The organism is Gammaproteobacteria bacterium (assembly GCA_029882975.1).
Taxonomy (GTDB): domain Bacteria; phylum Pseudomonadota; class Gammaproteobacteria; order SZUA-152; family SZUA-152; genus JAJDNG01.
Map to the genome: position 1 here is coordinate 1 of JAOUJW010000006.1, position 115343 is coordinate 115343.

At 47.7% G+C, this 115343-nt stretch carries 95 protein-coding genes and 2 pseudogenes (1 of these 97 running past the window's edge); 43 read left to right on the forward strand and 54 right to left on the reverse strand.

The window, feature by feature from the left end; all coding sequences use genetic code 11:
- Positions 1-123: 123 nt before the first annotated feature.
- Both OEY58_06015 and OEY58_06020 read right to left on the reverse strand, forming a co-directional pair.
- Positions 124-444, reverse strand: coding sequence for a CcdB family protein (locus tag OEY58_06015; GenBank protein MDH5324999.1), 321 nt, complete (start codon positions 442-444; stop codon positions 124-126).
- A complete protein-coding gene (locus OEY58_06020; GenBank protein ID MDH5325000.1) occupies positions 444-689 on the reverse strand; it encodes a type II toxin-antitoxin system CcdA family antitoxin in 246 nt (81 codons plus the stop codon). Before OEY58_06020 ends, OEY58_06015 begins: the two co-directional genes overlap by 1 nt.
- 181 nt (positions 690-870) lie before the next feature.
- Here OEY58_06020 and OEY58_06025 point away from each other — a divergent pair, with 181 nt between their 5' ends.
- Positions 871-1041 (forward strand): hypothetical protein, encoded by a 171-nt coding sequence (locus tag OEY58_06025; protein MDH5325001.1) that lies wholly within the window; start codon positions 871-873, stop codon positions 1039-1041.
- Positions 1042-1374: 333 nt separating this feature from the next.
- Here the strand turns inward: OEY58_06025 and OEY58_06030 are convergent.
- A pseudogene (locus OEY58_06030) lies at positions 1375-2045 on the reverse strand (transposase).
- Positions 2046-2301: 256 nt separating this feature from the next.
- Here OEY58_06030 and OEY58_06035 point away from each other — a divergent pair.
- From OEY58_06035 to fabA, 3 genes are all read left to right on the forward strand, one after another.
- Positions 2302-2508 carry a cold-shock protein gene (locus tag OEY58_06035; GenBank protein MDH5325002.1) on the forward strand — a complete coding sequence of 69 codons (207 nt, stop codon included), beginning with the start codon at positions 2302-2304 and terminating at the stop codon, positions 2506-2508.
- A gap of 1142 nt (positions 2509-3650) precedes the next feature.
- Positions 3651-4451 (forward strand): helix-turn-helix domain-containing protein, encoded by an 801-nt coding sequence (locus OEY58_06040; protein MDH5325003.1) that lies wholly within the window; start codon positions 3651-3653, stop codon positions 4449-4451.
- 47 nt (positions 4452-4498) lie between these two features.
- Positions 4499-5008, forward strand: coding sequence for a bifunctional 3-hydroxydecanoyl-ACP dehydratase/trans-2-decenoyl-ACP isomerase (fabA, locus tag OEY58_06045; GenBank protein ID MDH5325004.1), 510 nt, complete (start codon positions 4499-4501; stop codon positions 5006-5008).
- Between the two features lie 117 nt (positions 5009-5125).
- Here fabA and OEY58_06050 read toward each other — a convergent pair whose 3' ends face one another.
- A complete protein-coding gene (locus tag OEY58_06050) occupies positions 5126-7999 on the reverse strand; it encodes an AAA family ATPase (GenBank protein MDH5325005.1) in 2874 nt (957 codons plus the stop codon).
- A 149-nt stretch (positions 8000-8148) separates the two neighbouring features.
- On the opposite strand from OEY58_06050, the gene OEY58_06055 reads away from it, so the two are divergent.
- From OEY58_06055 to OEY58_06065, 3 genes are all read left to right on the forward strand, one after another.
- Positions 8149-10032: an ATP-binding protein gene (locus OEY58_06055; protein ID MDH5325006.1), complete on the forward strand. Its 1884-nt coding sequence runs from the start codon at positions 8149-8151 to the stop codon at positions 10030-10032.
- A gap of 254 nt (positions 10033-10286) precedes the next feature.
- The gene (locus OEY58_06060; protein ID MDH5325007.1) at positions 10287-11117 is read left to right on the forward strand and encodes a hypothetical protein; all 831 of its coding nucleotides are present in this window, start codon (positions 10287-10289) and stop codon (positions 11115-11117) included.
- 681 nt (positions 11118-11798) lie between these two features.
- Entirely contained in the window at positions 11799-12995 is a 1197-nt protein-coding gene (locus OEY58_06065; protein MDH5325008.1) for an O-succinylhomoserine sulfhydrylase, read from the forward strand.
- A 63-nt stretch (positions 12996-13058) separates the two neighbouring features.
- Here OEY58_06065 and OEY58_06070 read toward each other — a convergent pair whose 3' ends face one another.
- From OEY58_06070 to OEY58_06095, 6 genes and pseudogenes are all read right to left on the reverse strand, one after another.
- The gene (locus tag OEY58_06070) at positions 13059-14288 is read right to left on the reverse strand and encodes a tetratricopeptide repeat protein (protein MDH5325009.1); all 1230 of its coding nucleotides are present in this window, start codon (positions 14286-14288) and stop codon (positions 13059-13061) included.
- Between the two features lie 425 nt (positions 14289-14713).
- Positions 14714-18067, reverse strand: coding sequence for an AAA family ATPase (locus tag OEY58_06075; GenBank protein ID MDH5325010.1), 3354 nt, complete (start codon positions 18065-18067; stop codon positions 14714-14716).
- Between the two features lie 116 nt (positions 18068-18183).
- Complete coding sequence (gene pgaD / locus OEY58_06080; GenBank protein ID MDH5325011.1) at positions 18184-18669, reverse strand: poly-beta-1,6-N-acetyl-D-glucosamine biosynthesis protein PgaD; 486 nt, start codon at positions 18667-18669, stop codon at positions 18184-18186.
- 24 nt (positions 18670-18693) lie between these two features.
- Positions 18694-19926: pseudogene (gene pgaC / locus OEY58_06085) on the reverse strand (poly-beta-1,6-N-acetyl-D-glucosamine synthase).
- Positions 19927-19930: 4 nt separating this feature from the next.
- Positions 19931-21700 carry a polysaccharide deacetylase family protein gene (locus tag OEY58_06090; GenBank protein ID MDH5325012.1) on the reverse strand — a complete coding sequence of 590 codons (1770 nt, stop codon included), beginning with the start codon at positions 21698-21700 and terminating at the stop codon, positions 19931-19933.
- Complete coding sequence (locus OEY58_06095) at positions 21684-23342, reverse strand: hypothetical protein (protein ID MDH5325013.1); 1659 nt, start codon at positions 23340-23342, stop codon at positions 21684-21686. Before OEY58_06095 ends, OEY58_06090 begins: the two co-directional genes overlap by 17 nt.
- A gap of 439 nt (positions 23343-23781) precedes the next feature.
- On the opposite strand from OEY58_06095, the gene OEY58_06100 reads away from it, so the two are divergent.
- Positions 23782-23964, forward strand: a complete 183-nt coding sequence (locus OEY58_06100) for a hypothetical protein (GenBank protein ID MDH5325014.1) — start codon at positions 23782-23784, stop codon at positions 23962-23964.
- Positions 23965-23985: 21 nt separating this feature from the next.
- Here OEY58_06100 and folE2 read toward each other — a convergent pair whose 3' ends face one another.
- Genes folE2 through OEY58_06125 form a run of 5 tightly spaced genes read right to left on the reverse strand, consistent with a single transcriptional unit; the run spans position 23986 to position 28335 of the window.
- A complete protein-coding gene (gene folE2 / locus OEY58_06105) occupies positions 23986-24780 on the reverse strand; it encodes a GTP cyclohydrolase FolE2 (protein ID MDH5325015.1) in 795 nt (264 codons plus the stop codon).
- 19 nt (positions 24781-24799) lie between these two features.
- Positions 24800-25177, reverse strand: a complete 378-nt coding sequence (queD, locus tag OEY58_06110; protein MDH5325016.1) for a 6-carboxytetrahydropterin synthase QueD — start codon at positions 25175-25177, stop codon at positions 24800-24802.
- Positions 25178-25183: 6 nt separating this feature from the next.
- Positions 25184-27088 carry a 1-deoxy-D-xylulose-5-phosphate synthase gene (gene dxs, locus OEY58_06115; protein ID MDH5325017.1) on the reverse strand — a complete coding sequence of 635 codons (1905 nt, stop codon included), beginning with the start codon at positions 27086-27088 and terminating at the stop codon, positions 25184-25186.
- 58 nt (positions 27089-27146) lie between these two features.
- On the reverse strand, positions 27147-28037 hold the full coding sequence (gene ispA / locus OEY58_06120) for a (2E,6E)-farnesyl diphosphate synthase (protein MDH5325018.1): 891 nt from the start codon (positions 28035-28037) through the stop codon (positions 27147-27149).
- A 55-nt stretch (positions 28038-28092) separates the two neighbouring features.
- Complete coding sequence (locus OEY58_06125) at positions 28093-28335, reverse strand: exodeoxyribonuclease VII small subunit (protein ID MDH5325019.1); 243 nt, start codon at positions 28333-28335, stop codon at positions 28093-28095.
- A 327-nt stretch (positions 28336-28662) separates the two neighbouring features.
- Between OEY58_06125 and OEY58_06130 the strand changes: the two genes are divergently transcribed.
- The 7 genes from OEY58_06130 to OEY58_06160 all read left to right on the forward strand — a co-directional run bounded on the left by OEY58_06130 (position 28663) and on the right by OEY58_06160 (position 38080).
- On the forward strand, positions 28663-29082 hold the full coding sequence (locus OEY58_06130) for a rubrerythrin family protein (protein MDH5325020.1): 420 nt from the start codon (positions 28663-28665) through the stop codon (positions 29080-29082).
- Between the two features lie 105 nt (positions 29083-29187).
- Positions 29188-30522: a heterodisulfide reductase-related iron-sulfur binding cluster gene (locus OEY58_06135; GenBank protein ID MDH5325021.1), complete on the forward strand. Its 1335-nt coding sequence runs from the start codon at positions 29188-29190 to the stop codon at positions 30520-30522.
- 24 nt (positions 30523-30546) lie between these two features.
- On the forward strand, positions 30547-31131 hold the full coding sequence (locus OEY58_06140) for a DUF3501 family protein (GenBank protein ID MDH5325022.1): 585 nt from the start codon (positions 30547-30549) through the stop codon (positions 31129-31131).
- A gap of 192 nt (positions 31132-31323) precedes the next feature.
- Positions 31324-33207 (forward strand): DNA topoisomerase IV subunit B, encoded by a 1884-nt coding sequence (gene parE, locus OEY58_06145; GenBank protein ID MDH5325023.1) that lies wholly within the window; start codon positions 31324-31326, stop codon positions 33205-33207.
- Positions 33208-35463 (forward strand): DNA topoisomerase IV subunit A, encoded by a 2256-nt coding sequence (gene parC / locus OEY58_06150; GenBank protein ID MDH5325024.1) that lies wholly within the window; start codon positions 33208-33210, stop codon positions 35461-35463.
- A 3-nt stretch (positions 35464-35466) separates the two neighbouring features.
- Positions 35467-37269, forward strand: a complete 1803-nt coding sequence (locus OEY58_06155) for a hypothetical protein (protein ID MDH5325025.1) — start codon at positions 35467-35469, stop codon at positions 37267-37269.
- A 211-nt stretch (positions 37270-37480) separates the two neighbouring features.
- The gene (locus OEY58_06160; protein ID MDH5325026.1) at positions 37481-38080 is read left to right on the forward strand and encodes a hypothetical protein; all 600 of its coding nucleotides are present in this window, start codon (positions 37481-37483) and stop codon (positions 38078-38080) included.
- Here the strand turns inward: OEY58_06160 and OEY58_06165 are convergent.
- The 3 genes from OEY58_06165 to epmB all read right to left on the reverse strand — a co-directional run bounded on the left by OEY58_06165 (position 38077) and on the right by epmB (position 43418).
- Positions 38077-40155 (reverse strand): bifunctional diguanylate cyclase/phosphodiesterase, encoded by a 2079-nt coding sequence (locus OEY58_06165; GenBank protein ID MDH5325027.1) that lies wholly within the window; start codon positions 40153-40155, stop codon positions 38077-38079. The two genes, OEY58_06160 and OEY58_06165, sit on opposite strands and share 4 nt — an antisense overlap.
- A 36-nt stretch (positions 40156-40191) precedes the next feature.
- Positions 40192-42051 (reverse strand): hypothetical protein, encoded by a 1860-nt coding sequence (locus OEY58_06170; protein MDH5325028.1) that lies wholly within the window; start codon positions 42049-42051, stop codon positions 40192-40194.
- Between the two features lie 371 nt (positions 42052-42422).
- Positions 42423-43418, reverse strand: coding sequence for an EF-P beta-lysylation protein EpmB (epmB, locus tag OEY58_06175; GenBank protein MDH5325029.1), 996 nt, complete (start codon positions 43416-43418; stop codon positions 42423-42425).
- A gap of 228 nt (positions 43419-43646) precedes the next feature.
- On the opposite strand from epmB, the gene efp reads away from it, so the two are divergent.
- The 3 genes from efp to OEY58_06190 all read left to right on the forward strand — a co-directional run bounded on the left by efp (position 43647) and on the right by OEY58_06190 (position 45640).
- Positions 43647-44216, forward strand: coding sequence for an elongation factor P (gene efp / locus OEY58_06180; GenBank protein MDH5325030.1), 570 nt, complete (start codon positions 43647-43649; stop codon positions 44214-44216).
- Positions 44217-44229: 13 nt separating this feature from the next.
- Positions 44230-45204 carry an EF-P lysine aminoacylase EpmA gene (gene epmA / locus OEY58_06185; GenBank protein ID MDH5325031.1) on the forward strand — a complete coding sequence of 325 codons (975 nt, stop codon included), beginning with the start codon at positions 44230-44232 and terminating at the stop codon, positions 45202-45204.
- 118 nt (positions 45205-45322) lie between these two features.
- The gene (locus tag OEY58_06190; GenBank protein MDH5325032.1) at positions 45323-45640 is read left to right on the forward strand and encodes a PilZ domain-containing protein; all 318 of its coding nucleotides are present in this window, start codon (positions 45323-45325) and stop codon (positions 45638-45640) included.
- Between the two features lie 11 nt (positions 45641-45651).
- Here the strand turns inward: OEY58_06190 and OEY58_06195 are convergent, their stop codons facing one another.
- The 3 genes from OEY58_06195 to OEY58_06205 form a co-directional block, all read right to left on the reverse strand.
- A complete protein-coding gene (locus tag OEY58_06195) occupies positions 45652-45828 on the reverse strand; it encodes a DUF3330 domain-containing protein (GenBank protein ID MDH5325033.1) in 177 nt (58 codons plus the stop codon).
- A 176-nt stretch (positions 45829-46004) separates the two neighbouring features.
- On the reverse strand, positions 46005-46889 hold the full coding sequence (gene asd, locus OEY58_06200; GenBank protein MDH5325034.1) for an archaetidylserine decarboxylase: 885 nt from the start codon (positions 46887-46889) through the stop codon (positions 46005-46007).
- Positions 46890-46923: 34 nt separating this feature from the next.
- Positions 46924-47505 carry an SCO family protein gene (locus OEY58_06205; protein ID MDH5325035.1) on the reverse strand — a complete coding sequence of 194 codons (582 nt, stop codon included), beginning with the start codon at positions 47503-47505 and terminating at the stop codon, positions 46924-46926.
- Between the two features lie 156 nt (positions 47506-47661).
- On the opposite strand from OEY58_06205, the gene hemH reads away from it, so the two are divergent.
- Positions 47662-48783: a ferrochelatase gene (gene hemH / locus OEY58_06210; GenBank protein MDH5325036.1), complete on the forward strand. Its 1122-nt coding sequence runs from the start codon at positions 47662-47664 to the stop codon at positions 48781-48783.
- Between the two features lie 81 nt (positions 48784-48864).
- On the opposite strand, the gene OEY58_06215 is transcribed toward hemH, so the two are convergent.
- From OEY58_06215 to OEY58_06230, 4 genes are all read right to left on the reverse strand, one after another.
- The gene (locus OEY58_06215; GenBank protein MDH5325037.1) at positions 48865-49671 is read right to left on the reverse strand and encodes an ion transporter; all 807 of its coding nucleotides are present in this window, start codon (positions 49669-49671) and stop codon (positions 48865-48867) included.
- A gap of 78 nt (positions 49672-49749) precedes the next feature.
- Positions 49750-50634: a peptidoglycan DD-metalloendopeptidase family protein gene (locus tag OEY58_06220; GenBank protein MDH5325038.1), complete on the reverse strand. Its 885-nt coding sequence runs from the start codon at positions 50632-50634 to the stop codon at positions 49750-49752.
- An 18-nt stretch (positions 50635-50652) separates the two neighbouring features.
- The gene (gene xseA / locus OEY58_06225) at positions 50653-52050 is read right to left on the reverse strand and encodes an exodeoxyribonuclease VII large subunit (protein MDH5325039.1); all 1398 of its coding nucleotides are present in this window, start codon (positions 52048-52050) and stop codon (positions 50653-50655) included.
- Positions 52051-52136: 86 nt separating this feature from the next.
- Complete coding sequence (locus tag OEY58_06230) at positions 52137-52469, reverse strand: SoxXA-binding protein (GenBank protein MDH5325040.1); 333 nt, start codon at positions 52467-52469, stop codon at positions 52137-52139.
- Between the two features lie 245 nt (positions 52470-52714).
- Here OEY58_06230 and guaB point away from each other — a divergent pair, with 245 nt between their 5' ends.
- The gene (guaB, locus tag OEY58_06235; GenBank protein ID MDH5325041.1) at positions 52715-54175 is read left to right on the forward strand and encodes an IMP dehydrogenase; all 1461 of its coding nucleotides are present in this window, start codon (positions 52715-52717) and stop codon (positions 54173-54175) included.
- Positions 54176-54222: 47 nt separating this feature from the next.
- Complete coding sequence (gene guaA, locus OEY58_06240; GenBank protein ID MDH5325042.1) at positions 54223-55809, forward strand: glutamine-hydrolyzing GMP synthase; 1587 nt, start codon at positions 54223-54225, stop codon at positions 55807-55809.
- A 187-nt stretch (positions 55810-55996) separates the two neighbouring features.
- Here guaA and OEY58_06245 read toward each other — a convergent pair whose 3' ends face one another.
- Entirely contained in the window at positions 55997-58951 is a 2955-nt protein-coding gene (locus tag OEY58_06245) for a right-handed parallel beta-helix repeat-containing protein (protein MDH5325043.1), read from the reverse strand.
- A 398-nt stretch (positions 58952-59349) separates the two neighbouring features.
- Between OEY58_06245 and tadA the strand changes: the two genes are divergently transcribed.
- Positions 59350-59832 carry a tRNA adenosine(34) deaminase TadA gene (gene tadA / locus OEY58_06250; protein ID MDH5325044.1) on the forward strand — a complete coding sequence of 161 codons (483 nt, stop codon included), beginning with the start codon at positions 59350-59352 and terminating at the stop codon, positions 59830-59832.
- Between the two features lie 398 nt (positions 59833-60230).
- Positions 60231-61709: a malate dehydrogenase (quinone) gene (gene mqo / locus OEY58_06255; GenBank protein ID MDH5325045.1), complete on the forward strand. Its 1479-nt coding sequence runs from the start codon at positions 60231-60233 to the stop codon at positions 61707-61709.
- Positions 61710-61822: 113 nt separating this feature from the next.
- Here the strand turns inward: mqo and OEY58_06260 are convergent, their stop codons facing one another.
- Positions 61823-63361 carry a glycoside hydrolase gene (locus OEY58_06260; GenBank protein MDH5325046.1) on the reverse strand — a complete coding sequence of 513 codons (1539 nt, stop codon included), beginning with the start codon at positions 63359-63361 and terminating at the stop codon, positions 61823-61825.
- 228 nt (positions 63362-63589) lie between these two features.
- On the opposite strand from OEY58_06260, the gene OEY58_06265 reads away from it, so the two are divergent.
- The gene (locus OEY58_06265; protein MDH5325047.1) at positions 63590-63862 is read left to right on the forward strand and encodes a hypothetical protein; all 273 of its coding nucleotides are present in this window, start codon (positions 63590-63592) and stop codon (positions 63860-63862) included.
- Positions 63863-63925: 63 nt separating this feature from the next.
- The gene (locus tag OEY58_06270) at positions 63926-64957 is read left to right on the forward strand and encodes a hypothetical protein (GenBank protein MDH5325048.1); all 1032 of its coding nucleotides are present in this window, start codon (positions 63926-63928) and stop codon (positions 64955-64957) included.
- 6 nt (positions 64958-64963) lie between these two features.
- On the opposite strand, the gene OEY58_06275 is transcribed toward OEY58_06270, so the two are convergent.
- The 4 genes from OEY58_06275 to nadC all read right to left on the reverse strand — a co-directional run bounded on the left by OEY58_06275 (position 64964) and on the right by nadC (position 68766).
- Positions 64964-65518, reverse strand: a complete 555-nt coding sequence (locus OEY58_06275; GenBank protein MDH5325049.1) for a lytic transglycosylase domain-containing protein — start codon at positions 65516-65518, stop codon at positions 64964-64966.
- A gap of 133 nt (positions 65519-65651) precedes the next feature.
- On the reverse strand, positions 65652-67373 hold the full coding sequence (locus tag OEY58_06280) for a proline--tRNA ligase (protein ID MDH5325050.1): 1722 nt from the start codon (positions 67371-67373) through the stop codon (positions 65652-65654).
- A gap of 89 nt (positions 67374-67462) precedes the next feature.
- On the reverse strand, positions 67463-67846 hold the full coding sequence (locus tag OEY58_06285) for an NrfJ-related protein (GenBank protein MDH5325051.1): 384 nt from the start codon (positions 67844-67846) through the stop codon (positions 67463-67465).
- Between the two features lie 62 nt (positions 67847-67908).
- A complete protein-coding gene (nadC, locus tag OEY58_06290) occupies positions 67909-68766 on the reverse strand; it encodes a carboxylating nicotinate-nucleotide diphosphorylase (GenBank protein ID MDH5325052.1) in 858 nt (285 codons plus the stop codon).
- A gap of 270 nt (positions 68767-69036) precedes the next feature.
- On the opposite strand from nadC, the gene OEY58_06295 reads away from it, so the two are divergent.
- The 5 genes from OEY58_06295 to OEY58_06315 all read left to right on the forward strand — a co-directional run bounded on the left by OEY58_06295 (position 69037) and on the right by OEY58_06315 (position 76321).
- Positions 69037-69516, forward strand: coding sequence for an ankyrin repeat domain-containing protein (locus OEY58_06295; GenBank protein MDH5325053.1), 480 nt, complete (start codon positions 69037-69039; stop codon positions 69514-69516).
- Between the two features lie 44 nt (positions 69517-69560).
- On the forward strand, positions 69561-70280 hold the full coding sequence (locus OEY58_06300; protein ID MDH5325054.1) for a 1-acyl-sn-glycerol-3-phosphate acyltransferase: 720 nt from the start codon (positions 69561-69563) through the stop codon (positions 70278-70280).
- A gap of 166 nt (positions 70281-70446) precedes the next feature.
- Positions 70447-73023 carry an ATP-dependent chaperone ClpB gene (clpB, locus tag OEY58_06305; protein MDH5325055.1) on the forward strand — a complete coding sequence of 859 codons (2577 nt, stop codon included), beginning with the start codon at positions 70447-70449 and terminating at the stop codon, positions 73021-73023.
- Positions 73024-73251: 228 nt separating this feature from the next.
- Positions 73252-75615 (forward strand): EAL domain-containing protein, encoded by a 2364-nt coding sequence (locus OEY58_06310; GenBank protein MDH5325056.1) that lies wholly within the window; start codon positions 73252-73254, stop codon positions 75613-75615.
- Between the two features lie 370 nt (positions 75616-75985).
- Positions 75986-76321, forward strand: a complete 336-nt coding sequence (locus OEY58_06315; GenBank protein ID MDH5325057.1) for a DUF2892 domain-containing protein — start codon at positions 75986-75988, stop codon at positions 76319-76321.
- Between the two features lie 210 nt (positions 76322-76531).
- On the opposite strand, the gene OEY58_06320 is transcribed toward OEY58_06315, so the two are convergent.
- Positions 76532-77185: a spondin domain-containing protein gene (locus tag OEY58_06320; GenBank protein ID MDH5325058.1), complete on the reverse strand. Its 654-nt coding sequence runs from the start codon at positions 77183-77185 to the stop codon at positions 76532-76534.
- A gap of 299 nt (positions 77186-77484) precedes the next feature.
- Between OEY58_06320 and OEY58_06325 the strand changes: the two genes are divergently transcribed.
- The 3 genes from OEY58_06325 to OEY58_06335 all read left to right on the forward strand — a co-directional run bounded on the left by OEY58_06325 (position 77485) and on the right by OEY58_06335 (position 80929).
- The gene (locus OEY58_06325; GenBank protein MDH5325059.1) at positions 77485-77838 is read left to right on the forward strand and encodes a hypothetical protein; all 354 of its coding nucleotides are present in this window, start codon (positions 77485-77487) and stop codon (positions 77836-77838) included.
- Positions 77835-79304: a HAMP domain-containing histidine kinase gene (locus OEY58_06330; protein ID MDH5325060.1), complete on the forward strand. Its 1470-nt coding sequence runs from the start codon at positions 77835-77837 to the stop codon at positions 79302-79304. The genes OEY58_06325 and OEY58_06330 overlap by 4 nt, the downstream gene beginning before the upstream one ends.
- Positions 79305-79489: 185 nt before the next feature.
- Complete coding sequence (locus tag OEY58_06335) at positions 79490-80929, forward strand: DUF4013 domain-containing protein (protein ID MDH5325061.1); 1440 nt, start codon at positions 79490-79492, stop codon at positions 80927-80929.
- A gap of 13 nt (positions 80930-80942) precedes the next feature.
- Here OEY58_06335 and OEY58_06340 read toward each other — a convergent pair whose 3' ends face one another.
- Positions 80943-82436, reverse strand: a complete 1494-nt coding sequence (locus tag OEY58_06340) for a rhomboid family intramembrane serine protease (protein ID MDH5325062.1) — start codon at positions 82434-82436, stop codon at positions 80943-80945.
- A 182-nt stretch (positions 82437-82618) separates the two neighbouring features.
- On the opposite strand from OEY58_06340, the gene OEY58_06345 reads away from it, so the two are divergent.
- Complete coding sequence (locus tag OEY58_06345; protein ID MDH5325063.1) at positions 82619-82774, forward strand: hypothetical protein; 156 nt, start codon at positions 82619-82621, stop codon at positions 82772-82774.
- Between the two features lie 31 nt (positions 82775-82805).
- Here OEY58_06345 and OEY58_06350 read toward each other — a convergent pair whose 3' ends face one another.
- From OEY58_06350 to OEY58_06375, 6 genes are all read right to left on the reverse strand, one after another.
- Entirely contained in the window at positions 82806-84383 is a 1578-nt protein-coding gene (locus OEY58_06350) for a HAMP domain-containing histidine kinase (protein MDH5325064.1), read from the reverse strand.
- On the reverse strand, positions 84364-85071 hold the full coding sequence (locus OEY58_06355; GenBank protein ID MDH5325065.1) for a response regulator transcription factor: 708 nt from the start codon (positions 85069-85071) through the stop codon (positions 84364-84366). The genes OEY58_06350 and OEY58_06355 overlap by 20 nt, the downstream gene beginning before the upstream one ends.
- Before the next feature lie 310 nt (positions 85072-85381).
- Positions 85382-85846, reverse strand: a complete 465-nt coding sequence (locus tag OEY58_06360; protein ID MDH5325066.1) for a rhodanese-like domain-containing protein — start codon at positions 85844-85846, stop codon at positions 85382-85384.
- A gap of 12 nt (positions 85847-85858) precedes the next feature.
- Entirely contained in the window at positions 85859-86503 is a 645-nt protein-coding gene (locus OEY58_06365; GenBank protein MDH5325067.1) for a response regulator, read from the reverse strand.
- The gene (locus OEY58_06370; protein MDH5325068.1) at positions 86500-88053 is read right to left on the reverse strand and encodes a histidine kinase; all 1554 of its coding nucleotides are present in this window, start codon (positions 88051-88053) and stop codon (positions 86500-86502) included. Before OEY58_06370 ends, OEY58_06365 begins: the two co-directional genes overlap by 4 nt.
- A gap of 226 nt (positions 88054-88279) precedes the next feature.
- Positions 88280-90595: an ATP-binding protein gene (locus tag OEY58_06375; protein MDH5325069.1), complete on the reverse strand. Its 2316-nt coding sequence runs from the start codon at positions 90593-90595 to the stop codon at positions 88280-88282.
- A 190-nt stretch (positions 90596-90785) separates the two neighbouring features.
- On the opposite strand from OEY58_06375, the gene OEY58_06380 reads away from it, so the two are divergent.
- The 4 genes from OEY58_06380 to OEY58_06395 are packed head-to-tail and all read left to right on the forward strand — an operon-like array spanning position 90786 to position 96381.
- Entirely contained in the window at positions 90786-91901 is a 1116-nt protein-coding gene (locus tag OEY58_06380; GenBank protein ID MDH5325070.1) for a response regulator, read from the forward strand.
- Positions 91902-91927: 26 nt separating this feature from the next.
- The gene (locus OEY58_06385) at positions 91928-92980 is read left to right on the forward strand and encodes a response regulator (GenBank protein MDH5325071.1); all 1053 of its coding nucleotides are present in this window, start codon (positions 91928-91930) and stop codon (positions 92978-92980) included.
- Between the two features lie 54 nt (positions 92981-93034).
- Positions 93035-93304, forward strand: coding sequence for a hypothetical protein (locus OEY58_06390; GenBank protein ID MDH5325072.1), 270 nt, complete (start codon positions 93035-93037; stop codon positions 93302-93304).
- Positions 93301-96381 (forward strand): PAS domain S-box protein, encoded by a 3081-nt coding sequence (locus tag OEY58_06395; GenBank protein MDH5325073.1) that lies wholly within the window; start codon positions 93301-93303, stop codon positions 96379-96381. The genes OEY58_06390 and OEY58_06395 overlap by 4 nt, the downstream gene beginning before the upstream one ends.
- 16 nt (positions 96382-96397) lie before the next feature.
- Here OEY58_06395 and OEY58_06400 read toward each other — a convergent pair whose 3' ends face one another.
- The 14 genes from OEY58_06400 to dsrA all read right to left on the reverse strand — a co-directional run bounded on the left by OEY58_06400 (position 96398) and on the right by dsrA (position 109359).
- The gene (locus tag OEY58_06400) at positions 96398-96712 is read right to left on the reverse strand and encodes an iron-sulfur cluster assembly accessory protein (GenBank protein MDH5325074.1); all 315 of its coding nucleotides are present in this window, start codon (positions 96710-96712) and stop codon (positions 96398-96400) included.
- 3 nt (positions 96713-96715) lie between these two features.
- Positions 96716-98110, reverse strand: coding sequence for a hydrogenobyrinic acid a,c-diamide synthase (glutamine-hydrolyzing) (cobB, locus tag OEY58_06405; GenBank protein ID MDH5325075.1), 1395 nt, complete (start codon positions 98108-98110; stop codon positions 96716-96718).
- Between the two features lie 84 nt (positions 98111-98194).
- Positions 98195-99430: a polysulfide reductase NrfD gene (gene nrfD, locus OEY58_06410; protein ID MDH5325076.1), complete on the reverse strand. Its 1236-nt coding sequence runs from the start codon at positions 99428-99430 to the stop codon at positions 98195-98197.
- A gap of 87 nt (positions 99431-99517) precedes the next feature.
- Positions 99518-100267, reverse strand: coding sequence for a 4Fe-4S dicluster domain-containing protein (locus tag OEY58_06415; GenBank protein MDH5325077.1), 750 nt, complete (start codon positions 100265-100267; stop codon positions 99518-99520).
- The gene (locus OEY58_06420; protein ID MDH5325078.1) at positions 100264-100812 is read right to left on the reverse strand and encodes a hypothetical protein; all 549 of its coding nucleotides are present in this window, start codon (positions 100810-100812) and stop codon (positions 100264-100266) included. The genes OEY58_06415 and OEY58_06420 overlap by 4 nt, the downstream gene beginning before the upstream one ends.
- A complete protein-coding gene (locus OEY58_06425; GenBank protein ID MDH5325079.1) occupies positions 100805-102781 on the reverse strand; it encodes an NAD(P)-binding protein in 1977 nt (658 codons plus the stop codon). The genes OEY58_06420 and OEY58_06425 overlap by 8 nt, the downstream gene beginning before the upstream one ends.
- 132 nt (positions 102782-102913) lie before the next feature.
- Positions 102914-104404, reverse strand: a complete 1491-nt coding sequence (locus OEY58_06430) for a (Fe-S)-binding protein (protein ID MDH5325080.1) — start codon at positions 104402-104404, stop codon at positions 102914-102916.
- A gap of 110 nt (positions 104405-104514) precedes the next feature.
- Positions 104515-105231: a respiratory nitrate reductase subunit gamma gene (locus OEY58_06435; protein MDH5325081.1), complete on the reverse strand. Its 717-nt coding sequence runs from the start codon at positions 105229-105231 to the stop codon at positions 104515-104517.
- Positions 105232-105356: 125 nt separating this feature from the next.
- A complete protein-coding gene (locus OEY58_06440; GenBank protein MDH5325082.1) occupies positions 105357-105689 on the reverse strand; it encodes a TusE/DsrC/DsvC family sulfur relay protein in 333 nt (110 codons plus the stop codon).
- Positions 105690-105814: 125 nt separating this feature from the next.
- A complete protein-coding gene (tusB, locus tag OEY58_06445) occupies positions 105815-106123 on the reverse strand; it encodes a sulfurtransferase complex subunit TusB (protein ID MDH5325083.1) in 309 nt (102 codons plus the stop codon).
- Between the two features lie 16 nt (positions 106124-106139).
- On the reverse strand, positions 106140-106547 hold the full coding sequence (gene tusC, locus OEY58_06450; protein ID MDH5325084.1) for a sulfurtransferase complex subunit TusC: 408 nt from the start codon (positions 106545-106547) through the stop codon (positions 106140-106142).
- A gap of 11 nt (positions 106548-106558) precedes the next feature.
- Complete coding sequence (tusD, locus tag OEY58_06455) at positions 106559-106951, reverse strand: sulfurtransferase complex subunit TusD (GenBank protein MDH5325085.1); 393 nt, start codon at positions 106949-106951, stop codon at positions 106559-106561.
- A gap of 24 nt (positions 106952-106975) precedes the next feature.
- On the reverse strand, positions 106976-108055 hold the full coding sequence (dsrB, locus tag OEY58_06460) for a dissimilatory-type sulfite reductase subunit beta (GenBank protein MDH5325086.1): 1080 nt from the start codon (positions 108053-108055) through the stop codon (positions 106976-106978).
- 86 nt (positions 108056-108141) lie between these two features.
- A complete protein-coding gene (dsrA, locus tag OEY58_06465; GenBank protein MDH5325087.1) occupies positions 108142-109359 on the reverse strand; it encodes a dissimilatory-type sulfite reductase subunit alpha in 1218 nt (405 codons plus the stop codon).
- A gap of 661 nt (positions 109360-110020) precedes the next feature.
- Here dsrA and OEY58_06470 point away from each other — a divergent pair.
- The 5 genes from OEY58_06470 (at position 110021) to OEY58_06490 (ending at position 113141) form a co-directional block, all read left to right on the forward strand.
- The gene (locus OEY58_06470) at positions 110021-110965 is read left to right on the forward strand and encodes a TauD/TfdA family dioxygenase (GenBank protein MDH5325088.1); all 945 of its coding nucleotides are present in this window, start codon (positions 110021-110023) and stop codon (positions 110963-110965) included.
- A gap of 40 nt (positions 110966-111005) precedes the next feature.
- Complete coding sequence (locus OEY58_06475) at positions 111006-111233, forward strand: sulfur relay protein DsrC (GenBank protein ID MDH5325089.1); 228 nt, start codon at positions 111006-111008, stop codon at positions 111231-111233.
- A gap of 54 nt (positions 111234-111287) precedes the next feature.
- Positions 111288-112004, forward strand: a complete 717-nt coding sequence (locus OEY58_06480) for a hypothetical protein (protein MDH5325090.1) — start codon at positions 111288-111290, stop codon at positions 112002-112004.
- Positions 112005-112034: 30 nt separating this feature from the next.
- On the forward strand, positions 112035-112715 hold the full coding sequence (cas6, locus tag OEY58_06485) for a type I-MYXAN CRISPR-associated protein Cas6/Cmx6 (GenBank protein ID MDH5325091.1): 681 nt from the start codon (positions 112035-112037) through the stop codon (positions 112713-112715).
- An 87-nt stretch (positions 112716-112802) separates the two neighbouring features.
- A complete protein-coding gene (locus tag OEY58_06490; GenBank protein MDH5325092.1) occupies positions 112803-113141 on the forward strand; it encodes a TusE/DsrC/DsvC family sulfur relay protein in 339 nt (112 codons plus the stop codon).
- An 80-nt stretch (positions 113142-113221) separates the two neighbouring features.
- Here OEY58_06490 and OEY58_06495 read toward each other — a convergent pair whose 3' ends face one another.
- On the reverse strand, positions 113222-115343 hold the 3' portion of the coding sequence (locus OEY58_06495) for a response regulator (GenBank protein ID MDH5325093.1). It continues 1841 nt past the right edge of the window; the window shows 2122 of its 3963 coding nt (coding positions 1842-3963); its start codon lies off the right edge, out of view; its stop codon occupies positions 113222-113224.

The following is a 115343-nucleotide window of genomic DNA, read 5'->3' on the forward strand; positions in this document are numbered from 1 at the left end:
TCAGTTTCCATTTAAAAAGCTAAACTCCGTAGAGCCAATAGCTGTTTCAAAAATCCGAAAAAAATGCTTTAGCGGCGATGCAAAATATGGAAATGAGCATTTTTGGGTTTTTCTACAGTCTCGTTAGATGCCAGACAGGAGCATATCGATAGCGCCTAAAATATCGTAGCGGTATTTCTCTATTGAGTCGATTTCTTTCTTTAAGATAGATTTAGGTACTGTTGTTAATTGGTGGGTTAAAAGTACAAATTGACCCTGATCCGAAATTTGAATGATAGGGCACAGTTTTTTAGCGGCTGTGTTTTCAAGGGTTTTATACAGAGAAAGTGGAATTACAATTCTAGAGTTTAAGTCGCTCAGTAAGTCATTTTGTATATCCACGAAGTACGGATATATTTTGTTGGATGACTTGTTTTCATTTCGGTAAAGTGTAAATTGACTCACTAGAATTCCCTATAAGAATCAGAGAATAACCCATGATCATCCACCAGCTTATTTAAAGAATCAATGGCTTTCTTATTCTCCTTCAGCCAATTTTCTTTTTCTGCTGCTCTTACTTCGATTTCAAGAGCGTGTTCTAGTGTGGCTGAGAGGTTGATATTCAGTCCTTTCGCTTTAGAGAGTAAGTCACTGTTAATACTAAGGTTTGTGGGTTTCTTAGGGGCGTTTTTGTCAAAAATATGTTGCATTTGGCCTAACCTTTGTTCGGTATGCGCATTATTAATACGTATAAATAATGTAGCATATAAGAGCGTATCTAACAAGGCGTTAAACCAGGACATACTTTCGCGGCGCGCTTTTTGTAGAGTCGCACAAAAAGCCCACCGCTAAGGCATGCCTGATAACACTGCGTTAGCGATCGGCATAGATATGAGTACATATTCAGACGGTGGTAGATACTTAACAGAGTTTCAGGATGAAATTATTGTTCGCTGCCCCAATTGCCAAAAATCTGCAAAAATATTTGCAGGCGGTAAGCCTTATGGCCACAAAGGCGTGAGTCTGGCATGCCATCATTGTGGTTACAGCAAACACATATAGATGGTCTCTTATTGTGGTCTGTCCACTGCCTGCTTGCCTTCCTTTCATGGACAGCTCAGGGTCGCTAGACATTCATCGGTTAACCTTGAGGGGCGCTATTCAAGAAGTGAGTTACATTAACGTACTCCGTTAGTATCAGGATCAAACAAGGTGTAAACGATTTAGCTAATCGTATTGTTGTACGCCAGTGAGATGTCTAATCAAGCCGGCGGGTTCACAGCGTTGATACATAAATTGACTATCGGATTTGCAATCAATGATTGAGCCAATTTACTTTTGTATTCCGCATCGAGTCCAGTTTGACTTCCAGCTCATCCCACTGCGTGACTAACCCTTTACAACCCCGGGTACGGTCCTTAGAAGATTAAGATGCACGGGGTTATGCTGCTTGGCTTGTTGTTCTATAAACCATTCCACCTTGCCGAGTTGTTTTGCATAAAAACCCAGGATGTTTACATCCAAGTCGATATTTTGTTGCACAGCGATATCCGGGGAGGTTTTTTTCAGCTGCTCGCGCGCACAAACATCTTTTATTTTGACTCGATTGGGTGGAAGGTTGTATGGCGGTTGTGTTGACCACATGAGCCTTCAAATCCGCACCATGGCGTACGATCTTCATACGCCGACGTTGTAAATCCCTGGTTGCACGCATTTCTTCAGGCTAGATATAAGCAAGGGAAGTTTCCAGTGCGGATTAAATGGGCAATCTTGAAAGAGTCGATGCGATCGTTCTTGGCTTTTCCTCCGTGAATGGCTTTCATGTACAAAGCGTGACCAAGAATAAAATCCACCCCCATTTGGTCACAAAAGTCTGAAACCCAGTACCAACAGTGCATACATTCCACATCAACCACTATATTTCCCATATACGGATCATTGAGTTGATGCAGGCGTTTGGGGGCGGCTGGGATTTCCTTGTGTACACAAACCTCTCCCTACTGGTCTATAATGCAGACATATAGGGTTCTGGCATGTAAATCAATTCCACAGTAGTAAGGATGCATGTTATTGTAAAAGTTCTTTGGGCTTTCTCCTTTTTTGGTTTTGTCACGTTTCAGTTTACCCTGTAGGGTAGAACTGGGGGAGAAGGCTCAATGAGTATCAAGAGCGCGAGCTCGGATTAGGTAACATGCTGTGCGCGTGACCAAACCGGTGGCGCTTGTTGTTATTTGTAAAATGAGAAAAATCACAAATGAATTCTAGTTTCCTAGATTCATTTATTCTAAATAATCACCAACAACAAAAAAGGTAGAAAGAGAAATGAGTCAAGGAACGGTAAAGTGGTTTAATCCCGACAAAGGGTACGGGTTTATTACTCCAGATGATGGCGGTAAAGATTTGTTTGTTCATCATTCGGAAATACAAAGCGGTGGAGGTTTTGCTACTTTAAGCGACGGTCAAAAAGTTGAATATGAAGTGGGTCAAGGTCAAAAAGGCCCATGTGCGACCAAAGTTAAGGCAATTTAAAAATTGTGTAGCATATAACCATCAATTTTACTCAGACAGTCAACCGAATCACACTTTTTTCGGTCGCAAAAACTACACCGTGTTTACCTGCTGGTGAGTTGGTCGTTATGCTGGTCCATAAATCCAACGTAAATGGGTAAAATAATTGTCCTGTATTCATCACTATTATTTACCAACGAGAGGAAGGTGCATACTGACTGCCATGAGTTAAATTTTGTAAATGTAAAAAGTGAATCCGTAAATATATATAGGGGAGAAGGCAATAGTCCCGCATATTTGATGATAATTCCTCTAGGTCCGATACATTAGTTGACGATAAGATGACACTGTTCGAATCGAACGCTATTGCTAGATACCTTTCGAAAAATTGTGGCGATTTAGCTCTAACGGTAAATCGCCAGTTACGTGAACTGAAGTATATAAACGGCTTTTTTTGGAGAGTGGTCAATGGCAGCCAGAGATAACGATATAGATAAGTAGCGAAATACCAGCGCGGACACTCTGATCCATAAGCAGGTGCTGTCATCAAGTAAGGGTTTTGGTATAGGCATATCCTATATGATTGCAGCGGTTGTCTGGTTTGACCAGCAGCATGCACATCACTGATGGCCCTTTCCATAAAACTACCCTCGCAGTAACAGAGATAGAATTCCCACATGCGTAAAAAGTCATCACTATAGCCCATCGATCTAATTTCATCGAAAGGTAACGTATTTTAGTGTTGAGTTAAAACAGTATCCAGAAGAATTTCAAAAATGGATTGAGGATAGAAGCATTCGACTAAACAAGATTTTGTCCAAAAAAATGGATTACAAAACCGAACATGAACGGGCCATTTCTGATATATGCAGTAGCGTTGACGCAATATATAATGTCAAATTGGTTAAAGAAAAGGATAATCTACCAATTATTCTTAAAGCAATTAGAATATGGGAGCTAAGGAGCTTTACAAACAGAAAAAGTTTCAAGTCGCCGCAGGTATTGTATATTTATTGTGAATATTCATATTATACGAATTAGAAATGTTTCCACTCGCGGCGCTCGGGTCATGCCTGCTATGCTCGTTTTTTCCGGGTACTATATATATCGTTATGCATTATTGTGCCGACGAAGAAACTTGTTAACCCAAAAAGATAATATAAATGAATAAGCTTTATAGTCCTTTTCAACCTACGTTAACCAATGCCGGGTTACATCAGCTTGGGCTAAGAATGCAGTCAAGAGAGCCCTGTGAGTCACTTAAAGGTATTGTGCATTCATATTTGCAAATTAATGTGGATAGGCAAACTCTGTATCCGGTAATGCCAGATGGTACTCAGGCTATCTATATTTCACCACAGGGATCACTGATAGGAGGTACTTTGACTGAGGCCAGAGATATCCAGTTGTTATACCCTGGAGAATATTTTGGCATTTGGTTCTATCCCGGCGCACTAAGGCATTTATTTGCTATAAATTTGTCTGAAATATCTGATCAGTTTGTCGATAGCAAATATTTTCGTTGCAATAGGTTCAATAGTCTGCACACAGAAATATATAAGCACAAAGATTTCAACGATCGAGTAGCTGTCTGTGAACGGTGGGTAATGGGAAGATATATCAGGGAACCAACTTCTTGTTTTGATCATGCACTATTTGTTATTTACCAGTCATTCGGTGGTGAACGAATAGACAAAATCGCCGGAAAAGTCGGCTGGAGTCGTCGCCATCTGAATCGTCGATTTCTAGAATATACTGGTGTAGGTACAAAGGCCTTTGCCAAAATAGTTAGGGCTCAGACTTTATATAGACAGCTGTATCAAATATCGGTCGATTCTACGCAAAATTTGATGGATCTGGGATACTACGACCAATCTCATTTGATAAAAGAGTTCAAAAAATACTTTAAACTTACCCCTGGAGAGTTCATAAATCATAATATGTCCGATTTTTACAATCGATAATTCCACAAGTCAGAGAAACTGTATTTTTAGCCTGTAAGGGGGTATAGATGCGGTTCTCGAAACAAGACGTTACAGAAATATCAAAAGGCGGCTATTTTGGCGACGGTAATGCGCAACTACCAAGTTCGCCGATGCTGATGATTGATGAGATCAGTTATATCTCCGCGGAAAGTGGTAAGTATAATAGGGGGGAGCTATGTGCCTGCCTTAGCATTTTGCCGGATCACTGGTTTTTTGCCTGTCATTTTGAAGGGGACCCGGTCATGCCTGGGTGTTTGGGGTTGGATGCATTATGGCAATTGTTAGGTGTATTTTTAGGTTGGTCGGGGCTTGAGGGAAAAGGGAGGGCATTAGGCGTAGGGAAAGTGAAATTTAGTGGTCAAATTTATCCGGATGCAGGCTCAATTAGATATCATTTACATATTAAGCGTATATTTCGAAAGCCAATGCCCTTGGGCGTGGCGGACGGTGTCGTCATACTCAATGACCAAATAATATATGAGGCCAGTGATCTGAGGGTTGGTTTGATTGAATTAAGTCGAGAAAAACTGGCTTAACCAAGCGCTTCAGTTCCAGTCGGACTGAAAATCGGTACGGCGGAAACATGGGAACTGCAGTTACAGTGAGAGAAAATCCCAAGAGCCCATTAGTCTGGAGGGGACTATCTGGTAATCTTAAGAAAAGGCATCAGTTGTGCAGCCCCATTTCGTCAAGTGATCTTTGCACTCTTTAAGGAGATCTCCCCGGAGTGAGTTATTCGATGTTCTTTCTTGCAAAGAATATCTGTGACTACAAATAGCCGCATCCTGGTAGAAGCCATTAGCCAATGCATTTCTTAATGCGCTTGCGTAGGTTTTTCCTGCTTCAATTGGATTAGTCTGGCATGCTTCAATTTCTGCTTGTACTAGTTCGAATTTGTGTAAAAAGTTGCGGGGACACAGTTCTGCCCATTGACGAAGCTGCTCTTGGTTTGTTTCCAGGGTTTTTTTATGATCTTCGAACTTTTCTTTCTCGTTTTTTATTAAGCCGGTAAGGATAAGTGAATGGTAGAAATTCAATTCTGAAATGGAGAACTGACCAACGGCGCCGATGCTTGCTGCTCGCGATCGTTCCACAAGATCCATGGCATGTGCGTAGTCCTGGCGAATTACAGAAGTCATCATTCTGAGCAAAAAGTACCAGTGAATTCCGTGCAGGAACCCAACATTTTCCATTGAATTAAGAGTGGTGTTTTCACAAAAAGAATCGTCGGATAACGATAGACTATCATTGGTTGTCCCGTTCATGTTCTTAATAAACTGTCGTGTAAACCTTACCAGCAAAATAGCAGGGTTATTTGATTTTTCGAGAAAAGGTAAAGCTGAAGTGATTATGTCGTCTAGTTCTACTAAATTCATGCCGGAGTGAAAGCTTTGTAGAATTTGAGAAACGTTGCAGTACCCAGAGTTGATCAGGTCCCCTGCGTTTAGTCCATCAACAGACGCCGTTTTTAGCTCATTTATACCAAGTTCAATGTAATTTACCCATGGGCTGATATTGGTGTAGTAGGTTAGTTTAATTTTGCAGCGTAAGGAAATATCGTTGAGCTTTTGATTGAGTTTTAATGCCAGAAGTGCATAGTCATTGGCTTTTCTGTAGTCTCCGTGGATCGAACCTACGAGTACGCCGTACAAATCGAATGCATAAGCGGATTCTTTAGAAATTCCCGAGTCGAAAGACGTTCTAATCATTATTAATACGAGGTTTTGAATCAGATCGGGTCTTAAGACATACACAGGAGAAACCATGCTGTTGCAGAGCGATATCAGTGAATCCACCAACGGATCGATATTTGATGGCAGCGTGAGAATATGATCGATTGGTGTGGTGCTTAGGAGTTCGAGTGTTTTCGGTGTTTCGTCATCAGATTCCAGATCTATATTAAACAACTTCAGAGCTTCCATCCCTTCATCAACGGCCTCTTTCCAATTGCTTTGATTTGTATATTGGATGATTTTAAGTTTGTGTACTTCGGCTCTTTCATATGTATTACCGGTTCTTTCAAGAATTATGTGATAGAGCTCATGAGCTTCCTTGAATTTGCCGCAAAGATATTTACACTCGGCAAGTGTTTTGTAGATGCGGAAAGACAATTTGTGTTGACTCGTCCAGCTGTCAATGGGTAGTAGTTTTCTCGCTGTTTGTAAATATACAATTGCAGTGCTGTAAGAGCCTGTCGTTTTGGCCTGGATGGCGGCAGTAAAATTCATATTGCTTACGTTAATCGTTTCTTCCATGTTTGAGATCTGTTCGCAACCAATATTCATGTGATACAAAATAGTGGGTAACGTTTTTGGGTCTGAAGGGTAGGATTGGAGTTGCCGCCCAATTGCAAGATGCAAACCGGGTTTATCGTTGACCAGCTCGAAAATGGATTCTCTGATTTTGTCATGGGTAAACTGATAATGTCTGCAGCTATTGTTTTTCTGGATGAATATCAGTTCCAACTTGACCCCATCGGACAAAAGACTTTCGACTTCGGTGGTACTTAGCGAACTAATACGTGAGATTAGTTCTGCACTAAACGTCGGTCCTATTGCTGAGGCGAGTTTAAGCACACGCTGGGTTTCCTTAGATAGTTTTTTAAATTTCAAGATGAGTATTTCGGCCAATTTGTCTGTTACGCCCAGTTGTTCAGGCTGTTTAAATGCGAGTGAAACGTTGGTCTCACTAAGTGTGCTCGATGTGGCTCCGTAACCGGTGGTTTCGACCAGTTGCTTAATGTAGAGTGGATTTCCGTTTGCCTGCAGGCATACATATTGTTCCCATTCTTTAGAGAGGTTATTGCTATATTGACTTACTAAGGTTCTTGCCTCCAGTTCCGATAAAGGGTTCAAATCTACCCGTTGTAGAAGTGAATTTAATTTGGCGAGCTTTCGGGCTAAAGCAGATAAGGGGTGTGATATTCCCACTTCGTCATTTCTGTAGCTGCCCACTATACAAATAGACTTGAATTCTTTATTTAAAACGACTGATTCGATCAGGTCTATAGCGTCGGCGTCAGCCCAATGCAGGTCATCAAGAAAAAACACAAGTCGGTCGGATTTCTTAGTGATGAATGTTAACAATTTGTTAAATACCAGGTTGAAACGATTTTTCGATTCAAAAGAAGGCAAAGGTTGCGGGTGTGAATCTGTCTTTGTGAGTTGCTCAAAATCCGGAGCAAATTCATGCAAAATCTTTAAATTAGGTTGAAGCAGGTCGGTCAGTTCTTTGGACAGCTCAATTTGTTCCTTCTTGGATTTGAGTTTCAGGGACCTGGCGTAATGATTAATCGCGTCTATCAGGCCTTGCGAGGGGAGGTGATGATTGTTGAACTTCCCGTAAAGGCATACATCACTGTCGAAGAAGTACTGACTGATAAATTGTGAAATGAGAGTGGTTTTTCCGATTCCAGGGTTACCCCCAACTAATACTATTTTGGTGCCGTTTGTGTGGATATTGTCAAAAATATTGCGTAACTGAGCAAGGTGGCTCTGTCTCCCAACAAATGTAGTATTTGGTAACATAATAAGTACGCCTAAAAAATCAACCTTGACATTGATATTGTAATACCAGTGTCAATATTTTGTATTTGCTACCACAGGTAGACTATATTGATATTGTTAATAGATAGTTGGTTTAATTCAACCCGAAAAATCACATTGTTACAATTATTATGATTGATTTTCAAAAAATTGCAGAATCCGGACCATTCGTTGTCGTGAAGTGGAAAAATACTATTGGTTGGCCATTAGAATATGTGTCTTCAAATGTTTCATCATTAGTTGGATATACAGCAGAGGAATTAATCGATTGCTCCGTCGATATTTTTGATTTGATGAGTGACAACGATTTGAAAAAGATTGATAGCCAGATAGATATTGCAAAAAAAGCAATGGTCGATGTGCTCAAATTGGATAAATATACATTAACCCATGCAAATAATGATACTGTCTGGGTGGAAGAGTATCTTACAATAGAACGTAACGAATATAATGTTATTACCGGGTTTATCGGGTACCTGTTGGATATTAGTGGACGTGTGGAAACAGAATTGAGGTTAAAGGCGGTTCAGCGCGATACTAGGGCTATAGTAGATGCTCTACCTGACACGGTGCTCCAGATAACAAAGAACGGAGAATTGAAGAAATATATGCAGCCTATTAGCTCAGTTGAGGCAGAAGTGTACATTAATGATATTTTCCCATTGGATTTTTCTACCGATGTTGTAGCTCGAGTGATCAGAGCAATTGAAACCAAGGAAGTCGGTGTGTACGAATATAAAAAAACGTTACCGGATTTGAGTACGCACCATTATGAAGCACGCTTTACACAAAAAAGCGCTGAAGATGCTTTGGTAATCATACGGGATGTCACCGATCGTAAGGAGTACGAGGCGCTGCTGAAGCGCACAGTGGAGGAAGTAGGAAAAACCAGTACTGAAAAGTCCAAGTTCTTGACGAACATGAGCCACGAACTGCGTACGCCGCTTAATGCTATTATGGGATTTTGCCAGTTGTTGGTGTCTGAGGATGAGCCACCCCAATATGCAAACGATATTCTGGGTGCCAGCAAGTACCTGCTGTCATTGATAAACGATATTCTTGATCTATCCAGAATCGAAGCAGGAAAGTTACAACTAACAATCGAACCGGTTTCTGTTCGGTCTGTGGTTAATGAATGCGAAAAAATTATAGAGCCTATACTTAAAAAATATAAAGTTAATTACCAGAGAAAAGACGTCCCCGATGTCTGGGTCATGGCAGATGAAACACGATTGGTTCAGGTTGTACTGAACTTGCTGAATAATGCGATTAAGTACAACAAACAGGATGGTCTGGTATGGTTAAGTTCGTCGTTGAACAACGACGCTACGAGGTTTAGGCTGATTGTTTCCGATACAGGAATAGGATTAGGTCCAAACCAAATAAGGAAATTGTTTCGGCCTTTCGAGCGTGTTGGTGCAGAAAGTACGGAGATCGAGGGCACAGGGTTAGGATTGGCGCTTACCAAGAACCTACTGGAACAAATGCAGGGTGAGATATTTGTACATAGCGAACCGGGGAAAGGATGTGTGTTTGAAGTGGAACTGAATTCAATCGAAATGGAATCTTCTTTGCCAATCGAGGCTATCGCCAACAAGGGATCTGGTAATTTTAAATCATCCTTAAAACTACGGATTCTTTACATTGAAGATAATCTTCTAAATCAGAAATTAGTTAAGGCAATAATCTCCAAAAAAACAACACATGAACTATTTTTGGCCATCAACGGAACCGACGGTTTGGCCGGCGCAAAGGAATTATTGCCAGACCTGATTTTGCTGGACATCAATCTTCCGGATATGTTGGGATTTGAGGTTTTAGACAGATTGAGACAAGACCGGTCAACTGCCCATATACCAGTGATTGGAATTTCCGCCAATGCTGCCGGGGAGGATATAACCAAGGCCTTGGTATTCGACGACTATTTGACGAAACCTATAGATATTGAACGGCTTCTAGCGGTTATTGATAACATTGCTGTTATTAATGACACCACAGCGGGTAAGCTTCACTAAAGTATTGCGCCGCTTCCTGGAAGCATTTCAAAAATTCATACACTTCCGTTTCTGAAGTCATCCATGGTGAATTTACAGTATCACCGTATGGTGAAGTAAACTCTGCCTCCAAATGTGGAATTTGGCTCTAGATCCCTCGGTTTAGGTCTGGAGGCGCCGGTGCTTGTCTTGTGGCAACAACAGCTTTTGTCATTGTTCAGAATGTGTTAGGTCCGGCCTTTATTTCACCTGAGTAAAAATGATATAACTCAAACATGAGAAAAAAGCATGGAGCAATACGCGGAATAACACTGAGTTGGGCATTGTTTGGCCTGGGGCTGTTAGCTGTTATTGCCCTGATACCGCCTGGGGTTCAGGCGGGAGATGTCTGGGTACCTGCCTACCAGGACGCCAAGGGCAAAACTGTCCCGGCCCATTACCTGTTTCGCAGTCATGCCAAGCAGTACGGGGGCTCTGCGTCCGGGCGACCGGTGGATTCGCCCTTGTATTATCAAGTGACCTATATGTCCCCGAAATATAAAAATAATTCCCGCTATGTTCAATCACAATTACCTCGGGCTACGTTACCGGAGCACGCTCGGCGCGATGTTACCACTCAAGGTTGGCGCTGTACCTTGGGGTACGAGCAGAAAGACGAGCGTTGTAAGAAAATTCTCATTCCCGGAAATGCCAAACTTAATGCAGCCAGGACCGGTTGGGAATGCCTGAGAGGGTTTCATAAGGCCCGGCAGGCCTGTGAATCGGTTTCCAAACCCAAAAATGCCTACTGGCAAAGAGATGGCATACGTTGGCAGTGCAAACCCGGGTACAGCCGAGAAGATAAAGACTGTCAGAAAATCCAAGTACCGCCTAATGCGCGGTTGGATTTGTTGGCTAACGACTGGTACTGCAACTTCGGTTACGTTCGTTCCGGCGGCCTCTGCGCCAAGGTGGAGTTACCCGCCAATGCTCATTACAACAGTTTTGGCACTGGTTGGGCCTGTAATCTCGGGTTTTCCCGTCTGGAGCAGGGTTGTGTGCTGAGCCGGGAATTACCCCAGCCATTGGATTTGGCCGAAATTGAATGGGAATCATCCAGAAATTAATCCACGTTTCTTAAATGTCTTAGAAACGTAATTGCTTCGAATGTCTGATCGCGTGGAACATTGATTTTCAGCGTTCCACGGATATCGCCAAATCCTGTGGATAACTCTGTGTACAACTTATAGAACAATTGTTTTAAGAAGCGTTGAAACAACGATGTTGTTAGATTGTTTAAAAATTGACCTTGATTGTTGAAGGCCAAAAATACGACGCTAAGTCGATATTTTTTTGTCGTAAAACTGACTCCGTCGACTTAAAACCATTCTGAGATTTCGATTTTTGTATTCAAAAAACTGGATAAACACAGGTTCTAAAGCATGCTAGTAAGTATATACAGTTGCTGAAAAATCATTTTTCTGTCTTAGACTCTGTCAAACGGAATCTTGTCACCTCAATATCCCGTGGCAGCAATTTTGGGTTTATCTTTGCCAAAGATAAGAATTTCCAATGATTTTATATGACAAAGCGCATTTTTAGTTGCTTGTGTATAACTTTTCCACCATTGCATTGACAAGGTGGGTGTTTGTCTATAGTCTGCCGTCCTGAGCGCCGATTTGAACTTCAGCTTGCGGGCGCTTTATAAATACGGCTAAAGAGAAAAACCTGCTTTAGCCTGAATTGTAAACAGAGCTGAAGGCGGGTTTTTTTGTGCCTGCTGAACGCCCCTAGGCACGAGGTACGAAATGGTTGATTTAAAAAACAATGACTTAGGCTATGGGTTGGATACCATCGCTGTCAGGGCCGGGCAAGTTCGCACGGCGGAAGGCGAACATTGCGAACCAATTTTCACCACCTCCAGTTATGTCTATGAAAGTGCGGCCCAAGCGGCTGCGCGATTCGCTGGTGATGAGCCGGGGAACATTTATACTCGTTTTACCAATCCCACAGTAAGAGCCTTTGAGCAGCGGTTGGCAGCTTTGGAAGGAGGGGAGAGTTGCGTGGCGACGGCATCGGGGATGGCTGCCATCTTGGCCACCTGTTTGGGTTTGTTGCAAGCAGGGGATCATATCGTCGCTTCCAAATCCATATTCGGGTCCACAGTAATGCTGTTTAATAATTACATCAGCAAATTTGGGGTTGATGTGACCTATGTGGATCTGACCGATCCGCAACAATGGCAGGATGCCATTAGCGACAACACTCGATTTCTGTTTTTAGAAACTCCGTCCAATCCTTTGGGGCAGGTGGCGAATATTAGCGAATTGGCACAAATTGCTCATGCTCGCGGCTGTTTATTGGTGGTGGATAATTGTTTTTGTACTCCGGCCTTGCAACGACCGCTGGACCTGGGGGCGGATATCGTCATCCATTCAGCGACTAAGTATTTGGATGGCCAGGGACGCTGTTTGGGTGGAGCCGTGGTGGGGGACTCGCAACGGGTTGGTGCTGATATATACGGTGTTGTGCGCACCGGTGGCCCCAGTATGAGTCCCTTCAATGCCTGGGTGTTTTTAAAGGGATTGGAAACCTTGGGGCTGCGTATGGAGGCCCACAGTCGCAATGCCTTGGCTTTGGCGCAATGGTTGGAGCAGCAGCCAGCGGTGACTCAGGTGTATTACCCCGGACTTCAATCCCATCCCCAGTATGAATTGGCGCAGCGGCAACAAAAGGCGGCTGGTGGCGTACTTTCCTTCGAAGTGACAGGTGGTAAGGATAATGCCTGGACGGTGGTGGACAATACTCAACTTATGTCCATTACCGCTAATTTGGGTGACACCCGAACAACTATCACTCATCCGGCGACTACCACCCACGGTCGTTTAACACCCGAAGCCCGGGCAGAGGCAGGTATCAGCGATGCTCTAATTCGCATTTCGGTGGGTTTGGAAGATCTGGAAGACTTAAAAAGGGATTTGCAGCGGGGCTTGGAATTGCTCTGAATGAAACGCTTATGGAATGAAAAAAGCCGGGACTATCCCGGCTTTTTTGTGAACTCAAATCGCTTAGTGCGTACTGCTGAGCCGGGCTTGCATTTGTTCGGCCTTGGCACGGTTACCGATGCTTTTGTATAGCAAGGCCAACTCGTTCAGCATGGCAGTGACCGCGGGGTGATTTTCACCGATGGATCCGTCCAGAATCTCTAAAGCACGTTCATATAATGGCACGGCTTGTTCAAAATTGTTCTTGGCTGATTTGGACAGTGTGCCGTTCTTGGGCTTGGCACCCATTTTTTTGGTGCCGGTATCCGTTTCGGCCTTCGCTATACGGCCCTGGATATGGTAAATATTGGCCAGGCTGTACAGCAGCATGGCGACTTGTGGGTGTTTGGGACCAAACAATTTTTCCGCCACTGAAACCGCTTCAATATATAGGGGTTTGGCTTTCTCATACGCGTTTTGTTTAACATACAGGGCACCCAGGTTGATCAGCGCCCGGGCCACTTCCGCGTGTTCGTCGCCATAGAGACTGCGACGGATGGATAGCGAGTGTTTGTGTAGTTCTATGGCATCGGCATAGTTTTCTACGGCCAGATAAACATTAGCTAAATTATTCAAGGCATTGGCTACATAGGGGTGAACGGCACCATAGTGAGCGTTCCAAATTTGTACTGCATTTTCGTACAAAGGGATGGCCGCATCATACTTGGTAAGGTCGTCATACAATACGGCGAGATTGTACATGGATTGGGCTACTGCGGGGTCACTGTCTCCCAGGGTTCGCTGGCGGATGTCCAGAGCTTGCTTGTGAAACTTTTCCGACAAGTCGGGTTGATTTTGCTCGAAATAAACGTTGGCAATGTTAGTCAGCACGATTGCGACGTCCTCGTGATAGGTGCCCAATTTTGCCTTAAGGATACTGAGAGATTGCTTCATGTGTTTTTTAGCATTCTCAAAGTCACCCAAGGATTCGCTGACTATGCCCATTTTAAGAAGTGAATCAGCGGTGTTCACGTGGTCGGGGCCAAAGTTATCCATGGCGATTTTCAGAGCTGTTCGGGCAGTACTACTGGCCTGGGCATAGTCACCATTTTCGTAGTGCTTGATAAATTCGTTGGTCAACTGATTCCAGATCTTGTCGGCAATCTGCCTGGTTTCATACATTTGCTCAAGGTTTTGGGGTTCCTCGATCGTCAGGGTTTTATCCAATGGTCTGGTGAAAGCGTATGGTTGACTGGAATAAAACAATACGCTCATGGCAAGAACGGGTAAAACTTTATTTTCGCGTATGCCCATTTTAGTTCCTTGGTTTCGGCGGCATTTGATCAATAGTCGCCTGACGAAAAGTGACGGTACCCCCTGCGGGTCCGTGTGGTGATACCAAGCCTGGCTGTGTATTTCCCTGAACAGCTTGATCACGGCAGTTGGTTTCACGGCTAAAGGTATTGTCGGCCTTGAATCTGAGTTTCTTTACCGCTAATTTCTGTACTATTTGTAAAGAAATCTGCAGGTAAAAATTGTAACTATATGATATTTAAGCTAATAAGTTGTTGCGGCGTTCATTGCCCCAAAATCCCTTCACTCAATAATCGCTTTTACTGAAAGCAAACAACGGGCCAAGCCGGAGAATGAGCACAAAGTGGAGTTGAATAGACCTGAATCGAGCCGGTGGGACCCGCCGACGCAAAGAGAGGGGGGATAAAAACGTTAGACAAATACCATCAAACTAAAACAGTATCGCCGTTTCGAATGGCATTACGCAACGCATCAGCAATGAGCCAGTCCTTGGTGTCAAAGCCCTCGGTGTAGTGGCTCATCACCCGATCCAAACTGGGTAGGGCCTTTTCTTTTTGATTCTGTCCACACCAGACCCTGGAAGCGGTAATAACGGCGCGTAATTCCAGACTGGTGGCCTGTTGAGTGCGTGCAGTTTCAATGGCCAAGTCCAATTGCTGTAAGGCTTTATCCGTGTTTTCGCGGCCCATGCCTAATAGGGCTTCCGCTTTAATACGATACAGTTCCGCCTCAAAGAAGCGCTCGTTTTTGCTGTCCATGAAGTCAATGGTGTTGTCGATGATATCGTAGGCTTGTTGGTAGCGTTCCATCAAGCAATAAGACTGAGCCAGAAGGCTGTGAAAATAAGTAAGTGCCAGACTGCTTCCCGTGGCTTTATATTGCTGTAAGGTTTTTTCGTAACCTTGAATGTACTGAAAGTCTTGTAGTATCACCATCATAGCCTGGGACAGCATCATATTACCGACTGTTTTCCAGTAGCCGAATTCATAAGTGTCAGAAACTTCGATAATTTTTTCCGCCTCTTGTTTTACCCCCAGTTGGTCGCCGGATAGCTGGTGTACAAAAGCACAAAAGGCATGGGCATAGGCACAGCTGAAGGGGTGGGACAATTCATGGGCCAGGTCCACAGCTTGCTGGGCTCGTTCCAAGGCCTGAGCGGGAAACCCCTGTAACCAGAGTACGCAGGAGCCGTTGGCCAGATTAGCCACTTCCGTATCGTGGCTGAAGGTTTGGGTGGAAATACGTCGTTGGTGTTGGGTTTTAAAACCGGCTTTAAGATATTGATACGCCTCGCTTAACTGGCCACGCCAAAATAAGGTGCCGCCCATGGAACGTTGTGCTTCCATCGAGAAGGTGTGATCGGTGGTGGATTTGGCAATATTGTATTGCTGTGAAGCCAGTTTTTGCGCTGTATCAAATTCGGCCCGCACCACGTAGTATTCCCACAGACCACAAAGAACCGGAAAGATAGAGCTGGTTTCACCAAAATTGCGGCACAAAGCGTAGGCTCGGGCATACGCTTTTTCCACTTCTGGAGCGGCATAGCCGTAGGACAGCATATAGGCTAAACCTAAAGATGCTTGTATGCTCAGTTCGTATTCAAAGCCGGCTTTGGATTCCGGTAAGTGTTTCAACGCATCCAATGCCCGGCTCAAGTGAACAATGGCGTCGGTGTTGGCCGAGCGACCGATAGCCGTCTTGCCGGCTTGGAGCCAATATTTTGTCGCTTCCTGGTAATCTCCGGCTTCGGTACAGTGGTGGGCCACCAATTCCGGATTTTCTTCTACGATTTCAGGAAAATGTTCAAATAAGGTCAAGGCAATCAGGTGGTGGTATTTTTGCCGGGTTTTTTTCAATAAGGATTGGTAGGCCAGTTCATGCACCAGAGCATGACGGAAAGTGTATTGGGCCTGGGGTGGCAGACCTTTTTGATACAATACTTCTGAGTACACCAGATGGGCCAGCCGATTTTCAAAGCGAACCTCTTTCTTCGGTGCCACGGCTTTGAGTAATGAATAGCTGAACTCGCGTCCCAAGGTGGCACTGAGTTGCGCCAGTTCTTTATTTGGACCCAACCGGTCCAGGCGTGCCATGAGAGAATCTTGTAGTGTAGACGGAATGGCAAGGCTGTCCAGAGGCGAGGCCAGTTTGAAATGGTCTTCTGCTTCCAGAACCAAATTGGATTCCAATACCATTTTGGTGAGCTCTTCTACAAACAGTGGTGTGCCATCGGTTTTGTTAATAATTTCCGTCACCAGTTCGGGGGGGAGGCTTTTATCTTTGGCAATCCATTTAATCATGGCGGCTGTTTGTTCCCGCGTTAGACGGTTGACCGAAATCTGAGTCATATGTGAGCGAGTAATCCAGGGTGCCGAAAATTCCATACGAAAAGTCAGTAGTAAAAAGATCTTAGCTGTGGGAGTTTGGTCGATAAATAGACTGAGTAGATCCAAGGTAGTGGGGTCAACCCAGTGCAGGTCTTCCACAATGATCACTACGGTTTTCTTTTCCGACATGGCCATACCTAAGGCCAGTAGATTTTCCAGCGTTTTTTGTTTCTTCTGTACGGGGGCCAGTTGCAATGGTTCATAGCGGTCCTCCGGAAGCGAGATGGACAGCAATTCGGCCAGCAAGGGTACCGCTTGTGTTAAGTCCAGTCCGTGTTGTTCCAGGAAACTTTCCAGTTCCAACAATTTTTCTTCCGGTTTGCTTTTGCTGCCAAACTCCAAATGTTCCCGGAACAGTTGGGAGGCGCAATGCAAGTAACTGTTTTGATAATAGGCTGAACCCGCACTTTCAAAAAAATAGTGGGTTTCGTCCTTGATTTTATCACGCAGTAGTTGGGCCAGGCGTGATTTACCAATACCTGCCTCGCCACTGAGTAAAACTACTTGACCGGAACCGTTGTTGGCTTGACTAAATCGGTCCAGCAGTAGAGCGGATTCTTGTTCTCTGCCGATTAAGGGCGTTTGGCCGCGAGAGCCGGGGCTGAGGATTTGTTGGTAGCTTTCGAACTCCCGCAGAACCCGGTATAAGGTAAAAGGACGGGAGAAGCCTTTTAGATGGTGCTCGCCCAGGGAACTGCAATCGTAATAATTGTTCACCAGTCGGTAGGTATCGGCACTGATGACGATTCCATTGGGTTTGGCCAGATCCTGCAGTCGGGCAGCAATGTTGGGGGTTTGGCCCAGGGCCAAGGAACGTTTATCACCATCGCCAATTTCACCCACGACCACCAGGCCTGTGTGGATACCCACGCGTATGGATAGATTGATACCCATGGATTGTTGCAGGCGAATGTTCAGATGGACCATGGCTTTTATGAGTTCCAGCCCGGTCTGCACGGCCCTGGATGCGTCATTTTCGTGGGCGTGTGGGAAACCGAAATAGGTGAGGATACCGTCACCCAGGTATTGGGCCACATGACCTTTGAAACGGTGAATGACTTCATCACAAGTGTGGCGATAGTCACGCATAATGTCTCGCAAATCTTCCGGGTCGGTTTTTTCCGATAATGTGCTGGAGCCCACCAAATCGCAAAACAATACGGTTAACTGGCGTCGTTCTGCGCCTTGATTGTCTGATGACTCTTGGGAGACTTCAGGGATTTTGATTTCAGAATGTTGTGAGTCTAAGGGTTCGGCACAGTAGCCGCAAAACTTAAAGTTTCCGGGATTGTCGGCTTTACATTTGGGGCAACTGGCCATGAGCGAAGTGCCGCATTGACCGCAAAATTTCATATCGGTGGGCGACTTGAAGCCGCATTGCTTACATTGCATCAACGTTCCTACGGGTTCACGGGACTGCGTTTGGTCTTACCGGGAGAGAATATTGAAACCGAAGCAAACCCGCAAGCCGGATGACACGTTAAATTTAGTGTCACCGGCGTGCCCAATTACTTTGCTTCACTTCCGGCACCAGCACCCGCATATTCTTCTATGACCGGGGCATTATTTTTATCCAAATGCAAAAAGCTTTCTTTACTATTACGCAGTTTTTCCACTTCGTCCATTTCCAGCCCCATGACCCGACTCATTTCCTCGGTGGAAACCTTGGGCAAAGGCGCTTGACGCCGGTTACGACGGCCATAACGTTGACGGTTCCATACGATCCATAAGGCCAGCAACACCCACATGGTTAAGATGACGGTACCGTAATTGGCTGCCCTGGAAAAAGTTTCCAAGCTACCGGGATTGATAATGCGATCCATGAACAAATAGGATGCAGCAACCCATACGATCAAACTGATCAAAGGGGTAATCAGGTAGGCCCAGAGGCTCCAGGAAATAAACATAACAATGATTTCGATGTATTTCCTGGTCTGTGGTACCAGACGCCAAAAGAAATGCCGCAATTCTTGTTTTTTGGCACTTTGGCGCATACGTAAGGGCGAATACTGCAATACCCGCACCGGACTGGTCCAGACGGCATGCTGAGTCTTACGTTTTTTGTACATGGCTTTGGGGACGGCAACTATGGTGGTCGCGGCATTTAATACCCAATACACAGCCGGATACCATATGGCCCAGAACATATAACGAAACAGGCCGCGGCGTTCATAGAGGCTGTCCAGTGCCAGTCCTACAGCGAATTGCATCAAGCACACTACAGCCAGGATAACACCGGTCCAACCGGGAATGAGCGATGGTATGCGTAAAGGTTCCGGCCAGGCACCTTCCGGAGCCAAATGGGTTCCGGCGAAACATAACACAGTAAACGCAAGGGCATAACACCAGAGCACGCTGATCCAGTATTCACCACTGACCATCCACATGCGTCGGTTTTCCCATCGGAAGATTTCCTTGGAAAACTTAGAGGCGGCTTCATAACCGCCTTGGGCCCAACGCACCCGTTGTTTCCACAGTGCAGACAAAGTTTCCGGCACCAGAATCCAGGTCAGGGCATTCGGTTCATAACGAATGTCCCAGTAACGCAGCTGCAGCTTCCAACTGATGTCTATGTCCTCGGTTACCGTTTCCGTGGACCAATAACGCACATCATGTAAGGCTGCCAGACGAAAGCAGGTATTTACACCGGATACGGTAAAGATACGGCCAATGTTTCTTTGGGTGCGTTTTACCATGCCCACGATGGCAGAGAACTCCCCGATTTGAATTCGGGCCAGCAAACTGGTTTTGTTAATTACGCGGGGGTTACCAGTGACGGCGCCGACGCGAGGTCCGTCTTGGAAGTGTTTCATCATCCAGAACAGGGCATTTTTATCCAATAGGGCATCGGCATCAATACACATGATGAATTCTGCATTACTGGCCATGGTGCCGATTTTGAGAGCTGTGGCTTTGCCGTAATTGCGTGTCAGATTGATGACTTTGAGCTTGTCGATGCTCTTGGACATTTCGCTGAGAATGCTGCCGGTTTCATCCTGGCTGCCATCATTGATGGCAATAATGTCGAAAGACGGGTAGTTGTTTTGTTCCAACTGCTGGATGGCATCCTTTATACAGCTTTCTTCATTGTGGCAGGGGACCAGGATGGATATATGAGGATATTCCTCCATCTTTGGCGGTGTTTGTCCCCGAAATTCATGCCGGTTAAAAAAGATAATGGCGCCGGTCATCCAATATACGGCCATGAATAGCGGATAGAAAAAAACAAATACAAATAATAATAATTCCACTGTTTCAGCCTCCTGTAACCGGTGTTTGTGTTGCCACCGTATTACCCGTCTGTGAGTTTTTTTGTTTTGGTTGTTCCGGGGTTGTTTGCTCCGGTGTTGTTTGTTTCGGTGTTGTTTGTTTCGGTGTTGCTTGTTCCGGTATTGCTTGTTCCGGTATTGCTTGTTTCGGAGTTGCGTGTTCTGAGCTTGCATGCTCCGGGGGCGCTTGTTCCAGGGCTTGTTTGGTCGGTTCTGACTTTTGTTGTTCTAATTTAATGGACGCGGCTGCTTTTTGAGTAAGCAACTTGTAACCGATGTGTCGGGCATCCAGAAAGTCGAAGGTTTGTTCGGCTTTTTCAAAGAAACCCTTGTTGTCATTAGTGTTTTGTACGGCCAAATAGTAAATGGTTTCACCATCATCTTTTAGCGGAGCCAGGGCTTCGCGCGTTTTGCGTATGGGTTCGTTCGGATTAATCGGCGCGACGACGAAATCATTGCGAAAAGGGTTTTTTTGTATACCGTATACGCCATAACGGATATTGGATTTAAAGCGATTGATGGTTTGGCGAATGGTTAGTATATCGTGTGCTCTGGTGTTGGGGGCAAAAATAACGCCATTGAATTTTACCAAGCGGGCCAGATCTTCATAGGTCGTACTGGGGTCGGTCGCCGGTTGTTGTGCGGGTAATTTCAGGAATACATACCGAATGGCAAGTTTGGAGCGAAAACTGTTGATGACCCGGCTTAGTATGTCTGTGGCGATGGGGGTTTGACGGTTGTAAAAGAACGCCTGTTTGCCCGGCTTGTCGAATGGGGAAATCACCAGGGTGTTGGCACCCAGTTTCTGATGTCTGTCCAGTGCATCTGACAGTAGTTGTTCTTTTTCCTTGAGGCTTTTACCGGTAAATGTGTCGAGACTGATTTCTATCATTTGCGTGCGCAAGTTCTTCAACGACGCATAGGTTAGTTCATTGGCGAAATCAGTAATACTTTGCTTGGCCAGTAGCATAATACGGTTTAACTTGGGTAGTTGGTTGAGGCCGGTGGGTCCGTCATCCAAAGAGAGTTGATAGACAAAACCCAATTTTTTGGCTTCATCGATGATGACCTCATCGTAAAGACCATAGGGCCAAACGATGGTATCGGTGACGATGCCCAGTTCTTGGCGCAGACGCGTTGCGGAGGTTTGTAAATCCTTGGAAATGCGTTGACGGAACTGTGTTTCGGTTTCGTAGGTTTGTGTTTCCGCCAGATACATGCGCGTGACACCGGCGGCCTCATAAATGTCTTGTGGATTGGCCCGGACACCCCGGTGCAGATTGTTGCTATGAGAAACGATTTCCACCAGGGGTTCATTGTTGAGTTTTTTTAAGGTGGCCCAATTCATGAGTTTGGTGTGGTATTCCCTGGGTATGTCCTGGTCGTCAAGCCATCCGGTAACAATGCTGGCTACCGACGGAAAACCGTAAATTTTCAGTAATGGGACCACGAACTCCCCGTAACTTTTCAAGCCATCGTCAAAAGTCAGAATGATAGTTTTTTCGGGCATTTGTTCCGGGTATTTTTCGTAGACCTTAAGTTCGGACAGGCTGATGACGTGGTAGTTATTGTTGTACAAATGGTCCATTTGTGCGACGAATTCAGAACGGGTCACGGAAAACATGTCGCCGTTAAACTCGGTGACCACATCGTGATAGGTGAGCACCGTAAGCTGTTTGCCGTGGGCAGTCGGGAGCACGACCAACCACAGCAGGATCCAGCCGACACAGAGGGTTTGTTTAGAAACGATACGCATAACTCATGTCAAAACCAGGTTGCTGTTCTCGGTTTCCGTCATAGACTTTGCTGGAATAGCTTAATCTGTAGGACAAGGAGTGCTGATCATTAAAATCATATTCCTGTCCCAGGCTTAAACCGTAAGTCATGTCGGCACTATAGTTTTGTTGTATGTAATTACTCATGGACAGTTCAATGTGGTCCACATGGCGCTGGAACGATGAGTCGTAGACAAAATCTGCCCGGTAGGCCAATCCGGCGCTGACTTCGTCTTCGGGATTGTAGTACACCACATCTTCACGCAAGGAATTGGAGCCGCGATACAGTTCCAGACGCAAGCGTTGTTCCCGTTCGTGTTTCAGTTCAAAGGCATAGGCAACCGCACCATAGACGGTTTTGCGCTGATTGGTGTCGGAAAAATCATAGTGGGAATAACTCATGTTCCCTGTCCATTGATAATCGGCGCTGTGGTAGGAAAACGCCGCGACGGTACGATCCGATTCTACGCCTAACGCCTTGGCGCGCAAGGGCAGGTCTTCAGCGTGTGAGGCGTATTCCAGGCTCATTTCCCAAAGATAATGCGGTTTGTAAATGAGTATGGCGGTGTTGCCTTCTTCCCCGGAGCGTTCTGTGTCCTGGGAATATTCATAGTCTAAAGTCCATTGATAGTTGTGGCGATAGGTCAGGCCGATTCCCACGCGGTTCAGGTCGCCTGTTTCAAACTGCGGGTCATCAGCACGCACCACTGAATAGCGGGTGTAGGCACGCAACTCGTCGTAAAAAAACCGCTGTTCATAACGTAGGTTGGAATACCATTCGCGATTTCCCTGGTCGGATTCATTAATTCCACCGCTGAAAGACAGTACGGGAGCCAGACGATGTTGTTTTTCGGTCTGCAAACGTTGTAGCAAGGCTTTGAGTTCTTCATCGTCAGGCCACTGGGTTAACCCGGTTTTTAACAAGTTGATCGCTTGTTCCGGCCGATCCATATCGTTCATACATTCAGCAACGGGAGCCAGTAAATAGGACTCTTTCTTGGGGTGATTGACGATAGTGTCATAGTTTTCCAGTGCTTGCTCACATTCACCGGCCCAACGGGAAATGATGACGAAATCACGCCGCACTTCATAGTTATAGGGTTTTTTGTCCAACAGCATTTGAAGAATTTGCAGACCCTCCTGGTGTTTGCCCTGTCGAGCCAATTCTACGCCACGGTTGTGATCCGGATCGTCGTTTAGGGGAGCGTCTGCGGCCGGTGTAATCTCTTTAGGGGAAGCGTCAGCCGTTGCCGGTGTGCCGGTCTCTTCAGGAGAAACGTCAGCCGTTGCCGGTGAGCCGGTCTCTTCAGGAGAAGCGTCAGCCGTCGCCGGTGTGCCGGTCTCTTCAGGAGAAGCGTCAGCCGTCGCAGGTGTGCCGGTCTCTTCAGGTGAGGTGTCAGCCGTCTTAGCCGGTGTACCGGTTTCTTCAGATGGGGTGTCGGCTTTTGCAGTGGCGTTGCTGCCAGATGAAGGACTTGCTGCTACAACGGACGCTGGGGGTTCTGCGGGGCTTGCGTCTAATGACACAGTGCCTGCTTCTTTTGAAGGCACGCCGGCTTCTTGCGCCAACAAAGGCGTAGCCAGGAAATAAACCAATACACCAGCAATGGTTACAGTACGCACGCATGGACCCCCTATGGTCAATGGACTTCTAGTTATCTAATGGATTTTTCACGAGTTATTAGGGTGGTTAAACCCTTTTGTTATGTGTTGGCCTCGCATTGCAGAGTCCAACTCTTTGCCCGCCAGCCCAGCCGCCGACTCTTGATATCGCGGGATTCAACCATTATCCACTATCCGGCCTTGGATGCCATATTTTACGGTGAATTCTCTTAAGAGTACAGACGCTATGGTCAAAATATAATCAATCAGGAACGCTAAGTAGTTGTTTTAAAATGCTTATGAATTTATCCATCCACCAGTCTAAAAATGTTGATCTTTTTATGGCGAAAATGTGTGCCACGTCTGTTAATTTATCAAAGTTTTGGTCGAAACAGTAAGCAGCTGCGATTATCTTCGGATAGTCCGTAACTTAGGAAAAACGGAACCAGTAGAGGTGGAAATGAAACTCGATTTGTTGTTTGTATTAAGTGTTGTGGTGATGGTTGGAGTGGTTTTAACTTTGAACTTGGATACCAAATCACATCCAAAAGAGGTTGCGGCGTATCAGCACTTGCAATCTCACATGCAAGCACAAGCAAGCGATGTGAGACCGGTTGCATTACGGCTCGGCGCCGTGCGATAGCACGGGGCCACAGTCCTAAGGTCACTTCGGTTGCATATTTTGTTCAATCATAGCGTAGGCGCTGTGGTTGTGAATGGATTCGAAATTTTCAGATTCCACTATATAGCCTTCGATGCGTTTGTCTTCGTTCAGGCTGACCGCAATATCCCGTACCATATCTTCAACGAATTTAGGGTTGTTATAAGCTCTTTCGGTGACATGTTTTTCGTCCGGGCGTTTCAACAGGCCAAACAACTCACATGAAGCTTTTTGCTCCACGATATCGATCAATTCCTCGATCCATACAAATTGATTAGTACGCACCGTAATGGTGACGTGCGAACGTTGATTATGGGCACCATAGTCTGAGATTTTCTTGGAGCAGGGGCATAGACTGGTGACCGGTACCACCACCTTTAGTATGGTGTTGTTGTTTTTGTTGGTAATTTCCCCCAGGAAGGTCACGTCGTAGTCCATCAGGCTTTGCACTTTGGACACAGGCGCAGTTTTGTTGACGAAATAAGGGAAATTCATTTCGATATGCCCGGTTTGCGCCTCCAGTCGTTCGGTCATTTCCGACAGCATTTCCTTAAAGGATTTTACTGATATTTCCCGCTCGTGCTGGTTCAAAATCTCCACAAAGCGAGACATGTGGGTGCCTTTGAAGTTATGCGGCAAATTCACATACATATTGAAATTGGCAATGGTGTGTTGCTCGCCACCACTGCGGTCGCGTATACGCACCGGATGACGAATATCTTTGATACCCACTTTGTTAATGGGAATTTGGCGTTTGTCCGCGCTGTTTTGCACGTCCGCGATGGTACTGCTGGACATTTTTTTTCCTTGTTTCGATTTAGGGCTCATAACGGACACAGGCACGTTCTGTCTCCCACAAAGTAATGGCCTTTACTTTAATCACATCGGTGTTTAATCGCTCCGACACTTCCTTGAAAATGTACTCGGCGATTCTCTCCGCAGTGGGATTGATGTGAGTAAAAGCAGGCAGTTCATTCAGGTATTGGTGATCCAGTTCGTCAGTCACCTGCCAGGTAGTTTGTTTTATTTTTTTAAAATCAATTCCCATACCGATGTCGTCCAGTCCTGCGGCTTTTACCTCCACTTCCACCTTCCAGTTATGGCCGTGCATACGACTGCATGCGCCAGGGTAGTCGCGTAAGGTATGGGCGGACGCAAAATCCGTCACGATTTTAAGTGTATATGGGAACGACATTGTAGACTAAAATGCTAAGGTATTACCGGCTGGTTGACAAGTCTCTTTTTGACCCAGGAATGAAACAATGGCAGCCATTATACCAGAATAATCCAGGCCGCACTCACTTAAGCACTCATCTCGGGTGCCATGTTCCACAAAAATATCCGGAATCCCCAGGTGTAATGTGGGAATAGCGAAGCCATTTTGCGCCAGACACTCGGCTATACCACTGCCGGCACCCCCGGAGATGGCGTTTTCTTCTACAGTCACCAAATGGTCATGAGACTGGGCCATTTCCAAGATTAATTCGTTGTCTAAGGGTTTGATAAAACGCATATTCACCACCGTGGCATCCAGTTGTTCCGCCACTGCCAAAGCCGGTTCCACCATGCTGCCAAAGGCCAAGATGGCTGTTTTTACCCCTTTTCGGAGCAATTTGGCTTTGCCTATCGGTAGGGTACTAAGGGTGCGGGGTACGGGTGCTCCCGGTCCGGTGCCGCGAGGGTAGCGGACAGCGGCGGGGCCGCTGTGTTTGTATCCGGTTTGCAGCATTTGGCGGCATTCGTTTTCGTCAGCCGGTGCCATAATGAGCATATTGGGAATGCAGCGCAGGAAACTCAAATCAAAACTCCCTGCATGCGTGGGGCCATCCGGTCCCACCAGGCCGGCGCGATCAATCGCGAATAAAACCGGCAGGTTTTGTAGGGCGACATCGTGGACTAGTTGGTCATAGGCTCTTTGCAAGAAAGTGGAGTAAATAGCGACCACCGGTTTTAAGCCGTCGCAGGCCATGCCGGCTGCAATGGTAACGCTGTGTTGTTCCGCAATGCCGACGTCGAAATAACGGTCTGGGTATTGTTCTGAGAAAGTCACCAGGCCCGAGCCTTCACGCATGGCCGGAGTGATGCCTACCAAATCGGGTTCGGAAGCCGCAGCATCGCAAATCCAATCACCAAAAATTTCGGTGTAGGTTTTTTGACTGCTTCCCGAGGCGGACATGCGTCCGGTTTGGGGGTCAAAGGAAGACACTCCGTGATAGGTGCAGGGATTATCCTCGGCAGGGGCAAACCCCTTTCCTTTCTTGGTTACCACGTGCAGAAACTGAGGGCCTTTGAGGGATTTGAGGTTTTGCAGCGTTACCACTAAGGTTTCCAGGTCGTGTCCATCAACAGGGCCAATGTAGTTAAAGCCCAATTCTTCAAACAGGGTGCCGGGAATGACCATGCCCTTAACATGTTCCTCTGCGCGCCGGGCCAAAGCCCATACGCTGGGCATGTTGCCCAGTACTTTTTTACTGCCTTCTTTTACCGTGGAGTAAAACCGTCCCGATAATATCTTAGCCAGGTAGTTGGACAGCCCGCCTACATTAGGGGAGATGGACATATCGTTGTCGTTCAATATTACCAATACATTGGCATCCAACACTCCGGCATGGTTTAGGGCTTCAAAAGCCATACCTGCTGTCATAGCGCCATCGCCAATGATTGCGACTACTTTACGGTCCACTTGCGCGTGTTTGGCCGCCAAGGCCATGCCTAGAGCCGCGCTTATAGAGGTGCTGGAATGGCCCACCCCAAAGGTGTCGTATTCGCTTTCCTCTCGAGTGGGGAAGCCCACCAGGCCGCCTTTTTGACGCATGCTGTGCATGCGATCACGGCGCCCGGTCAGTATTTTGTGCGGATAACTCTGATGCCCCACGTCCCACACCAGGCGGTCATCGGGGGTGTTGAACACATAATGTAATGCTATGGTCAGCTCTACTGTACCCAAACCGGCTGCCAGATGTCCGCCGGTTTTACCGACCGAATCAATCAGAAAGCGACGTAATTCGTCAGCCAGTTGGGGTAATTGTTCAGGTTTACACTGGCGCAGGTCAGCGGGCGAATCGATGCCATGCAATAGCGGAAACAAAATTTGATCTTGGGACATGGTTGCTAATTGTGCCTAATTAACTGCATATGGTCTATGTTTATGCCCATTTATGGGCCTAGTGGCGCCGGTCCACGATATATCCGGCGATCCCTCGCAAGGGATCGGCGCCAGTTCCGAATTTTTCCAGATTTTTCAGCGCCTCATCAATGAGCGATTGCGCCATGGTTTTTGCTTGCTCTAAGCCCATTATAGCTGGATAGGTGGGTTTGTTTTTGGCTTGGTCGGCCCCCTGGGTTTTACCTAAGGTGGCGGTGTCCGATTCCACATCCAAAATATCATCCTGAATTTGGAACGCCAGGCCGATGTATTGGGCGTAGCGATCCAAGGATTGTAATTGTTCGTTGTTGCATTTGTCACCGGTTAAAGCTCCCAGTACCACACTGGCACGGATCAGGGCTCCGGTTTTTTTGGAATGCATGGTTTTTAGTTGATCCAAACTGAGGTTTTTTCCCACCCCGTCCAGGTCTATAGCTTGGCCACCGGCCATGCCCAATGAGCCACTGGCTTGCGCCAGCGTGTGAATCATTTGCAGGCGTTTGCTCGGATTGTCGGGCATAAACGGGTCATTGGCCAGGCAGTCAAAAGCCAGTGTTTGCAGGGAGTCGCCGACTAATAGGGCAGTGGCTTCATCATAGGCGATGTGGCAGGTGGGTTTGCCCCGACGCAAATCATCATCGTCCATGGCCGGTAAGTCATCGTGCACCAGGGAGTAAGCATGGATCAGTTCCAGCGCACAGGCGGGGGCGTCCAATTGTTCCGGCCTGGAATTGAATATACTACCGGAGGCATAGACCAATATGGCGCGAATGCGTTTGCCGCCACCCAGGGTGACATAACGCATGGCTTGGTGCAGCTTTTGTGGTGCCACGTCACTGCCGGGAAGGAGCCGCTCCAAGGCCTGTTCCACCCTTTGTTGGTGCTGTTGTAAAAACTCTTGCAGTGACACGATTGAGACCTCTTTTCTTTATACTTATATTACTTTTATCTGCTTATGCTTATGCTTATGCTTCCGGTTCCTGGAAGTCTTCCCCTTCAATGGGTTGCTTGGCGGTGAGAATTTTCACTTTTTGCTCAGCTTCCTGCAGTGCGTTTTGACAAGATCTGGTTAGTTCCACGCCTCGTTGAAAATATTCCAGGGATTGTTCCAGGGAAATATCCCCTTGCTCCATGGCTGAAACCAATGTCTCTAATTCTTCAATGGCTTCTTCAAAACCGGGTTTTTGGGTTTTTTTCTTTGCTGCCATGTCGGTGTCCTCTACAATCTTAGGTATAACATATTGGCAATCGTAAAACCTTCCACACATTCGCAATTTTTGACCTAAGATTATTATCGGGCTGCGACGTGTCAGGGAGCCGGGTAAGTTAACGCAGACACAGCGTCGTGGTCAAATAATATCAAAATTGTGCAGTGTCTACGGTCCGGACCGGATCGGGGTTGCGCCAACAGGCGGTTCCAATTAGACTAAGTCTAATTTGTTGGGTTTCGTAAATGGTCATTGCGGGGATAGAATCAAGTAATGGTGCAATCAATTTTATGTGTAAAGAGTAGTCGTTGAATCAAGGAGATAATTATGGAATTGAAGGGCAGTAAAACAGAACAGAATTTAAAAGATGCATTTGCAGGTGAGTCTCAGGCAAATCGTCGCTACCTTTACTTTGCCGCCAAAGCGGATGTGGAAGGCTACAATGATGTTGCCAGTGTGTTCCGTTCCACTGCTGAAGGGGAAACAGGGCATGCTCACGGACATTTGGAATATTTGGAAAGTGTTGGCGATCCAGCCACCGGATTACCCATTGGTAAAACCGAAGACAACCTTAAAGCCGCGGTAGCCGGTGAAACCCACGAGTACACAGATATGTATCCGGGGATGGCAAAGATGGCGCGGGAAGAAGGTTTTGATGAAATCGCTGACTGGTTTGAAACTCTAGCCAAAGCCGAGCGTTCTCACGCCAATCGGTTTCAAAAAGAGCTGGATAATATTAAAGACTAATCGTTCATCAACGGTGAACGTAGGGGGCCGGGGTAGCCGACAAGGCATATCTTGCCGGGTTTTTCCCGGTCCTGTGTTTTTGATCCGTGGTAATGGAGTTTTGTAATGCGCGAAGGAAGCCTGGAAGCCCCAATCCGACATCCTATCCCCTGGCATACATCGGAATATTACGACGAAGGCGCACTGTTCAAGGAGCTGGAGCGGGTGTACGACATCTGTCACGGCTGTCGTCGTTGTTTCAATCTTTGTCATGCCTTCCCCACCTTATTTGATTTGGTGGATGAATCCGAGTCCATGGAAGTCGACGGCGTGGACAAGCAAGATTTTTGGAAAGTGGTGGATCATTGTTACCTGTGTGACATGTGTTATATGAGCAAATGCCCTTATGTTCCACCGCACGAATGGAATCTTGATTTTCCCCATTTAATGCTGCGTGCCAAGGCCGTACGCTATAAAGCCAAAGGTGTATCCTTCCGTGACCGCATGCTGGCGGCTACTGACCGTATGGGGCGCTTGCTGTCCAATCCGGTGTTGGCGCCTTTAGTTAACTTGGCGAACAAAATCCCGTTTATGCGTTCTTTGACTCAGGCGTTGCTGGGGGTCCATGTGGGTGCTGTTTTGCCCCCTTATGCCTCCAAACGTTTTTCCACAATGGCCAAAACCCTTCGAACGCGAGTCGAGCAGCAAGCTGCGGAGGTGCAGCGCAAAGTCGTTTTGTTTACCACCTGCTATGCCAATTACAACAAGCCGGAATTGGCGCAGGATTTGGTGCGGGTATTTAAACACAACGATGTTGCTGTTACTGTAGAGTATGAGCAATGTTGTGGTATGCCCAGTCTGGAGTTGGGTGACTTGGCGGCTGTACAAAAGGCTAAAGACGCCAATTTAAAGAAGTTGCTGCTATGGGTGGAGCAAGGTTGGGATATTGTGGCTCCCGTTCCCTCATGTGTTTTGATGTTCAAGCAGGAACTGCCGCTGATGTTTCCCGAAGATGCTGATTTGGCCATAGTGAGTCGGGCGGTATACGATCCCTTTGAATATTTAATGCGCTTACATGGCGACAATCAGTTGAAAACCGATTTCAAGAAAAAATTGGGTAAAATTGCTTACCATAGCGCCTGTCATTTGCGGGTGCAGAACATGGGCTGGAAGACCAAACAAGTGTTGGAGTTAGTGCAAGGCACTCACGTTGAATTGATAGAGCGTTGCTCCGGCCATGACGGTACGTATGCTGTTAAAGTGGAGTTTCATAAAACATCCAAAAAGCTGTGTAAACCGGTGGTGAATAAAGTCAAAGGCTTGAAACCGGATTTCTATAGCAGTGATTGTCCCATGGCGGGAGATCACATCAGTAACGGGTTGGACAATGGGAGCAAAGCAGCTCACCCCTTGACATTATTGCGTCGAGCGTATGGAATGAAATCAAGCGACCCTATTTAACGATCGATAGAACGGCAGTACATTATGGAAAAATTGACCCGAGCTTCCTTGCTGTCACTGGAAGAATACGCGCAACAGCGCAGTGTTTTTCGACAAAAGGTGATAGACCACAAAAAAAATCGTCAAGTCCCGCTAGGCCCCCATTTGACACTGTATTTTGAAGACCAATTGACTATGCAGTACCAAGTTCAGGAAATGTTGCGAGTGGAACGCATTTTCGAGGCTGAGGGTATTGCTGAGGAGTTGGATGTGTACAACCCTTTGATCCCTGATGGAAGCAATTGGAAAGCGACGATGATGTTGGAATACGCGGATGTTTCCCAGCGTCAGGCGGCTTTGGCACAGTTGGTGGGTGTTGAGGAAAAAGTTTGGGTTCAAGTCCATGGCTACGACAAAGTGTATGCGCTGGCCGATGAGGACCTGGAGCGTAGTGATGCCAATAAAACCTCGGCGGTACACTTTATGCGCTTTGAATTGACAGCGTCCATGTGTGCGGCTGCGAAGCAAGGCGCTGGTCTGACCATGGGGGTGGAGCATCCCGATTACACGCATACACTGAATGCGGTGCCTGAAAATATAGCAAAATCCCTGGTTTCCGACCTGGATTGATCCCTGAATTCCGCTCGCAACCTTTTTCAAGTCAATGTAAACTCCACACTGCGGTTGCGGGTGACCGGGGGATTCTTGCGGTAGTCCAATGTTTACGGCACCGTGTGCGCCGGACGCGCGGCGGAAAACTCACAACAATACGGAACCTTTTCGGGATCGGGAATTATCGGGAAATAGTTGGAACCATAAAGTATGAGTAAATACGATGCATCTTCCATAGAGGTACTCAGTGGTCTGGAACCCGTGCGCAAGCGCCCGGGGATGTACACCCAGACAGATCGCCCCAACCATCTGGCGCAAGAGGTCATTGATAACAGTGTCGATGAGGCCATAGCGGGGTTCGCTAAAAAAATAGAAGTGATTTTGCACAAGGACGGTTCCCTCTCAGTCAGTGATGATGGCCGTGGTATGCCGGTGGATATTCACCCGGAAGAGGGGATCAGCGGTGTGGAGCTGATTTTTACCCGACTGCATGCCGGGGGTAAGTTTTCCAACAAAAACTACCAGTTCTCCGGTGGTTTACACGGTGTGGGTGTTTCGGTTGTCAACGCCTTATCCAAGCAGCTGGATGTTTGGGTCAGGCGTAATGGCAAGGAATACAATATGGCTTTTGCCAACGGCGATAAAAAGTCTGAGTTGGAAGTGGTCGGTAGTGTAGGTAAGCGTACCACCGGCACGACCGTGCGTTTCTGGCCCAACACCAAATATTTTGACAGTCCCAAGTTTTCCATTCCCCGATTAAAACATATATTACGTGCCAAAGCGGTGTTGTGCTCCGGTTTAACCATGACGTTTACCGATGAGAAAACTCAAGAAGAACAACAGTGGTACTATGAAGATGGCTTGTCCAGTTATCTTCTGGACGAACTAAAAGGATTTGAGGTTTTACCGGACGAGCCTTTCATAGGTTCCATGGCAGGCAACACCGAAGCGGTGGACTGGGCCGTGCTGTGGTTGCCGGAAGGCGGCGAAGCAGTAACCGAAGGTTATGTGAACCTCATTCCCACCGCACAGGGAGGGACGCACGTTAATGGATTGCGTTCCGGATTGACGGATGCCGTGCGGGAGTTTTGCGAGATAAGAAACTTATTACCACGAGGTATAAAAATCACCCCGGATGATGTTTGGGAGAAAGTCAGTTTTGTGTTATCCGTAAAACTGGAAGATCCACAGTTTTCAGGGCAAACCAAAGAACGCCTGTCCTCACGTGAATGTGCACCGTTTGTATCCGGCGTGACTAAGGATGCTTTTTCATTGTGGTTAAACCAGCATGTGGAATTAGGCGAACGAATCGCCGAACTTGCTATTAGCAGCGCCCAAAGTCGTCAACGTGCCGGAAAAAAAGTAGCACGGAAAAAAATCACGCAAGGGCCGGCACTGCCAGGTAAGTTGGCTGACTGTACAACCCAAGATCCGGAGCGCGGTGAATTGTTCCTGGTGGAAGGGGATTCCGCAGGAGGTTCCGCCAAGCAGGCGCGGGACAAAGAATTTCAGGCCATTATGCCTCTTCGCGGTAAGATTTTAAATACCTGGGAAGTGGATCCGGCGCAGGTGCTGGGATCCCAAGAGGTGCACGATATTGCGGTGGCTATCGGGGTTGATCCCGGCTCTAACGATTTGAGCGGCTTGCGTTACAGTAAGGTGTGTGTCCTGGCGGATGCGGATTCGGATGGTGCTCATATCGCCACTTTGCTTTGTGCCTTGTTTTTAAGACACTTCCGTGATTTGGTGGATAACGGCCATGTTTATATAGCCATGCCACCTTTGTATCGTATAGATGTGGGTAAAGAGGTGTTTTACGCTTTGGACGAGGCGGAAAAACAAGGGGTGTTGGATCGTATTGCCGCTGAAAACAAACGTGGCAAAGTCAATGTACAGCGTTTCAAAGGTTTGGGTGAGATGAATCCTCTGCAATTGAGGGAAACCACTTTAGCACCGGACACACGGCGTTTGGTGCAGTTGGTGGTCAGCAAAGGCGATAACACTAACCAAATAGTGGATATGCTTCTGGCAAAAAAACGAGCAGCCGATCGGAAAAAATGGCTGGAACAAAAAGGCGACAGGGCTGAGGTATAAATGAGCGAAACTATTAACTATGAAGGTATAGAACAGCTTCCCTTAAAAGAATTTACAGAAAATGCGTATTTGAACTACTCCATGTACGTTATTCTGGATCGGGCCCTGCCTTACATCGGCGATGGTCTCAAACCGGTGCAGCGACGTATTATATACGCAATGTCGGAGTTGGGCTTGTCCTCATCGGCCAAATACAAAAAATCTGCCCGCACTGTCGGGGACGTCTTGGGTAAGTTTCATCCTCATGGGGATTCCGCCTGTTACGAAGCCATGGTGCTCATGGCTCAGTCTTTTTCCTATCGCTATCCGCTGATTGACGGTCAGGGTAATTTTGGTGCTCCGGATGACCCCAAGTCCTTTGCGGCGATGCGTTATACCGAATCGCGGTTGTCCAAATTTGCGCAGGTGTTGTTGTCTGAGATCGGGCTTGGAACTGTGGACTGGGTGCCAAACTTTGACGGCACTTTGCGTGAACCGTCTATTTTACCGGCACGGTTACCCCACGTACTGCTCAATGGTACCACCGGCATTGCTGTGGGTATGGCCACCGATATTCCTCCGCATAATGTAAAGGAAGTGACATCGGCCTGTATTCGGTTGTTGGAGCAACCCAAAGCCACAGTGGCAGAGTTATGTGAACACATTAAAGGCCCGGATTACCCTACGGGTGCGGAAATTATTACTCCGCCGGAGGACCTGTTAGCCATGTACGAGACCGGCAACGGCAGTGTACGGATGCGGGCAAAATGGGAAAGGGAAGGGAGTGATATTGTCATTACGGATTTACCACATCAGGTTTCCGGGTCACGTCTGCTGGAGCAATTAGCAGCACAAATGCAAGCGAAGAAGCTGCCTATGATCGAAGACTTGCGTGACGAGTCGGATCATGAAAATCCAACACGATTGGTTATTGTGCCTCGCTCTAATCGAGTTGATGCACAACAACTCATGTCGCACTTATTTGCCACTACCGATTTAGAGAAAAACTATCGCGTTAATATTAATGTGATTGGCCTGAATGGCAGACCGCAAGTGAAAGACTTGCGAACTCTGTTAAAGGAGTGGTTGGAGTATCGAACCGATACGGTTAGGCGTCGCTTGCAGTTTCGGTTGGATAAAGTTATTGCCAGGCTGCACATATTGGAAGGTTTGTTAATAGCGTTTCTTAATATTGATGAAGTTATTCATATTATTCGCACCGAAGATAACCCCAAACCGGTGCTGATGAAACGCTTTAAGATCAGTGATGAACAGGCCGAAGCTATTCTGGAACTAAAATTACGTCACCTGGCGAAGCTGGAGGAGATGAAAATTCGTGGTGAACAGGATGAGCTGAGTGAGGAACGTGATTATCTTGAAAAAACACTGGGTTCCGCACAACGATTGAAGACGTTAATTCGCAATGAGCTTATGGCCGATGCCGAGGCGTATGGGGATGATCGCCGCTCGCCCATCGTGGCCCGGGAAGCCGCTCAGGCGATAGATCAGACCAGTTTGATCAGCGCAGAATCCATTACCGTTGTAATGTCTAAAAACGGATGGGTGCGAGCGGCCAAGGGACATGAAGTGGACGCCACATCGTTAAACTACAAGTCCGGTGATCAGTTTATGGCCGCGGCGCGGGGACGTAGCAACCAGTCGGTCATTTTTATGGACAGCACCGGGCGAACCTATGCCATTGCGGCCCATACCCTGCCATCAGCGCGAGGCCAGGGTGAGCCTTTAACCGGTCGGGTGAACCCTCCTGCGGGTGCGTCCTTTGTAGCGGCCATGATGGCCACTCCCGACAACAAATACTTGCTGGCCAGTGATGCCGGTTTTGGGTTTATCTGTAACATAGAAGATCTGGGTACCAAGAACAAAGCCGGCAAAGCCTCTCTCAATGTACCGAAGGGTTCACGCGCATTGGCTGCGCAATTGATTACCTCTTTGGAAACCGACCGGGTAGCGGCGGTAACGAATTTGGGTAAAATGCTGATTATTCCTGTCTCCGAATTGCCTGCGTTAGCCAAAGGTAAGGGGATTAAAATCATTAATATACCCTCGGCAAAGAGCAGCAGTCGGGAAGAGTACGTGGTTGCTGCCGTAGTGTTACCGCAGGGGGCTACCTTAACGATTCACGCCGGCAAGCGCCACACTACCATCAAGGAAGAAGACCTGGCCCATTATGTGGGCGAGCGGGCTCAACGTGGTCATAAACTGCCTCGGGGTTTACAGAAAGTGGATTTCGTTACGGTCAATTTACCGCAGGAATAAATTTTGCTGGGCATCTTCGGGGATAAACGCAGTGTTGGGGGGCAGGAATTACTCCAATCGCTGCGTTTGCCACCGTGCGCGAATAAATTCGATCCTTCCCTGGAACCGGGGCCAGTGCTGCAATCCTTGGCCAAGCAGCAGCATGTTTATTTGCTGGTATCTGTGCGCGACTATGTCGCTAAGCTCAATCGGGTGATAGTGGCACCCTCTAAACGTCTGGACATCGTCGAGCGCTGTCTGGCGTTGGTGGGGCCACCGGTTAGAAAAATTTTAATCGAATACAGCAAGACCCAAGCAATTCCTGAGTCGCAAGCTCGCAGCGAATCGCTTTTGGCGGCCGCTTCCTGCCTGAAACAACTCTCAATCAGTCTCAAACGACTGCTAAAAAACGATTTATGCGCCAGTCGGCATAATAAAACCCTGCGCAAGCGCATTGTTAAAAGTGCTGTTTACTACTTCGAAGTGTTGGCGGTGGAGCAACGCTTGATTGCTTTGCGTTATGAACAATGGCCGGATCATATTTGGTTGGATTGTAACGCCATATATTTTGCCTTGGCAGACAGTGAGGACGTAGACAAACTTAACGAGTTGGGTTTGAGTATATTGCTCTCCGTAAATAGTGCCACTGAAACCGCCAAACTGAGTTTGACGGGATTGTACTTTGCTATACAGTTGTTTGGTTTTATGGACCCTAACACGCTCTCGCCGGAACAACTTCAGCTGTTGGATTATACTCTAAAATCCAGGCTGGGCGATTTACAGATTTTGGCAGATGATGATACTCCTTTGGGTGAGGGGCAACTATTAGTATACCGAAATTTGGATCGACCCCCGTTGTTGGATCGCACCGGGGGAAGTTACGAGGATGCCAGAATTCTGGACCTGCGGCCTTTGCTCAATGTTTGGCAGCTGAATTACGAAATATATGCCAATAAATTCAAAGGTCGAGGTGAAGTACTGGAAATGAATTCCAATGTCCACGGCGTACTGGAGCGCGAAGACATGGAGCGCATTTTGGCGCTGGAGTCGGTTTTACGGTGTTTCAAAATTCAGCAAAGAAACGAAACCCGGCGCTATCGTGACGAAGCACCCTCGTATGTTTTCTTGGGTTACAGTAAATGTTTTAGTCTGCTGAACTCAGGTAATGATCCGGAAGCCGAGTCCGCAGAACAGTTGCGCAATTCTTTGGCACAAAGTTCCGCCTCTATTTCCCCCACAGCTGGAAGCGGTGAATCTGCCCGTTGGGTAATAATCAATGAAAGCAGCAAAGGGATGCTGCTGCAGACTGCAGCGACCCAATACATATCCCATATCTTTATCGGTCAGTTGCTGGCTTTGGCACAAGAACGTGAACAATTGCGATATCCAATCATCGCTTACGTGACACGAATTGTTCGAGCCGGCGAAAATAAAATCCAGCTGGCGGTCAAGCGCCTGTCTTCTCAGGTCAGCTGTGTTGTTGTGCAGAATGACTTTTTGCAGAAAAATAATATGGGACTACCCGGCTTGCTAATTCTGGATTCCGGTGAGGGGCTCAGACTCTTGGTGCATCAGAGCCACCGTCTGGGTGAGTCTCAGGAAATTGCTATCAAACGTGGTGGAAAACTCTTTAGAACCACGGTACAAAGTACACAGTTGATGCGGCGGGAGTTTATTGTCTATCAGTTAAGTGAGGCGAAGTATCATCAAGATGCAGAGACGCAAGAAATCGAGTTGGCGGATGGAGAAAAGCTTGAGCATAGTCACGGTGAGGATTTGACTGAAGGCAGGGGGCTCACTGAGGAGCAAGATTTCACGGAAGACTAATGTGATTTCCCCGGTTCAAAAAAGCATACAGCTGTTTTGGACCTCTATCCGGAGCAAGCTATTTCCGTAATGCAGTACATGTCATATTATTTGATCCACATCATGAGCGATGCATATTCATCTGCTACATTTAAAGAAATTCGGATTAACTCCAACAAGGCATTTGTCAGCACAACCAGGAATTATTGAAACTAAACCGTAGGAAGGCGCCATGAAACAACTGCTCATTTCTATATTCCTACTTTGCATGGTGGTGCCGGTGCTGGAGGCTCGGGATTTCCAATACTCTCAGCTTAATCTCCGTTATGTCAGTGGGAAGTTAGACGATGGCACCACGGGAAGCGGTAAAGAGGTGGAGTTAAATTATGACATCGATCATGTCGTTCTCAGTTTGCATATTCAAATCATGGACTATTCCTTGGCAGGCGATTCAGTGGGACGCGATACCCATATGGGTGGAATAGGGGGTTATGTGAAACTGGAAGAATACATGGATTTTTTTGGCCATGTACGCTTTGGAGCCTATAACTCGGACGCCTCCAGCATCAAACTGGCAGAACGAGATGTGTTGGTTTTGTTATTGGGTGTGCGTCTGGACTTTGCCGGACACAATGAAGGCCAGATATATATCGGGCGTTATGAATTCTCTGAAAATCAAGTGGTGGGTGGTGGTCCCGCTCTTGATGAAAATATGATAGGTCTTAGGGCGGTTGTTTCTGATGTCGCTTATCCGGAGTTTGGGTTTAACCTTGGTGCGGAAGTTTTCGACTCCTACCAATATGTGAGTTTTGGTTTTACTTACAATTTTTAGTGCTCTCCGGAAAAATCATAATTTAAATGAGGCTCAGGTTTTTGCAGGTAATGACCTTGGATGAAGTTAATGCCGTGTTGCCACAGCACGGCCAGCGAACTGGGGTCTTCCACATGTTCTGCTATGGTTTTAATCCCTTTCTTTTGTGCAATATCAGTGAGTTCTTTGACCACGTTTTGGCTGGCTTCGCCGTTGGCAAGTTCTTTAATGTGCTCGCCATCGATTTTGAGGTAGTTCAAATCAAAGTGTGCCAGGAATTTTAGATCAGTGTTTTCTTGTCCTATGCCCGATAAGGCAAAGCCACAGTGCAGTTGCTTAATGCCGTTTACCAAAGCTTTGGTAGCGCGGATGTTTCTCAAAGCGTCGGCTTCAGACGCTTGGAAAACAAAGTTTTTACCCTGAAGTCGGGCAGCTTTAAGCAATTTGCTGACCCAAGGCAATAAGGTGGCGTCTTCAATAGATTCAGGAGACAGCTTTAGGAACAATTGCACATCGGCCCCGGTACGTTTTTTCTCCAAAATGGCTTTGGCGGCGCTCTTAAAAATCCAGCGGTCCAGTTCCAGGGCCAAACCGGAGTTGCCGGCGGCTTCCATAAACTCGCTGGGCATAATGAGATTTTTGTCTTTATCCAACATGCGTATGAGCGCATCATAGCGTTCGCCGGATTCGCCATGAAGACTGACAATGGGTTGAAAATGCAGGACGAAGTGGTTGGATTTCAGTGCCAGTCGAATCCGTTGAGCCCAGGCTTTGTCTTCTTCCAGGCTGGCAATTTCATCGGCCATGGTGTGGATATGTACGCTGTTACCTTTGACTGCGGCGTTCTTACAGGCGGCTTCGGCATGATTCAGCGCTTTTTTGTAATCGGAAGTCGTTTCCACAATAGGACAGACGCCGATACTCACCGTGGTGGTGACGGTTTTCCCCTCCACTTCAAAAATATGCCCTTCGAATATTTTACGGATTTGTTCGGCAAGGGCTTGGAGCCCGTCGCTTTCTGTATTGGGAAATAAAATGGTAAAAACATTGCCTTCAAAACGGGCGATAATGGCATTAGCTTGTTTAATATTGCTTTTAAGAATATTAGCCGTATCGGTCAAAACCAAGTCGCTACCCGACATGCCTAAGGTGTCACGAATAGAGGAGAAACTGTCCGGTTTAATATAAAACAAGGTGCTGACAGTGGCGGATTTGGCCGCATCCACGACAGCCGTGTTCAACTCTTCTACAAAAAACTGGCGGTTATACAATCCGGTCAACAGGTCTTGTTTGCGTAACTCGTCCAGTTCTTTTTGCAGTTCAGCATCATCTGAATGCAACTGAATTACGATCTGGGTACAGGGTTCACCGTCAATACTGGCAGAGGAGAAGTGCATAACCGCTTTGAACTGTTCGTCATTGGCTTTGATCGCCTGAAAATCGAAAACTTTCTCAGGTATTTTCCCCTGGCTGATAGTTCGCAACAATTCCTTAAAGTTCTTTTGGTGATCGGGGGCGATGAGGTCCATTACCGGAATACTTTCCACTTCATCCGCATCCAGTTCAAATAATTCCAAATAGCTTTGATTGGCGTAAATGTGCATACCTTCGTGGATATAGGAGATGGCATCACGGGAACTGTCCAGCAAGGTACGGTTACGCTTTTCACTTTCCACCAGAGCGACACGGCATTCACGATGAGATCGGCGGCCCTGCAGGCTGCTCAGTTCTTTTTGGATGACCGCAACCAGGTACTCCTGTGAATCGGAGGCGATGCAGTGGGCAGCGCCGCCTTGCATCAGCGCAACGCTGTTTTCCACAGCCAGGGTTTCGCCGAATACAATGGTTGGCAGGTCTTTGCCGGATTTTTGTACGACCTCTAATGCAGCAGAGGCTTCGCAATCACCTACGGTCGGTGCGCACACTAACATGTCCCAGTTTTGTTCATTAAGGGCGTTTTCCAGGTCTTCCTCGTCCTGGATGTGTTTTGACCTCACAGCAAAACCATTATTTCGTAGCGAGCTGGCGAGCGTCTCCGCGCTATGGGAGGATTCCAGCAACAACAACATATGGATGGTAAAATCGTTATCCAACATCAACTCCTTGATAATATTCTTTTTTTTGTATGCTCACTAAATTAATTGCCAGATACTGTCAAAGTCTTTGTCTGTTTCGGTGGAAAGGGGTTTAGGTTTGTCAAATCCCAAGACTTCTATGGTTTCAAATTCAAACTGCGAAAAAACGCCGGTGGTTTCTATTAATCGGCTCAATTTGATGTGAGTTTTATAGCCATGTTTGTTCATGGTTAAGTGATCACCTGTTTTAAGACTGTGTTTGGTCAGCAAAGTAATAGGTTGCTCAATTCTGGGCAATTCCGGTAATACCAGAGCTGGACTGTAAGCCGGTTCAATTTCTGCCTTCATAAACCGACAGATAGCCACCACTTGTGCACAAGGGGCTAGCTTTTGAATGCCCAGTTCCAGCCCCCGGCTGGTGTTTTTCATACGGCGAATGACACCCAGATTCAGCATACTTTCGTCATCTGTATCGGCATGTATTGCATCACGTATACCAACCAGTTCACCAATTTGAACTTTTTGCGTTTTCAGAGTGTTATCCATGTAACCGATCAAACAGTAACCACCAGCACTTTCATTAATATTGTTGAAATTTATTGCTTCGTAGGCCAGTGTCTGCTTTGCCTTGTCTTTTTGCTCCAACCACAAACGCAAGTTGTAGTCATATCCAATGGTTTTGCTGGCATAGTCGTTGTCCCATACGTCAGGTGCGAATTCATTCACCGAACTGGCGCCATAGATGAGAGGGGCGGCAAATTCCGCCGGGTCTTCCAGTTTTGGGTCTTTTTGCTCGCTTTGACTGTCAATGACCGTGTTGGTATCAAAAATGGCGGCGGTGACGGATTTGCACATGCCACTGGTTTCCAACTCAGGGTTCAAGCGGAGAATTTCTTTGATTAAATGGTGCGTCGCATTGAGGCCCAGGGTTATAGTCAGGGTGCTGTTGGTGGCAGTACGATTGAAGCCACGTCGAGATTTTCCACTCCAGGTTAACGCGATCAAATAGACTAAATCCAAGGGTAATTCCAGTGCGGTACTGCGTTCGGCCAGATGTTCACTAAGCATTTGCACCAGATCCGTGGTGTCCAACCAGCGGGAGTGGGTGGGGTTGCTGGGTTCCTTGGAATTGAAAAAACTGGGCGCAAAGTCTGTATTCAAGCGAATTTGTACTTGATTCAACAGCTCGGACTGACCGTCCGGTGGCAAAATGCGGCACAGAGGGCCCCAGTTTTCCAGGCGTGCATAGAGCAGGTCCACAATACTTTGTCGGAACCGATAGGGGCTTAAAAGACCAATCAGTAATATACGTTTATACAGATCACGGATGGTGGATTTTGGTTTATGGCAGCTGCCTACGTTACGAATTTTGGATTTTTCCAAGGCATTTTCTTCTGCATACAGGTAGAGCTGATGTAATTGCAGCCAAGTACTGCTGGGTAGTTCCGAGTAAACTTCATAAGCCGTCAGCAATGTTCCGCTTAAGTAGTGAATGGCCCTGTGGATGGCCAATCGGGTGCGGCCTTTGATAAGTAAGGACAGTGGTGTTCCCCAGGTCTGATCGATAATGATTTTGTAACCTGTGGCCATTTCCGCATTCAGTTCAATAGCCAACTGGGCCATGTGGCGGTTTTTTTCGGATAGGGGCAAGGTTTCGTGCAGATAATGCTTTTTCAACGTGCCCAGGATGTTTTCCACAGGTTCGCATATTTTTTCCAAAAGATGTAGCCGAGTTTTTTTGCTGATGTCGGTCTGATTACACTCGCACAGTGCGTTATAGATCATGCGAGCGCATTCACCCGTATCGCCTAAAGGTAAACTGGTAAGCCAGGCATCGAGATGTTTCGGGCGGGTATTGAACATTCCCTCCGAAACCGGTTTTAGGCTGGGAGTGGCTAATAGTCCTTCTGGTCTCATGCTGGGCATGACTTACCTGCCAACATTTCGATGACGAATTTTGGTTGAAAAAACGTCCAACGCCGTTTATTCACCGGTCTTTGCTTACCGACTCTGCAATGCCTTTGGAAAACTCTCATTAGCGATTCGACACAAGTTTTATACCTATCCATGCGAATTTCTCGGCTAACTTTATTCATTGATTCGGTTGAATAGAACACAGCAGGTTTGGCGGTAACCGAAACCTTACTTTCCTTTTTGTCCGCCCATAGGGTAGTACGATTACTATACAATCTGTTTCGGTTTGTTTTCATTTTTCTGTAGATTATGGCAGCTCTAAGCCAGTAAAAACAATGGGTTTGAATGGTTAAATGTTGATCGGCGGGAATGACTCATAGCGGTGTCTTGGACGGCATACCGGGAGATTCACGCACCAAAGTGGGGACCAAATACCCCGGTAACCGGTCTCTTAGTTGCGTTATCAGGGTTCTGGCTTTGTGGTCGCTGACACAAAAGTGTGCTGCACCCTGAACCTTATCCAGGATATGTAAATAGTAAGGAAGTATACCCGTATCAAATAGGGCTTCGCTGAGTTGACAAAGAACCTCGGGATTGTCGTTGATACGTCGCAGTAATACCGATTGATTGAGTAATGTCGTTCCACAATGGCGTAGTTTTTTGCACATTGCCCTAATGTTGGCATCAATTTCGTTGGCATGGTTGATATGCAATACCATTACAAACTGAAACCGAGTTTGCTGCAATAGTTGTAGAAACGTCGCAGTGATGCGTTCCGGCAGTACCACTGGCATACGTGTGTGAAACCGGATGCGACGTATATGATTGATTTTGCTTAAAGAACTAACGATGACTTCGAGTTTCTCATCACTCAAAGACAGCGGCTCGCCTCCACTCAAGATGACTTCTGTTATTTGCTTGTCCTGGCGCAGGTAGTTCAGGGTTTGGTTCCAGGTTTGTTGGTTGAAACTGTTGTCCGAATAGGGAAAATGGCGTCGAAAACAATAACGACAATGAATAGGGCAGGCGCCCGTTAAGGTTAACAGTGCCCTGCCCGCATATTTGTGGAGCAGGCCCGGAGCTTGCTGAGCATGGGTTTCCAGTAACGGATCAAAGCTGTATTCCTCCGGACTGCAGGTTTCTGCCAGTAAGGGAAGTACTTGCAGCAGCAAAGGGTCTTTCGGATTGCCTTTTTGCATTCGGGCGACAAAGCTATGAGGGACTCGTAAGGGGAAGTCCTGAAATTGCCCTGGGCGGAACTTATGGGAGAGCTGTAAGATATTCAGCAGCTCCAGCGGGTCCTGAATAGCTTCGGCCATGTTTTTTTTCCACGAATTGGCCTGCAAAATCGGGTGGGAAAATTGTATCATTGGCGGCTTCTTTATTTTTGAATAGACAGTTTTTTGAATAGACAAATAATTTTTGAACAAGTATAAGGGCTGTCACTTAGGGTCCATTTCAAAATCAATCCGTTTCGGCGCAAAAACGGAGTATATAATCATTCGGCGTTTTGCGACTGTATTTAAAACAGACGATAGTATAAACGGTAACGATTGATTTTGAGATAGTTCCAGTAATAGTCCCAAATCGAGGCGCACATGGCTACTTATAGCACTAATGAATTCAAATCGGGTATGAAATTAATGATCGATGGGGCACCCTATACCATTGTAGAGTGTGAGTTTGTCAAACCAGGGAAAGGTCAGGCGTTCGCCCGAGTTAAATTACGCAATCTGCAAACTCGGCGCGTCATCGAACGAACCTTTAAAACGGGTGAGTCGGCCGAAGCGGCTGATGTTGTGGATACGGACATGCAATATTTATATAACGATGGTGAGTTATGGCATTTCATGCATCCCGATACCTATGAGCAGGTCGCTGCAGGCAAAGATGTGGTGGGAGAAGCCAGTAAGTGGTTGAAAGATCAAGATATGTGTGTGCTGACATTATGGAATAGCCAGCCCATTGATGTGGTTCCGCCCAATTTTGTGGAATTGCGTATTGTGGAAACTGACCCAGGTGTACGTGGGGATACCGCCAGCGGTGGCGGTAAACCGGCAACTCTGGAAACAGGAGCCGTAGTACGCGTCCCCTTGTTTGTGGAACAAGAAGAAGTGATCAAAGTAGATACCCGGACCGGGGAATACGTCAGTCGCGTCAAAGAATAATTCGATCACGCCTGTGGAATCCTGGCGTCCCAATGCCAGCCTGGAAGCGTTAAAACTGCGGGCACACACCTTGGCAAAAATACGTGAATTTTTTGCCGAGCGTCAGGTGCTGGAGGTGGAAACGCCCACCTTATGCCGAGCCGTGGACCCGGATCCTCACATAGACTGTTTTCAAAGCCAATTTAATGGCCCGGGCTTTGCTCGGGCATTGGGCTTGTTTTTGCGCAGTTCACCGGAATTTCACATGAAGCGCCTGTTATGTGCGGGTAGTGGTTCTATCTATCAAATTAGCAAATGCTTTCGTCAGGGTGAGCTGGGCGCGTTGCACCAGCCGGAATTTACCATGCTGGAGTGGTATCGCACAGATTTTGATCAAAACGACCTGGTCGCGGAGATGAAAGATTTGTTGATGCGATTGGCACCCCAGTGGTCGTGGCATCGCTGCCATACCTTGTCTTATGCCGATGCTTTCCTACGCTACGTTCAAGTGGACCCATTACAAGCCAGTGCAGAAGAGTTAAACATCTGTTTACAACGTTACGGTGTTCAGCTTCAGGATGGGGATTTAGCGGATGAATTTTTGTTGTTGGATTGTCTGATGAGTCATATTATTCAACCGCAGCTGGGGCGGGAGGGGCCTTTATTTCTGACGGATTTTCCAGCCCGGCAGGCGGCTTTGTCACAATTGAATCCACTGGATGCAAGGGTGTCGCAACGGTTTGAATTGTTTGTGGATGGGGTGGAGTTGGCCAATGGTTTTTGTGAATTGCGTGATGCCACGGAATTGCAACGGCGTTTGGAACAGGATTGTCAAACGCGGCGGGATAACGGGCAGACATTGATTCCCCTGGATCGAGCGCTCATTGCGGCACACCAATCCGGCTTACCGCAATGTGCCGGTGTGGCTCTGGGTTTTGATCGATTGATGATGCTAATAAGTGGGGTTGATCAAATAGACCAAGTCTTGGCTTTTTCTGAATTCCAGTGACGGGACGGGATGGCGAAAAACACAACTAATTGTATGGTTGTTCGACGGGCTGAAATACGGCAATATTGGCGTAATTAGGGATTGGACGCAGTTTCGTTAATCGCAAGGGGGGCGATGTATGGAAAACCGTTGGAGCAGTCGCAAAGATCTAAATATCGGTGTGGATGTGCATTGTGACGGTACCGTTGTTTCTTGCAGTTGCCGCGATATTGCAATGGGAGGTGCCTATCTGGAGTCCAGTGCGCCATCCATGTTGTCGCACAAGTCCGAAGTGGAATTGGTATTTCATCTTAAAGACGGTTTCAATAACATCAAATACGCCCTACCGGCGCAAATAGTCCGAGTGGATCAACAAGGTTATGCTTTACGGTTTCTCAGTAATGATACCGCCGCGTTTCGCTCCCTGCAGAGTTTGTTGTCGTATCAGTCCTGTTGAAAAATTGCAATTTAGTCCGATTCCAACGGATGTTGTTGCCGTTTCCACTGTGAATAACATTCAATGCCGCAGTAGTGTTGCACATACTCATCGGCTTCCTGGTGGATAGATGCAGAGACCGGAATTTCTTCCAAACAGATTTCACAAGCGACAAGATCGGGTTCTTTGGGTTTTGGTTTGTTATCCATATAGCGGCTCCGTGGATCAGCAACACGTGTTGGGAATTATGGGCTCTGTCGCGCTTGCGCGGGAACAGGTCGGGAAAGAAACTATCGTGTCTTAAGCATAGATCTATAGAGATAGGATTTCATGTCGTGACTGTGTCAGCTGTGTGACGGGATGGGCCAATCTAACCCAAGGAAAACTAGGTTTTCTGTATCTCGCCTATGATTTGTCCCATTTGTACATTTTTTCCCGGGGCCAGATTCTGCCAGGCCATGCTCTTGGGCGGAAATAATAAGATCACAGTTGATCCCATATTGAAACGTCCCATTTCCATCCCCTGTTCCAGCACAATGTTCTTATCTTTGTAATTCCAATTGCAGATGTGACGACCGTGCGGTGGGCTGACGGCGCCATGCCATACCGTTTCCATACCAGCCACAAAAATAGCACCCACCAAGATCATGGCCATGGGACCAGCCGGTGTTTCAAAATAGGCTATCACACGTTCGTTGCGGGCGAACAGGCGAGGAATGGCCCGTGTGGTGGCTGGGTTAACGCTGAAAAGACGGCCGGGAATGTGGCTCATTGCCACCAAATGACCGGAACGAGGCATATGGATTCGGTGATAGTCTTTGGGTGACAAATAGATGGTTGCAAAGTGGCCATTGTTGAAGCTGTCCACCCATTGTTGTTCACCCGCCAGCAATTCATGCAGGGTATATGACCGGCCTTTAGCTTGAAACACGTTGCCGTTGACGATATCGCCACTTTGGCTAATGGCCCCGTCTACCGGACTGACGATATGTTTGTCTCCAAAAGCAATGGGTCTGGCCTGTGTTTGTAGTGGTCGGGTAAAAAACTCGTTAAAACTGGCATAAGCGCTTGGGTCGCTGGGGTTTGCCTCGCTCATGTTGATTTTGTATTGTTTAATAAACCAACGAATGAAGAAATTTTTCCACCAGACGGTTTTGCTGCGTGTTAGGGCATGCATGAGGTTGGAAAGCGCGTAGTGAGGTAGTATGTATTGTGGCCAGGCTTTGACAAAATCCAACAGGCCGGCGGTCTCGTTATTAGAGTTGTTCATAGATCGTTTCGTTTAGGATATAAATAAGTTCAGGTCAGGGATTCAGGGCCAGGAATAATGTTCGGATTTCCTTGGCATAGTGCGGAGCCGGGAAGCGCGCAAAATAACGGCCCTTGGGATCAATTAACAGCAAGGCACTGCTGTGGCTGACCGGATAGTCGCCTTTGTAGCCTTCGCCCAATTTGTATTTAATGTTCAGTTGGCGGGTTAGTACATCGATTTGGTCTGATGTCCCGCTCAGAGCTACAAAATTTTCATCGAAATAGCTGATATAAGTCAGCAATTGTTTTGGGGTATCTCGTTTGGGGTCCACGGTGGCAAAGACATACTGCACATTGTTCTCCATTGGGGGAACGGGCAGCAGGTTTTTGGACAAAGTCTCCAATTCTGACAAAGTAGTAGGACAGATGTCCGGACAATTGGTGTAGCCAAAAAAGACAAATGTCCATTTATGAGCAAAACTTTTTTCAGTAAACGCCCGGTTGTGCTGATCAACCAATTGGAACGGGGCGATTTGTTTGGGTTCTGGGAGCAGGACCGCTTTTAGCTGCTCGGCCACTGTGGCATCATTGGCATTGGCAGTTAAGACATAAAAACTTAAACTGGTAACCAGCACCAGCAGCCTATGTGCCGGCGCAAGCCGGATCCTGGGAATTCGGGGTAATCGAGGCGATAGAAATAAGTGCCCAAGGTTTCTTAACATAACAAAAGGAAAAATTCGCATTGATTCAGTATGCGGCAAGTATACAGGGTTTTCGGGAATGTGGGAAAGATGGATTCAACTAATATCAAAATAGAAGACAATCAGGAATTTGATCACAAAACTCAGTTAACAACGGGTATTTTGCTGGTCAATCTGGGTACCCCGGAGAGCCCGACAGCGTCGGCATTAAGACGTTATTTGGCCGAATTTCTATGGGATCCTCGGATTGTGGATTTGCCTCGTTGGTTGTGGTGGTTCATTTTAAAAGTGATCTTGCTGATTCGGCCACGACGTTCTGCGGCGGCGTACAAAAAAATATGGACAGAAGCAGGGTCACCGTTGTTGGTGATTTCCCAGCGTCAAAAAGAGGTTATAGAACGATCTCTATCCAGCCTGTATACAGGTCCTATTGTGGTGGAGTTGGGTATGCGTTATGGCAATCCGTCCATTGCCTACGCTTTGCAGAGACTACGTCAAGCCCACGCGCAGCGGGTGCTGGTGCTGCCTTTGTACCCCCAGTATTCCTGCAGTACCACGGCGTCCACTTTTGATGCGGTTGCCGCCGCAGTTAAAAACTGGCGTTGGGTACCGGAGTTGCGAATGGTGAATTCCTATCACGATTTTCCCCCCTATATTGAAGCCTTGGCCAATAGTATCAAGGAATCCTGGGGAGCCAACGGGCAAGCACAAATGTTGTTGTTCTCGTTCCACGGCACACCCATGCGGTTTTTGGAAACCGGCGATCCCTATCACTGTATGTGTCAGACTACTGCCAGATTGGTCGCTGAGCGATTGGGATTGGTGGAAAGCCGTTGGCAAGTCACATTTCAGTCGATCTTCGGGCGGGAGAAATGGCTGCAGCCTTACACTATTAATACCCTGGAGACGCTGGCTCATTCCGGCGTACGCAGTGTGGATGTGGTGTGTCCCGGATTCTCTGCCGATTGCCTGGAGACTTTAGAAGAAATTCAGGAGGAAAATTGTCATGCGTTTCTCAATGCGGGTGGTAAAGAGTTTCGTTATATTCCAGCGTTAAACGATCGTGTAGATCACGTGCATGCCTTGTGTTCTTTGATTCAAATGCATACCCTGGGCTGGTTGGATACGGCTGAGCGTTGGGATGCGCAAGTACATCAACAAGCTAATGTCGATCGTGCTGAGCGGGCCAAGGCGCTGGGGGCAAAGAAATAGCCCAGTTAATAAGCCTTCAATACAAAAAAGGGCAACCGACCGAATCGGTTGCCCTTTTTTTATGTTCCACTTTATACCGAATTAATGCCCGGGAGCGTTTTCCAGTTTTTGTTGTAATTTTGCCAATGCCGCCTGTGTTTGTTTCAATTCTTTGAGAATATCGTCCTTGCTGGGTGGGCTTTGCAGCTGCTCCAGGCGTTCCTGTTTGGCTTCTTCCAGGTTATTTAACACGACGGCAATAAACAAGTTAATCACAACAAACGTGCCTACAGTGACAAAGCTGACAAAATACAACCAGAACAAATGGTGTAACTCCATGGCTTTGTACATGACGTCGGTCCAGTCTTCCAGAGTAACGACACGAAATAAAGTGAGTAGCGATATGCCCAGATTGCGCCAGTGTTCCGGGTCGTGTTGGTGGAACAAGTGATATCCGGCGACGGCATAGATATAGAAAATCACGCCCATTAACAGCAATACATGACCCATGCTGGGAATGGAGCGCACCAATGTGCTCACAATCAAACGCAATTCGGGGATGGTGGAGATGAGACGGGCAATCCGTAACAGACGCGCCAGACGCGCAATCATGGCGTATTCGCCGGTAGCGGGTATTAACGAGACCACAACCACGGTGAAATCAAACAGGTTCCAGCCATCACCAAAGTACAGTTTCAGGCGTGGTGCCACGGCAGCGATTTTTAATATGGCTTCCAGTACAAATACGGCTAATATGATGTTGTTGAGTAGAACCAGGCCACCGTTGTATTTGGCCACAATTTCCGGTGAAGTTTCCAGCCCCAAAACCACAGCGTTGATTAATATCAAGCCAACAATACCGTATTCGAAATACGTAGAGTCAACAAATTTTTTAAGCGTATTCTGCATGTTTTTCTCGTGTTCAAAAGCGGGCAAAGATACCGAATCGCGATGCGGACCGCAACTGTAGTGAAAACGTGGGAGAGGTTATTTTTTGGCGTGTTTGCGCCGTACCTGTTTGCGAATGTCGTCAAAGAATAATCCTGGATCGACACGAGCATCATTCAGGCTTACACCCCAGTGTAAATGGGGACCGGTGGCGCGGCCGGTTTTGCCAATGGCGCCGATTTGTTGGCCTCGTTCGATGGTGTCTCCCGGTTTTACATCAATGCGGGACATATGACAGTACATGGTGATAAGGCCGTTGCCATGATCCAGGAATACCGTATTGCCGTTAAAAAAGTAATCACCGGTTTGCAATACCACCGCTGCGGCCGGTGCCACAATAGGGGTTCCGTGGGGAGCGGCAATATCGATGCCGCTGTGGGGTTTACGGGGTTTTTGATTGAAAAAGCGACGCAACCCAAAAGGGCTGCTTAAGCGACCGTGTACCGGAATCTGAAAGTCTTCCGTAGAAGGTGGGGCGTCACGCCAGTGAGCCAGAGATGCGGTAATTTCCTCTTTTTCACTTAGAATACGTTTTAAATCTTCCGGGTTGGGATCCACTTTGCGTTTATTTTTTATCTTAAGATACTGTTTTTTATATTTTTTATTTTTGATTTTGAAACTAACGACAGAGTCTCCGGATGCGCGGCTGATGCGCAGTTGGTGCTGGCCCGGCTTAGTGTCCAAGGGGATGCCGGTCACGGCTCTCCAATGGTCGGTTTTCCCCGGGATGGGTACCACCATCACCGGGTTTTTGCCGAAATAGGCTTGGGGTTTGTCACTGGAATGACCCAGAGAAACCCATGCAACGCCACCGGGTACGGGATTGGCTTTGGGAACTACGGCCACAACAACCGTGGGGGTTAAAAGCAATAATAAGGCTGTGATGATTATTGCTTTTGTAAAGTGACGAATAACCGGTTTCATAAGTACTAAGAACCTCGCTTAGGGTTGAAGTTCATCATCCGCGGACTCGATTGTAGCGTTTGCATCAATCGGGTTCAGTGCATTGCTCGGTTCTATAGCGTCGACAGTACAGTGCAATGTACCCCGGTGTAATTGAGTTTTGACGCTTTGCCCCAGTTTTACTGTTTCGCTATTGCGGACAATGGTACCGTTGCTGCTGCGAACAATCGCATAACCGCGGCCTAAGGTTGCCAGGGGGCTGACCGCATCCAAGGCCCTCCCCAAGGCGCCCAATTGTTGCCGATGTTCATCCAGAATGTGTGCCATTACGGCGTGCAGACGTTGTCCGTATGCACCTAAGCGCCATTGCAATGGCGGAATTCTTTTTAGGGGAGACTGGAGTTCTAAACGAGAGCTCAGGTGTTGTAAGCGGGTGTGGTTTTGTTGTTGCAGTAAGGAGAAACTTTGCAATAGACGCTGTTCCAGCTCATCCAATCGTTGCGCCTGAGTCTGGAGTCTGCGAGCGGGGTGTTGCATGCGTTTACGCAACCATTCCAGTTGTTGTTTGCGATACAGCAGTTTGTTTTTAAATTCCCGTTGCAAGCGTTGTTGCAATGCTTGCAGCGTTTCCAGCCATTCTATCTTGTCCGGACTCACCAACTCCGCTGCCGCTGAGGGGGTGGCGGCGCGTACATCGGCAACAAAATCTGCAATGGTTACATCGGTTTCGTGTCCTACACCGGTGACAACAGGAATGGAACACTGAAAGATGGCCCTGGCCACAGCCTCGGTGTTGAAACACCACAAATCTTCCAAAGAGCCACCGCCCCGGCATAAGATCAACACATCGCAGCGCTGGGCACTTTGTGCCCGGCGGATAGCTCGAACGAGCTCTGCAACAGCGTTGGAACCTTGTACCGAGGTGGGGTAGATCAATACAGGAATGGCGGCAAAGCGGCGCTTTAACACCGTGAGCACATCTTTGACCGCAGCGCCATGCGGCGAGGTGATAATGCCGATGCGTGTTGGCAATTGCGGTAGGAGACGTTTGTGTTCCGCCGCAAACAAACCTTCATCGCTCAGACGCTGTTTTAATTGTTCAAACTGTAATTGCAGCGCTCCTTCGCCGGAGGCCTCCATATGCTCCACCAGCAGTTGAAATTCTCCTCTGGCCTCATACAGACTCACTTTGGCCAGGACCACCACGTGATCTCCATTCTTTGGGGCGAATCGCAGCAAACGGTTGCGGGTTCGAAACATGGCGCAGCGCACTTGTGCCCGCGTGTCTTTCAGGCTGAAGTACCAATGGCCGGAGGAGGGGTTGGCCAGATTGGAAATTTCGCCTTCCAACCAGACATGTGAAAACTGCTTTTCCAATGAGATTTTAGCGGTTCGGGTCAGTTCCGATACGGTCAGAATTTGCCGTGACTGGCTCATAGGGTTGTTTTGGATAATGCGTTTGGTTTGGTGATAAGCAAAAAAGCAGGCCGAAGCCTGCTTTTTTTGTGTGGATCATGCCGACACTAGAATAACCAGGGTCCGGCGTTTTTCTGACTCATAGCCTGTTGGTACGCGGCTTCACCTTCAAACTTGGCACGGGCAGCCAATTTACGGGCTTGTTCTGTATCGCCTTTGCTCAATGCCGCTTTAGCGCCTTTGATAAATTTGTCTTGAGAATCACGCCACGCGCCACCGTTGGCTTGGGCTTTTTTGATCACAGCTTCGGCTTCTTTGATTAATGATTCTACAGACCCGCCACCGTCACTGGAGGTGGCCATCGTACCACCACCGGTGGAAGCACATCCGGAAATTGAAATAGCTAGAAATGCCGCTGTGACAATCAATACTTTTCTCATTTACTCTCCTCCAATGAAGTGTACTGTCTAAATAATTTATAACAATTGTTCGCGGTGGATTCGCCAATTGCCACTGTGACCAGTGCGAGGGGATTTATGCCCCTTTTTTCCTCCTGTTCATCACAGCGAGTGGCGTGTTATCCCGAAAAGCGATAAGCCTTTTGCTAAGCTACCGGTTTACCTTATACACGTCAATCTTTATAATTCGCACCCTACTATATATTTACCCTGTAGGGAACCCCACTATGCGCATAGTTCAGGAAGCACTCACGTTCGATGACGTTTTACTGGTCCCGGCTCATTCCACGGTGATGCCTAAAGACGTTGACCTAAAGACACAATTAACGCGTGGGATTAACTTAAACATACCTTTGGTATCCGCGGCAATGGATACGGTCACAGAAGCTCGTTTGGCCATCAGCATGGCCCAGGAGGGCGGAATTGGCATTATTCATAAGAATATGTCGGCGGAACAACAAGCCAATCAGGTACGAATGGTTAAAAAGTTTGAAAGCGGTGTCATCAAAGATCCTATCACCGTGGCACCCAACACCAGCATTAAAGAAGTATTGGCGTTGACCCGAGCCCACAATATTTCCGGAGTTCCGGTGGTTGATGGTGCCGATTTGGTAGGTATAGTGACCGGCCGTGATTTGCGTTTTGAGACTCGTCACGACAATCCGGTTTCCAGTATCATGACCCCTAAAGAGAAATTGGTGACCGTTAGGGAGGGCGCGGAACCTCAGGAAATTCTTAAACTTTTACATGAATTTCGGATTGAAAAAATCTTGGTGGTGAACGATCAGTTCCAGCTGCGAGGCTTGGTCACGGTTAAGGATATTCAAAAAGCCACCGAGTTTCCCAATGCCTGTAAAGACGAGCACGGTCGCTTACGCGTTGGAGCTGCCGTCGGAACCGGTGCCGGAACCGAGGATCGAGTGGCCGGTTTGGTGGATGCCGGTGTGGATGTGGTGGTGGTGGACACGGCTCACGGCCATTCCCAAGGTGTTTTGGATCGAGTCGCCTGGGTAAAAAGTCATTACCCTGATTTGCAGGTAATAGGTGGAAATATCGCTACTGCTGAAGCTGCCAAAGCATTGGTGGCTGCCGGTGCCGATGGTGTTAAAGTGGGTATTGGCCCCGGTTCCATTTGCACGACCCGAATTGTTGCCGGTGTGGGCGTGCCACAGATCACCGCGATCGCCAATGTGGCCGAGGCTTTGAAGGGCACGGGTATACCATTGATCGGTGATGGTGGTATCCGTTATTCCGGTGACGTGGCCAAAGCCATAGCCGCCGGGGCCTCCAGTATTATGATCGGGAGTATGTTTGCCGGTACGGAAGAAGCGCCGGGAGAAGTTGAGCTGTTTCAAGGGCGCTCTTACAAAGCCTACCGTGGCATGGGTTCCTTGGGGGCTATGACGGCGCAACAGGGCTCCAGCGATCGTTATTTCCAGGAAGGCAACCAACCGGATAAACTGGTGCCGGAAGGCATCGAAGGGCGAGTTCCTTTTAAAGGGGCATTGCGTCCGGTGTTACATCAACTACTGGGCGGTGTGCGCTCCAGCATGGGTTATACGGGTTGTGGCGATATTCTCGCTATGCGCACCAATACCCAATTTGTACGTATCACCAATGCGGGCATTGGCGAGAGTCATGTGCACGATGTTCAAATTACCAAAGAGGCTCCCAACTATCGGGTGTGAATCCCCGCGGCGTTGCCGCGGCCTATAACGATAAAGTCAGGTTTTACATGTCAAATAATGCGGATATACACCAGGATAAGGTTCTTATCATCGATTTTGGATCGCAATACACCCAGTTGATCGCCCGGCGGGTTAGAGAAATCGGTGTTTTTTGTGAAATTTTCGCCTACGACATGGTGGATGAAAAGTTTGTGCTCGACTACTGGCCGAAGGGAATCATATTATCCGGTGGCCCGGAGTCCGTGAATATGGATCAGCCGCCACGTTTGGATCAGGCCATTTTTTCCATGAAAATTCCCATTCTGGGGATATGTTACGGCATGCAAACCATGGCGGCACAAATGGGGGGCAAGGTACGCAGTGCCGGCAAAAGTGAATTTGGTTTTGCTCAAGTCCGTGCCCGCGGTCATTCTGAATTGCTGGAAGACATCGAAGATCACACCAGCCCGGAAGGCTACGGCATGTTGGACGTGTGGATGAGCCATGGGGACGAGGTGAGCGAGATTCCCGAAGGCTTTAAAGTCATCGCCAGCTCCGATAATGCGGAGATCGCCGGTATTGGCAACGATGAGAAACAAATGTACGGGATCCAGTTTCACCCGGAAGTCACCCACACCCGCCAGGGCAGTCGTATTCTAAAGCGCTTTGTGAGCGATATCTGCGAGTGTGATACTTTGTGGTCACCCGGTAATATTGTTAACGATACTATCTTGAAAGTCCGCGAATTGGTGGGTGTGGACAAAGTGGTGTTGGGGCTGTCCGGTGGGGTGGATTCTTCCGTGGTGGCGGCTTTGTTACACAAAGCCATCGGCGATCAACTGATCTGTGTATTTGTGGATAATGGTTTGTTGCGCCTGAAGGAGGGCGATCAGGTCATGGCAACCTTTGCCCAGCACATGGGCGTGCATGTCATTCGTGTGAATGCGGAAGAGCGGTTTTTAACGGCTTTGTCGGGTGTGGCCGATCCGGAGAAAAAACGCAAAATCATCGGTAATTTGTTTGTCGAGGTGTTTGAAGAAGAAGCCGGCAAATTAACCGGTGTGAAGTGGTTGGCGCAGGGGACGATTTATCCCGATGTGATTGAATCCGCCGGAGCCAATTCGGGCAAAGCGCATGTGATCAAGTCACACCACAATGTGGGCGGCCTGCCCGAAGACATGGCTTTGCAATTGCTGGAACCTTTGCGGGAACTGTTTAAGGACGAAGTGCGAAAAATCGGTGAAGAACTGGGCTTGGCCCACGATCTGGTTTACCGCCATCCCTTCCCCGGACCGGGTTTGGGGGTACGTATACTGGGTGAAGTACAAAAAGCGTACGCCGATGTATTGCGTCAAGCCGATGCCATTTTTATCGAAGAATTGCATAAGTTTGGCATGTACCACAAAGTGAGTCAGGCTTTCGCCGTATTCTTACCGGTCAAATCCGTGGGCGTCACCGGCGATGGTCGTCGCTATGATCATGTTATTGCCTTACGTGCCGTGGAAACGGTGGACTTCATGACCGCACGCTGGGCTCATTTGCCTTACAAGTTTCTGGAAACCGTATCCAGCCGCATCATGAATGAAGTCGATGGGGTATCCCGGGTGACCTATGATATTTCCAGCAAGCCTCCTGCGACGATAGAGTGGGAGTAGCCGGTACTGGCTAGCAATGACCGGTACTGGCCAGCATCAAGCTCTTTCCGTTTAGATAAATGCGCCGCGACAAATGGGAGATTCAAGTCCTGTGGGTCGGATTAGACCAAGACAAAACGGTGAAGATCCACGTGTTGGATTAAGCCCATGTCCCTGCGGGCTCCTCCGACCTAGGTTCTGGCGAAATCTAATATCCGTTAGTGCCGTACTGCATCAGCGTAACGCCCGTGATGGTGCCGTCAACAAAGGCAGGTCCGGCACCTATCGTACCATGACCCTGATAACTGCCCAGGTTCGGGGCATACAGGCAGACTTCATTGGACTCGCACAAAAGATTATCATTGCCCACCGCATCGCCGCTAATCTCGATCGCAGATAGCAGGAAGGTTGTCGACGAGGTGGTGGACCAGGTATGGCTGATGATGTCGTTCCCGGTCGGTACCGCCATCGCGCCCAACATTACCGTGTCGTTGTTCAGCAGAGACCAGTCCCAGATTGCACCATTTCCAAACGTAAACGCGCCTTGACCCCCGGTGGACGGAAACGCACCGCCTTCTCTGCCCCAGAGTCGATAGGCATTTTCATAATTGAGCCAATCAAAGGTTGACGGGTCAGCGGGGTAGCTCGCTATACCATTGGTGTCACTGGTGTTGGCCAGGTCATCCGTGGATAGTTTGCCGACAAAGCTGGAAGCGACGGAAACCCCCGTCGTTGGGCTGCCGAAATCTGAAGGCACAGCCGCGACGCAAACGCCATCATGGGTTGCGTCAACACCGCCGGCGTCATCCCACAGGCCGCCCGTTGCGGTTGACTCGGCTATCACAAAGCAATCTCCAACTGAATTGTCACCAACCATCAAAGAACCGGAAAACTGGTTGTTGTCGGCTCCTGTGGTCAAGTAGATCCCGGTATTGCTGTGTGTTGCCAATGTTGAGTGGAACAGGTTGTTGGCATTGCCCAGGTAGTAACCATAGTAGTTGTTGGCCGCAGCAGTCTGCAGAAACGTATTGTCACTACCTTGGGCGATAATTCCGATGGAAACATTATTGGTGGCGGTTACCCCGGCGAACACATTGTTTGCAGCGAAATTGTCCACTGCGAATCCAAAATTGCTACCGGTTGCCGTAATACCCATAAGGACATTGTCCACACCCACGGAAAGCGAAATTCCGGAATTTGAACCACTGGCGATGACGTTGGTGATCAGATTTCGGTCTGAACTCGACATCTGCACACCATTGGTGGAGTTGATGGCCCGAACGTTGTTTATGGTGTTGTCATGAGCAGCAGTTAAGGCAATGCCATTCGATGTGTTGTTCTTTGCACCGATATTGTTCACGACGTTGAAGCTGGTTAGTTGTAAATAGACTCCTGAGTTGGTGTTGGCGTGCGCGACAACATCCAGAATTTCATTTGAGTTAGAATTATAAACATAGAGTCCGTAGTAGTTACCGCTGACATCGATGTTGGTCAAAGTGTTGTTGCTACTGAAATTGTTCACATGCACGCCATTGGTACCATTGTTCGAGGCCGTGATATTGGTTAGCACATTGTTCGTCGAAAAGCTGAGCTCCAGGCCAACACCCCCGTTGAAGGAGAAATTCATGTCGCTTATCTGATTGCTATTCGATGCAGAAACCAGCATACCTTTGCTGGTGGAATTACTTATCACGCCATTCGATATCGTGTTATTCGTCGAACCTGAAAACAGTTCGATACCCACCGTCACCGACCCATCGATATTCGCCTGATCGATCAGGTTATTGCTCGAGGCATTCAGTTGTATGCCATAGTCCGCGTTGGTGATGGTGTTCAGTCGAGCCACCGAAAATTTGGTGCTGACCAGTAATATGGGGTTGTTGGCGGGACTGGCCGTGCCATCCATCTCACCTTCAATCCAAAGAAAATTCTGCGTGTTTAAGAACACCAGGTTGGAGCCGCCGGTAACTGGCCCGGTCATCGTCACACCCGGCGCGACGACAAACCCGACCTTGCCAGCATCCAGTGTATAGGATGTTGCCGGGTCGGCGGTGACAACATAAATAGTACCAGCTACCGCGCCGCCGGCCATGCCGTCGTTGTCTTCAACGATGGTATTGCTGTACCAGGGATGAGGGCGGCTTAAAAACCCATCTCCGCCGGTGACGACCAGACTATGGTTCTTCCAGGCTGGCGCGCCGCTGAAATTGATCAGGTCGCCCAGGCCTTTGCCCGTGGCCAGCCCCGACGTGCGATAGACTGTAGTAAGCCCGCTGTCATCACACACCCAGGCAAAGGCCGACATGGTGTCGGCCGCGCTCAGTCCGCCGCAGGCGGTGGTCAGCCCAGTGTCGATCTCTATGATTTCTGCCGCGTGTACGCAGGCATCATAGCCACCGGTTTCTGTGCCATCGCAAGCGGTATCTGTTGCAGAGAAGACGTCAGCACCATCATTCTTGACGTATTCATTCCAGTTACTATTGGTGTAGGTACGCGTCGAAATGACCACGTCAAACGTGTCTTCAACAAAGGCCGCAGAGCCGCCGTCGGTCAGCCGCACCGTCAGTGAAACCACCGGAGAATTCAGACTGGCCTGCGTCAGTGTCAATGTCGAGCCGACGATGGCCGTGGTTATCGTCGTGGCATCGGTGTTCGCCTCAACCGTATAGACAGGCGTCTGAGTGGTATCGACATCCACCATCCAGGTCGCGAGGTCCACATTCCAGGAACCGAACCCGTCAAACACACCATGGTTGGGGATGGTCATCGAAAGCGTCGGCAGGTCGTTGACCTCGGCGACATCGATGCTCAACAGCAGGGTGTCTTCACCGCCGACCCCATCTGCGGCCGTAATCGTAAAATCGTTTTGGCCGACATCCGAATTTGCCGGTGTGCCGGCCAATGCACCGGTATTCGAATCGATGGCCAGCCATGCCGGACCGATTATGGTCCAGGTGACGGATTGACCGTCGGCATCTGAGGCTGACAGCGCACTATCCGAATAGGCGGCCTCTTCAGTACCGACGATGGCGGGTGTCCCCGAGATCACAGGTGCCGAATTGGTCGGGCCGGTTCCACCGCCACCACCTCCACACCCGGCGAGTAGCAACATGGCGCTCACTGCCAGGGAACGAGAAATGTGAGAACCGGGGTTGATGGACATCGGAAAGCCTCCTCAGGCAAAAGGAATTCGGTGGAACATATCTGTATAGTATAAGTGTGGCAATTTCTCTAGCCGACAATCCTCGGTTTTTGTTAACAGTTTGTTCGAGGCGTTTCATATTCTGTCACCCCCGGGCTTGACCCTGTCATCATGAACCAAATAACCAAGGAGTACGACATTTAGACACACCAATGTCAGCTTCTCCATGGAATACGTAACTGGTTTATTGCTAGATTTCGTTACAAACAGTAACATATTTGGGGTATAAACTTTCGTAAAAATGGGTGTTTAGAGAGCATATCCAGATGAAAAGAAGTTGCAAAGTAAAAATTAGTAACGTAAAAACATATGCTTACACTCAAAAATTATGGGAATAAGTCCTCAACGGCTGTGGTTTGATGACGCCGCCGTTTTCTGACGCGGACTGGATGCGTCATGCATTGGCTCTGGCGCGCAAAGCGCAACAGCAAGGTGAGGTGCCGGTAGGTGCTGTGATTGTGAAAAACGATCAGCTCATTGCCGAAGGTTGGAATCAACCCATTAGTAGCAACGATCCCACGGCGCATGCGGAAATTATGGCGTTGCGCAATGCGGCAACTGCAATCCATAATTATCGCTTGGTGGATACGGTGATGTACGTCACCCTGGAACCTTGCATTATGTGCGTTGGAGCACTGATACACGCCCGTGTCAGCCGTCTGGTATATGGTACCGGTGATACAAAAGTGGGTGCGGCGGGCAGTGTATTCGATTTTCTGCGCGATTCGCGATTCAATCACCAGGTGGAAGTGCAGGGTGGGGTGCTGCAGCAGGAAAGTGCCACTTTGTTAAGTGACTTTTTTCGGCAGAGGCGCTTGCAAAAAAAAGATCCCGCGCAATAAAAAGCTGATATTCACGCTTTGGCAGCCACCGATCAGAGTGATGGCTTACTCCATACGACAAGTTGTCTGCACAACGTCAATAGCGGGATTTTATAGATGTTTTGCGGTAACCTAAAGTCTGCTTGGCGGAATACGCGGGGCTATTCCGCCCTACCCGCGACAAGAAAGGTTGTGGGGAAGAATAGCAAAAGTGTTTTGAACAGCTATGGCCCGTGGGAAAAAAAAGCTTGCCCACCCTGCAAAAACTTTCGCACGTGTGGGCAATAATTTGAATGCGTGACCGCATGGGAACAAGTAGATGTTGGTAAAATCCATGTTAATTCTGCTGGATTGCTGGCCTCAGCCTCCGTTCTAGCCTAGGATTAGTGTGTCCCTTTTCGGTTTTTAATCAACTGCCTATGTCTGAAACAAGCCAAGATTTTGTACTCATCGGCGCCGGTATCATGTGCGCCACACTGGGGGTGTTTATACGTCGCCTCATGCCGGATGCGCAGATCACCATTTTTGAGCGTCTGGATCGTGTTGCAGCGGAGAGTTCGGATGCCTGGAACAATGCCGGTACCGGCCATTCTGCGTTTTGCGAGTTGAATTATACCCCCTGTGTCGATGGCGGGATTGATATCAGCAAGGCGCTCCAAATTGCCAACGACTTTGAAATATCACGACAGCTCTGGGCCTGGCTGAAACAACAGGGGCATTTGCCGAACGCGAGCGATTTTATCAATGATATTCCGCATATGAGTCTGGTCTGGGGCGAGGAGAACGTCGCCTTTTTACGTGCTCGGCATCAGGCGATGTCGGCACATCCTTTGTTCAGGGACATGCTCTATTCAGAGGATACGGCGCAAATACAGGAATGGACGCCGCTGATCATGGAAGGACGCACTACAGACGAGCCGCTGGCAGCGACGCGCATGGATGCCGGCACTGACGTGAATTTTGGGCAGTTGACGCGCGGCATGATTGCCTGGTTGGAATCGACGCCCGGTACGCATCTTAAACTGGGACATGAGATACAGGACCTGGAGCAGGATGAGGGTAACTGGAAGATTCACGTCAAGGATCTGAGCAACGATGAGAGTTACAGTTATTGTGCCGACCATGTGTTTATCGGGGCCGGAGGTGCGACACTCCAACTGTTGGAAAAATCGGATATTGTCGAAGCACGGGGTTATGGCGGCTTTCCGGTCAGCGGACATTTCCTGCGTTGCACCAATGAGGCAGTCATTAAGCGCCATGCGGCCAAGGTCTATGGAAAGGCCAAGGTCGGATCGCCGCCGATGTCTGTGCCCCATCTGGATACCCGTATGATAAACGGTCAACGCAGTCTTTTTTTTGGTCCCTACGCCGGGTTTACCACGAAGTTTCTTAAAAGCGGATCGTGGTTTGATCTGCCCTTGTCGATAGAGATGCACAATGTCTGGCCGATGCTGGCGGCGGGCTATAAGAATATCGAACTGACCAAGTATCTGATCGAACAGATCATGCAGTCAGACGAGGAGCGCTTTGCAGAACTGCAGGTCTACTACCCCAATGCGGTATTCGCCGACTGGGAGCTGATTACCGCCGGCCAACGTGTACAGATTATCAAGAAAGATGAAGGTGAAGGCGGTGTGCTGAAATTTGGGACCGAGATTGTCTGCTCAGAAGACCGCACCATTGCGGCGTTGCTGGGTGCTTCGCCGGGCGCTTCAACGTCCGTCTCTATCATGCTCAACGTTCTTGAGAGGCTGTTTCCGGGCAAGATGCTGAGTGTCGAATGGAAGACACTAATCCGGGACATGATTCCGACCTATGGTCAATCGCTGATCGGCGATGGCAAGTTGTGCTTGGTGACACGGCGTCGCACAGCCGACATTCTCGATCTGTCGAGTTAAGTCCAATTATATAGCGCCGGCTAACAGATTAGGTGTGTCCGCCACAGAAAAAGATCCTGCGCAAAAAAAAGCCGACATTCAAGTCGGCTTTTCTATTGGAATCGGGTTCCCGGTTATTCATACCAAGCTACATTTCGTACCGGGTTCCAGCTGTTACCGAAGTCGGTACTCATAAATACCTTGCCGGATGCGCCTACCATATACAGCATTTGATTATAGGCATCAGCCAGAAGTCGCGGACTGACCAGGTCGGGAGCGTCCGAGGCCTTGGTCCAGGTTTTGCCGCCGTCTGAGGTGTGCAAGACAATCCGTTTTCCTACTTCACCGGGTTTCGGGTTCAGTGAATAACCCGTTTGTCCGTCAATAAAAACCAAGCTGGATATGTGCATAATCGCACCTTGTTTTTCCCAATCTTTACCCTGGTTGCTGGTTTTGTATACCCGATTCATTTTTCCATCGGTTTCGTAAGCGACAATGGTGCCGTCGTCCAGAATGTTCACTTGTTGGGCGATATCTTTTGCCTCAAAGGGCATATCGCGACTATTCCATCCGCCGCTGCCAAAGTCGTAGGTGTAGACATCATCATCCGCTACCACGATGAGATGTTCAGTGGTCAGTTTCATTTTGGGTAATGACTCATGCAGGCGTTTGCTGTTCACCGAGAAAGATTTCAGCTTATTCCAGTTGGGTGAGTCCAAGGATTCAGTTTTATAAACCGTTGCAACGCCTTCGTTTACTGATGCAACAAATATTTCCTTTTTGTTGTTCTGGGCGCTGTAGAATACCCAGCTGTTGTTATCCGGCGCCGGAACGGGTTTCCAGGTTCTACCTTTGTCGTTGCTCATAATAAGCAAACCGTCTTCACCGCCGGCTACCAACGTACCGTCCTGTAAGGGCAGTACCGTGCTGATTTCCTGGTTATAACCCGTATCCAAACTTTCCCAATCAAATTCTTTTCGCAGGACCTGGCCAAAGCGTGCACCGGAATAAAAATGTCCTTTGGCAGTGAATACAGGGTTGTTGAGCACAGCGCTGTTGGCTTTTGCGTGTCGTGCTACATCGCGTAAGCGCCGATCGCGGTTTTCCGAACTCGCAATATGGACCAAAGGTTGGGCTAGAACTTGCTTGGCTATTTCCGGGAAATGTTTTTCCACCAGTGCCTTAGCTCCATCATCATCGGTGTCCAGTCCCATGGAAAAGGTTTTTCGGGTTAGCAGATTACCCTGTGGTTGATAAATAAGATTTCCCACATTGGTAAATTGTCCCGGCTTGACTTGAAAACTAAGGCCAAGCTTTTTGACTTCCAGGTTGTTGGGATTGGACTTAGAACTGGCGCTCAAGGTAGACAGTACATATTTACCCGCCGGCAGCGAACGGGCAAAAGTCAGGGTGTTGGCGTAGCCTTGCAGGTTCTCGTTGGGCTGCAGCGTAATCAGACGAGCCGGTTTAGAGTCCGCTTTCTTGATGGTCAGAGTATGCCAATAGGGAAAGTCAGGGTCATTTAAGACGCTGTTACTCATGACTTTTATTAACACCAGGCCTTCATCACTGGAAAGGCTGGAGGATTTTGAAAGGCTGCCACCGCCGCAAGCGGAAACCAGGGTGCCGAGGCTAAGAATCAGTAAAGCGTTGAAAATTTTAGTGCGTTGCATAGTTCCTGTCCGGTTTTTCTTAAAAATGGATTCGAACTATTAGCGGACATTGGCACCAACATATTTAATGTTGTAGCCCACTCCTTTGGAGAAAAATCCCCAAAATGTGATCTTGATTCAACAAGGCATTTAAATTCAATCTCTTGGGGCAAATCATACTTTGCTGTGTGTCAGGGAAAGGACCAAATCCTGCATAGCAAGGACGATCTGTTTGATCGGAGAGCTCTGTTGAAAAAATTTCAATTACACCTGGATGCGGTTATTTTTTTAGCACTGATAGTGCTCGCGGCTATCGGCGGTAATGTTATCCAATATTTGCGATATTCCAGCTTGCTACAGACTTATATCGACAAAGAGTGGGAGTTGGCTTCTACCCGAGACGGTTTGAAAATGGCCAACAACAAACTAAAGCAATTGGGTGTAGAACCCATTGAACTGGAGTCCTGGGTTGAGGCCATGGCAGCCGGCACGTCCCCGCCTGGTGTTCAATCCAAGGAATAGGTACCATGTTGCCATCGATGGGCGGTTTATGCCTTGGTTTTACCCGCAGTATTGGAGACAGGATTGAAAACACGGCTTTGGTGCTTACTGGTTCTGTTGCCGCTAATTTGTGGTGTGGTACTGGCGCAGGACAAGGAGGAATCAATCGATCGTGCCGTTCGCAATGAGCCCCTGCCCGGTGAAGCCGCTGTCGACGATAGCGGCGACAGTGATACGGAAGTCAGTGTATCCATAGGGCAAATTTTGGATGTTCCTCATGAACTCATTTCCAACAATGTTGAATGGATCAGTCGTAAGTTGGACATGTTTTTCAGCAACGAAACCATCTATGAAGAATCCAGTGGCAGTTATATTCGGTTTCGGGAGGACGTGTTTCTTAAAAAGGGCGGCGATGTGGTCTTTGATACGAGTGTGCGCACCAAGGTGGAGTTACCGAAAACCCGGAAAAAGCTGCAATTATTGATACGCAATGAGGCTGATGTTGAAGAGGAAGAATTGGGCAGCAGTTCCTTTACTGAGGCGGCCAGTGATGACTATTCCACCTCATTGCGACGCTTGCTGAAAATGACCGATCGCATCAATACGCACATTGATGCTGGGGTAAAATTACGTTCCAGTTTGGATTCTTTTGTGCGTATGCGGGCACGGGTGAAATGGGAGTTGGATCGGGCTGAGCTGAATTTTGTGGAGCTGGTTTCCTGGTTTGATTCTGAAGGGTGGCGTGCTTCCACGCTATTGGAATATCGCAACCAGTTGTTTGAAAAAAGTCTCCTACGCGTGTCCACTCATTTTCTGTCGGGCAATCGCCTGGACGAAACCCGCCTTACCCAAACGCTTGGAATCTATAACGCAGAACATCGCAATATGTTGTATTTCCAAATCAGCGCCGTGTTAACGGATAAGCCCAATGTGCAGGACAGCCAATACGTGACCCAGCTGGTCTACAAGAACAATATCTATAAAAACTGGCTGTATATGACGGTGGGGCCGCAATTAAGTTTTCGTCGCGAAGACCGGTTTCGCACCGAGCCGGGTTTGCTGTTTCAATTGGAAGCGAACTTCGGAAACGCCTACCGGAGTAGACTGGGACGCTGATTAGAATCAGGGGCGAAACCAGCGGGTACGCAGTTTCTTAAAGACTTTGTTAGGATATTTGGCTTTGCCGATACTACCGTTGTAACGGGCCAGGGCACGTCTCAGATCGCCCTTTTCTTTGTCCAAATAGTGTTTCAGAATGGTGCAGCCAAAGCGTAAATTGGTTTTGACGGAAAACAAGTTGTCTCCCTCGCGGCCGATTTCCTTAAGCCAAAAGGGCATGACCTGCATTAAGCCTTGCGCTCCCACCACTGAAATGGCCCAGCGGTTGAACGCGCTTTCCGTGTCAATGACAGCCAAGACCAACTCCGGTGGCAAATCGGCTCGGGTGGCTTCCTGGTGTATATTGCGCAGTAAATTGATACGTTCTCGGTCGTCTTCTATAAAGCGTTGCAAGCGGGTGGACATATCCAGCAGCCAGACTTCCGCATGAAAGCGGTCATTAAAGCTACTGGAATCATTCACGGCGCGCATGAGCGCTTGGCGCAACTCGGGATCGACTCCACCGGTGGTGGTCGCTATTGGTGCATTCAATGGCATCCAAGACAGTGCCAAGATCATCAATATTCGCCAAACTTTGGTTCTTAACATATTGAAATACGAATTTTTTCAAAAGTTAATGGGTAAAACCGGTTGCCCCGGCCGGACTTAAAAGCATACCTCAAATTCCCAGTGCAAATAAAGGGTAAAATGGTTAAATATTGAACATTTTTTCTTTCAGGCTTGTAACAATGCCATCCAGTAGCAGTTCCTGATTTTCCGAATCAGTGCGGGCGCGGTACTCAATGGTTCCTGCATCCAGGCCTCGATCACTCATCACCAGGCGGTGGGGAATACCGATAAGCTCCATATCGGCAAACATGACACCGGGGCGTTCCTTTCGATCGTCCAATAACACTTCAATACCGGCGGCGCAAAGTTGCTGGTACAGTTGTTCTGCCGCTTCCTTGAGCCGGTGGGATTTGTGCATATTCATGGGCAACAGAACCACTTGGAAAGGGGCTATGGCCATTGGCCATATAATGCCTTTATCATCATGGTTTTGTTCTATAGCTGCCGCGACCACGCGAGTGACACCAATACCGTAACAACCCATGGTGGTGACTATGGATTTACCCTGTTCATCCTGAATGCTGCAATTCATGGCTTCGCTGTATTTCTTGCCCAGTTGGAAAATATGGCCTACTTCAATTCCGCGTTTGATCACCAGCCGGCCTTTACCGTCAGGGCTGGGGTCTCCCGCTTGCACATTGCGGATGTCCATTAGTGTTGGCAGTTTCACATCCCGGTTCCAATTGACACCGCGTAAATGCTTACCGTTCTCGTTAGCGCCACAAACAAAGTCGGACATGGCGGCTGTGCTCAAATCGGCAATGATGGGAATGTCCAGACAGATAGGGCCTATAGAGCCGGCATCGCAGTTGACGACGGCACGGATCTGTACATCTGTGGCAAACGTGAGTGGAGAGGCCACGCCAGGGCATTTGGCGGCTTTGATCGCATTGAGTTCATGGTCCCCTCGTAACAATAGGGCCACCAGTTCTGCGTCAATCGTGTCGTCCGCTTGTACCAGCAGAGTTTTCAATATTTGTTGCGGCGGCAATTTTAAGAAGTTACTGACTTCCTCAATACTGTGTTGTTTGGGTGTGTCCACCGCTTCCATGGATTCAGTCGCAGCAGCAACTGCAGCTTCTGTGGACACAGCCTGAGCCAGCTCCACATTGGCAGCGTAATCACCGCTGTCACTGAACGCAATTTGATCTTCGCCGGAGTCCGCCAGCACATGGAACTCGTGGGAGGCATTGCCGCCGATACTGCCTGTATCCGCTAATACGGCGCGAAAATCCAGGCCAATACGGCTGAAAATATTACTGTAAGCCTGATACATGAGATCGTAGGTTTGTTGCAAAGACTCCTGGTCTACATGAAAAGAATAGGCATCCTTCATAATAAACTCACGGGCACGCATCACCCCAAAGCGCGGACGGACCTCGTCACGGAATTTGGTTTGGATCTGGTAGAAATTCGCCGGCAGTTGTTTGTAGCTACGGATTTCTTTGCGGATCAGGTCGGTGATAATTTCCTCATGCGTGGGACCGAAACAAAAGTCCCGTTCGTGGCGATCGCTCAAGCGCAACAATTCGGGGCCGTATTGTTCCCACCGGCTTGACTCCTGCCACAGTTCCGCCGGTTGCACGCAGGGCATGAGGACTTCCTGTGCGCCGGCATTGTCCATTTCTTCGCGGACGATGGTTTCCACCTTGCGCAGGATGCGCAGTCCCATGGGGAGCCAGGTATACAGGCCGGAGGCCAGCTTGCGAATCAGGCCGGCTCTGAGCATGAGCTGATGGCTGATGACCTCAGCGTCCGAAGGAGTCTCTTTTACGGTGGCAATAAGTAGTTTGGATGTGCGCATGGGTTTCCGCTATTGGTGACGGTTAAAAACAGGTAACAGTTAAAAACAGGGCGCCATTATACGGGCCGATGCCGCCGGAAAACAGGCTTTTATTTATCGACCGTGGCGGATGCCACAAACAATATTTCGTCAAAGGTTTTTCTCAGCGTCGGGCTGTTAAAGTTTCTTTGTAGCGATGGATCCTGCCAGCTGACATAGTCGTTGCGGCGCACATTCATCATTTTGGCGGCGACCCAAAACAGTTTGCCTTCATTTTCCACCTGCATATAGGTGTAGCCACTGGCATGCATGGCTTTCACCACTTTGCCGTTAGTGGGAAGGGTCGGGCTGGCGGAAATCAAGGCCTGAGTGGCAGGAGTCTGAGCGGTGGTTTGTGCACTACTTTGTTCCGCTGCATCTTTGCCATCTGAACAGGCATTGAGAAATGGAATGAGTACAACACACGCTGCCAGGTAGCACAATCTTACATTCATCGAGTTCCTCCAAGTTGTGAATTCTGAAATCAATCAGAATTCCTTCTGCATATAATCTTTTCTTAGGAAAAGTCAAATCGCATGGACAAGTCCACTGCATGGATATGTTTGGTTATGGCGCCGACGGAAATGTAGTCTACACCTGTTAGCGCCAAGTCCCTGAGTTGTTGCAACTGTACACCGCCACTGGCTTCTAACTCAACCTTATGTTCCGTCATATTGGTCAAACGGTGGGTGATGGCAACGGCCTGGCGCAGTTGCTCAGGATCCATATTGTCCAATAACAGGCGTTGTGCACCGGCGGCAATCGCCTCGGGGATCTGTTCCAATTGTTCGATTTCCACTTCCAACAGCAAATTTGCGGAAGTTTGTCGGGCTTTTTGCATTGCGGCTGTGATAGAGCCGGCTGCGACAATGTGGTTTTCTTTGATGAGGATGGCGTCATACAGTCCCATACGGTGATTGCATCCGCCGCCGCAAAGCACGGCATATTTTTGCGCACTGCGTAGACCGGGGATAGTTTTGCGTGTATCCAGGATTTTACACGCAGTACCCGCTATTGCCTGGACATACTTGTGGGTGACAGTGGCTGTGGCTGACAGAGTTTGCAAGAAATTCAAAGCGGTGCGTTCCGCACTCAACAGAGCCCTGGCGTTTCCTTGGATATGGCACAAGGTTTGTCCGGCGCTGACGAGATCGCCATCATTAACGTGCCATTGAATCTGCGTTTCCTTGTCGATTAGGAAAAAGCTTTGCTCAAACCAGGCGGTGCCGCAGATCACGGCAGTTTCGCGGCACATAACCTGTGCTGAAGCGGGGTTTTGTTGCGATACCAAGGCGGCGGACACATCGCCTGTGCCAATATCCTCGTTTAACGCAGCACTGACCACCGTTGCAATATTGTCAGGTAACTTATTCATTTTTCGATACGAATTCTCAGGGTGGCGGTGTCCCAAAGAGGCTCCGCCGTTGGAAAAAACCAAGTTTAACAAAAACACCGGCTTCCCGCCCCATAGCTTGGTTCAGATTTCAGGGTTTTGGACCGATATGGTGGCTGAGGGAATTTTTATCTTAAATTCAACAAGTCACAGAGAATTCAGATGTTGGGACGGATTATGGTTGTGAGGCTTAAAGGACTAACCGGTATACGCCGAACTGTGGGGCTGTTCTGCATTGGGCTACTGTACTGCATGGCCACACAGGCGGCACCAGGGGCGCCGGATGCCAATCAGCAGAGTCGAGAGGTCCTGATCGCTGCTCGTCAGGGCAAACTGGAGCAATTGCGCGAATTGCTGGACCAGGGTGCGGATGTGAATGCCAAAACCGCGTCAGGTCGGACCGGTTTGATGGCTGCAGCCGCCGTAGGTAATCAACGTACGGTGGATTTGTTGCTGGCAGCGGGAGCCGATGTGAACGCTAAGGACAATAACGAGTTTACCGCCTTAATGGAGGCTGCCTACAAGGGCAATGTCGATATCGTCAAGGCGCTGTTGGCCCGCGGTGCTGATCCAAAGCTTGCCGCAAAAACCGGCGCCACTGCTTTGTCGGTGGCCAAAGGGCGAGGGAACGAGGCTATTGCTGCATTGCTCGAGGCCTTGGAAACCAGCGAAGATGACAAAAGTAAGGGCAGCAAAGGTAAGAAAGGAAAATCCAAAAAACAAAAAAAATAGGCCGGTTTATGGTATAAACTATCCACTTTTGACTACGGTAATTTATGATAACGTCGGTGTCACTGTGGTTGGCTTTGAGTTTGGTCGCCGGAATATTAGGTGCGGTTGGAACTCGGCACTTATTACGAATCCTGGATGCGAATAAAAGTGCGGATTGGAATCTGCCCTGGTTGAATTGTGTAATTGGCTTAATCTGTTTGTTTTGCAGGTATTATCACCGTTTTCAGGGGCCAAACTTACCTTTGCCGGAAACAGGCGGCGCCATTGTCGCGGCAAACCATGTATCGGGCCTGGATGCCCTCATATTAATTTCCGCCAGTCCCCGTCCCTTGCGCTTTTTAATCGCCAGGGAGCAATACGAACGGTTTGGCTTGACTTGGTTGCTGCGCGCCGCCGGGTGTATTCCGGTGGAACGTTCCGGTCGACCTGAACTGGCATTTCGCCAGGCACTGCGGGTGTTGCAACAAGGCGAAGTGGTAGCACTGTTTCCCCATGGAACCATTCAGTTGGATCACCACCCGCGCAAAAGGCTCAAGGGCGGGGTGGCAAAGCTGGCTCTGTTGAGTAAGTCTCCCGTGTTTCCCGTGCGTTTGGATGGCATCAGGGGGCAGGGGCATACCGTGTTGGCGATCCCGGTGCGGAGCCGGGTAAAAATAAAAACCGGAGCGCCACTGGATTTGGATGACAACAGTCATCAGCAGGTGTTTTTGGAACAACTGGCCCAATTTATTGAAAATAGGGACAATAGTGTTGTCGCTACTTGATGTGGCTTGAAACCCTGCGTCAGTATCCCCATTTTTCGCTTAGCAGCTGATTGGAATCAATCCGACTGACAACCGTCAGTGGTAGTGTGGAACTCGGATGTCTCCGATTGTGCTGATGTTGGTCTTGGCCGCAACCCTGCGGCGGAAATGAAAGAAGGTTAGCACTATGCGAATGGATAAACTCACCAGTAAATTTCAAGGCGTATTGGCGGACGCTCAAAGTCTCGCTGTGGGACGCGATCACCAATACATCGAACCGGTACATGTTCTGATTGCCATGTTGGACCAGGCAGGCAGTACCGTGAGACATTTGCTTAATAATGCCGGTGTCAATATTAACGGCTTACGTTCCCATTTAGACCAAAGTATGGAACAGCTTCCCACGGTGCATGGTGTGGCCGGTGACGTGCACATCTCCAATGATTTAATCAAAATGTTGAACATTACGGATAAACTGGCCCAGCAACGCAAGGATCAGTATATTTCCAGCGAATTGTTTGTGTTGGCGGCCTTGGAAGACAATGGTCGTATCGGTGAATTTTTAAAACAGGCCGGTGCGACCAAAGAAAATATTGAGGCTGCCATTGAAGCTGTACGCGGCGGGCAAAAAGTGGATGATCCCAATGCAGAGGATCAACGTCAGGCCTTGGAAAAATTCACCATCGATCTTACCGAACGTGCCGAGCAGGGTAAACTGGACCCGGTCATCGGCAGGGATGATGAAATACGTCGCACGGTGCAAGTGTTGCAACGACGTACGAAAAACAATCCGGTGCTTATCGGCGAACCGGGTGTGGGCAAGACCGCGATTGCAGAAGGATTGGCTCAGCGTATCGTCAATGGCGAAGTACCGGAAGGTCTGAAAAACAAGCGCTTGTTGTCCTTGGATTTGGGTGCATTGATTGCCGGCGCCAAGTTTCGAGGCGAGTTCGAAGAACGCTTAAAAGCCGTATTGAATGACTTGGCCAAACAGGAAGGGCAGATCATTCTGTTTATTGATGAATTGCACACTATGGTGGGTGCGGGTAAGGCCGAAGGTGCCATGGATGCGGGCAATATGCTTAAACCGGCTCTGGCTCGCGGTGAATTGCATTGTGTGGGTGCAACCACTTTGGATGAGTACCGAGAATACGTCGAAAAGGACGCCGCCCTGGAACGGCGTTTTCAAAAAATACAGGTTGATGAGCCCTCGGTAGAGGATACCATCGCCATCTTGCGTGGTTTGAAAGAAAAGTACGAAGTTCATCACGGTGTTGAAATAACCGACCCGGCCATTGTTGCTGCGGCCACTCTTTCTTATCGGTATATTACCGAACGACAGCTGCCGGATAAAGCGATTGATCTGGTAGATGAAGCAGCCAGTTTGATTCGCATGGAAATCGATTCCAAACCCCAAGAGATGGATAAACTGGATCGGCGCATGATTCAGCTGAAAATTGAACGTGAAGCTTTAAAACAGGAAGAAGATAAAGCTTCACGTAAACGTCTGGCGGATCTGGAAGAGCAGATTCAGAACCTGGAGCGGGAATATGCCGATTTGGATGAAATCTGGCGGGCTGAAAAAGCGGCGCTGCAGGGGACGCAACAGTTAAAAGAGGCTCTGGATGAGGCGCGTATGCAAATGGAAACGGCTCGACGGGCAGGCGACTTGGCGCGCATGTCGGAATTGCAGTACGGGCGTATTCCAGAGTTGCAAAAACAATTGGATATGGCCACGCAGGCTGAAATGCACGAAACCAAATTATTACGCAACAAAGTCAGCGAAGAGGAAATCGCGGACATTGTTTCCAAATGGACAGGTATCCCCGTTTCTAAAATGCTGGAAGGTGAGCGGGAAAAATTATTGCAAATGGAAAGTGTTATCGGTAATCGTGTGATTGGCCAAAGCGAAGCGCTAAAGGTTGTGAGTAATGCTATTCGCCGATCCCGTGCCGGCCTATCCGATCCCAATCGGCCGACCGGATCGTTTCTGTTTTTGGGGCCTACCGGTGTTGGTAAAACCGAATTAACCAAAGCCGTAGCGGAGTTTTTGTTTGATACCGAAGACGCCATAGTACGAGTAGATATGTCCGAGTTTATGGAAAAGCATTCGGTGGCACGTCTAATCGGGGCTCCTCCCGGGTATGTGGGGTATGAAGAAGGCGGTTACTTAACCGAAGCGGTACGGCGTAAACCCTATTCGGTTATATTGCTGGATGAGGTGGAAAAAGCCCATTCGGATGTGTTCAATATTTTGTTGCAGGTGCTCGATGATGGACGCCTGACGGACGGCCATGGTCGAACGGTGAATTTTCGTAATACCGTTATTGTTATGACCTCCAACTTGGGTTCACAGGTGATCCAGGAAATGAGCGGTGAACAAAATTACGAGGCGATGAAAGCGGCGGTGATGGAAATTGTAGGGACACATTTTCGTCCCGAGTTTATTAACCGAATCGACGAAACCGTGGTGTTTCATCCTTTGGATCAGGGTGAAATCCGTGCTATTACTGCCATCCAGGTAGCTAATCTCAGCAAACGCCTCTTGAGTCGAGATATGAAACTGCGACTCAGTGATGCCGCTATGGACTTGATTGGATCGGGCGGTTTTGATCCGGTCTATGGTGCTCGTCCACTGAAACGGGCGATACAAACCCAAGTGGAGAATCCCTTGGCGCAAAAAATCCTCCAGGGCGAGTTTATGCCAGGGGATACGGTTGTGGTGGACGCGCGCAACGACGAGCTCACTTTTACGAAATCCTGATCATGGGGTTCAAGGGCAGGGGTAATTCCTGCTCTTCCCCTATGTTAATAGCTTGCGTATGACTGCGCTATTTTCTCAGTAGTGCGTAGGAAATATCCCCAGGCAATCTGTACGTTTCCAAATTCAGCGGTATTAGCGCTCGTTCTTTCCAGGTATAATAGCCTCTGGGAGTTTCTGCTTCATAGCAAGCGGAAAGCACCTATCTATTTGTAAAGTAGGCATATTTTCATGAAAGCCAATGATATCAGGCAACGCTTAATACTGGGTTTTGGCTCCACCTTACTACTCATATTGGTTTTACAATTGCTCGGTCTAACCGGGATGGATTCCATCCAAGAGAATCTTCGCCAGGGCAATGCATCCCATAATGAGCGTATGGCTTTGATCAGTGCTTTGCGACTCGCGGAAAATGAAAGTGCGGGTCAGTTGTATCGTTTGCTATCCGTAGAAGAATCCTCACACGAGCAGGAGCTGTCTCAGTACAAGCGCCATCGACACCAATTTCAACAATATCGCCATTCACTGGAAAATTCGGGTCTACCGCCGCGACACAATGCACTGGTGGAACAAATCATCAAGCATTCGGAAGAAGTCAGTCGCCTTGAAGAGCAGGTGCTGGAGAAAGTTCTGGCAGGAGATCTGGAGAATGCAAAAAAACAATTGTTTGGCGCCACAGTCAATAGTAGACAGGAAGTGATTTTAGCGTTGGAGCGCTTGGAGAAGGCACAAACCGACCTGAACCAGCTTAACTTGCAACACGTGAACAACACCTATCAGAAAATGCGCGAATTGCTTTTCTGGATTAGTGTGGCGGTTGTTTTGTTGGCCGGGGCCATCGCCGTGTTTGTGGTTAAACGTACAGTAAAATTTGAAGCCAGTTTGTTTCGCGAAAAAGAGCAAGCACATGTGACGTTGGACTCCATTGGCGAGGGGGTTATTAGTACAGACGATAATGGCCTGATTCGGTTTATGAATAAAGCGGCGGAACATATGACCGGTTGGACCTTGGAGCAAGCCTGGGGCAATGCTTTGTTGCAAGTGTTTTGCATCAAACCGGAATCGGATTCGGAATTACCGGCGGAAAACCCGGTTGTCAAAGCCATGGTTGAAGCGCATATCGTTAACAGCAACCAACGTATTCGACTACTAAAAGAGAACGGAGATGAGTACGCCATAGAATACACCGCGGCACCAATGATGGATCCTGACCGCAGTATTACGGGCGCCGTATTAGTATTCCGGGATTTGACAGCGGTTCGCGGTATGGCGGATCGCCTGGCGTTTCAGGCTACGCACGATTCCTTAACACAGTTGATCAACCGACGTGAATTTGAGGCTCGATTGGAACAGGCGCTCAAACTGTGTCGCCAATCGGAGCAACATCATGTGTTGGCGTATATGGATTTGGATTTGTTTAAGGTGGTCAATGATACCTGTGGTCACATGGCTGGTGACGAGTTATTGAAACAAATATCCGGCTTGCTCCACGAAAAGATCCGCAAAACGGATACGCTGGCACGCCTTGGCGGTGATGAATTTGGTATTCTGTTTTTGCGTTGTCCCCTGAAAAAGGCGTTGGAAATTATCGAAGTATTGCGCAAGGCGGTCAAACAATATCGTTTTGTGTGGGGTGACAAATCCTTTGAAATCGGTGCCAGTATCGGTTTGGTTGAAGTGAGTTCCGCCAGTGGTGGGATAGCGGAGATTCTAAGTGCGGCTGATACTGCCTGTTTTGTTGCCAAGGACCTGGGACGCAATCGTTATCACATTTACCAGCCGGGTGATGTAGAGCTGGCCGCGCGCCGTACGGAAATGTTGTGGATGCCCAGAATCCAACAGGCCTTAAAAAGTGGTGATTTTGAGTTGTTTTACCAGAGGATTCAGAAGACATCTCATTCCAACGACGATCCGGATTGTAGAGAAATCCTTTTGCGTATGATTGATGAAAACGGCCATTTTATTCCGCCCCGGACTTTTTTACACGCAGCGGAGCGTTACGATCTCATGCCGGATATCGATCGCTGGGTGGTGGCAAGCGCTTTTTCCAAGATTAGTGCTTTGAAACAAGACCATCAATGTTTGTGGATGATTAATCTATCCGGTCAGACTCTATGTGATGGGCGCTTTTACGATTACGTCATTCAGAAAAAGCTTGAATTTGAGGTAGAACCGACAAGCATTTGTTTTGAGATCACGGAAACTGCCGCGGTAGCCAATCTGAGCAGCGCAAAAGAAATGATGTCCAAATTGAAACAGCAGGGGTTCCGTTTTGCATTAGATGATTTTGGAAGCGGTTTAAGTTCCTTTAACTACCTTAAGAATCTTCCTGTAGAGTTTCTTAAAATTGATGGTAGCTTTGTGCAGGATATGTTGGCCGATCCCATTAGTACCGCTATGGTTGAGTCCATCAATCAAATAGGTCATGTTATGGGTTTAAAAACCATAGCTGAGTTTGTGGAAGATAATGTCACTATGTACAAGCTTAAACGCATGCAAATTGATTATCTGCAAGGCTATGGTTTACATAAACCGGAGCCTTTGAATCAATACACCGTTGCCGTTGTACCATCCAAATCATTGGAGTTGGTATAATTAAATCGTTTTTGGTACTAATTCTGCTCATTCTTTTAGCAAATATGCCTGTTTCATAATGTGATTCTTGCCAGACTAAAAAAGTTTAATTAGCGATCGCTATGTGCTTCATATATCTGAAAAAACCTCGCCTGATAACCAAATCTTGAGTCACACCAGATTGAATTAATCAGCATTGCTAAACATTTCAATCCAAACAAAAAACCAACTATTTTACTAAGGAATAATTCATTGGCTTTATGCATGAATACAAAAATTCATTAGACCCATTCCAATATAATGAAGTCTTTGCTGCTAGGCTTTTAGAAACCGTTGAATGACTCTGGAATAGGTGGAGTTGTTTTCTTGTTTAACTAGCGGAGGACGCACTATGGCAAATCTTGAAGTTGTACAAAACCTGGGGTGGTTGGATCGTATCATCCGCGTGGTTATCGGTGTCGCATTTGTGAGCGTACCCTGTGTATACCTGTTTTCCGGACAAAGCTCACCCTGGTATGCCTATTTAATGTTAATAGCGGTGTATCCGTTGATGACGGGTATTGTCGGCAGGGATTTGCTATATGATGTTTTCAGGATCAAAAGCTGTGGTACTTCCGAGCGCAATCAATGTGGAACTTTTCCATACGAAATAGACGCGGCATTGGGGCGGCATCCTATCCCCGATAGTGAGATCGAGCACAGTTTGGAACGATCTCATCACGCATGAGCGAGTGAGGCCAGGGGTACGGTAATTGAGTTCCCTTGGTGATTGGCCGCGGCCCATGCTGCTGTAGGAGCATGGGCCGCAGGCATTTTGAGTATAAAGTCTTTAATGTTGTTTTTTAAGGTGTGGCTATTTCAAAAGAAACCGGCACCTGAGTGCCGGTGTTTAAGGAGCGTTTAAATGAACGCTTAAAGAACTTATCTTTATTGTTATTTACTTCATTCGCTTAATAGTGACCATGATGGCTGGATTCCGCCAATCATATTTGGAGGCCATTAAATCCCCGTGTCCGTGTATACCGCTGTGTATATGTACAAAACCTTCACCATCTTCCGCTGACAAGGCACTACCACCACAATGTGGGCCGGGTATATTCGCGCAAAGCTCGTCATTCATTTCCGAACCGGCATCGTACGCGGGTAAAGTCATGCGTTTGAACTTGGAAGCTTTCACTCCATTTACCGCTATAAACCCGTCATTGGTAGGTAACAGCATACCTGCCAGGCTGATATGGGAAAATTCATCCATGGCTTTGACATTGACGGTGACACTTTCACCCGGACCCAGAAGCCCTCCGGTGGAAACGGCATCGTAGGACATGCCGGTGGATTCCAGTTTCATCTGTAGGGGTGCGGTATTGCCGCTTTCTGCAATAGCCACCAGTTCCGCTGTGGCCGGTTGTCCGAGTGTGAAAAGTTGACCGGCTTTTTTGTGAGTGGTTACCAGGATTGGCGTGATAGTTTGCCCTGAAGTAATGTTGGTGATAGTGACAGCATACATGGACTCAGAATCTGCCAGAGCGGTAAAGCTGCTAAGTCCGGTTGCCAAACATAAACCAATCATGCTGGTTTTTATGGTTTTTTTCATTTGTGCTCTCCTTGAATGCTTGTTTAGAGATTGGGTTGGTGCAACTACATCAGTCAGGGATATTGAAGATAAAGGCTCACCGCGACGTCACGGAAGTTTCACAATTTAGTCACAGGGCCGTTGTTGTGCTGAAGATTTAAATCGTCACAAGGAGAGGCTGGATAACTGTTTGATTGCTATGTGATCACATACCTGATCTGTTAAAGAATCTGCCACATTTGCCGATACCTTTGGTATGCCTGATTAATGGAACCTTCCCAATGTCTGAACACACTTACAGGATGATTGTAGGAACTTCCATGTTGGTGCTGCTGTACACCGAGTTTCATTTTTTAGCGTATGTTCTGATTGTAATGGCTTTGTTTGAGGGGCTAAGCAATCTGCGTGTGAACATTCTGGTGACGAATGTGCGAAAAAAGCTTGGGCAGGATATGTCCAGCTTCGACAAACCGCCGCGACAGGATTACAGAATTGGATTTGATGCCGAGCGGGCCCAACGCCTGTTTATTGCCGTCGCTTTCACCACGACATTTTTTCTGCTGCCACCGGAATTTTGGATTCTCAATTGGTTTTTTGCTTTTGGCATGCTGATTTCCGGGATTGTGCTTTTTTGCCCCGTAATTGCGTTTTTCCGTGCTGTGGGATTAAGATGAGTCCTTTTGCTCAATCTAAGTATGAGTTTGGTCAAACCGGTTGGCATCAAAGTATTGCTGTAAACATTACAGCGCAGATTATTTGGATTATTGTTCCAATTGTATTCATATGCAGTATTATTCTTTTCTTTACTTTGGACAACTATCACTCGGAAATATTTTCTTATAAGCTTGATGCTTTAAACCATCGGGTCGCCAATGTTTTGTACAATAAAACCAACCTGAGTGAAATTGACAAAGGCGACATTATCAATAAGGTTGCCGAAGATTTGGGGTTTGTTGCCATAGAGGTCGAAGCTCCAAATTATCATCTACAGTCCCGCATTCCCACTGACACGTTTGTGTCTCTTACTCGGACGCTGGATTTCGGTAATCGAACGGATCAATTTGAAAACTCACTGGTGAGCATTACCTCATACCATCAACCGCAGCATAAAGAGTTATTACGGCAAAAAAAGGATATTCTGTTTTTTGTATTATCAGTATTGGTTGTTTTTTCCATTTTTTTAGTGGTGTCCATTCGCAAATGGTTGTACAAACCACTGAAGTCTTTAGTGGAAGCCACTGAATCCATTGCATCAGGAAAAACCGATGTGTGTTTGGATACTGATCGGAAGGATGAATTTGGTCATCTGGCAGAGTTTTTTAATTTGATGGTTATTAATATGAACCAGCAACACCAGCGGTTATGGGAAGCGGCACAGGAAGCAAAAACGGCAAACCGTGCTAAAAGCGACTTTCTGGCTACCATGTCCCATGAACTGCGGACACCTTTAAATGCCATCATCGGTTATAGCGAAATTATGTTGGAGCAGGCTGTCGATCGTGGTGACCAGGGTTACACAGAGGATTTACAAAAAATTGCCGGATCCGGTAGAAATTTACTGAGTTTGATTAATGAACTGCTGGATCTGTCCAAAATTGAAGCAGGGAAAATGGTAGTCCATTTAGAGCATTTTGATCTGGAGGGATTGCTCGAAGAATTGGAATTCACCTTTATTCCCCTGGCCCGGCAGAACAATAATAGGCTGCTTATTGAAAATAGTGCCGGGGCAGTAGAAATGAATTCCGATCTGACCAAGGTGCGGCAAATACTCATCAATCTATTAGGCAATGCCTGTAAATTTACGAAGAATGGGACGATTACCGTTCAATTACTAAAACAGACAAAAAATGGCATCAACTGTGTTGTCGTGTGTATCAGCGACACCGGAATTGGAATGGACTCAAGCAATATACAGCGCATGTTCGATCCCTTTGTCCAGGAAGACAATACCCTGACTAGAAAATACAACGGGACGGGATTGGGATTATCCATATGCCGGCGGTTGACAGAATTGTTGGGCGGAGAAATATCCGTAGAGAGTGTTAAGGGGCAGGGGACCCGTTTTACGGTGATTTTGCCGAGCAGCTTGGGAGAGTTTTGTCCCGTGGTCGCTCCGATCAGGGTCGGGCTGAGCGAGTAGTAGATAGAGTCGACTGCAGGGAAATTTTGTACCAATGTAGCGTCGGTTGATTCCGAGGTATGTCTTTTTTACAGTCGAGCTTGTTCCATAGAAGTAAATATGGTTTTATAGGAATAAACTTTTAAATTCAACTAACATCAAAAGCGTATGTGGTTTGCGGTAGACGCCTGGAATAGGATTCGTTCATGCCAGAAATTTCCTGTAAATATCATCCCAGTCTATCGGCTCGGTGGGAATGTCACAGCTGTCAGGTTGCCTTTTGTGGAGGTTGCGCAAAAACAGATCTGCGCTTGAATGAGGCTCAATGTCCCATTTGTAAGGAGCGTTTGGACCAAGTCCACGCCGGTAATTTTATTCCTCCGTTTTGGAAATGTATTCCTCAGTTTTTTTTGTACCCCGCAAATGCCAAAACGTTAATCTTTATCGTCATTGCCTCCGTAGGTATTTCCATCTTGTCCCAATTTATATTTGGGTTGTTATTTTTGCTGCTGTTTTCACTAGGCTTTTTACGTTATTCCATGCTGGTATTGGAGACTACGGCACAAGGGAAATTTGATCCTCCGGACGCGGGTTTGTCGACTTTTACCGAAGGTTTGGTTTTGCCCATTAAGCAATTTCTGGTTTTCGTTGTAATGGGTTTTGCTGTAACTTTTGCCGGGGTTCTGATGGGGCGCCCGGGCGGTTTTCTCATGTTGGCCTTTGTGCTTTTCACTTTACCGGCGAGCGTGATGGTATTGGCAGTGGAAGAGAGTTTTTTCAGCGCCGTCAACCCGGCGATGTTGCTAGGCATGATTAAAAGAATCGGGTTTCCTTACATAATACTGTATGTCTTTCTGCTGCTGGTAAATGCTTCTTATGCCACCTTGGATGCTATTATTGCTTCCAGTAATCTGCCTTTCCTTACCTTTATCCAGTTTGCGACATATATGTATTTTACGTTGATTATGTATCATATGATGGGGTATGTGATTTTTCAATATCATGAGGAATTGGATTACCAGGTAAATTTAGATGTGGATCGACAATTTGGGGAACAAAAGAAAACAACCGCTACGACAAACCAAAGCGGCATAATGAATGAAATTGGTATTCTCATAAAGGAGGGGCGGCAGGCCGATGCCCTGAACCGTGTTCGAGGTGAACTGAACCAGATTAACAGCGATCCCAAGTTACACGATATTTACCACAATTTGCTGGTACACAGCGGCGACCAACAGGAACTGATTCGCCATGGACGAGAGTATATAAATATGCTTTTGGCGGCAAACAATTATTCCCGGGCGTCTGAAGTTTTTAAACGTTGTGCAGTTTTGGATAAAAGTTTTTTTCCCAGCGATCCGGATAAATATTTTGCACTGGCTTCGGTGCTCAGAGAAAAGCGTGATTTTGTGGCCGCGGTGACACTCATCAACGGTTTTCACAACCGCTTTACCAATCATATACAGATTCCCCAGTTGTATTTGCTTGCCGCTGCAATTTTGTGTGAAGACTTGGAAAAAGAGCAACAGGCGATGAAAATACTGAGTTTCCTCAATAGTCACTATCAAAACCACCCTCAATCCGGAGACATCTCCAAGTACAGTAAAGTGGTAAATACAGTGATGCAAATGAAGCAAACAAAATAGAAGGTTGTTGTTATTAGTTAATGCGCTCTAACAGGACTTTGGCTTCCGTGGCTTCCGGTTGGCCGGAAAAGTGGGTAATTAAAGCGGTAAGGTAGCGACGACATTTCTGCGACTGACCTTTTTTGTGCAGGGCATAAGTTAGATTTAGTACCGTCTGTGCCAAACCGGTTAAAGATTTTTTCTGTTGTATTGCCTGCTGTAACAGGGATGCAACGATCATTTCCGCTTCCGCCAATTGGTCGGATTTTACAAACAGTTTGGCTAATTTCAACAAAGTATCCGGCGGGATGCGCACATTCTTCCGGCTGCGTTTTACGTAGTCCCGAAATGTGTCCAGTACCAAGTTGGCGTGCGATGGGTCACATTTTAAAAATATTTGCTGAGCATATTGTTGGTACTCCATATTTTCCGGTGGGTTGTGTTTGCTGATATTGTACAGTTGTTGCAGGACTTGGATGTTGTTCGGTTCTTCCGAGTGGAGTGTTAGAAATATCTGCCGTGCTTTGGCGTACTTCATACTGCCTAGCTGATCCATGCCCTCTTCAAAACGTTGTGAGAAAGAAGCTGTTTTTTCCGATTCGTCCATGTAGGCCTCGTTGGTAAGGTCCGTGTATCGTTTTACGATGAATGCAAGGACCGTCCCGCTGACCAAACCACCGATATGCGCCAGATAATTCACATTAGTGTCACTGAAGGCGTAGTTGTAAATTTCAAACCCCAACCACAAGGGCAGCAGAATAATTGCCGGTGCTTTTACATAGTCAAAATAGACGAATGCAAAATAGAAAAAGTTAATTTTTCGCAACCCAAAGAGCACTGTATACATTCCCATGATTCCGGCGATGGCACCTGAGGCGCCGATGGACACTGTCAAACTGTTGGGGTTGACCAGCACATCCAGCGTACCTGACGCCAGCCCGGCCAGCATATACAATCCCAAGAATGTGCCCTTACCCAAAATGGACTCCACCACAAAACCCAAAACAAACAGAAACAGCATATTACCGAGCAGATGTCCAAAATCGCCGTGTAAAAACATATGGCTGAACAGCGTGGTGGCTGTGGGTTGTGAAGGTACTAAACCATAGTTTTTCCATACCACCTTTTGCAGCCGGATGTTGAGCTGGTGTCTTAAGGACACCCATTGAGCGTAGTTGGGGTGGTCCTCTGTAAATAACGTGTTTTTGAATATTTTTTGTGCAAATTCAGGATCTTGATCCATGGAAATGTAGATATAGGGATAGGCGCGCTTGTTTTCCTGGCTAACGGCTGGTCGAAATTTATTCAATAGTTTTAGTTGCAGGGTATTTTCCAAGTGTTGCAAGTACAACGGGAACTCCAATTGTGGCAGTTCGGAGTCCACATAATATTGTACAGCGGATTCGTAGTGATCGTCGTCGTTATTCTGTATGAACAAAAAAACCAGGCAGTTTGTTATCACCAAAAAAAGCGTGATCAACGGTGGGTTTTTCCAGTCTATTTTTTTATAAAACGGAACGATTAACAATTCGCTTCCCCTTCTAAAAGCGGTGAGTGTACTACAAATGGCGGCAGCTGAGCGAATCGCTTTAGCGGTACTATTTTGTTGATTTTTCAGTCAATTCAATTTTTATGTGAACTGCGTCAATTTTTTTAAAGCGACTCAGCGCCAGTCCGATAAATATTGCAGTGAGACTGAGGAGAATTGTTATGAATGATATGAAAGAGAGATCTGCAATCCTGGCGGTGGTGCTGTTACTTTTGGCTTTGGGTTTTATGGTAATGTCCGTTGCATTACCGGGGTCAGGCAACATGAGCGCTGAATCCGAATTGGTCGTCTATGATGGGGATTTGGACGCGCCTTGATTTTAGCGGTGATCTTATCGGTTTGTTCGGTCTAGTTTGCCGAGCAAGCCGCCAGTTTAAAACTAAATGAAGTACCTTTTTCCAATGTGCTGGCGGCTTTGATTTGGCTGTTATGTAAGGCCAAAATACGCTTGGTGATGGCGAGACCCAAGCCGGAATTGTAATTATTGCCGGTATTGCTGCTGTTGTTTTTGGTGGCTTGGGCATCGTTTTCGCGGTTTTTTTGAATTCGGTAAAAACGATCAAAAATATGCGGCAATTCCTCTGCGGGTATTCCGCAGCCGGTATCGGATATGGTAACGGAAATGTTTTCCTGAGCCGGGGTGAGAGCCACCGTAATTTTTCCATGTTTCGGGGTGTAGCGCATTGCGTTATCAATCAGGTTTTCCAATACCCTTTGTATCAACGCAATATCGCCATAGACAAAAGGTAGTTCACCACCAAACAAAGTACGAAGTTCGATGCCTCGTTCATCCGCTGCAAGTTTGTATTTATACACCACATCCTGAATCAGTTCCGCCAATGAGAAAGGTTCTACGTTTAGAAGGGTTTCCACGGAGTCCAGTTTGGCCAGTTCAAATAGTTCAGCAATAAGTTGATTCAGTCTTTCACTGTGCGCGGTGGCAATGCGTAAATATTCCATGCGTTGCTGTTCCGGCAGTTGGTCCTGTTTAAGCAATAGGGTTTCCAAGTAACCGTGCAGCGAGGTTAAGGGAGTGCGTAAGTCGTGGGAAACATTGGCGATGAGTTCACGGCGTTTGGCGTCATTTTGTTTTAGTTGTGACATTTGTGCTTCTATTCGCTCTGCCATAGCGTTAAAGCTTTTGCCTAGAGTCTCAATTTCGTCTTGTTTTCCAGTGGTAAGATAGCGATTGGGTGGGTTGTTGCCACGTGAATGTGTATTGTCAGAGAATGCCGTCATGATTCGCGAGAGGCGGGTTAGGCGTCGGGTAATAGGTGTTAATAGCACCAGGCCGGATATAAGTGCCAGAACCAAACTAAATAGCAGCGCTCCAAAGCTATAGCGTAAAATATAACTGTCCTTAATCATGTGGGCAACGCTCTCGTAGGCTTCGCTGGCCAGGATAACGTAGACATAACCTTCCGGTTCTCCGCTGGGGGGGATTTGAGCTGCGGAGAAAATTTTATTCTGCTCTGGATTACGCGGATCTTGGCCAAAAAAGGGATAGCGAAACTGAGATTTTATAAAAGCTTTTATTGGTTTTAAGTCCACTTGTTTCAGTTTGACTTTACCTTGCGGGGCGGAGAAAGCCAATAATTGACCTGTCGCATCCAGTACATAGACTTCTATGCTGGGGTTTATAACCATGAGCATGTGAATAATCTGTTTCATGGCTTCCTGATTAATATCGCCTTCTTTATTTAACAGGTCTTCACTTACAATGTGTTGGGCCAGGGTGGCATTGAGTTTCTGGCTGAGTTCCTGTTGGTACATGTCTGTGGCGTACAGCACCAGATAAAACACCAGCGAGCCTACTATGGTGAGTACTGCAAATAAGATGAGTGATAGCTTTTTTTGAAGCGTGGAGAATATAGAGAACATGGTGGATGTGTGCTCTGTCCCGGAGTTAGGCGCTGCGTTCCGCAAATTTGTATCCTACGCCCCACACCGTGAGAATAAAGCCGGGTTCAGACGGTTTACTCTCGATTTTGGCGCGCAAACGGTTGATATGGGAGTTAACCGTATGTTCGTATCCGTCATGCCCATAGCCCCATACACTGTCCAGGAGTTGGTTACGATTGAACACTTGTCCCGGATGTTTGGCGAAATGCCAGAGTAAATCGAATTCTTTGGCTGTTAACTCCACAATTCGGTCGCTTAATTGAACCAGACGTCTGTCCGCATCGATGTGTAATTCACCAAAACTCACGGTTTGCGTGTCCATATGATTGGGTTTTTCAATGTGCAGGGCGTCAACTCGTCGAAAAATGGCCTTAACCCGGGCCAGCAATTCTCTGACACTAAAGGGTTTGGTGAGGTAATCGTCTGCGCCCATTTCCAGGCCCAACACCCGGTCCAACTCTGTGCTTTTTGCAGTGAGCATAAGAATTGGAGTGTAATTCTCCTGGTTTCTCAGTCGCTTACAGATCTCTATACCGTCCAGGCCAGGCAACATCAAGTCCAGAATGATCAGGTCGTAGGGTTTGGCGATAGCCCGCTTAAGCCCTTCGGTTCCATTGAACGAGGTGTCAACGCTGTTGCCCATATCCTGTAAATGTAGAGCGACCAGATTCGAGATGTCCGGGTTATCTTCGATTAAGAGGATTTGTCTCATTTGCTGTGTCATCGGTAAAGCTTTTAAAACAAGAATTTATGCTCAGGGTTATAGGATACAATGGAAAAAATCACAAAATCCTCACAACCCCTGCCAGGTAGACTCATTAGTGGGTGAAATGTTACGGATTACCTTTAGTGAACCTCAGATCCAAGCCGTGAATGGCTTAATTGAGAATAAAATCGTCACTGGGGCATCGTTGCAAACCGTGGAAATATTCCCAATATTTCCAGTTTTCTCCCTGTCACTGTATGGGAAGGCGCGTGAGGTTGGAAGCCCGGGTGTCAAGCATTGATTTTCGGGTTCTATCTTATGGCTTCATTTGTTCCGGTTTGAGCCGGGTGGCAAAATATTCATCTGCATAATCAATGTCTACATCAGTGCCTTCAGCGTTGATCAGGGGTTGTTCGTAATCATTCCAGCCGCGCAGACCGGTTTTCAGTGAGCGAACGTTTTGAAAACCCATCAGTTGCATGGTGTGACAAGCCAGTACACTGCGGTTGCCGGAGCGACAAACCACCACAATGTTTTGGTCTCTACCGACGGCCAATTCCGGTACGGTGTCTTCATAATCGTATTCGCAGGCCGCCTCCAATATGCCTCTGGGTACGTTAATGGAGTTTTGTATTCGCATGGCTTCATACTCATAGGGTTCGCGTATGTCGATGATTAAAATGTCGTTGCGGGCACTGAGTTCCTCCTCTAAATCCCATGGGAACAGTTCTTTAACGCCCAACCCAAGGCAGTCTTCTATAAGTTGATTAAATGTTTTCATTTCCATATCCCGTCATTTCTTGCGGCCCAACCCCTGTTCCACTGCGATGACAGCGGCTTCCACCCGGGAGCGGACATCTAGTTTTCGCAAAATGGCTTTTACATGCAGCTTTACGGTTCCGTCTGAAATGCCTAAATCCCGGGCGATGGCTTTGTTGCTTTGGCCTTCCGCCAAATGACTGATAATCTCCCGCTCTCTGGGCGTTAGTTCGGACAAAGGCGTATCTGCGGGTTGTGGAGTTGGCTTGTCTTGCAGGGCTCGGGCTAAAGTGCCGGCCAGTTGCGGGGCAATGACAGATTCGCCTTCCACAATTTTATGTAAAGCGGCGACCAAATCTTCCGGGTCCATGTCTTTGAGTAAGTAGCCTTGGGCACCGCTGCGCAAACAGGAAACCAGGTCGGTTTCATCGTCACTGGTAGTGAGTATGGCGATGGGGACGCTTATTCCTCGGTTACGCAGTTCGGTCAATACTGACAAACCATCCATATCCGGTAGGCGCATATCCAACAGGATGACGTCGGCTTGCAATTCCGTTGAACGGCTCAAGCCTTCCTGGCCATTGCTGGCGGTCCCAATCACCTCAATACCACTGTTTTCCAGCAGCCCTTTCAGCCCCATGCGAAACAATGTGTGGTCATCAATCAAGAATACTCTCATGATTTGGGTTGCTCTTGGCTCGAATCTTTAGGCAGGGAATCAGCGTAGGGATCCGGTGGAGCACTGGGAAACGAGGGTGTCGTCACAGTGGATTTACTAAGGCGCGGTTTTAATATATTGAAATCCAGTTCGATGCGAGTGCCTTCACCCGGCTCACTTTCTATTGACAAACTACCGCCTATGCGTTGAGCTCGTTCTTCCATAATAGTTAGCCCCACATGTTCGCCGGGTTGGGCGCTTTGTTTGCGTAGTTGTATACCTTGACCATCGTCTTCAATTAAGACATGGAACTGTCCATCTTCGTCGCAGCGAACCAGAATTCTGACATTTTTTGCCTGACTGTGTTTACGAATGTTGGTGAGGCATTCCTGGATAATGTGTAATACGTGTACCTCGACCATGGGGGGAAGTTTAACAATTTGACATTCATTTTGGAAAAACACGGCGATGTCACATTCTTTTTTAAAGCGTTCAACGAGATTCTCGGTGGCGGGAATGAGCCCGCGTTCATCCATTCGTACCCGGAAATGTGATACCAGTTCACGCAGTTCGCTATTGGCCTCGTCCAGGCCATTTTTAAGCTGATCAATTTCCTGCATGGCATTATCAAGGGTATTTGTACGCAGACTTTTACTCAAAAGGCTGACACGAAAGCGTAAGCTGGCCAGCGTCTGTGCGAGAGAGTCGTGTAATTCGTGAGCCAGCATGGTACGTTCTTGCATAATGGTAAGGCGGCGGGTATCGTCGTCCAAGCGGGCTTTTTCTATCGCCAAGCTCAAGTGCTGACCAATGTTGGTAAGAATATTAATAATGTCCTCGTTTTTACTGGCATCTTCGTCTTCAACAAAGAGATTATACAAGCCCAGTGTGCGATTACCGTATTGCAGCGGAATTGCAATCGCGATGGTCAGGGCGCCGTAGGGTAAGGATTTGTACAGTAGATTACCGCATAATTGCCGTTTGTTTTTACAGATAATAACGCCATCCGAATAGTTTTGCGCGCAAAGACAGCGTTCGATAGGTACGGATACTTCTTTATCGTCGACAGGGTCTAAAGAGGTGCTGCCTATCATCATTAGGTGATTGTCCTGGCTGATCAGGCGTACGGTGGCGGCATGGGCGTCCAGTATGTTTGCCATGGTTTCCAGGTATCGTACTAACAATTCATTTACATCCCGTGCGGTGTTACTGCTGGCCGCGACATCGTACAGAATTTCCAAAGAATAGGACTTTTGTTGCAAGCGACGGGTCTGATAGTGGACTTTTTCGTCCATCTCACGCGTCAAGGAACGCAAAGACTCACCAAGATCATTGATGTCGCGGGCTAAGCCGGCGAATTCGCCATTTTCCGGCATACTGATTTGGGCGGACAAATTTCCGTCACGCATATTTAAGGCCCATTGTTTCAAGTTTGCCAGTGGCTTTAACAAACTCTGATTGATCCAGGTTTGAGTGCGGTACAAAAGTAAAAACCCCATAAAAATACAGAGAATTAGCAGCGGTGCGAGCCATGCTTGTAAATCCGGGAACAGCCATATGGCCAGACTCAAACAAAAGCACACCAGCAGTAGTAGCCCTACGCCAAAAAGCGGAGCAAATAACTGATTTTCTGTTAACTTTCGTTTTAGCTGCCAGTGAGACACGAGTGTTGTATTAGCGCCAAATTGGATCAATTAAGGAAGTCGTTTTCTTCTAATGCAGGCGCATCATATCAAAATTAGCTTGAAAAGTAGACGCTTAAGCTGAGCTTTAAGCATAGGGGACGGGCGTGACTCCTCACGCATTGCGTGATATGGGCAGCTGTTCCGGTTTGGGCTGTTCAACGGGTATTTCGAAGCGAAACCAAGCACCCCCATCAGGATGGTTTTCGGCCCAGATACGTCCATGGTGAGCATTGACAATTTCCCGGGAAATGGGCAACCCCAAGCCTGTGCCGTGCACCCCGGAAACAGTGTTCATGCTTTGGTTGAACTTTCCAAAAATATGTTCCAACTCATCCTCAGGGATCCCGGCTCCCTCATCTTTAATGCTGAAACAAAAGTAAGAGGCATTGTGCGACATTACTTTGGTGAGCGTGATGGTGATGAGTCCTCCGTTATCGTTGAACTTGACGGCATTGGAAAGCAGGTTAGCAACAACCTGGGTTATGCGCTGTGTATCAATTTCTGCACTGCTGTCCACCAGTACATTGTCTAAGTGAATCCGCATATTCTTCTCGTTTACTAAGCTCTCTTGTTCCTTGACTGCGGTTTCAATTATGGAAGTCAAGGATTGCTTAGTAAAACGCAGTTCCATTTTCCCGGCCTCAAGTTTCGCTAAGTCCAATATGTCGTTCAACAAATACAATAAGCGATTGCCACTGGAATGAATCTGTTCAAAGTAAGACGTGCTTTTCTCGGCTGTCATATTACCGGACTTTTTCATTCCAAATTTTGCAAAGCTTAATATGCCGTGTAATGGGGTGCGTAACTCATGGGACATGTTGGCCAGGAACGCAGATTTCGCATGATTTGCGCGTACAGCATCATTTTTCGATTGAATCAGCTGATCTCTAGCCTGAATTCGCTCAGTAATATCGGTTATGAATGCGGTAATAATCCATTTGTTAGCAACTTTAATTTTCGAAATAGATGCTTCTATAGGGAAGCTGTAGCCATTTTTCTTCAGTCCCATGACTTTCACATCGCGCAGATCGGATTTGAGAACGCGCTCTTCCTGTTGTAAAAAACGATCTACCCGCAATTTGTGGCCGGCTTTAAACATGTGCGGTACTAAAACATTCAGGTCTTTACCCATTACTTCTTCGGCGGTATACCCAAATAACTTCTCACATTCGCTGTTAAATAGAATGATTTTGTGGTTTTCGTCTATGGTAATGATGCCTTGGGAAGCATAAGAGATTATCATATCCAATTTTTTCTGAGCAGCTTCGATGTCACTATTTACTCTGTCCCTGTTATCGCAGAACTCATTAAAGCTAACGCAAAGTTCGGTAATTTCACTGGAATCATGCGGATGTGCACAAGCACGAATCAGAGAATTTCCTGATGACATTTGTCGAGTAGTATCGATTAATCTTTGTATTGGGCTTACTAACGTATTGGATGCATACCTTAGGGAAAGAAACATTAGAACAATACTGATTACTGCTAATAACAGGTACCACAGGGTCAAGGTGCGCACAGGAGCCATGGCTTCGTCTTCATCTATTTTCACGACGATACCCCAACCTGTTTCCGGTATATATTTCCAATGGGCGATGACGGTGTTGCCGCGGTAATCTTCATGAATACCGGACCCGGACTCACCGCTGGCAGCCAGCTGAATAGGAAGTCCGGAATGAGAGCCAAAGGAGATTTTTTGGAATTTGGCTTCCAAGTCCTGTTTAAGTTTGCTCAGAAAAACCGCATGGTGTTTGTCCTGAGCAGTGAAAATAACTTCGCCGCTTTGGCCAAGCCCAAGTTGTAGGGTGGCTTCGTAAATTGAGTTGGCGTTGATTTGTATGCCAACTGATCCAATATGTTGTCCTGTTGGATTGAACACCGGTGCTACTACAAATGCAGACACTTTATTGGATGGGGGGTATAGCGCAAATGAAGAAACATACGGTTTTTCGTTGTCCGTGGAAAGTCGATAGGCTTTTGCGAGTTCGGAATCTCTATATTTTCCAGTCAAAAGATTTGTCGAGGTATTGCCGTCCTGTAAATTTGAATGAATAATGTTTCCACGGGAATCGATAAGAAACAGGCCGTTAAAACTACCGTATTTGGTATGTGCGGTTAAATAGTTTTTAAGAGATGAGGGGAGTATTTCATCGGTTTTACTTTTCGTTCTATGTAGAGTTTCAAAAAAGGTAACAAGAGATGGGGTTTTGCTTAACAGGAACGCATGTTCTTTTCGTTCACTGATCTGGTTTTTTACAGAACGGAGATTACTTTGAGCAATTGTTTTCAAGCTGTCAATGATTTCTTTTTTCAGTGCGCTTGTGGCGTAATGATAACTGATGGTCGCGCCGAAAGTTCCCGGTAGTATGACCAGCACAAAAAACAGAGCCATTAAACGGAATTTTATACTCTTGGTTTTGATTAGCATTTTTTAACAAATCCGTAACAAAATTCGCTTGTTTTTACCCCAATCGCAACAAAAATCAGTGCCTCCCATTTGTGTCTCTTTATTCTACAAATTGGGTAATGGTGTTTCTTAAAAACGACTCAAAAACTCTGCGCTGAATCCGTTATTAATATCGGTTAACCTGATGGAATCTTGATTAAGGAACAACATTATGAATCCCGGTACGTATATCCTTGGAGTTGACGATGAACCTACAAATAGGATGATACTGGAAGAAATCTTCGAGGAAGATGACGTGGAATTCAAATGTGTAACCAACGGGTCAGAATGTCTCGAGTTGGTTAAAAATCGGGAACCCAATCTGATTTTACTTGATGTCAACATGCCGGAACTCAACGGTCTTGAAACCTGTAAGATATTGCGGGAGACGCATCGGGATATACCTATTCTGTTTGTATCTGCTCTGGCGACTCCTGAGGAACGACTAGCCGGGTATGAGGCCGGCGGAGATGATTACATTACTAAACCCTTTAATGAAGAAGAACTAAAAGCCAAGGTTAATCTGGCGCTGGCGCAATACTCGGATAAGTCTCGCCTGCGAGACGAAAAGAGCGTTGCAATGCAAACCACAATGATTGCCATCAGTAGCGCGTCGGAATTGGGATTGATTGTGCATTTTCTGCAGGAAAGTTTTTCCTGTCCGGATGCCAAGTCGCTTGCGTTAAAGGCGCTGGAACACATTGATCAGTATGGTGTGTCTGTCAGTCTTATTATCAAAGATGGAAATGAAAAAATAGTGGTGTTCAATGACGGGATAGAACGCCCTCTGGAACTTGAAGTGTTGGAACAATTGGAGTCCAAAGGTAGGATATATCATGCGGGAAAGGTGACCGTGTTTAACGGTAAGGTGGCAACCATGCTGCTGAGAAATGTCCCGGATGATGAGGAGAAAGCAGGTAGGCTGCGTGATCATCTTATAGTGTTGCTGGACGGGATAGATGCCCGATTGTCAGCTATTAGCACCGAACAGGAATTGGACCGAAAGCAATTGGCGTTAGCCAATGCGTTGAAAGTTGCTCAAAACGAAATTCAGAAAATAGAAAGTATACACAGGAGCCAACAAAATGGTGTAGTTAATGGCTTCTCTACAATTGGTCAGCACATTGAGAAGGCGTTGTTGACGCTGGAATTGACAGAAGAGCAGGAACATTCTCTCAAGAGCATTGTTGATGTGACTGAAACAAATACTCGGAAAATGTATCAGCAAGGAAACGAACTGGAATTGCGGTATAGAAACTTGGTTTCGCAGTTGTCTTCAGTGTTATAAGATGAGCCGGTAGGGATTGAAAGGGTATGCGTGAACAAATAAGAAATTCCAATATTCTCGTCATTGATGACGAACCTGTAAATGTCGCAATCCTGGAAGAAGTTTTCAGTATGAGTGATATGAACAATGTAACCGGTACAATAAACTCGGTCGAAGGAGTGGAGTTGTACAGAAGCAATAACTACGACATTGTGCTGTTGGACATAAATATGCCCAACTACGACGGTTTTGACGTAATGGAAAAGTTTCGGGAGATTGGTAAAGACCAAACACCACCGGTGTTGATTTTAACAGCGGCAAATGATGAGCAAATTAAGATTCGAGCTTTGCAGGGTGGTGCCGCGGATTTTTTGCTTAAGCCGTTTAATAACGAAGAAATACTCTGCCGGGTAAATAATTTGCTGGAATTGTACCTGTCCAAAAAAGAATTGGCATGGATGAACCGAAGTTTGGAAGACAAGATTATCGCGAGAACACAGGAGTTGGCGCAAAGCCAACAAGAGGCACTGCTAAGTCTGGGGTTTGCGGCGGAGTATCGGGATATGGACACGGCCTCACACACTGTGAGAGTTGGCTGGTATTCCAAACTGTTAGGTAGAGGGATTGGGTTTGGTGAAAGAGAGCAAGATATACTACAGCAAGCAGCGCCTATGCATGATGTCGGAAAGTTGGGTATCCCGGACAATATACTATTGAAACCGGGTAAACTGACAGCAGAAGAATGGGAAATCATGAAAACGCATTGTGAAATCGGCGCAAAAATACTTGGGGTTCATAGCAGTCCCTTGATGTGTACTGCAAAAGAAATAGCTTTGGGCCATCACGAAAAGTACGACGGTAGCGGCTACCCCAGTGGATTAGTGGGTGAAAATATTCCGATAAACGCCAGAATAGTAATACTTGCAGATGTATTTGATGCGCTGACAATAGAACGACCGTATAAAAATGCCTGGCCGCTGCAAAAGGCTATAGATTATATCAACAGTGAGTCGGGTTCGTTTTTTGATCCGGAGTTGGTTAAAGTGTTTAATGATAGTTTGGATGACGTTCTGAAAGTAATGAATCAATTCAAGGATTGATTGGGAGAGTGAATCTCCGAAATGGAAAGTGGTGAAGTATCAAGGAGAAAAAGTTTGAGCGTGCAGTACGATGGGATAAGGTGCCTGCATGCCGGAATGTTTGATCGGGAGCGCGGTAACCTTTCCCTGCTTGCCAAGGTAGAGTTGGCGTTTGATCAAAGTACAACCCGCGCTGCGGAAACAGGTGCCGGCCTGGGGTTACCCATATCCAGGGAGATCATGGCTGCACACCAGGGAAAAATCCAGCCGGAAAATCAACGTGAGGGCTACGGTCGATTGCGTTTCAAAGTTTTGTTGAAACATCCAACCGTGGGAAAGACATGAGTTCCGGTCCGGATTCACTGTTGCGTGATCCAGATGTTCTTCAAAGAAATATTCTATTTTCTATTTTGAGTGAGTCTCCCAGGGACAGGCTTTTGGGTTGGCTGGCCGGTTTGCTGCTGTGTGTGTTTTTGAACTATTTTTATGGTCTACCGTTTCCGTTTCTGTGGTTGTATGGCTTCACTGCTATTTATGGTTTTGTTTATCTTTTAGAAACTAATGCCAGGAATATCCTCCCTGTTCGACTGAAGCATTCCGAGGCACTTTACTTGGTTTCACAAATGATGTTGGGGTTTGTCTGGGGTAGCAGCCTGTTTATTAGTGAAACCGATTCGATTGTTTCTGAGCTATTTTTAGTGTGTCTTGTGCAAATTGGCATTAGCATGCTCGTAGTAATGTCCAATATGGCGTATTGGCGTGGGTTTGTGGCATATATAGGCCCGGTGTTCGTTGTATGGTTAGTTTGGGTCGGCAAAACGGAAAATGTGCATTTGTTTACCATCGCCGCCGTGGTAATCATGTATGGCCTGGTATTGGTCAGTTTTTCCCGTAAGACCGCTAAGCGGATAGTCGAAATTAATCGTTTGGGTATAGAGAACGATTATATACAGGCGACACTGGACGAAGCCATTGGTTCTTTAAAAGAAGCAGTATCGACTAAGGAGAAAATACTCGAGGCTGTGCCCGATTCTATATTTATAGTCGATAATTATGGTTTTATTATTCAAAACAACCTCACCGCAGAAAATACTTTTACCTTTTCGACAGGGGAGCTTCTTGGGAAACCGCTGCAAGTGCTATTTCCGGGCGAGGCTGCATATCCAGCAGACCTTATGGGTTTTCTATTGAATAGTCAGGAAAATCACACTTATATTACCTCCGATATGATTTTTGCTGTCAAAGCAAATGGTGATCGTATTCCGGTTGAAATCAGCCTGTGTCGCATTGAAGTAGACGGAGAGAAGTGTGGTGTAGTGTTAATGCGTGACTTGAGTGAAAGGGAATATTTGAAACAATTACAGCTTGAGTCTGCGGAACGAGCTCGAGCGGAACAACAACGACAAGCGACGCAGAAGAATTACGAAAACTTGATTTATGCATTGGGTGAACTGACTTACGAACACGATGTACCGGCACAAAAAATCCGTTGGTCGGGTGCATATACGCAGATATTGGGTTATACCTCGGAGGAAATGGGAGATGATGACCCCAGTTGGCTAAATCGGGTCCATCCTGACGATCTTACCGCAGTGAAGAGGGAGTTCGAAAGGGCTCAAAAAGGCGATTTGTTGTTTGACATTGAGTATCGCTTTCGGGCCAGGAGTGGAGAATATTTGTGGTTTCACGACCGGGGGATTATGAGCTTGTCGGACAGTGGGGTTTTGCTGACGAATGTTGGGGTGATGAAAAATATAACCCGGAACAAGGATTCCATGCGAGAGTTGGCTGAGTCGAGGCGATTCTTGGAGCTGGTGTTAAACACTATCCCTGACAGAATATACTGGAAAGATTTGCAGGGGACCTATTTAGGCTGTAATGAAGTGTTTGCACGTGATATGGGGTTGCAGTCCTCTAATGAACTTGCCGGTTTAAACGAAGCTGATGTGAATTGGCCTAGTTTAGACGAACAACTGGTTTTGCAGTGCAGAGAACCCAGATTGCATCTGGAACAGTTATTTCCGGCAGCGGATGGTGGTTCAAGATGGCTTGATATGAGCCAAATTCCGTTGACCGACAATGCAGGAGAATTGGTCGGAATTATTGGTATTTATAGTGATATCACCACACGTAAAACAGCAGAGATTGAGTTACGAAAGGAAATGCGCTATCGCAATGGTTTGACTGATGTATTGAAAGTTTCCCAGGAAAGAAATACGCAAGAGGATTTGGCCCAAAATATAGCTGCATTGCTGGTATCACAAACATTTTTAACAATAATGGCCAGGTGTTGCATTTTTTTGTTTGATGAACATCGTAAGGAGATCAAGATCGCTGCGGTGGAGGGTATGAGTTCGAAGGAAACCAGGTACTTGAGCGACCTGTTGGAGCAGAATCTGGATTTGTTGGAGGAATCTTTTGATGATGTTTGTTTGCTCCACGCCGATGCGGGGGTGAGATTTTTGCGCATAGCCTACGGCCAAGAGTCCCTGGGATACATTGCAGTTTATCGTCGTTCCTATTCTGAATTGGCTCCCGAAGAGACAGAGTATTTGTACTCTGTGTGTAGCGTGTTCGCCAATTCGTTACAACGGATACATTCGGAATTGAAATTATTACGTCATAACGATCTGCTGGAACAACAAGTGGGAGAGCGTACCTCCCAGCTATTAGCCGCAAAGGAAGAGGCAGAACGGGCGAATAAGGCCAAATCCGCTTTTCTTGCCAGTATGTCCCATGAGTTACGCACTCCTATGCATGGCATACTGAGTTTTGCTAATTTTGGCCTGGCCAAGGCGGGTAAAGCCCCTGCTGAAAAAATTCACCAATATTTCTCCCAAATTAAAAACAGTGGGGAACGTTTGTTGTCCTTGTTGAACAATTTACTGGATCTGGCAAAGCTGGAATCCGGTAAAATGCAAATGGAGTTCAATATGGTTGATATCAAGTCGGTGTTGGATTCCTGCGTCAAGGAACAGTGGGTGCGACTGGAGGAGTGGGGCTTAAAAATAGATATTGATTGTACTCCCATGAGTGATACTGTGGTACTGTGTGATGCGTCCCATATTGCTCAAGTGGTAACAAATTTGTTATCCAATGCAATCAAATTCAGCCCTCGTGGTGGAACCATAGAAATCGGTTGTGATGATAAGTTGTCTACTGCGGCCATGCTGATGGTCTATGTTAAAGACCAGGGACAGGGTATACCTCCGGAGGCACTTCGATCCATATTTGATGAATTTTCCCAGAGTAATAATGAAAGTGATAAACAAAAAGGCACTGGATTGGGATTGAGTATCAGCAAACGCATCATTGAAGCCCATCAAGGTAGAATTTGGGCGGTGAACAATGCTGATGGCGGTGCCACTGTCAGCTTTGTCATACCCCGCCAGAGCAAAACGGCCTTAGTGATGGGGGTATGAGGTACTGATCACGGAATCAGTCCTCTTTTGGCGGTTTGTAGTTGGGGTCATTTGGGTTTTGAAAAATAAAATTTTGCGTGCCATCTTCCAGATCCACAAAATGCAGATGGGCACCGTGAAGCAGCTCAGCACTGGATTTGGCAATGATGATATTAATACCTTCCACAGTGAAACTCAGGTCATCGTCGTTTTTTTCGTCAAAACCCAAACCGTATTCAATACTTTCATCTACCGCCACTTTGGCAGCGATGCGCATGGGTAAGGACTCGCTGGCGGTGCGTTCTGCGGATAGACGAATTTGTGCGGCGGCTTCTGGGCTGATTGTGATCATGATTTATTTCCTGGATTGTGGTGCTGTTTGTGCGGTTACAAATTGTAAAAAACGTTCCACCCACGGGTGTTTATTGCTATTGCGTTGATGGGTGTAACATGCCAGTACATTTTTATAAATAATACCATCATTGCTGCCGTTGATGCCCGTACCTCGTTGCATTTCATAAGCGAATTCCAGATTGGGGTCCAGATTGATCAGTTTGGAATAGTGAAATTCGTGTGCAGCAATCTCATTTTCGGCCCGCGGTAGTTTTGGCCAGGGGTGTTTGTGGGTCTCCTTGAGGCGCACATAGCCGCGGCCTTGCGGTTTTTGTTCCAGCACCGTGTCAGCGCAGAGGGCTCCCACCATGGAGCAGGTTTTATTTTCCCAATGAAGTTGACGGCATAAATACATCAGACCACCACATTCGGCATAGACCGGTAGTCCTGCCTCAATGGCTTCTTTGATGCTTGTTCGCATGGCATCATTGTGTTGGAGCATATCCATATGCGTCTCTGGGAACCCCCCTCCCAGAAATAACCCGTCCACCGGAGGTAGTTTTGAGTCTTTTAATGGGCTGAAGGGCAGTAATCGGGCGCCCAAGGCTTCGAACGCCCGCAGGTCATCCGGATAGTAAAACCCGAAGGCCGCATCCTTGGCGATACCGATTCGAACAGGGTATGTTTTTTGGGGTGAACTCTGTTGAGTTTCGTTGGTATTGACTGTTATAGACGGGGCTGTTTGAGCCAGTTCCAAAACTGTGTCCAAGTTCACCTGTTCGGCGATAATACGCCCTGTGGTGTCAATGTGTTGTTCAGCTGCAGCCAACTCGTTGCTGGGTATCAGGCCTAAATGACGCTCCAATAGGGTTAGTTCGGTGTTTCTATGGACCGCACCAAGGACCGGTACCGAAGTGTAGTGTTCCAAGACATTTCGCAACTTGGATTCGTGGCGGCTGCCGCCGACTTTGTTGAGAATGACTCCGGCAATGTTCACCAGAGGGTCAAAATTCTGGTATCCCAGCACCAGGGGCGCGACTCCCCGGGTCATGCCCTGAGTGTCAATTACAATGATGACGGGCGAGCGGAGTAATTTAGCCAATGCGGCATTGCTGTTGCTGCCATAAAGATCTACACCGTCATACAAGCCTTTGTTCCCTTCGATAAGGCATATATCCGCATCCCGACCGCTTTGGGCGAACAAGGTCCTTTGTTCGGCGCTGCTCATGGTGTTGAAATCCAGGTTATAGCAAGGGCGTCCGGTTGCCATGCCCAGCCACATGGGATCGATGTAATCCGGGCCTTTTTTAAATGCTTGAACTTTTAGCTTGCGATTGCTTAAGGCGCGACACAAACCGATACTAAGAGTGGTTTTGCCGGAAGATTTATGTGCTGCAGAGATGAGCAGATGATTCATGCGGCCAGGGTCTTCATGTGCTGAGGGCTTTTTACTCGCTAAAGACTCTAGAAATTGCGGCCGCCAAGCGACCGCAAACCGGCTTTAGGCTGCCGCTTCGGATTCAGGAGCGGGCTTATGGTGAGTGTCCACATCGGCGTCGGCCAGGCTCTGTGGTAAAAAGCCTAACGCCTTTACGGCAAATCCTACCATGGCCAGCGCCAGGGCCGCGCCTCCCACTCCCAGAGCAATTTCCGGCAGGCTGGGGCTGTATTGATTAACAACACCGTCATAAAAACTACTGGAAACGTCTTTGCCGGGAAATAATTGTAAGGGAAATGCCTGGCCACCAATGATGATTACATACATTTGGCTTAAGCCACCGGCAATCACCAGCACGGAGGCTGAGACCAAAGCGGTGAGGGAGCGGGCAAAACCCCTGGCATAACACAGGGCCAGTGGCAGCACAGTGCCCACCAGACCGTAACCCAGCCAGAACAGAGCCGTGTAAACATTGTCACCGTTCAATATGAATTTTTCAACGCTGTGGTGTTCGGTGGCGTATAAATTGGTTAAATGAAAAATGGCCACAAAAAACAGTACCGACAGCACGAATAATCCCAGTAGTTTACGCAGGCGCTCTATCAAGGTACCGCCTAAGGGACGTTGAGTGCCCGTATAGGCTGTGGCCAACACGATATTAAATATCGCCAGGCCGAAAGCGAAAGACATAAGAATAAACAGGGGGGCCATGATGGCAGCATCGTAAAACTGTCGAGATACCAGAAATCCAAAAATGGAGCCGGTACCGGTGGTGAGAATGAGACGCCAGACAAAGGCTACCACACCCACGGAGGAGCTGTATTTGTTGAAGCGTTTTTCCAACATCATCCACAAATACACGCCTACAATCAACAGAAAGCCGTTGTAGAGGAAAATGTTCCAGGCGAAGATGGACTTAAAGTTGTAGTAGGTCATGGCCACGATCAAGCGATCAGGGCGCCCTAAGTCCAGTACCAGAACAATCAATCCGCCAATGAGCAAGCTCATGGCTAACAGGCCGGACAAGGGCGCCAGCGGTTTGTAAAGGCTTTTGCCGAATACTGAAGCGATGGAGGCAACGTTCAAAGCACCGGATGCCGCTACGATCAGGAATACGGCAAACACATGAGGCATACCCCAGACAATTTGGTTAGTCATACCGGTGACATGATGACCTTGGTGTTCCATGTAATAGGCGGATCCCAGTCCCAGGGCGATGAGTGCGCCGAGCACGCCCATGAGTAAATAATAACCCGCACTGTTTCCGTCAATGGCCCGTAATGTTATTTTCTTCCCCATATTTGGTCTCGCTGTATCTTTGAGCTGTGCTCGCTGCTGAACGGTTTCTGAGTATCTGTTTATCCCCGGCAACAGCCGGGGTTCGTTCTATAAGCCCTGGTAACGCACACCCGGGTCCAAACCCAGATCGCCGCGTACTTGGGTGCTGGCTTCTTTGGCAACCCGCTGGGCGATTTCACTGTTCGGGTCATTGAGATTGCCGAACAAAATAGCGCCTTTTTCCTCACCGGTGCAGGCTTCGGCGCAGGCAGGTATATCTCCACGATCGACACGATGGACGCACAGGGTGCAACTTTCTACCGTGCCTTTGCCTCGCGGAACGCCCGGTACCTGATCGGTCAGGGTCTCGTGAACAAAAGACCGAGCCTTGTAGGGACAGGCCATCATACAATAACGGCAGCCGATGCATATGTGTTTGTCTACCAGACAAATTCCGTCTGCGCGCTGGAATGACGCACCCGTAGGACATACATCCACGCAGGGTGGATTGGCGCAGTGTTGGCACATCATGGGTAAATGGGTGGTGTGACCGGTGCTGCGGTCTTTAACGGTGACTTTACGAATCCACTGGGCATCGGTCTCCGGTCGGTTAAAACCGGTCAAGCCGTTTTCCTCACTGCAGGCCGTGACACAGGCGTTGCAATTGGCGGCGCATTTATTGGCGTCGATTAAAAAGCCCCAACGGACTTTGTTGTCTACAGCTTGGTCTTTGGGTTTGGCGTTGGCAATGTTGTGCAACAGCACGCCGGGTGCCAGGGTTATCGTACCCGCCAGGGCGGCGCCCTGACCCAGAAATTTTCGTCGATAGGTGTCTATTTTGTTGCGATCATCGTTCATAGACTGCCACCTGTTGCGCTGGTGTTATTGGATGTTTCATCAGATCTCGTCGGAGCTGCCGGCATGGCCGGTACGGACAAAGCGGCGGCTTGCGGTCGCGGCTTGGACGCATGGCATTCGAAACAATCAATTTTTACGGAGGCGTAATCATGGCACACCCGGCAAAAGTGTTTTGGGCTGGCGGCACTGACCGGTTTTTGGTCTTGTCCTACAACCACATGGCAGGAAATACACTGTTTCAAACTGAATTGTTCAGTGCGAATGCCCTGGTACATGGTACGGTCGCGTTTGTGCAACAACTTGTCCATATGGCTTTTGCGCATGACATCGGTGTCATCCATACATTTATCACCCTTGCCTTTGGGTATCTCAGGCATGGGGGTATCCGCCACGGCAGCGAGTGAAAACAGGGTAGCCAAAAACAAACAAACCACGGCCATGCGTTTGCCTGACCGTACCGTATTTGCTTGGTTGTCGTTTTCTTTTTTGTTGTGTCTTTTCATACTCACCACATGTGTTCCTGTAATGGTTTGTAACTTACTCACCCAGTCCCATTTTGATATAACCGGTAGGACATACATCAGCACAAATGTGGCAACCGATGCAACGGTCGTAATAGGTGTCTACATAGCGACCGGTGGTGGATTTGTCTTTCTTAACGCGGTATACCGCATCCTGCGGACAGAAAATGACACAGTTGTCACACTCGAAACACATGCCACAGCTCATGCAGCGTTTGGCTTCGGCTACCGTTTGTTCTTCAGAAAGACCGGCCACACGCTCTTCGAAATGGCCAAGAACTTCTTTAGCGTCGGGAACGGTTTCCACACGTCGGTTGCGCAGTTCTTTGTCGAAGTGTCCCAGGAACAGTTCCGTGGAAGGAATGATCTGGTGTTTGGAACGGTCTTCGAAGTTGTGAATCGCGTAGTCGTCGTCGCTGGTGCCGCGCAGGCCTCGGTCGATACCACGGATTTTGGCGTCGCCGGCCGCTTTATAGTCTACAGGTTGCAGGCCGGTTTCGCGCAGCTTGTCCAGTAGATTGAAATGGTGTACGTCAACCTTAGGACGGTTACCCAGTTCCTGGTTTTTGAAGTAATGATCAATAGTATCCGCCACAATGGCGCCTTGACCGATAACAGTGGTCAGCAAGTGGGGACGAATAATGTCACCGGCAGCAAAAAAACCGGGTTTGCTGGGGATTTGATAGTGTTTGTCCGCGTCAATAAGACCTCGGTCGTTGCCAAAGCCGTCCAGGCCGGTAAAGTCACCGGTTTGGCCGATGGCGGATACAACCAGGTTCGCTTCAATATCGTATTCGGAGCCGGGAACCACTTCCGCTTTACCATTTTCGTAAGTCAGTTTGGCAACGCGCAGGGCTTTGGCTCGGCCGTTTTCATCCAGAATAACTTCCACCGGGTTCAATGCACCGAAAATCTTCACCCCTTCGCGGGTGGCGTCGTCGATCTCATGCTGTGCCGCTGTCATATTGTCTATGGGTTGACGTGAGATCAAAGTAACGTCAGCGCCTTCTTTTGAGGCGATGTCCACAACGTCATGTGCCGTGTGGCCCAGGACGATGTTTTCCGGACGGTCTTTTTCGGCGATGTTGCTGATGTTGCCCAGACGGCGAGCGACGGAGACCACGTCGATGGAGGTATCACCACCCCCGATAACCACTACGTTGCCGCTCACAGCTTGCAGGCGACCTTGGTTGAACGCGGACAGGAACGCCACACCGGTAACGCAGTTGGGAGCATCGCCGCCGGGTACGGGCAGAGCACGGCCGGATTGTGCGCCAATGGCAAACAGTACGGCGTCATGTTTTTTCTCCAGTTCTTCCAGGCTGATATCGGTGCCTACACGGGTCTTCAATACCACTTCCACGCCCATGTCGGTAATGCGCTTGATTTCGCCACCCAACACATTTCGGGGAGTACGATAACCGGGAATGCCGTACATCATCATGCCGCCCAGTTCTTCGTGGTCGTCATAAACAGTACAGGCATGACCCATGCGGCGTAATTGGTACGCCGCCGCTAAACCGCAAGGACCGCCACCGATGATGCCTACGCTTTTTCCGGTTTCGGCACCGGCCTTAAATTCGAAGCCCTGTTCCAGAGCATGGTCACCAATGAACTGTTCTACGGCGTTGATACCCACATGGTCTTCCACTTCATTGCGGTTACAGCCGTCTTCACACGGAGCGGGGCACACTCGGCCCATGATGGCGGGAAACGGGTTGGCATGGGTGGAACGGCGAAATGCATATTCCTGCCAGCTCATATCACCGGAAGGTTTTTCCATGCCGCGAACCACGTTCAACCAGCCGCGAATGTCCTCACCGGCTGGACAGCTACCCTGACAGGGAGGTGTCTGGTGTACATACGTGGGGCATTTATAGCTGTGGTCGGCTTCAAAGATTTGCTCTTTAAAAGCTGCGGGTGACTCGTCGTGATCTTTAAAACGACGAAAGGTATGACCTTTTCTATCTACTTTATCTGCCGGGGTTGCCATGATTCACTCTCCTAAAATTCGCTACGCATCCCAAAATGTTTTAAAAAACCCAATTCTTGTTACCGGTCCACTCTTGTGAACTAAAACTGTATTACCTAGTTTGTATTTCGCTCAGTCGTTGCCACCCAAAACTCAATCGTTGCCACCCAAAACAATGGCATCACCCACCACATGGTGCAGGCTGGTGATCATATCCATTGGATGTTTGTAATAGGGCAGAACTTTGGCGAACTGCGTCTTACAAATAGCGCAGATGGCCACCAGCGTATTTACATCATGGTCTTGAACCACTTGGCTCAGAGCCTCCATACGGGGTAGGGCACCTTTAACTCGCAATTCCATTAAATCGTCAGTCAATAAACCACCACCGCCACCGCAACAGAAGGTGTTTTCGTGTATGGTTTCCGGTGCCATATCGAAAAAGTGATTGGCACTGGCTTTGAGCAGGGCGCGGGGAATAATAAACTGTCCGCCGGGCATATTGCCCATGCGGGAAGCTCGAGCGACGTTACAGGAATCATGAAAAGTGATTCTGCGATGGTCGTTAGCTTCCTTATCCAGTTTGAAAGCGCCTTTTTGCAGTAAATCGTAGGTAAACTCGCAGATGTGCTGCGGTACCGGGTAGCTACGGTCCAGAAAATCAAACGGACCGATCAGGGTATTCCAGAAACTGTAGGCAACACGCCAGGCATGGCCACATTCACCCACCACAATACGCTTGACGCCTAAATCCAGTGCGGCTTCACGTATACGCATGGCGACTTTTTTCAAATTGTCGCCGCTGCCGATAAACATGGAGAAGTTGGCAGCTTCCGAGGCATAGGAGCTTAAGGTCCAACTGATACCGGCCTGGTGAAAGACCTTGGCGTAGCCCATGAGTCCGTCAATATGCGGTTCGGCAAAGAAATCGGCTGAAGGAGTAATCAACAGTACATCGGCACCTTTTTGATCCACAGGCACGCGAATTTTATGTCCGGTATCGTCTTCCAGGTCTTCTTCCAAACCTTCCAGTGTATCCACCAGTGCGGGTTCGGGCAGTCCCAGGTTGTTCCCAATTTTGTGCAGTTTACCGATAATTTCGTTGCTGTATTTCTGGCCGACTCCAATGGCATCGAGGATTTCGCGGCCGGCCATGGAGATTTCCGCCGTGTCAATGCCGTAGGGGCAGAATACGGAGCAGCGACGGCATTGGGAACATTGATGGAAATAGCTGTACCAGAGGTCGCGGACTTCTTCGGTAAAATCCAGGGCACCCACTAGTTTGGGGAAATATTTGCCGGCAAAGGTGAAGTAACGTCGGTACACTTTGCGTAACAGATCCTGCCGTGCCACCGGCATATTGTTTGGATCCTGGCTGCCCAGGAAATAATGACATTTATCCGTACAGGCACCGCATTTCACGCAGGTGTCCAGAAAAACTTGCAGGGCACGGGAGTTTTGTACCAACTCACCCAGTTTATTGACGGCCACTTCCTGCCAGTTGTCTACCAGCTCACCGGGAAAGCCTACACTTGCCTGATGGTCGGGTTTGGCCACAAAAGGTTTGCTGTGCGCCATCGCGCCTTCAACGATGACCGGTATTACCGGGAATTCTCTCAGTTTTGGAACTTCGATGTCCGCCATAGCCTATGCCTTGATTCCTGTAAATGTTGTTTCTATTGTTCTGGTTTTACTAAGTGTTCTGAGCATTTTGTCTCTATTTACCCGCATCTACGTACCCTGAAATACCGGCCTTATTTGGCCGTCCAGCCCTGGGTATGTCTGTGTTCGCGTGGGTTATCCACCTGATTACGAGTGGGGGAGAAAAACAAGCCGGGCGCGTGCAACAATTTGCTGATTGGAAAAATCATCATTAATACGGCAACCAGCGCTAGATGCAGTAATAGTACACCGCTGTCCGGGATAGGTTGTAAATCAAAGTACATCAAGCCCAGCGCAAACGCTTTCAGGCTGACCACGTCCACACTGGACAAGAAGGTCATGAAGGCACCGCTGATACCAATGCACAACAACAGTAGCAGCATTAGATGATCTGACGGAGCTGAAATATATCGAATTCGGTCCACCAGGAAACGTCGCGCCCATAACCCGGCTAAACCGGCGATCATGGCGAATGCTGCGTATTTCCCAAAGGGTTGCAGCCAGTCCACCCAAAACCAGACGGGCTCAGTAAAGTAACGCAAGTGGCGCAGCAGGACCAGGAACAGGCCCATATGAAACATCCAGCCGAAAATCCAGATCCATTTATTGGCTTTGAACAGGCTTTGAAATACCGTGACTTCTTTGAATAAACGCCAAGCCACACCGCCTTTGGTCAACGGTGCCGGAGTCGTTGGGATTTTCAGCGGTGCCGGTGTTTTTGCATAAATAAAAATCTTGCGAATAACACCCGCTACCAGCAATGCTGTTGCTATATAAAAAAGTACAGCAAAAACCACGGTTAGAGTCATAGTTGCAGCCTTATATTTATTGTGCCGGGCAGGCCAGTGACCTGCCCGGTGATGTTGCTATGTTGTCACACGTAACGTGCTGTTACATTTAGTGCTATACAAAATGTTACATGCAACCGGTGTGGTTATACACAACCGGTTGGTTTGGGCAGGCCGGCAATTTTACAGGCTTGCTTGGCCGGACCGTAAGGGAACAATTCGTATAAATATTTGCTGTTACCTTTGTCTTTACCCAGCTTTTTACCGATCGCTTTGGTTAATACGCGAACAGCCGGTGCAATTTGGTACTCTTCGTAATACTCACGCAGGAAGTTTACCACTTCCCAGTGGTTTTCCGTCATGTCCAGACCTTCGCCCACGGCCAGAGCCTTGGCGACGTCATCTGTCCATTCGTCACGGTTAAGCAAGTAACCTTCTTCATCAGTTTCGATTGATTTACCACCAACATCTAGAGCCATGTCGTTTCTCCTGTATCTTAAGTATAAAGCTTATGTTTACAATCCGTGGACCGGCTCCATAGAGAAAGCGTTCTTGTTGCGCCAATATCTTATAGAAGCTCAGTTGTCCGGGTTCCGTTCTTGGATTACAGCCAGGACTGGGTGGTATCGTGTTCGGTAACCAAATCCACGAAACCAGCATAATCCACGACTTTTATGCCATCCAGCAGTTTGTCTTCTGCAACACCCCGGGCCCTGATATCCGGTCCCAGAACATAAAAAGACAAATTCTGCATGGCGTTGCTGACCATGTCAGCTTTAGAGCCTCCCTTAATAGCACCATACACGCCGTCTTCGATCAGCAATACACTGCTGCCGGCCTTAGCTAGACGGATGCACGATTCCAGGGAGTTTTTATCAGTGGGTGATTTATTCACCGTGTGTAACATTGCCATTGTGTCAGTTCCTCGTTTAGAAGCTTAAGACTACGTCTTGCTGGTCCATAATATCCACCAGTTCCTGTGCTGTTACGACTCGGATAGAGTCTTTTTCAGCCCAGTCGTCGTCTTCGTCTTCGTACTTCAGGGGCATTAAATCATCAATGGTTAAACCACGTGCTTCCAGGGATTCTTTTTCGACGTAAATTTTGTTGACGTCATAGTCACCCAGCGCTTTGTATGTGGGTGAAAAATTTTTCACGCCAATACCTGCAGTGTCCTGTCCTTTCATGAGCTGAAATACGCCGTCATCTACGAAAGCCAGAGCCACGTCCTGTTCAAAAGCGGCACCAATCAGTACTACTTCCAGAGATTCCAGGGCATACACGGTTCCGTAGGGTGCTTTGCGGTTTACATACAGAAATTTCTTTATATCTGACATTGTCGGCCTCCTCAATCCCCAAACACAACCAGGCGGTCGCTCTGGATGCCGGCTTCAATCAGCTGACCCAAACCGGAGATTCGAAAACCTTCGGCAATGTTGTCAGCATCCTTACCATTACGTTTTGCCTCATCGGCATCGGCAATACCACGGCGTTGAGCCGCGGCAACACAAACCACCAGATCCAGTTCGTGCGCTGCAGCCAGCTCGCTCCACAGTTTGACGATATTGCGATCGTCTTGAGGTGGAGTGGTGAGCCGGGTGCCGTTGTTGACGCCGTCGTGGTAAAAGAACACGCGAAAAATCTCGTGCCCTTTTTCCAACGCGGTTTTGGTGAACTGGTAAGCGGTGTCAGAGGCCTCATGTGTATACGGCCCTTCATTTACCATTACGCTTAATTTCACGATACTCTCCTTAAACCTTAACCCTTAGAAACGAATGTGAGTAGACGCGTTCAGAGAGTTACGCGCACCGCGCCAGTTATCAACGTGGAACTTGGTGAACGGCAGTTCAGTCAGTTCGAAGAAACGCGGCCAACCGATACGTTCGACCCAGTCACCCACACGTTCCCAATCCTTGGCGTCTTCTTTGTAAACGCGCAGGATGGTTTTAACGATTTCAGCCGCTTCGGGCCAGCGCGGTGGATTGTTGGGGATGCCGGCGGCAACCAATTTGTGGAACATAGGTTTGGAACGGGCATTGGAGTGCTTGCCGCCAACCCAGATGGCCAATTTGGTGTGGTCCGGATCGTTGATCTGCATGGGTGGGCAGGGAGGAAAACAAGCGCCGCAACAGATACATTTTTTCTCATCCACTTCCAGGCTGGGTTTGCCGTTAACCATGGCGGGGCGAATAGCCGCGACCGGGCAACGGGCCACAACGGAGGGACGTTCACACACGTTAGCCACCAGGTCATGATTGATTTTCGGTGGTTTGGTGTGTTGTACATTGATGGCGATATCACCTTGACCACCGCAGTTGATTTGGCAGCAGGAAGTGGTGATGTGGACGCGATTGGGCATGCGCTCATTAACGAATTCGTCGTACAGTTCATCCATCAAAGATTTCACCACGCCGGAAGCATCGGTACCCGGAATATCGCAGTGTAACCAGCCTTGAGTGTGGGAGATCATAGTCACTGAGTTTCCGGTGCCCCCAATGGGATAGCCGGCATCGGTCAGGGCTTGGATCAAAGGCTCCACTTTGGCTTCTTCAGTAACCATGATTTCCATGTTACTGCGAATGGTGAAGCGAACATAACCATCGGCGTATTGATCAATAATGTCACACAGCAGATTGATTTCGTAGGGGCCTAATTGTCGTTGTGTACCCACACGAATGGACCATACTTGGTCGCCGCTTTTCGCCACGTGGCGCAGTACGCCGGGACGGGGGCGGTCATGGTAGGCCCAATTGCCGTAGTTCTTGATAAAAATGGGATGCATGTATTGGAACGCATCTGGAACCCCGCTTTCAATGGGGTGACGTGGTTGCGCCTTTTCGCTCATTGTATTTAAACCTCCAAGGTTAAATGTCTTATTTGTTTGTCCCCGCCCGGAAGGGCGGGGCGCAGCGTGTTATCTCGTTTGAGGTTTTAACCGGCTGCTTTACGTTCTTTCCATTTCTCGGCTTCTTCGTCCCACTTGTCCATACGCACATAGTTACTGATGCGTGGGTTGTTGATCATGTTGGGATCGATATCCAGATCCAGACCTTCGAGGAAGTTCACCAGGCCGATACGGTCGATGGTTTCACCTACTCGCTCGTGTTCCAGTGCATTTTCCGCCCAAAAATCGATCATTTCTTCAGCCAACTCAACCAGGCCTTCGTAATCCTCTTCGGTTTCCAATTTCATGAAAGGAATCACCACGGTGCCCATGGTGTCACCGATTTTCAGAGTACGTTTACCGCCCACCAGAATGGTGACGCCTTTGTCATTACCTGGAGACAGAGCTTTGTTCATAACGTTGAGGCAGTGCATACAACGTACGCAGTTGCGGTTGTCCACATCCAGAGTGTCATCATCGTTGAGAGACAGCGCATTGGTGGGGCAGTTGTTAATCACACTGTCGATTACATATTTGCGGCCTTTTTCAGCAACAAATTTTTTCACTTCAGCTTGATCCACTTGCATGTCATCGCGCCAGGTTCCGATCACGGAAAAGTCAGAGCGTTGGATGGAGTTCATGCAGTCATTGGGACAACCGGAAACTTTGAATTTGAATTTGTAAGGTAATGCGGGGCGGTGCATATCGTCGAGGAAGTTATTGACCAACAGACGATGGATCTTTTGCTCATTGGCGCAAGACTGTTCGCAACGAGCGGCACCAATACAAGACATACCGGTACGAACACAAGGACCGGCACCGCCTAAGTCCCAGCCGTAGTCATTGATTTCATCAAAGAAGTGCTGGGTGTTGGCAGTGGTGGTTCCAATGAACATAATGTTGCCGGTTTGGCCATGGAAGGCGATCAGACCGGAACCGTATTTGTTCCAGGATTCAGACAGCTGACGCAGCATGCCGGTAGAGTAATGGTTACCTGCGGGAGGTTGAATACGCAGGGTATGGAATTCTTTGGATTCGGGGAACATGGCTTTGCCATCGTCGCCCATCAGTTCGGTGAAGCGGGGGATGATGCCACCACCGTAACCGAACACACTCACCGTGCCACCTTTCCAGTAACCCAGTCGGGTCTTGTAGGAGTGTTCCAGCTGACCCAGCAGGTCAATCATCATGTTGTTGTCATTGGCGATACGCTTGAGGCCGGTAACAAAACTTGGCCATGGGCCTGATTCCAGCTCATCCAGCATGGGGGTGTTATGAAACGGTTTACTGGAAGTTTTTTCCTTGGGTAAGTAAGTGTGATGTTTTTCCGGGTTCTTCGGTGTTTGTGCCATTGCCCATTTCTCCTCGTTATGAATTCAGATTCATTTCAAGTGGTACGTCGGTTACGTACCGGTAATCGTATTCCGGCATGCTGCGCCGGATCCAAAAATGTCTGTTGTCGGTCGCTTACAGTCGAGCCGCAAATTCTCTTGATTTTAAGAGAGACACCTCGATGTGCAAAGAGACCATAAGGGTTAGAAGGTCTCGCACCGTTCTATCTCTAAAGTGATATTAAGGATTAAAAGCTCGCTTTTTGCGCAATATCACTTCATGTTTAACAAGCTGTTTACAAACCGCTTGTGTAATTGTGTTGTTCATTAATTAACCTTAATTCCAGGCTCTTCTATTAGCGTCTAAAAGGGGTGGTCTATCCCTTATGCGATGTTGTGAGTCATCGGATTTGTCGCCATAGTACCACCTGTACTAAATGCGTGGTTATTAATAGCAGTTTTGCAATTACATTACAACATATTAATATGGTAATTTGCTAAACTCAAAAGGACCATCCGATGCTGTATCGGATGGAACGTAGAACTTTAAAGACCGAGAATGTGATTTTTTCTATAAAATAGCCTGTTTAAGTTTATGAAAGCCTTGCAAAAAAAGTCTTACGGTTGCCATCGCAGTCCGTTCCACCCTGATCATCAGGCCTTGTACCGGCAATGGCGTGAGGAGAAGCTGCAGGCCTATCCCCGCAACGTTGCTGAGCTCATTGTGCCTTTGAAGGACTTTATAAGTCCCAAATCCTTGGAAAAACAAGCCTTGTTGGAGCTTTGTCGAAAAACCAATATGGCTGTATATAGTTGCGAAAAACAACAGGATATCAACAAGGACTCGGTGCGGCATTTCTGCGCCCGCTTTGGTTTACAACGCCTGGACCATAATTTATGTTCCGATAATGATGGTATCTCCGCGCTACAGGTAATGCCCGGAGGTACTCATGCTGAATATATTCCGTACAGTAATCACGCCATCAACTGGCATACTGACGGTTACTATAATGCGCCGCAGCAGTGGATCCGGGGTATGGTGTTGCATTGTGTTCAACCGGCTCAGGAAGGTGGGATCAATGAGTTAATGGACCCGGAGATGGCCTACTTACTGTTACGTGATATGAATCCCGATTATATTGTGGCATTAATGCAGGAGGATGCCATGAGTATCCCGGCTAATGTGCAAAATGGTGTGGAAATCCGGCCACGACAGACCGGGCCGGTTTTTTCCATTAGCGAATCCGGCGATCTGCACATGCGTTACACGGCGCGCACACGCTCTATCGAATGGAAAGAGGATGAAGCCACCCGCCAGGCAGTCCGTGCCCTTGAGCAAATACTGCGGGAGGACTCACCGTTTAAGTTTCAGGTGCGACTGCAGGCCGGGCAGGGTTTGTTGTCAAACAACATTTTGCACACACGAAGTTGTTTTACTGATGACCCGGATAATAAACGCTTGATGTTCAGGGCCAGGTTTTACGATCGAATCCAAGGAAGCGGTATTGATTCTTTGTGTTTCAGCCCAAATATGACATAGGTATTGATCAGGAACAAACGCAAGGTCTTAGGAGACCGATATGTTATATCTCAGTGAAGTTTTGATTCAGAATCCGGATTTGGAATCCTTCGAACAATTGTTAGAAATCGTGCAACAAAGAGCACAGGGCGAAGTCCACTTGAAAATTGATATCAAGCCCAATTATCCGGATACCCCCGCCAACTGGGAGGACCGAATTGAAGGTGCATTTTCCGGTGTATATTCCATGTTTGATCCGAAGAAGATCAAAACGGAAGATGATTTTTAGGTATCGAGCGTTCGCCATAAAGTTATTTTAAGAAGTTTACGATAAAGGGTCACTATGAAGTTTTTGGATTCCAATGACGGTTTGATTGATGCTGACAGTGCTGATGATGCGGCAGTGTCCCTGGAAAAACTCAAGGCGCGCCTGGCGGATTTGCTCCAGCAGGTAAAAAATCTGCCGCAGAGTGAAAGTCAGGAAAACCAGTTGCAACGGGCACAATTACAGCTACAGTGCGGCGGCATTCTGGTAGACCTGGAAAGAGGCGAGGAAGCTTTTGAGATTGCGCGAGAGGCTTTTGATACCTATGCTGCTTTGGCTGAGTGGGACGGTGCGGTACAGTGTTGTGATGTGATGTTCCAAGCGGATCAGCCCGATTCGCTGGCTGCATTGGGGCAGGGGGTATGGTTGGCGGTAACCTTTCCCATTAACCCGGATATTACGGTGAATATGTTAAATCATATCGTAGATGAAACGCCCGCGGACTCCGACGGTGCTGCCGTAGCTGCTGCTGTGGCCAAATACGTGGTGGATGTGCGTGCCAAGGGTAAATCTCATGAGAACCTGTCCTTTTTTACCAATAATATGCTGGGTGGTGTGGCGCGACGCCATAGCGATGTGAATACCCAGGAACAGTTTGATTACTGGATTGAAAAGTTGGAATTGAATGACCCGGCAAAATTCCTTCCCCGCTTGCGTAACGTCGTGGATGTGATGGTGCAAGAGGATTGGTGGGTAGATCGAGAAGCCATTTGGGCTTCTCTACCGGATCAGTGAAGTGAAAGCAGCTGAATAGGAATAATTCGAATGTTTTGGGAAGAGGAAAAACCTGAAGTCGAAGTGAGTGTGCCGGACGATGTGGTGGATTTGGTTTTTTCCATCGCCTGCCGCAGTCTGCCGGTTGATCATGCCTATGAGCTGTCCCAAGCTATCCAGCAGTACTTGCCCTGGTTTAAAGAAGAAGCGCAGGCAGCGCTGCACACTATTCACGTAGCTGCCAGCAGCAACGGTTGGATACGCCCGGAAAATCCCGATGACGTACTTTACCCTTCACGACGCACCAAGATGATTGTGCGCATACCCAAACATCGAATAGAAGCGACCAAAGCATTGTGTGGCAAAACACTTGATATCGCCCACAACTCCTTGCAAGTCAAATCGGCCAGTTTGAAACCGCTTAGCGATCTCACCACTTTGTTTTCCCGCTATATCGTTTGTGACGCTCAAGACAGTGAAATGGACTTTTTAATGCGGGTTAAAACGCAGCTAAATGAGATGAACATCAAGCCAAAGAAAATGCTGTGTGGTACGCAGAATTCTTTGCGCACACCCGGTGCGCTTCTAAATGCCCGCAGTCTGATGTTGGCAGAACTGGAGCTCAAAGAGTCCATCATACTGCAGCAAAACGGCCTCGGGCCGTATTTGGCCATGGGGTGCGGTATATTTATACCCCATAAAGATATTCGTAATTTGGGAGACGACGATTGAGTGTCTCCATAACCCTTTGGGTAAAAGCAAAGGATCTGTCCTTAAGACAGTTCCGATAATCTTTAAGTTAAATTGAAGGAGGTAAATATGTCACTGGAGTTCAATGGTAAAACCATCGCCACCAATGCCGGGGGATATCTGGAGGAAGCGGAAGATTGGTCCGAAGATCTGGCCACGTTTATGGCAGAGCAGGAAGGTCTGGAACTGACGCAAAAACATTGGGATCTCATCAATTATTTGCGCGATGAGTTTTTCAGCAACAATGGAAACCAGCCCAATACTCGAAACATTGTTAAAGCCATGTCTGCCAAGTGGGACGAAAAAATCGCCCAGAAAGACGTGTATGATCTGTTCCCTAAGGATCCCAGCAAGCAGGGTGGACGCATTGCCGGTCTGCCGGAATCTCGTCGCAAAGGCGGTTATTGAGTTCTTCCGGCTGCCGGGCTCCTGCTCTAACCGCAAAGCCCGGTTGCCGGTTCTGACTATCTAAGCCTAAGTATCTAAGCCTAAGCGGCGTTGCTATCGCCCAAATCCAGCGGAATCTTTGCCGCTGTCGAGATTTTTCTTAGAATCTCTACTGCCTTTTCGGTATTAAACAGGCTGATTTGATCGGATAATTGTCTGAGGAGTACTTGCTGCTCGGTTAGGGAGTTGCATAAGCTCAATACCGATTGCGGATCTATATAGTCTCCGTTTTGTAGGTCTGCGAGTAACTGTTGCAAGTGTCGAGTCAGCGATGGGGTATCCATGGCCGGTTGTTTCTCGGTTGGCTCCGCTGTGATTTGAGATTGTTGCCATTGCTGTAAACAGTCCAATAAATTTTGCGCCTCCGCCTCAAATTGAGGCCATAAATGTTTCATTTCCTCAAGGTCTTTGTGTTTGGCAGCTGCGTCCATATGGGTGGCAACCCAGTGAAGTTTTTGTCCACCAATCGTACCGCTGGAACCTTTTATCGTATGGACTATTGCGCCGGCCTCTTGCAATTGTTCTGTGCGTATGGTTTGTCCCAACAACTCGAATTGCATCGGCGCATCCTGTAAAAAAACTTTAACCAATAGACCCAGGCTGGCTTCTTTACCACCCATGCGATTTAGGATTTCCTTTCGGTTCCAAACCTCTCGTTTGTTGGAGCTTTGGTCGGAGGCAAGGGTTCCTGGTTCGATTGCGTTCGGTGCGGTGGTTGTCGTTGTAGTGTGAGCGGAGCTGGTTTCGAACGATGGTTGCCACTTGTCCAACATGAGCGCCAATTGCTGTATTTCCACGGGTTTGCTCAAATAATCATTCATCCCGGCGGCGATACATTTTTCTTTGTCGCCTTTCATGGCATTGGCTGTCATGGCAATAATCGGAATCTGCTCATAGCGTTTACCTGCTTTTGACAGACGGATTCGACGGGTGGTTTCATAACCGTCCATTTCAGGCATCTGGCAGTCCATGAAAATCAGAGTATAGGGCGTGTACTCCGGAGAATTTTCCAATGTGGTCAGTGCTTCCAGGCCATTGGCAGCAATATCGCAATCCAGTCCAAGCTCATGCAACATGCCTTGGGCGACCAATTGATTGACCTGGTTATCTTCAACCAGGAGAATGCGAATATCTTTCCAGCGTGAATTGTTCATTTGATGTTGGTTCAACTGACGGGTATCCTCCCTGTCATTAAAGAACCATTCCTCACTTGGTTGTTTCTCTTGATTGAGAAATATAAATAGGTTTTCCAACTCGTCTGCACCCACAGGTTTTTTGATGCACCCATTGAATCCCAGAGATTTTAAGTAGCCCAGCTCCGGTGCTACAAAAGGAGTCAAAAGTACCAGTTTGCTGAGGATCTGCGGGTCGTGTTTGTGGATTGCTTTTGCGAGTTTAAACGCCCCGGTATTAGTCAACGCTGAGTCAATCAGGATCAGATCAAAACGGTTACTGTGTAACTGTTGCAGCGCGTTTTCAGGGTTGTCACTGCTGCTGACTCTCGCTTTCCACAGGCCTATTTGTTTTTGCAGTAATGTGAGTAGACTGGTGGTGGGTGATACCAGTAACACGGATGTGGTAGGGAAATCAGGTATGGCGGCCACGCTCCGGGCATTGCGCAGGCGGACGAAAAACTCAAAACAACTACCGCTACCCAATTCGCTGGTTACGCTCACATCTCCGCCCATTAATTGACACAGCTGTTTGACGATGGCCAGCCCCAGACCGGTGCCGCCGAAAGTTCTTGTGGTGGATGCATCAACCTGAGTGAAAGAGTCAAACAGCAGCGATACTTTTTCCTTGGGGATACCTATTCCGGTGTCGCGTATTTGGCAGTGTAGACTACACTCGTTGTTTTCATCTACATAGGTTGAGGCGCAGATCACAATTTCGCCGCGGTGGGTGAATTTGATTGCGTTACTGACCAGGTTATTCAGAACTTGGCGGATTCGGCTGGGATCTCCTGTTGCTTTTCGGTGCTGGACATCGGTGACATCCAACATGATTTCCAGCTTTTTGTCTTGAGCTTGTTGTGCCAAGGCTTTTACGGTGTCGTTAACCATGTCAATTAAGTCAAATTCCAGCAATTCTAGATCCAGCTTACCCGCTTCCACTTTGGAAAAATCCAATATGTCATTTATCAGGGTTAACAATGAATTGGCA

Coding starts and splice junctions, on each gene's coding strand:
- OEY58_06020 (MDH5325000.1), bottom strand. CDS start 689: ATGCAACATATTTTTGACAAAAACGCCCCTAAGAAACCCACAAACCTT.
- OEY58_06025 (MDH5325001.1), top strand. CDS start 871: ATGAGTACATATTCAGACGGTGGTAGATACTTAACAGAGTTTCAGGAT.
- OEY58_06035 (MDH5325002.1), top strand. CDS start 2,302: ATGAGTCAAGGAACGGTAAAGTGGTTTAATCCCGACAAAGGGTACGGG.
- OEY58_06040 (MDH5325003.1), top strand. CDS start 3,651: ATGAATAAGCTTTATAGTCCTTTTCAACCTACGTTAACCAATGCCGGG.
- fabA (MDH5325004.1), top strand. CDS start 4,499: ATGCGGTTCTCGAAACAAGACGTTACAGAAATATCAAAAGGCGGCTAT.
- OEY58_06050 (MDH5325005.1), bottom strand. CDS start 7,999: ATGTTACCAAATACTACATTTGTTGGGAGACAGAGCCACCTTGCTCAG.
- OEY58_06055 (MDH5325006.1), top strand. CDS start 8,149: ATGATTGATTTTCAAAAAATTGCAGAATCCGGACCATTCGTTGTCGTG.
- OEY58_06060 (MDH5325007.1), top strand. CDS start 10,287: ATGAGAAAAAAGCATGGAGCAATACGCGGAATAACACTGAGTTGGGCA.
- OEY58_06065 (MDH5325008.1), top strand. CDS start 11,799: ATGGTTGATTTAAAAAACAATGACTTAGGCTATGGGTTGGATACCATC.
- OEY58_06070 (MDH5325009.1), bottom strand. CDS start 14,288: ATGGGCATACGCGAAAATAAAGTTTTACCCGTTCTTGCCATGAGCGTA.
- OEY58_06075 (MDH5325010.1), bottom strand. CDS start 18,067: ATGCAATGTAAGCAATGCGGCTTCAAGTCGCCCACCGATATGAAATTT.
- pgaD (MDH5325011.1), bottom strand. CDS start 18,669: ATGCGCCAAAGTGCCAAAAAACAAGAATTGCGGCATTTCTTTTGGCGT.
- OEY58_06090 (MDH5325012.1), bottom strand. CDS start 21,700: ATGCGTATCGTTTCTAAACAAACCCTCTGTGTCGGCTGGATCCTGCTG.
- OEY58_06100 (MDH5325014.1), top strand. CDS start 23,782: ATGAAACTCGATTTGTTGTTTGTATTAAGTGTTGTGGTGATGGTTGGA.
- folE2 (MDH5325015.1), bottom strand. CDS start 24,780: ATGTCCAGCAGTACCATCGCGGACGTGCAAAACAGCGCGGACAAACGC.
- queD (MDH5325016.1), bottom strand. CDS start 25,177: ATGTCGTTCCCATATACACTTAAAATCGTGACGGATTTTGCGTCCGCC.
- dxs (MDH5325017.1), bottom strand. CDS start 27,088: ATGTCCCAAGATCAAATTTTGTTTCCGCTATTGCATGGCATCGATTCG.
- OEY58_06125 (MDH5325019.1), bottom strand. CDS start 28,335: ATGGCAGCAAAGAAAAAAACCCAAAAACCCGGTTTTGAAGAAGCCATT.
- OEY58_06130 (MDH5325020.1), top strand. CDS start 28,663: ATGGAATTGAAGGGCAGTAAAACAGAACAGAATTTAAAAGATGCATTT.
- OEY58_06135 (MDH5325021.1), top strand. CDS start 29,188: ATGCGCGAAGGAAGCCTGGAAGCCCCAATCCGACATCCTATCCCCTGG.
- OEY58_06140 (MDH5325022.1), top strand. CDS start 30,547: ATGGAAAAATTGACCCGAGCTTCCTTGCTGTCACTGGAAGAATACGCG.
- parE (MDH5325023.1), top strand. CDS start 31,324: ATGAGTAAATACGATGCATCTTCCATAGAGGTACTCAGTGGTCTGGAA.
- parC (MDH5325024.1), top strand. CDS start 33,208: ATGAGCGAAACTATTAACTATGAAGGTATAGAACAGCTTCCCTTAAAA.
- OEY58_06160 (MDH5325026.1), top strand. CDS start 37,481: ATGAAACAACTGCTCATTTCTATATTCCTACTTTGCATGGTGGTGCCG.
- OEY58_06165 (MDH5325027.1), bottom strand. CDS start 40,155: ATGTTGGATAACGATTTTACCATCCATATGTTGTTGTTGCTGGAATCC.
- OEY58_06170 (MDH5325028.1), bottom strand. CDS start 42,051: ATGAGACCAGAAGGACTATTAGCCACTCCCAGCCTAAAACCGGTTTCG.
- epmB (MDH5325029.1), bottom strand. CDS start 43,418: ATGATACAATTTTCCCACCCGATTTTGCAGGCCAATTCGTGGAAAAAA.
- efp (MDH5325030.1), top strand. CDS start 43,647: ATGGCTACTTATAGCACTAATGAATTCAAATCGGGTATGAAATTAATG.
- OEY58_06190 (MDH5325032.1), top strand. CDS start 45,323: ATGGAAAACCGTTGGAGCAGTCGCAAAGATCTAAATATCGGTGTGGAT.
- OEY58_06195 (MDH5325033.1), bottom strand. CDS start 45,828: ATGGATAACAAACCAAAACCCAAAGAACCCGATCTTGTCGCTTGTGAA.
- asd (MDH5325034.1), bottom strand. CDS start 46,889: ATGAACAACTCTAATAACGAGACCGCCGGCCTGTTGGATTTTGTCAAA.
- hemH (MDH5325036.1), top strand. CDS start 47,662: ATGGATTCAACTAATATCAAAATAGAAGACAATCAGGAATTTGATCAC.
- OEY58_06215 (MDH5325037.1), bottom strand. CDS start 49,671: ATGCAGAATACGCTTAAAAAATTTGTTGACTCTACGTATTTCGAATAC.
- OEY58_06220 (MDH5325038.1), bottom strand. CDS start 50,634: ATGAAACCGGTTATTCGTCACTTTACAAAAGCAATAATCATCACAGCC.
- xseA (MDH5325039.1), bottom strand. CDS start 52,050: ATGAGCCAGTCACGGCAAATTCTGACCGTATCGGAACTGACCCGAACC.
- OEY58_06230 (MDH5325040.1), bottom strand. CDS start 52,469: ATGAGAAAAGTATTGATTGTCACAGCGGCATTTCTAGCTATTTCAATT.
- guaB (MDH5325041.1), top strand. CDS start 52,715: ATGCGCATAGTTCAGGAAGCACTCACGTTCGATGACGTTTTACTGGTC.
- guaA (MDH5325042.1), top strand. CDS start 54,223: ATGTCAAATAATGCGGATATACACCAGGATAAGGTTCTTATCATCGAT.
- OEY58_06245 (MDH5325043.1), bottom strand. CDS start 58,951: ATGTCCATCAACCCCGGTTCTCACATTTCTCGTTCCCTGGCAGTGAGC.
- tadA (MDH5325044.1), top strand. CDS start 59,350: ATGACGCCGCCGTTTTCTGACGCGGACTGGATGCGTCATGCATTGGCT.
- mqo (MDH5325045.1), top strand. CDS start 60,231: ATGTCTGAAACAAGCCAAGATTTTGTACTCATCGGCGCCGGTATCATG.
- OEY58_06260 (MDH5325046.1), bottom strand. CDS start 63,361: ATGCAACGCACTAAAATTTTCAACGCTTTACTGATTCTTAGCCTCGGC.
- OEY58_06275 (MDH5325049.1), bottom strand. CDS start 65,518: ATGATCTTGGCACTGTCTTGGATGCCATTGAATGCACCAATAGCGACC.
- OEY58_06280 (MDH5325050.1), bottom strand. CDS start 67,373: ATGCGCACATCCAAACTACTTATTGCCACCGTAAAAGAGACTCCTTCG.
- OEY58_06285 (MDH5325051.1), bottom strand. CDS start 67,846: ATGAATGTAAGATTGTGCTACCTGGCAGCGTGTGTTGTACTCATTCCA.
- nadC (MDH5325052.1), bottom strand. CDS start 68,766: ATGAATAAGTTACCTGACAATATTGCAACGGTGGTCAGTGCTGCGTTA.
- OEY58_06295 (MDH5325053.1), top strand. CDS start 69,037: ATGGCCACACAGGCGGCACCAGGGGCGCCGGATGCCAATCAGCAGAGT.
- OEY58_06300 (MDH5325054.1), top strand. CDS start 69,561: ATGATAACGTCGGTGTCACTGTGGTTGGCTTTGAGTTTGGTCGCCGGA.
- clpB (MDH5325055.1), top strand. CDS start 70,447: ATGCGAATGGATAAACTCACCAGTAAATTTCAAGGCGTATTGGCGGAC.
- OEY58_06310 (MDH5325056.1), top strand. CDS start 73,252: ATGAAAGCCAATGATATCAGGCAACGCTTAATACTGGGTTTTGGCTCC.
- OEY58_06315 (MDH5325057.1), top strand. CDS start 75,986: ATGGCAAATCTTGAAGTTGTACAAAACCTGGGGTGGTTGGATCGTATC.
- OEY58_06320 (MDH5325058.1), bottom strand. CDS start 77,185: ATGAAAAAAACCATAAAAACCAGCATGATTGGTTTATGTTTGGCAACC.
- OEY58_06325 (MDH5325059.1), top strand. CDS start 77,485: ATGTTGGTGCTGCTGTACACCGAGTTTCATTTTTTAGCGTATGTTCTG.
- OEY58_06330 (MDH5325060.1), top strand. CDS start 77,835: ATGAGTCCTTTTGCTCAATCTAAGTATGAGTTTGGTCAAACCGGTTGG.
- OEY58_06335 (MDH5325061.1), top strand. CDS start 79,490: ATGCCAGAAATTTCCTGTAAATATCATCCCAGTCTATCGGCTCGGTGG.
- OEY58_06345 (MDH5325063.1), top strand. CDS start 82,619: ATGAATGATATGAAAGAGAGATCTGCAATCCTGGCGGTGGTGCTGTTA.
- OEY58_06355 (MDH5325065.1), bottom strand. CDS start 85,071: ATGAGACAAATCCTCTTAATCGAAGATAACCCGGACATCTCGAATCTG.
- OEY58_06360 (MDH5325066.1), bottom strand. CDS start 85,846: ATGAAAACATTTAATCAACTTATAGAAGACTGCCTTGGGTTGGGCGTT.
- OEY58_06365 (MDH5325067.1), bottom strand. CDS start 86,503: ATGAGAGTATTCTTGATTGATGACCACACATTGTTTCGCATGGGGCTG.
- OEY58_06375 (MDH5325069.1), bottom strand. CDS start 90,595: ATGCTAATCAAAACCAAGAGTATAAAATTCCGTTTAATGGCTCTGTTT.
- OEY58_06380 (MDH5325070.1), top strand. CDS start 90,786: ATGAATCCCGGTACGTATATCCTTGGAGTTGACGATGAACCTACAAAT.
- OEY58_06385 (MDH5325071.1), top strand. CDS start 91,928: ATGCGTGAACAAATAAGAAATTCCAATATTCTCGTCATTGATGACGAA.
- OEY58_06395 (MDH5325073.1), top strand. CDS start 93,301: ATGAGTTCCGGTCCGGATTCACTGTTGCGTGATCCAGATGTTCTTCAA.
- OEY58_06400 (MDH5325074.1), bottom strand. CDS start 96,712: ATGATCACAATCAGCCCAGAAGCCGCCGCACAAATTCGTCTATCCGCA.
- cobB (MDH5325075.1), bottom strand. CDS start 98,110: ATGAATCATCTGCTCATCTCTGCAGCACATAAATCTTCCGGCAAAACC.
- nrfD (MDH5325076.1), bottom strand. CDS start 99,430: ATGGGGAAGAAAATAACATTACGGGCCATTGACGGAAACAGTGCGGGT.
- OEY58_06415 (MDH5325077.1), bottom strand. CDS start 100,267: ATGAACGATGATCGCAACAAAATAGACACCTATCGACGAAAATTTCTG.
- OEY58_06425 (MDH5325079.1), bottom strand. CDS start 102,781: ATGGCAACCCCGGCAGATAAAGTAGATAGAAAAGGTCATACCTTTCGT.
- OEY58_06430 (MDH5325080.1), bottom strand. CDS start 104,404: ATGGCGGACATCGAAGTTCCAAAACTGAGAGAATTCCCGGTAATACCG.
- OEY58_06435 (MDH5325081.1), bottom strand. CDS start 105,231: ATGACTCTAACCGTGGTTTTTGCTGTACTTTTTTATATAGCAACAGCA.
- OEY58_06440 (MDH5325082.1), bottom strand. CDS start 105,689: ATGGCTCTAGATGTTGGTGGTAAATCAATCGAAACTGATGAAGAAGGT.
- tusB (MDH5325083.1), bottom strand. CDS start 106,123: ATGGCAATGTTACACACGGTGAATAAATCACCCACTGATAAAAACTCC.
- tusC (MDH5325084.1), bottom strand. CDS start 106,547: ATGTCAGATATAAAGAAATTTCTGTATGTAAACCGCAAAGCACCCTAC.
- dsrB (MDH5325086.1), bottom strand. CDS start 108,055: ATGAGCGAAAAGGCGCAACCACGTCACCCCATTGAAAGCGGGGTTCCA.
- dsrA (MDH5325087.1), bottom strand. CDS start 109,359: ATGCTGGATGAGCTGGAATCAGGCCCATGGCCAAGTTTTGTTACCGGC.
- OEY58_06470 (MDH5325088.1), top strand. CDS start 110,021: ATGAAAGCCTTGCAAAAAAAGTCTTACGGTTGCCATCGCAGTCCGTTC.
- OEY58_06475 (MDH5325089.1), top strand. CDS start 111,006: ATGTTATATCTCAGTGAAGTTTTGATTCAGAATCCGGATTTGGAATCC.
- OEY58_06480 (MDH5325090.1), top strand. CDS start 111,288: ATGAAGTTTTTGGATTCCAATGACGGTTTGATTGATGCTGACAGTGCT.
- cas6 (MDH5325091.1), top strand. CDS start 112,035: ATGTTTTGGGAAGAGGAAAAACCTGAAGTCGAAGTGAGTGTGCCGGAC.
- OEY58_06490 (MDH5325092.1), top strand. CDS start 112,803: ATGTCACTGGAGTTCAATGGTAAAACCATCGCCACCAATGCCGGGGGA.